This window comes from Mangrovihabitans endophyticus, from assembly GCF_014646155.1.
Lineage (GTDB): Bacteria > Actinomycetota > Actinomycetes > Mycobacteriales > Micromonosporaceae > Actinoplanes > Actinoplanes endophyticus.
Genome location: NZ_BMMX01000001.1, coordinates 350,609 through 465,951, shown reverse-complemented (window position 1 = coordinate 465,951; position 115,343 = coordinate 350,609). Strand labels below are relative to the sequence as shown.

At 69.3% G+C, this 115,343-nt stretch carries 71 protein-coding genes and 2 pseudogenes (2 of these 73 running past the window's edge); 30 read left to right on the top strand and 43 right to left on the bottom strand.

All coding sequences use genetic code 11. The features are described from left to right. Positions 1 to 14,023, bottom strand: the 5' portion of a protein-coding gene (locus tag IEY73_RS01840; RefSeq protein ID WP_189077242.1) for a non-ribosomal peptide synthetase. The gene continues 131 nt to the left of window position 1, outside the view; only the first 14,023 of its 14,154 coding nucleotides appear in the window; it begins with the start codon at positions 14,021 to 14,023; its stop codon lies beyond the left edge, outside the window. 553 nt (positions 14,024 to 14,576) lie between these two features. On the opposite strand from IEY73_RS01840, the gene IEY73_RS01835 reads away from it, so the two are divergent. The 5 genes from IEY73_RS01835 (at position 14,577) to IEY73_RS01815 (ending at position 23,015) form a co-directional block, all read left to right on the top strand. Next, on the top strand, positions 14,577 to 15,047 hold the full coding sequence (locus IEY73_RS01835; RefSeq protein WP_189077241.1) for a flavin reductase family protein: 471 nt from the start codon (positions 14,577 to 14,579) through the stop codon (positions 15,045 to 15,047). Further along, positions 15,044 to 16,342: an aminotransferase class V-fold PLP-dependent enzyme gene (locus IEY73_RS01830; protein WP_189077240.1), complete on the top strand. Its 1,299-nt coding sequence runs from the start codon at positions 15,044 to 15,046 to the stop codon at positions 16,340 to 16,342. Before IEY73_RS01835 ends, IEY73_RS01830 begins: the two co-directional genes overlap by 4 nt. A gap of 14 nt (positions 16,343 to 16,356) precedes the next feature. After that, entirely contained in the window at positions 16,357 to 17,970 is a 1,614-nt protein-coding gene (locus IEY73_RS01825) for a tryptophan halogenase family protein (RefSeq protein WP_189077239.1), read from the top strand. Positions 17,971 to 17,991: 21 nt separating this feature from the next. Then, the gene (locus IEY73_RS01820) at positions 17,992 to 20,718 is read left to right on the top strand and encodes a ferritin-like domain-containing protein (RefSeq protein WP_189077238.1); all 2,727 of its coding nucleotides are present in this window, start codon (positions 17,992 to 17,994) and stop codon (positions 20,716 to 20,718) included. Between the two features lie 86 nt (positions 20,719 to 20,804). Beyond that, positions 20,805 to 23,015, top strand: a complete 2,211-nt coding sequence (locus tag IEY73_RS01815; RefSeq protein WP_189077237.1) for a pyridoxal phosphate-dependent aminotransferase — start codon at positions 20,805 to 20,807, stop codon at positions 23,013 to 23,015. A 52-nt stretch (positions 23,016 to 23,067) separates the two neighbouring features. On the opposite strand, the gene IEY73_RS01810 is transcribed toward IEY73_RS01815, so the two are convergent. After that, positions 23,068 to 25,524, bottom strand: a complete 2,457-nt coding sequence (locus IEY73_RS01810) for an ABC transporter permease (RefSeq protein WP_189077236.1) — start codon at positions 25,522 to 25,524, stop codon at positions 23,068 to 23,070. A gap of 50 nt (positions 25,525 to 25,574) precedes the next feature. Next, positions 25,575 to 26,318, bottom strand: a complete 744-nt coding sequence (locus IEY73_RS01805; protein WP_189077235.1) for an ABC transporter ATP-binding protein — start codon at positions 26,316 to 26,318, stop codon at positions 25,575 to 25,577. Between the two features lie 191 nt (positions 26,319 to 26,509). Between IEY73_RS01805 and IEY73_RS01800 the strand changes: the two genes are divergently transcribed. After that, complete coding sequence (locus IEY73_RS01800) at positions 26,510 to 27,676, top strand: sensor histidine kinase (RefSeq protein ID WP_229715359.1); 1,167 nt, start codon at positions 26,510 to 26,512, stop codon at positions 27,674 to 27,676. Then, on the top strand, positions 27,673 to 28,326 hold the full coding sequence (locus tag IEY73_RS01795) for a response regulator (protein WP_189077234.1): 654 nt from the start codon (positions 27,673 to 27,675) through the stop codon (positions 28,324 to 28,326). The genes IEY73_RS01800 and IEY73_RS01795 overlap by 4 nt, the downstream gene beginning before the upstream one ends. A gap of 138 nt (positions 28,327 to 28,464) precedes the next feature. Here the strand turns inward: IEY73_RS01795 and IEY73_RS01790 are convergent, their stop codons facing one another. From IEY73_RS01790 to IEY73_RS01770, 5 genes are all read right to left on the bottom strand, one after another. After that, positions 28,465 to 29,376: an ArsR/SmtB family transcription factor gene (locus IEY73_RS01790; protein ID WP_189077233.1), complete on the bottom strand. Its 912-nt coding sequence runs from the start codon at positions 29,374 to 29,376 to the stop codon at positions 28,465 to 28,467. Positions 29,377 to 29,647: 271 nt separating this feature from the next. Continuing rightward, on the bottom strand, positions 29,648 to 31,414 hold the full coding sequence (locus IEY73_RS01785; protein ID WP_189077232.1) for a glycosyl hydrolase family 95 catalytic domain-containing protein: 1,767 nt from the start codon (positions 31,412 to 31,414) through the stop codon (positions 29,648 to 29,650). A 262-nt stretch (positions 31,415 to 31,676) separates the two neighbouring features. Continuing rightward, positions 31,677 to 32,471 carry an ABC transporter gene (locus IEY73_RS01780; protein ID WP_189077231.1) on the bottom strand — a complete coding sequence of 265 codons (795 nt, stop codon included), beginning with the start codon at positions 32,469 to 32,471 and terminating at the stop codon, positions 31,677 to 31,679. Then, positions 32,468 to 33,412: an ATP-binding cassette domain-containing protein gene (locus IEY73_RS01775; protein WP_189077230.1), complete on the bottom strand. Its 945-nt coding sequence runs from the start codon at positions 33,410 to 33,412 to the stop codon at positions 32,468 to 32,470. Before IEY73_RS01775 ends, IEY73_RS01780 begins: the two co-directional genes overlap by 4 nt. Before the next feature lie 87 nt (positions 33,413 to 33,499). Next, positions 33,500 to 33,931, bottom strand: coding sequence for a hypothetical protein (locus tag IEY73_RS01770; RefSeq protein WP_189077229.1), 432 nt, complete (start codon positions 33,929 to 33,931; stop codon positions 33,500 to 33,502). A gap of 93 nt (positions 33,932 to 34,024) precedes the next feature. Here IEY73_RS01770 and IEY73_RS01765 point away from each other — a divergent pair, with 93 nt between their 5' ends. The 4 genes from IEY73_RS01765 to IEY73_RS01750 are packed head-to-tail and all read left to right on the top strand — an operon-like array spanning position 34,025 to position 37,544. Beyond that, positions 34,025 to 35,038 carry a cytochrome P450 gene (locus IEY73_RS01765; RefSeq protein WP_189077228.1) on the top strand — a complete coding sequence of 338 codons (1,014 nt, stop codon included), beginning with the start codon at positions 34,025 to 34,027 and terminating at the stop codon, positions 35,036 to 35,038. Further along, positions 35,031 to 36,254 carry a cytochrome P450 gene (locus IEY73_RS01760; RefSeq protein ID WP_189077227.1) on the top strand — a complete coding sequence of 408 codons (1,224 nt, stop codon included), beginning with the start codon at positions 35,031 to 35,033 and terminating at the stop codon, positions 36,252 to 36,254. The genes IEY73_RS01765 and IEY73_RS01760 overlap by 8 nt, the downstream gene beginning before the upstream one ends. A gap of 38 nt (positions 36,255 to 36,292) precedes the next feature. After that, entirely contained in the window at positions 36,293 to 36,526 is a 234-nt protein-coding gene (locus tag IEY73_RS01755) for a ferredoxin (protein ID WP_189077226.1), read from the top strand. A gap of 31 nt (positions 36,527 to 36,557) precedes the next feature. Next, positions 36,558 to 37,544 carry a class I SAM-dependent methyltransferase gene (locus IEY73_RS01750; RefSeq protein WP_229715357.1) on the top strand — a complete coding sequence of 329 codons (987 nt, stop codon included), beginning with the start codon at positions 36,558 to 36,560 and terminating at the stop codon, positions 37,542 to 37,544. A gap of 70 nt (positions 37,545 to 37,614) precedes the next feature. Here IEY73_RS01750 and IEY73_RS01745 read toward each other — a convergent pair whose 3' ends face one another. The 13 genes and pseudogenes from IEY73_RS01745 to IEY73_RS01685 form a co-directional block, all read right to left on the bottom strand. Further along, entirely contained in the window at positions 37,615 to 38,766 is a 1,152-nt protein-coding gene (locus tag IEY73_RS01745) for a nucleotidyltransferase family protein (protein ID WP_189077225.1), read from the bottom strand. Positions 38,767 to 38,887: 121 nt separating this feature from the next. Then, positions 38,888 to 39,715 carry a phytanoyl-CoA dioxygenase family protein gene (locus IEY73_RS01740; RefSeq protein WP_189077224.1) on the bottom strand — a complete coding sequence of 276 codons (828 nt, stop codon included), beginning with the start codon at positions 39,713 to 39,715 and terminating at the stop codon, positions 38,888 to 38,890. A 13-nt stretch (positions 39,716 to 39,728) separates the two neighbouring features. Next, entirely contained in the window at positions 39,729 to 44,768 is a 5,040-nt protein-coding gene (locus IEY73_RS01735; protein ID WP_189077223.1) for a non-ribosomal peptide synthetase, read from the bottom strand. 29 nt (positions 44,769 to 44,797) lie between these two features. Next, positions 44,798 to 44,878, bottom strand: a pseudogene (locus IEY73_RS01730) (MbtH family NRPS accessory protein); the annotation flags it as partial. Beyond that, on the bottom strand, positions 44,875 to 48,864 hold the full coding sequence (locus IEY73_RS01725) for a non-ribosomal peptide synthetase (RefSeq protein ID WP_189077221.1): 3,990 nt from the start codon (positions 48,862 to 48,864) through the stop codon (positions 44,875 to 44,877). The pseudogene IEY73_RS01730 and the gene IEY73_RS01725, both read right to left, overlap by 4 nt. Beyond that, a complete protein-coding gene (locus IEY73_RS01720) occupies positions 48,861 to 50,642 on the bottom strand; it encodes an ATP-binding cassette domain-containing protein (protein WP_189077220.1) in 1,782 nt (593 codons plus the stop codon). The genes IEY73_RS01725 and IEY73_RS01720 overlap by 4 nt, the downstream gene beginning before the upstream one ends. Continuing rightward, positions 50,639 to 52,498 (bottom strand): ABC transporter ATP-binding protein, encoded by a 1,860-nt coding sequence (locus IEY73_RS01715; protein WP_189077219.1) that lies wholly within the window; start codon positions 52,496 to 52,498, stop codon positions 50,639 to 50,641. Before IEY73_RS01715 ends, IEY73_RS01720 begins: the two co-directional genes overlap by 4 nt. Positions 52,499 to 52,504: 6 nt before the next feature. Next, positions 52,505 to 53,836, bottom strand: coding sequence for a condensation domain-containing protein (locus IEY73_RS01710; protein WP_189077218.1), 1,332 nt, complete (start codon positions 53,834 to 53,836; stop codon positions 52,505 to 52,507). Beyond that, positions 53,833 to 54,096: a phosphopantetheine-binding protein gene (locus IEY73_RS01705; protein ID WP_189077217.1), complete on the bottom strand. Its 264-nt coding sequence runs from the start codon at positions 54,094 to 54,096 to the stop codon at positions 53,833 to 53,835. The genes IEY73_RS01710 and IEY73_RS01705 overlap by 4 nt, the downstream gene beginning before the upstream one ends. A 34-nt stretch (positions 54,097 to 54,130) precedes the next feature. After that, positions 54,131 to 55,309, bottom strand: coding sequence for an acyl-CoA dehydrogenase family protein (locus IEY73_RS01700; protein ID WP_189077216.1), 1,179 nt, complete (start codon positions 55,307 to 55,309; stop codon positions 54,131 to 54,133). Next, positions 55,309 to 56,655 (bottom strand): type III PLP-dependent enzyme domain-containing protein, encoded by a 1,347-nt coding sequence (locus IEY73_RS01695; RefSeq protein WP_229715354.1) that lies wholly within the window; start codon positions 56,653 to 56,655, stop codon positions 55,309 to 55,311. Before IEY73_RS01695 ends, IEY73_RS01700 begins: the two co-directional genes overlap by 1 nt. Beyond that, on the bottom strand, positions 56,652 to 58,175 hold the full coding sequence (locus IEY73_RS01690) for a class I adenylate-forming enzyme family protein (protein ID WP_229715353.1): 1,524 nt from the start codon (positions 58,173 to 58,175) through the stop codon (positions 56,652 to 56,654). The genes IEY73_RS01695 and IEY73_RS01690 overlap by 4 nt, the downstream gene beginning before the upstream one ends. Positions 58,176 to 58,497: 322 nt before the next feature. Continuing rightward, on the bottom strand, positions 58,498 to 58,635 hold the full coding sequence (locus tag IEY73_RS01685) for a hypothetical protein (RefSeq protein ID WP_189077215.1): 138 nt from the start codon (positions 58,633 to 58,635) through the stop codon (positions 58,498 to 58,500). A gap of 561 nt (positions 58,636 to 59,196) precedes the next feature. On the opposite strand from IEY73_RS01685, the gene IEY73_RS01680 reads away from it, so the two are divergent. From IEY73_RS01680 to IEY73_RS01665, 4 genes are all read left to right on the top strand, one after another. Continuing rightward, positions 59,197 to 60,066, top strand: coding sequence for a hypothetical protein (locus tag IEY73_RS01680; protein WP_189077214.1), 870 nt, complete (start codon positions 59,197 to 59,199; stop codon positions 60,064 to 60,066). Positions 60,067 to 60,399: 333 nt separating this feature from the next. Beyond that, positions 60,400 to 61,314, top strand: a complete 915-nt coding sequence (locus IEY73_RS01675; protein ID WP_306661460.1) for an isocitrate lyase/phosphoenolpyruvate mutase family protein — start codon at positions 60,400 to 60,402, stop codon at positions 61,312 to 61,314. Positions 61,315 to 61,397: 83 nt separating this feature from the next. Next, a complete protein-coding gene (locus tag IEY73_RS01670; RefSeq protein WP_189077213.1) occupies positions 61,398 to 62,246 on the top strand; it encodes a TauD/TfdA family dioxygenase in 849 nt (282 codons plus the stop codon). 17 nt (positions 62,247 to 62,263) lie between these two features. Beyond that, a complete protein-coding gene (locus tag IEY73_RS01665) occupies positions 62,264 to 63,205 on the top strand; it encodes an LLM class F420-dependent oxidoreductase (RefSeq protein ID WP_189077780.1) in 942 nt (313 codons plus the stop codon). Between the two features lie 9 nt (positions 63,206 to 63,214). On the opposite strand, the gene IEY73_RS01660 is transcribed toward IEY73_RS01665, so the two are convergent. The 6 genes from IEY73_RS01660 to aepY all read right to left on the bottom strand — a co-directional run bounded on the left by IEY73_RS01660 (position 63,215) and on the right by aepY (position 69,864). Further along, positions 63,215 to 64,054: a class I SAM-dependent methyltransferase gene (locus IEY73_RS01660; RefSeq protein WP_229715350.1), complete on the bottom strand. Its 840-nt coding sequence runs from the start codon at positions 64,052 to 64,054 to the stop codon at positions 63,215 to 63,217. Positions 64,055 to 64,099: 45 nt separating this feature from the next. After that, entirely contained in the window at positions 64,100 to 65,098 is a 999-nt protein-coding gene (locus tag IEY73_RS01655; protein WP_189077212.1) for an SIS domain-containing protein, read from the bottom strand. A gap of 95 nt (positions 65,099 to 65,193) precedes the next feature. Then, complete coding sequence (locus tag IEY73_RS01650) at positions 65,194 to 65,634, bottom strand: GNAT family N-acetyltransferase (protein WP_189077211.1); 441 nt, start codon at positions 65,632 to 65,634, stop codon at positions 65,194 to 65,196. Between the two features lie 10 nt (positions 65,635 to 65,644). Continuing rightward, a complete protein-coding gene (locus IEY73_RS01645) occupies positions 65,645 to 66,829 on the bottom strand; it encodes a glycosyltransferase (RefSeq protein ID WP_189077210.1) in 1,185 nt (394 codons plus the stop codon). Positions 66,830 to 66,871: 42 nt separating this feature from the next. After that, positions 66,872 to 68,734 carry an iron-containing alcohol dehydrogenase gene (locus tag IEY73_RS01640; protein ID WP_189077209.1) on the bottom strand — a complete coding sequence of 621 codons (1,863 nt, stop codon included), beginning with the start codon at positions 68,732 to 68,734 and terminating at the stop codon, positions 66,872 to 66,874. Then, positions 68,731 to 69,864, bottom strand: a complete 1,134-nt coding sequence (gene aepY / locus IEY73_RS01635; RefSeq protein WP_189077208.1) for a phosphonopyruvate decarboxylase — start codon at positions 69,862 to 69,864, stop codon at positions 68,731 to 68,733. Before aepY ends, IEY73_RS01640 begins: the two co-directional genes overlap by 4 nt. 514 nt (positions 69,865 to 70,378) lie before the next feature. Between aepY and IEY73_RS01630 the strand changes: the two genes are divergently transcribed. The 4 genes from IEY73_RS01630 to IEY73_RS01615 all read left to right on the top strand — a co-directional run bounded on the left by IEY73_RS01630 (position 70,379) and on the right by IEY73_RS01615 (position 79,129). Next, positions 70,379 to 71,377, top strand: a complete 999-nt coding sequence (locus IEY73_RS01630) for an SGNH/GDSL hydrolase family protein (protein WP_229715349.1) — start codon at positions 70,379 to 70,381, stop codon at positions 71,375 to 71,377. Positions 71,378 to 71,558: 181 nt separating this feature from the next. Continuing rightward, positions 71,559 to 73,745, top strand: coding sequence for an iron-containing redox enzyme family protein (locus IEY73_RS01625; RefSeq protein WP_189077206.1), 2,187 nt, complete (start codon positions 71,559 to 71,561; stop codon positions 73,743 to 73,745). Next, complete coding sequence (locus IEY73_RS01620; RefSeq protein ID WP_189077205.1) at positions 73,738 to 75,579, top strand: carbamoyltransferase family protein; 1,842 nt, start codon at positions 73,738 to 73,740, stop codon at positions 75,577 to 75,579. The genes IEY73_RS01625 and IEY73_RS01620 overlap by 8 nt, the downstream gene beginning before the upstream one ends. 472 nt (positions 75,580 to 76,051) lie before the next feature. Continuing rightward, positions 76,052 to 79,129: a glycoside hydrolase family 18 protein gene (locus tag IEY73_RS01615; protein ID WP_189077204.1), complete on the top strand. Its 3,078-nt coding sequence runs from the start codon at positions 76,052 to 76,054 to the stop codon at positions 79,127 to 79,129. A 150-nt stretch (positions 79,130 to 79,279) separates the two neighbouring features. Here IEY73_RS01615 and IEY73_RS01610 read toward each other — a convergent pair whose 3' ends face one another. Further along, positions 79,280 to 79,804, bottom strand: coding sequence for a pyridoxamine 5'-phosphate oxidase family protein (locus IEY73_RS01610; protein ID WP_189077203.1), 525 nt, complete (start codon positions 79,802 to 79,804; stop codon positions 79,280 to 79,282). 389 nt (positions 79,805 to 80,193) lie between these two features. Here IEY73_RS01610 and rfbB point away from each other — a divergent pair, with 389 nt between their 5' ends. Both rfbB and rfbD read left to right on the top strand, forming a co-directional pair. Then, the gene (gene rfbB / locus IEY73_RS01605; RefSeq protein ID WP_189077202.1) at positions 80,194 to 81,183 is read left to right on the top strand and encodes a dTDP-glucose 4,6-dehydratase; all 990 of its coding nucleotides are present in this window, start codon (positions 80,194 to 80,196) and stop codon (positions 81,181 to 81,183) included. Beyond that, positions 81,144 to 82,070 (top strand): dTDP-4-dehydrorhamnose reductase, encoded by a 927-nt coding sequence (rfbD, locus tag IEY73_RS01600; RefSeq protein ID WP_229715348.1) that lies wholly within the window; start codon positions 81,144 to 81,146, stop codon positions 82,068 to 82,070. Before rfbB ends, rfbD begins: the two co-directional genes overlap by 40 nt. Positions 82,071 to 82,162: 92 nt before the next feature. On the opposite strand, the gene IEY73_RS01595 is transcribed toward rfbD, so the two are convergent. The 3 genes from IEY73_RS01595 to rfbA form a co-directional block, all read right to left on the bottom strand. Then, positions 82,163 to 83,338, bottom strand: coding sequence for a nucleotide disphospho-sugar-binding domain-containing protein (locus IEY73_RS01595; protein WP_189077201.1), 1,176 nt, complete (start codon positions 83,336 to 83,338; stop codon positions 82,163 to 82,165). Between the two features lie 137 nt (positions 83,339 to 83,475). Then, the gene (locus tag IEY73_RS01590) at positions 83,476 to 84,054 is read right to left on the bottom strand and encodes a dTDP-4-dehydrorhamnose 3,5-epimerase family protein (RefSeq protein ID WP_189077200.1); all 579 of its coding nucleotides are present in this window, start codon (positions 84,052 to 84,054) and stop codon (positions 83,476 to 83,478) included. After that, positions 84,051 to 84,935: a glucose-1-phosphate thymidylyltransferase RfbA gene (gene rfbA / locus IEY73_RS01585; protein WP_189077199.1), complete on the bottom strand. Its 885-nt coding sequence runs from the start codon at positions 84,933 to 84,935 to the stop codon at positions 84,051 to 84,053. Before rfbA ends, IEY73_RS01590 begins: the two co-directional genes overlap by 4 nt. Positions 84,936 to 85,580: 645 nt before the next feature. Between rfbA and IEY73_RS01580 the strand changes: the two genes are divergently transcribed. From IEY73_RS01580 to IEY73_RS01570, 3 genes are all read left to right on the top strand, one after another. Then, positions 85,581 to 86,876: a TULIP family P47-like protein gene (locus IEY73_RS01580; RefSeq protein WP_229715514.1), complete on the top strand. Its 1,296-nt coding sequence runs from the start codon at positions 85,581 to 85,583 to the stop codon at positions 86,874 to 86,876. Positions 86,877 to 87,059: 183 nt separating this feature from the next. After that, the gene (locus tag IEY73_RS01575; RefSeq protein WP_189077197.1) at positions 87,060 to 88,721 is read left to right on the top strand and encodes a TULIP family P47-like protein; all 1,662 of its coding nucleotides are present in this window, start codon (positions 87,060 to 87,062) and stop codon (positions 88,719 to 88,721) included. Positions 88,722 to 88,908: 187 nt separating this feature from the next. After that, the gene (locus tag IEY73_RS01570) at positions 88,909 to 90,633 is read left to right on the top strand and encodes a TULIP family P47-like protein (protein WP_189077196.1); all 1,725 of its coding nucleotides are present in this window, start codon (positions 88,909 to 88,911) and stop codon (positions 90,631 to 90,633) included. Positions 90,634 to 90,860: 227 nt separating this feature from the next. Here IEY73_RS01570 and IEY73_RS01565 read toward each other — a convergent pair whose 3' ends face one another. The 5 genes and pseudogenes from IEY73_RS01565 to IEY73_RS34040 form a co-directional block, all read right to left on the bottom strand. Beyond that, the gene (locus IEY73_RS01565) at positions 90,861 to 92,447 is read right to left on the bottom strand and encodes an AMP-binding protein (RefSeq protein WP_229715346.1); all 1,587 of its coding nucleotides are present in this window, start codon (positions 92,445 to 92,447) and stop codon (positions 90,861 to 90,863) included. A gap of 179 nt (positions 92,448 to 92,626) precedes the next feature. After that, positions 92,627 to 93,931 (bottom strand): condensation domain-containing protein, encoded by a 1,305-nt coding sequence (locus tag IEY73_RS01560; protein ID WP_189077194.1) that lies wholly within the window; start codon positions 93,929 to 93,931, stop codon positions 92,627 to 92,629. Positions 93,932 to 94,298: 367 nt separating this feature from the next. Beyond that, positions 94,299 to 96,149, bottom strand: a complete 1,851-nt coding sequence (locus tag IEY73_RS01555; protein WP_189077193.1) for an AfsR/SARP family transcriptional regulator — start codon at positions 96,147 to 96,149, stop codon at positions 94,299 to 94,301. 153 nt (positions 96,150 to 96,302) lie between these two features. After that, positions 96,303 to 97,421 (bottom strand): SDR family NAD(P)-dependent oxidoreductase, encoded by a 1,119-nt coding sequence (locus IEY73_RS34045; protein ID WP_373292736.1) that lies wholly within the window; start codon positions 97,419 to 97,421, stop codon positions 96,303 to 96,305. Between the two features lie 144 nt (positions 97,422 to 97,565). Next, positions 97,566 to 97,799, bottom strand: a pseudogene (locus tag IEY73_RS34040) (MaoC family dehydratase); the annotation flags it as partial. A gap of 138 nt (positions 97,800 to 97,937) precedes the next feature. Here IEY73_RS34040 and IEY73_RS01545 point away from each other — a divergent pair. Beyond that, positions 97,938 to 101,255, top strand: coding sequence for a non-ribosomal peptide synthetase (locus IEY73_RS01545; RefSeq protein ID WP_189077191.1), 3,318 nt, complete (start codon positions 97,938 to 97,940; stop codon positions 101,253 to 101,255). After that, positions 101,252 to 102,880, top strand: a complete 1,629-nt coding sequence (locus IEY73_RS01540; RefSeq protein ID WP_189077190.1) for an HAD-IIIC family phosphatase — start codon at positions 101,252 to 101,254, stop codon at positions 102,878 to 102,880. The genes IEY73_RS01545 and IEY73_RS01540 overlap by 4 nt, the downstream gene beginning before the upstream one ends. Positions 102,881 to 103,116: 236 nt before the next feature. Here IEY73_RS01540 and IEY73_RS01535 read toward each other — a convergent pair whose 3' ends face one another. Genes IEY73_RS01535 through IEY73_RS01525 form a run of 3 tightly spaced genes read right to left on the bottom strand, consistent with a single transcriptional unit; the run spans position 103,117 to position 107,479 of the window. Continuing rightward, entirely contained in the window at positions 103,117 to 104,085 is a 969-nt protein-coding gene (locus tag IEY73_RS01535) for a class I SAM-dependent methyltransferase (RefSeq protein WP_189077189.1), read from the bottom strand. Then, positions 104,082 to 105,731, bottom strand: coding sequence for a carbamoyltransferase N-terminal domain-containing protein (locus tag IEY73_RS01530; protein ID WP_229715344.1), 1,650 nt, complete (start codon positions 105,729 to 105,731; stop codon positions 104,082 to 104,084). Before IEY73_RS01530 ends, IEY73_RS01535 begins: the two co-directional genes overlap by 4 nt. An 8-nt stretch (positions 105,732 to 105,739) precedes the next feature. Then, the gene (locus IEY73_RS01525; RefSeq protein WP_268240397.1) at positions 105,740 to 107,479 is read right to left on the bottom strand and encodes a condensation domain-containing protein; all 1,740 of its coding nucleotides are present in this window, start codon (positions 107,477 to 107,479) and stop codon (positions 105,740 to 105,742) included. Between the two features lie 161 nt (positions 107,480 to 107,640). Here IEY73_RS01525 and IEY73_RS01520 point away from each other — a divergent pair, with 161 nt between their 5' ends. After that, positions 107,641 to 108,912, top strand: a complete 1,272-nt coding sequence (locus IEY73_RS01520) for a cytochrome P450 (protein ID WP_189077186.1) — start codon at positions 107,641 to 107,643, stop codon at positions 108,910 to 108,912. On the opposite strand, the gene IEY73_RS01515 is transcribed toward IEY73_RS01520, so the two are convergent. After that, positions 108,872 to 109,090 (bottom strand): MbtH family protein, encoded by a 219-nt coding sequence (locus IEY73_RS01515; RefSeq protein ID WP_189077777.1) that lies wholly within the window; start codon positions 109,088 to 109,090, stop codon positions 108,872 to 108,874. The genes IEY73_RS01520 and IEY73_RS01515 overlap by 41 nt on opposite strands. A gap of 79 nt (positions 109,091 to 109,169) precedes the next feature. Beyond that, positions 109,170 to 109,949, bottom strand: a complete 780-nt coding sequence (locus IEY73_RS01510; protein ID WP_189077185.1) for a 2OG-Fe(II)-dependent halogenase WelO5 family protein — start codon at positions 109,947 to 109,949, stop codon at positions 109,170 to 109,172. Positions 109,950 to 110,368: 419 nt separating this feature from the next. Here IEY73_RS01510 and IEY73_RS01505 point away from each other — a divergent pair, with 419 nt between their 5' ends. The 3 genes from IEY73_RS01505 to IEY73_RS01495 are packed head-to-tail and all read left to right on the top strand — an operon-like array spanning position 110,369 to position 113,640. After that, on the top strand, positions 110,369 to 111,682 hold the full coding sequence (locus IEY73_RS01505) for a lysine N(6)-hydroxylase/L-ornithine N(5)-oxygenase family protein (protein WP_229715343.1): 1,314 nt from the start codon (positions 110,369 to 110,371) through the stop codon (positions 111,680 to 111,682). Further along, the gene (locus IEY73_RS01500) at positions 111,648 to 112,337 is read left to right on the top strand and encodes an FMN-binding negative transcriptional regulator (RefSeq protein ID WP_229715341.1); all 690 of its coding nucleotides are present in this window, start codon (positions 111,648 to 111,650) and stop codon (positions 112,335 to 112,337) included. The genes IEY73_RS01505 and IEY73_RS01500 overlap by 35 nt, the downstream gene beginning before the upstream one ends. A 34-nt stretch (positions 112,338 to 112,371) precedes the next feature. Further along, on the top strand, positions 112,372 to 113,640 hold the full coding sequence (locus IEY73_RS01495; protein ID WP_189077183.1) for an MFS transporter: 1,269 nt from the start codon (positions 112,372 to 112,374) through the stop codon (positions 113,638 to 113,640). Here IEY73_RS01495 and IEY73_RS01490 read toward each other — a convergent pair. Together IEY73_RS01490 and IEY73_RS01485 are read right to left on the bottom strand one after the other, a co-directional pair. Then, positions 113,624 to 114,823, bottom strand: coding sequence for a cytochrome P450 (locus tag IEY73_RS01490; RefSeq protein WP_189077182.1), 1,200 nt, complete (start codon positions 114,821 to 114,823; stop codon positions 113,624 to 113,626). The genes IEY73_RS01495 and IEY73_RS01490 overlap by 17 nt on opposite strands. A gap of 43 nt (positions 114,824 to 114,866) precedes the next feature. Then, on the bottom strand, positions 114,867 to 115,343 hold the 3' end of the coding sequence (locus tag IEY73_RS01485; RefSeq protein WP_189077181.1) for an FAD-dependent oxidoreductase. The gene runs 696 nt beyond the window's last position; the window shows 477 of its 1,173 coding nt (coding positions 697–1,173); the start codon falls outside the window, past its right edge; its stop codon occupies positions 114,867 to 114,869.

Sequence of the window (115,343 nt, the reverse complement as noted above, 5' to 3'; positions counted from 1 at the left end):
GGCCGTCCAGCGCCGCGAACCAGTCCTCGGCCAGCTCCCGGACGGACGCTTCGTCGAGCAGGTCGCCCGCCCAGGTCCAGCGAGCACGCAACAGTGGACCGTCCGGGGTGTCCGCCACCGCGGCGTCGACATCGACCACGTGCGCCAACGGCACCTCGGGCGCCTGGTCGGCACCGGTGTCGAGGCCCGCCATCAGCGTCCAGCCGGTGCCGTCGTCCACGGCGTAGCGGCCCAGGTAGTTGAAACCGATCTGCGGCGCGGGCAGGGCGCGCAGCTCATCGGCGGTCGCGAGATTCAGGTAACGCAGAAGGCCGAAGCCGATGCCGCCGTCGGGACACCGGCGTAGCTGCTCCTTCACTCGTTTCAGCACCCGCCCCGCGTCTGGCCCGCCCGCCCGGAGGCTGTCCGGGTCGTGCTTGCCGGGCGTCAGCCGCACCGGGTAGACGGCGGTGAACCAGCCCACCGTTCGGGACAGGTCGGCGCGGCCGACCGCGTCCTCGGCGCGGCCGTGGCCCTCCAGGTCCAGCAGGACGTCGTCGGCGCGCTGTCCCCGGCGGCGGCGCCAGTTCACGACCGCGGAGGCGAACGCGGCGAGCAGCACATCGTTGACACCGACCCGGTATCGCGCCGCGGAGGCGCCGAGCACGGCGGCGGTGGCGGCGGTCGGCAGGGTCAGCGTGACGCTGCCCGCGGTGGCGTTGGTGTCCCGGGCGGGGTCGAGGGGGCGCTCGCCCAGCGGCGTGTCCGGCGATGTGAGCACCTCCCGCCAGTGGGGCAGTTGCCTGACCCAGTCCGGTCGCTCGGTGACCGCCGCCAGCCGGGTGGCCCAGCCGCGGAACGATGTGCCGGTCGGCGCCGGCGCGGGCGCCCCACCGGCCGCCACGGCCGCCACCGCCTCGCTCAGGTCGGTCACCAGGATGCGCCAGGACACGCCGTCCACCACGAGGTGATGGGCGACCAGCAGCAGCAGGCCCGTCTCGCGTTCGCCTCGGTCCAGCCAGAGCGCGCGCAGCACCGCGCCAGCCGCCGGGTCCAGGTGGCACCGGATCGCCGCGCCCTCCCGTGCCAGCAGGGCGCGGCAGTCGTCCTCGCCGAGGCCGGCGGCGTCGACACGGTGCAGGCAGTCGCCAGCCGGCACCGATCCGGGCCGGGTGGTCCATAGCTGCCACCCGGCCGGTCCGACGCGCAGCCGGGCTCGCAGCATGTCGTGCCGGTCCAGCACCGCCTGCAGGGCCGTGGTGAGGTCCGCCTCGGACAGCCCGGCGGGCGCCCGCAGGAGCTGGGACTGCGCGAAGTGGCGTGCCGCGCCCGCCCGCTCGGCGAACCGGTGCATCACCGGGGTCAGCGGGACCGCCCCGACGCCGTCGTCCACCGGCTCTCCGGCATCGTCCGGCGGCCCGCCGGACGAACCCTCCAGCGCCGCCAGCCGGGCCACGGTCTTGTGCTCGTACACATCGCGGACGCTCACCCGCAGGCCCGCTCGGCGGGCGCGGCTGACCAACTGGATCGACATGATGCTGTCGCCGCCCAGCGCGAAGAACTCGTCGTCCACGCCGACCTCGGACAGGCCGAGCACCTCGCAGAACAGCCCGCACAGCAGTTCCTCACGGCCGTTGGCCGGACCGCGCCCTCCGGGCGTGCTGCCGTAGTCGGGCGTGGGCAGCGCGCGGTGGTCCAGCTTGCCGTTCGCGGTCAGCGGCAGCGCCGGCAGCACCACGAACGCCGTCGGCACCATGTAGCCGGGCAGCGACCGGGCGAGGTGCTCTCGCAGTTGCGCGGCGCCCGGTGCGACGCCGTCGGCCGGTACCGCGTACGCCACCAGTCTCCGGTCACCCGGACGGTCCTCGCGCACCCGGACGGCGGCGTGCGCGACGCCGGGGTGCCGCAGCAGCACCGCCTCGATCTCGCCCGGCTCGATGCGGAAGCCGCGGATCTTCGCCTGGTCGTCGGTGCGGCCCAGGAAGGTCAGCGTGCCGTCCGCCCGCCACCGGCCGAGGTCGCCGGTCCGGTACATGCGTTCGCCGTGCGCACCGTACGGGCAGGCCACGAATCTCCCGGCGGTCATCGCGGGATGGTTGAGGTATCCGCGGGACAGGCCGCTGCCGGCGACGTACAACTCACCCGCCATACCGACCGGGACCGGACGCAGCGCTGCGTCCAGGACATAGACCCGGACACCCGGCAGCGGGCGCCCGATCACCGGATGCGCACCGGTCACCGGTGCGATAAGCGTGTTCACGGTGCATTCGGTCGGTCCATAGTGGTTGTAGACCGCCACGCCGGGCAGCCGGGACCATCGTGCCCAGGACGCGGGCCCGATCTCCTCCCCGCCGACCAGCACCGCACCGGGCCGGTCGGCGCCGTCGTCGAAGAGACCGGCCTCCACCAACACGGCCAGGTGCGCCGGGGTGCAGTTGAACGAGTCGATCCGGTGATCTCGCAGGTAGCGGATCAGGCCCACCGCGTCGCGGTTGAGCCGGTCCGGCACCAGATGCAGGGCGGTGCCGTGGAACATCAGTGCCAGTTGCTTGACCACGGCGTCGAAGCTGAAGCCTGAGGTGAGCGCCGTCGTGTGCGGTGGTCCCCAGAGCAGCGGGTGGTCAAGCGCCGCGGGCAGTCCGGCGCAGAACGCGCGGACGGCCCGGTGCGGGACGACCACACTCTTCGGTTCACCGGTCGATCCGGAGGTGTAGATCAGGTACGCCGGGTGTTCGGGCCTCAGCGGGGTCAGGCGTTCCTGGTCGTGCAGGTCGGTGTCGCGCGTGGGGTGTGCGCCGGTGTCGTCCGTCCGCAGCCGCGGCACCCCGGAGTCGACGGCCGCTCCGGCATCGTCGGCCAGCACCACCGTGGGCCGCGCGTCGTGCACCATGAAGCGGATCCGCTCGGCGGGCAGGCGAGCATCGAGGAAGACATAGGCGCCACCGGCCTTCAGCACCGCCAGGACGGCGACCATCAGCTCGGCCGTGCGGGGCAGCGCGAGGGCAACCACCCGCTCCGGGCCGACACCGGCCGTGACCAGCCGCCGTGCCAGGCGATTGGCGCGCCGGTTCAGCTCGTCGAAGGTGAACCGGACCCCCTCGGCGACCACGGCGATGTCGTCGGGGGTGCGCCGCACCTGCGCCTCGAACAGCTCGGAGACCGGGCCGTCGGCGGCCGGACGGCCGGTGTCGTTCCACTCGTTGAGGATCCGGTGCCGTTCGTCCGGCGCGACGAGGTCGAGGTCGCCGACGCGGCGGCCCGGGTCGGCTGCCGCCTCGGCGAGCAGCCGTCGCGTGCACTGCGCGATCGACTCGGCCGTCTCGCGGCTGAACAGATCGGCGCGGTAGCTCAGCACGCCACGAAGCCCTCCCGCCGCGCCCCCGGGGCGGCGGCGCGCAACCAGGCCGAAGGAGAGGTCGAAACGGGCGGTGCCGGTGGGCACGCGCAGCGGACGCACGGTGAGGCCGGGCAGACGCCCGGCGGCGTCGAAGGCAGCGCTCCGCTCGCTGCTGTCCACGGTCAGCATGACCTGGAACAGCGGATGCCGGGCGAGCGATCGCTCCGGGTTGAGCGCGTCGACCAGGCGGTCGAACGGCACCTCCTGGTGCGCGTAGGCGGCGAGGTCCGTTTCGCGTACCCGGGTCAGCAGCGTCCGGAAGCTCGGGTTGCCTCCGAGGTCCGTGCGCAGCACGAGGGAGTTGACGAACAAACCGACAAGCGGTTCCAGCTCCTCGTCGAGGCGGCCCGCGACCGGCGTGCCGATCGGGATGTCCGTGCCCGCGCCGAGCCGGTGCAGGACCGCGGCCACCGCCGCGTGGACCACCATGAAGAGGCTGGTGCCGGTGTCGCCGGCCACCTTCGTCAGCATGGCGTGCACCTCGGCGGGCACGTCGAACTCGATCTCTGCGCCGTCCGGCGTGGAGTCCGCGGAACGCGGCCGGTCGAAGGGGAGCGCAAGTTCCTCCGGCAGCCCGGCGAGCGCGCCGATCCAGTAGCTCAGCCGACGGCCCTCGGGGCTGCCGGGATCGTCGGCGGCACGCAGCCGCCGCTGTTCCCACAGCGCGTAGTCGGCGTAGGTGACCGACAGCACCGGCCACTGCGGCGGACGCCCGGCGTGCCGGGCGGCGTAGGCGGTGACCAGGTCGCCGGTGAGCGGCGCCAGCGACATTCCGTCCGCGGCCACGTGGTGCACGACAAGCAGCAGCACGTGCTCTGGCGCGCCGGGCGGCGCGTCTGTCACGGTCAGCAGCGTCACCCGCAGTGGCGCGTCGGCCGCCATGTCGAAGGGCTGGCACGCGGCGTCCCGCAGCGCGGCGTCCAGGCCGGCAGCGGTGACCGGCAGCGTGCGCAGCGCGGGTGCCGCCGTACCGTCCAGCACCACCTGGTAGGGCCCCTGCTGGTCGCTGCGCAAGACGGTGCGCAGCGGCTCGTGCCGTCCGGCCACGTCGCGCACCGCATCGGCGAGTGCTGGCACGTCCACCGTTCCGGTCAGGTGCAACGCCCCGACGATGTGATAGGCGGCGCTCGGGCCTTGGAGGTGGTGCACGAACCAGAGCCGGCGCTGCGCGGACGACAGCGGGATCCGGCTGGGGCGCGGTTGCACCGGCGTCACCGGTGGGCGTGCCGCCTCGGTGCCGTGCATCAGCGCGCACAGCCGTGTCACCGTGGGCGCCTCGAAGACCTGGCGGATCGCCACCTCCACGCCGAGCACGCGGCGGATGCGGGCAACCAGGCGGGTGACGAGCAGCGAGTGCCCGCCGAGGGCGAAGAAGTCCGCGTCGGCGGCGACCCGGTCCACGCCGAGGACCTCGGCGAAGAGCGCGCAGAGCAGTTCCTCGTCGGCGGTGCGGGGCGGTCGGCCCGCGTCGGCGGCGCCCGGTTCGGGATCCGGTAGCCGACGGTGGTCCACCTTTCCGTTCGCGGTCACGGGGATCTCGTCGAGGACCACGAAAGCGGAGGGCACGAACTGCCCGGGCAGGTGCGCCAGCGCATGGGCGCGTACCGACTCCGAGGTGGGGGCAGCGCCCGGCGCAGGCACCAGGTAGCCGACGAGCCGGGTTTCGCCGCCGGGACCGGGCCGGGCGAGCACCACGGCACGCTCGACCTGGGGGTGGGTGACCAGGCGCGCCTCGACTTCGGCCGGCTCGATCCGGACGCCGCGGATCTTCACCTGGTCGTCGGCGCGGCCGAGATAGACCAGTTCGCCGTCGGCGCGGCGACGTACCACGTCGCCGGTGCGGTACATGCGTTCGCCGTGCGCGCCGAACGGGCAGGCCACGAAACGGTCCGCGGTCAGGGCCGGTGCGTTCAGATATCCGCGGGCGAGTTGAACGCCGGCCAGGTAGAGCTCTCCGGCCACGCCCACCGGCACCGGCAGCAGATCCTTGTCGAGCACGTACAGGCGGGTGTTCCAGACTGGCAGCCCGATGGGGACCGAGGCGCTCGCCGGTTCGCCGTCGCCGCAGGCGTGATGGCTGACGTCCACGGATGCCTCGGTGGGACCGTACAGATTGTGCAGCGTGGCGGGCAGCAATGCGCGGAAGCGGTCGCGCAGGTCGGTGGTCAGCGCCTCGCCGCTGGAGATCACCCGGCGCAGGCTGGTGCAGCCTGCCGCCGCGGGTTCGGCCAGGAAGGCCCGCAGCATCGACGGCACGAAGTGGGCGGTGGTGATCCCGGCAGCACGGATGGTCTCCGCGAGGTAGGCCGGGTCCCGGTGTCCCTCCGGGCGCGCGGTCACCAGCACGGCGCCGGTCACCAACGGCCAGAACAGCTCCCAGACCGAGACGTCGAAGGTCGCCGGCGTCTTGTGCAGGACACGGTCGGCCGTGGTCAGCCCGTACTCGGCCTGCATCCATCGCAGCCGGTTCACGATCCCCTCGTGAGTGACCACCACTCCCTTCGGGCGGCCGGTGGAGCCGGAGGTGTAGATGACGTAGGCGGGGTGCTCCGGCCGGGGACGCACTCGGGCGGACGATGGGGCTTCGCCGTCGCCCACCATGAGCCGCGGGGTGTGATGCTCGGGCAGCCGGCCCGCCGCCGCCGCGGTGGTCAGGAGCAGCGTCGGGGCGGCCGCGTCCAGCAGATCGCTCAGCCGGTCCACCGGGTCGTCCGGGTCGAGCGGCAGGTAGGCGCCGCCCGCCTTGAGCACCGCCACCAGCGCGACCACCAGTTCGGCGGATCGGTGCACCGCGACGGCGACCGTGCCCTCCGGGCGGACACCGCGCGCGGCGAGCCGGGCGGCCAGCCTTTCGGCTCGCTCGTCGAGCTCCGCGTAGGTCAGCGTCATACCCTCGGCGATCACGGCGGGCGCATGCGGGGTCGCTCGGACCTGCGTCTCGATGAGGTCGGTCAGGGTGGCGGTTGGCAACGGGCGGCCGGTGTCGTTCCATGCGTGCAACACGCGTTCCCGCTGGGCCGGGTCGAGCACCTGCACGGTGCGCAGCGGCGCGCCGGGCTCGGCGAGCGCGTCGCCGAGAACCCGCAGCAGCCCGGCGGCCAGGGCCTCAGCGGTGCCCCGATCGAACATGTCGGCGCTGAACTGCACCACTGCGCGCATGCCGGCCGGGGCGCCGTCCGTGGACCACTGTTCGTCGAAACCGAAGAGCAGGTCGAACTTCGCGATACCGAGGTCGGTGGCCTCGACCGTGACCGTGCCGTCCAGCAATCGTCCGGCGGCCTCCGCCGTGGCTGCCTGGTCGGTGTTGTCGGCGACCAGCATCACCTGGAACAGGGGGTGCCGGCCGAGTGCCCGCTCGGGGCTGAGGACCTCCACCAGCCGTTCGAACGGCAGGTCCGCGTTCGCGTACGCCGCGAGGTCGGTCTCTCGGGTACGGGCCAGCAACTCCGCGAAGGTGGGGTTGCCGGACAGGTCGGTGCGGAGCACAACGGTGTTGAGGAAGAGCCCAGCGACCTCCTCGACGGCGCGGTCGCTGCGTCCGGCCACCGGAGCGCCGATCGGCACATCGTTGCCGGCGCCGAAGCGGGCCAGCGTGATGGCGAGCGCCGCCTGCATCACCATGAAAACGCTCACCGCGTGGTCCCGGGTCACCTGGTGCAGCCGCCGGTGCAGTTCGGCGGGGACCTCGAACGAGACCCGTCCGCCGCGCTGCCCCCCTTGGGACGGGCGCGGACGGTCCCGCGGCAGGTCCAGCTCGACCGGCAGACCGGCCAGGGTGGTGCGCCAGTGATCTAGCTGCCGGGCGGCGAGCGAACTCTCGTCGTCCTCGTCGCCGAGCAGATCGCGCTGCCAGAGCGCGAAGTCCGCGTACTGCACCGCGGGCGGGTTCCAGCCGGGCGTGCGCCCGTCCCGGCGGGCGGCGTAGGCGGTGGCCAGGTCCCGGAGCAGGACGGGCACGGTGGCTCCGTCACCCGCGATGTGGTGCAGGACCAGCAGCAGCACGCATCGGTCGGGTCCGGGCACGAACAGGTGAGCGCGCAGCGGAATCCGCTCGCCGAGGTCGAAGCCGGACCGGGCCGCTTCGCGCAGCAGGTCGTGCAGGTCCTCATCGCCGACCTCGGTCACGGTCAGTTCCACCGGCGTACCGGTCGGCCGGATCACCTGGTACGGACCGTCCACGTCCTCCTGCACGACGGTGCGCAACGCTTCGTGCCGATCGATCGTGTCGCCGAGCGCGCTCCGCAGAGCGGGCACGTCCAGACGACCGCTGACCCGCAGCGTCAACGGGATGTTGTAGAGCGGACCGGGGCCTTCGAGCTGGTGCAGGAACCACAGCCGCCGCTGACCGTGCGACAGCGGCAGGCGCGCCGGCCGGGCGACAGCTCGCACCGGCGGCCGGGCGGTGTGTGCTCGCGCGGCGAGCACGTCGCAGAGCCCGGCCACGGTCGGTGTCTCGAAAAGCTGCCGCATGGTCAGTTCGACGCCGAACGCCGTGCGGATGCGCGCGATGAGCGCGGTGCCGAGCAGCGAGTGCCCGCCGAGGTCGAAGAAGTTGTCGTCGACCCCCACCGCCGGACGGCCCAAGACACCGCTGAAGAGTCCACAGAGGAGTTGCTCACGCGGGTCGCGCGGCGCCCGCCCGGCACCCACCGCGGAGGCCTCCGCTGCGGGCAGGCGGTGACGGTCGACCTTTCCGGCGAGATTCACCGGCAACGCTTCCAGGCGCACGAAGAGTGCGGGCACCATGTAGCCGGGCAGCCGGGCGCTCAGGTGCGCGCGCAGGGCCGTGTCGTCCGGGCCGCCCGCCACGTAGCCGACCAGGCGCTGGGTGTCGGGGGTGGGTCCGTCGAGCAGCACGGCGCACTGCCTGACGTCGGCGCAGGTCGCCAGCGCGGCCTCCACCTCGCCCAGCTCGATCCGGTAGCCGCGGAGTTTGACCTGGTCGTCGGTGCGGCCGAGAAACTCCAGATGACCGTCGCGGCGCCACCGGGCCAGGTCGCCGGTGCGGTACATGCGCGCGCCGGGCGGTCCGAACGGGCAGGCGGCGAAACGCTCGGCGGTCAGTCCGGGCCGGTCGAGGTAGCCGCGAGCCAGGCCCACACCGGCGACGTACAGTTCGCCGGGCACGCCGACGGGTACCGCGCGGAGCCGGTGGTCAAGCACGTACACCCGGGTGCCGACCGCCGGCGCGCCGATCGGGACACGTCCGGGCTCGTCCGGCGCGACCCGGGCAAGCGTGGCCTCCACGGTGGTCTCCGTGGGCCCGTATGCGTTGAAGAGCGGCATCCGAGCCGCCCAGCGGGCGGCGATCCCGGCGCCGCAGGCCTCGCCGGCCACGACGACGGTGAGGTCGGAGGGGACCTCGGACGGGGACATGACGGACAGTGCCGACGGGGGCAGCGTGACGTGGGTGATGCGCTTCTCGGCCAGGAGTTCCTGGAGCTCCGCCCCCGGCGTGCGCCGGTCTTCCGGCGGCAGCACCAGCGTGGCACCGGACAGCAGCGCCATGCTGAGTTCGGAGACGGCGGCGTCGAAACTCGGCGAGGCGAACTGCAGCACCCGGCTTCCCGGGGTTACTGCGAAGGCGTCCACCTGCGTCGCGACCAGCGCGGCGAGGCCCCTGTGGCTGACCACCACGCCTTTCGGCTCGCCGGTCGAGCCGGAGGTGAAGATGACGTACGCCGGATGGTCGACGCGCGGCGCGGGTGTGGCACTGGGGCCACCGTCAGGCCCAGCGTCCTCGGCGCCGCCGAGGGTCAGGTGCGGGACGCCGTCGCTCGGCCACGGCACATCACCAGACGCCACGACGACGGCCGGTGCGCAGCGGTCGATGATCGCGCGGATGCGGGCAGGTGGCTGACTCACGTCGACGGGGACGAACGCCGCACCCGCCCGCATGGTTGCGATGATCGCGACGACCAGGTCGATCGAGCGCGGCAGGGCCAGCACGACGCGGTCCTCCGGTCCGATGCGGCGGGCCGACAGCCGGGCCGCGAACCGCTCGGCTCGTTCGCTCAGTGCCCGGTACGACAGCTCCTCGTTGCCTTCCTCCACCGCGACGGCGGCCGGGGTGCGGGCCACCTGCTCGGCGAACATCTGCGGCCAGGTGCGCGGGGTGACCTGCCGGTCCGTGCGGTTGACTTCGGCGAGCAACTCTCGTTCGCGGTCCTCCATGAGGTCCACGTCCGTGAACCGGCGGTGCGGGTCGGCCGTCATCGCGGCCAGCATCCGGGTCAGCCGGACGCCTATCGACGCGGCGGTGTCCGGGTCGAGGATGTCCTCGCTGTACCGGATGCCGCCGGTCATCCCGGACGCGGAGCCGTCCGGGGCGAACGTCTCGCCGAGGTCGATGGAGAGATAGAACTCGGCGCCGCCGGTGTCGGTCTCGATCAGTTGCACATCGAGACCGGTCAGCCCGGCAGCCGCCGCCGCGATGCCGTCCTGCCGGAACGTGTTCTGGTAGCTGAGCATGACCTGGAACAACGGGTGACGCGCCAGCGAGCGGTCCGGGCGCAGCAGGTCCACCAGCCGTTCGAAGGGCACATCCTGGTGGGCGTAGGCGGCCAGGTCTGTCGTGCGTACCCGGTCGAGCAGCTCGGCGAAGGTGCACTCGCCGGAGGTGTCGGTGCGCAGCACGACGGTGTTCACGAACACGCCGACGATCTCTTCGACGGCGTCCGCCCCACGCCCGGCGACGGGGCTGCCGATCGGCACGTCGGTGCCGCATCCCAGCCGGGTCAGCAGTGCCGCGAACGCCGCCTGTACCACCATGAAGACCGTGGTGCGGGTGTCGGCCGCGAGCCGCGCCACCTCGGCGTGCAGGCTCGCGGGGATCGTGTACTCCAGCCGCCTGCCGCGCCGGGAGGCGACGGCGGGCAACGGGCGGTCGGTGGGGAGTCGCAGGTCGTCGGGCAGCCCGTTCAGTGCCGACCGCCAGTACGCCAGTTGCCGGGCCAGCTCGCTGTCCGGATCGTCCTCGCTGCCCAGTTGCGCCCGCTGCCAGCGGGCGAAATCCGCGTACCGCACGGGCAGCGGGGCCCAGGCCGGTTCGGCGTTCGCGCGGCGGGCCGCATAGGCGGTCGCGAGGTCACGCACCAGGCGATCCATGGACCAGCCGTCGCCGGCGACGTGGTGGACGACGATCACCAGTACGTGCACGTCGTCGTCCGTGGCGAACAGGCACGCCCGCAACGGTGGCTCCGCGCTGAGGTCGAAACGGTGCACGATCTCGGCCTGCAGCGCGGCGTCGAGCCCACCGGCGGGCACCTCGGCCAGGCGCAGCGCGGTGCCGTCCTGCCGGGGCGGTAGAACGACCTGAAAAAGGTCGCCGTCCTCGGAGGTGAAGACGGTCCGCAGGGTGTCGTGCCGGGTGACCACGTCGTCGAGCGCGGCGGCGAGCGCCTCGGGTTGCAACGGACCGGTGAGCCGCAACGCGACAGGGATGTTGTAGGTGGCGGTCGCGCCGTCGATCCGTTCCAGGAACCACCATCGGTGCTGGGCGAACGACGCGGGAACGCGGTCCGCCGGGGACGTCGCGATCAGCGGCGTCAGTTCGCGGCCCGACGCCGGCCCGGTGCACAGCACGGCGAGTTCCGCCACAGTGGGCGCCTCCAGCACCTGCCGGACCGAGACGGCAGCGCCCAGCGCGGCCCGCGCCCGCGCGGCGATGCGGGCCGCGAGCAGGGAGTGGCCGCCGAGGTCGAGGACGTTGTCGTCGATGCCGATCCGGGGCAGCCCGAGCACCTCGGCGACCAGCGCGCAGAGAATCTCCTCCACCGGGTTGCGGGGTGCGCGGCCGGCGGGCCGGGACGCGGCCTCCGGCGCCGGCAGGGCGCGGTGGTCCAGCTTGCCGTTGCCCGTCAGGGGCAGCGCGGCGAGCACGACGACGTGCTGCGGCACAAGGTATTCGGGTAGCCGTCGGGCGAGCTCGCGCCGCACCGAGGCCTCCTCGATCAGCGCGCCCGGCGCCGGCACCACGTAGGCCACGAGGCGGCGATCGCCGGGGTGATCCTCCCGCGCGACTGCCGCCGCTGCCGCCACGGCGGGCAGGGCTCGCGCGGCGCTTTCGACCTCACCGGGCTCGATCCGGTGACCACGGATCTTCACCTGGACATCGGCGCGCCCGGCGAACTCCAGCAGACCGTCCGCCGTCCATCGGGCAAGGTCGCCGGTGCGGTACATCCGCGACCCGGACGGACCGAACGGCTCGGCGACGAACCGCTCGGCGGTCAGGTGCGGGCGGCCGTGGTATCCGCGCGCCAGGCCGGAGCCGGCGATGTACAGCTCGCCGACGACACCGGCGGGCTGCGGGCGCAGGGCTCCGTCGAGCACGTAGGCGCGGGTGTTCCAGAAGGGACGGCCGATCGGCACCGGGCCGGGACCCACCGGGTCCGCGGGCTCCAGCCGGTGTTCCAGGCAGTTGACTGTCGCCTCGGTCGGTCCGTACGCGTTGACGACGGTGACACCGGGGTGCCGCCGGCGCCAGCGTGCCAGCGCGGAGCCGGACAACGCCTCACCGCCGAGGATCAGGCACTCGCTCGGTGACGCCTCGTCCGGCAGCGCCTCCAGCATGTCGAGATGGCTGGGGGTGGCCTTGAGCAGCGTGGGCCGGGCGATCTCGGTCAGCGCCTCGGCTGCCAGTTCTGCCAGTTGCACGCAGCCGCCGCTGACCAGCGGTGTGAACAGCGTGGTCACGGTGAGATCGAAGGAGATCGGCGAGTGGGAGAGCGTCACGCCGTCCGCGGGGTACGCCGTCCGGGCCCGTTGCAGATAGGCGCCGAGTGACGCGTGCGCCACGACGACACCCTTGGGACGGCCGGTGGAGCCGGACGTGAAGATCATGTAGGCGGCGTTGCCGGGCCGGATCCGGTCATCGCCGGGTGGGCCTTGCGGAAGGCGTTCCCGCCTGCGGAGCTCCTCCGGCGCGTCGAGCGGGAGCACCCGGTCGGCGCTCAGGCCGAGCCGGGACGCGCCAGCCTGGTCGGTCAGCACCAGCGCGGCCCCGGCGTCCGCGAGGCGGGCACGAGTCCACTCCACCGGGTGTGCCGGGTCGACCGGGACGTACGCTCCGCCGGCTTTGGACACGGCCAGCAGCGAGACGATCAGATCCTCGGTGCGCGGCAGGACGACGCCGACGAAGGTCTCCGGTCCGACGCCGCGTTCCACGAGGCGGTGGGCCAGCCGGTTCGCAGCGGCGTCGAGTCCGGCATAGGTCAGCGTGACGCCCCGGCAGCGCAGGGCGTCCCGGCCGGGGGTGCGGCGCGCCTGCGCACCGAAGAGGCCGGGCAGCGAGGCCGACGGCAGTTCGCGTGCGGTGTCGTTCCACGTGCGAAGCACGAGCTCACGTTCACCGGCGTCGAGGATCCCGGCGCGCCCGACCGGCGCGGCCGGGTCGGCCAGCAGCCGGGTCAGCAGGCCGATGATCCGGTCGCGGTGCGCGACCAGGTCCGCCGTCCGGTACAGCGCCGGGTTGCCGTCGACGTCGATGCGGACGCCACCGGTGCCGTTGGCCGTGGCGTAGGCGTGCACGGCCAGGTCGCGCACACGTCCGGTGGACAGTTGCCGGGCGACCACCCGCTGGCCGGCGAAGTGGACCTCCTGGTCGAAGGTGACCAGGTTGATCACCGGGCCGGTGGGGGCCGGCACTTCCCGGCGCAGGTCCGCACCGCGGTAGCGCTGGTGGCCGGCGGCGGCCAGCATGCGCGCCGCGACGTCCACCAGCAGGGCGGTGAAGCTCCCGCCCGGATCCACCGTGAGGGGCACCGGCAGTTCGTTGGCGAGCATCCCCGGCGTCGTCGTGGCCAGGCGGGTGGTGCGGGCTGCGAAGGGCACCGCGAAGACCAGCTCGCGACTGGAGGTGAGGGCGTTCGCGTAGACGGCCACCGCCGCGGTGAGGGCTGCCGGCCACCGGGTGCCGTGCCGCTCCGCCATCGTCCGGAGGCCGGCGCTCACGTCCTCGGGGAGCCACGTGGTGACCCGCAGGTCGGCGTGGCCGGGTTCGGCGTTCCGGTCGGTCAGTGCCGTGGCTTGCGGAGCGGCGGCCAACGCGGTGAGCCAGTGGTCGTGGTCGCGGTCACGGCGCGCCGAGGTCTGGTAGGCGTCGTCTTCGGCCAGCAGCCCGGCCAGTGTGCCGAAGCCCGCCGGAGCAGGCTCGCGCCCTTCGGAGAGGGCGGTGTAGTGCTCCCCGATCCGGCGGCAGTGCAGCGTCTGTCCCCAGCCGTCGAGGACGATGTGGTGGTACCGGAAAAGAAGAAGATGCTGGTCGGGCGCCACCGTCAGCAACGTGTGGGCGAAGCAGGGACCGCTGTCGAGCGGAAACGGTTCCTCGACGCGGGCACGCATCCAGGCGAGGGCGGCGGCCTGCGGGTCGGGCGCGCCGCGAAAGTCGGCCCGCTCCAGGGCGCCGCCGGCCGCGACCGGCCGCTGCCAGGGTTCGCCGTCGGTCTCGCCGAAGCGCATTCGCAGCGCCTCGGTCTCGCGCACCGCTGCGCCGACGGCCTGCTCCAGCCGGCCGACGTCGAGTGCTCCGGAGAGCACGAAGTAGACGGCGCAGTTGTACAGCGCGTCCCCGGGGCGAAGCTGCTGGGCGATCCAGACCTCCCGCTGCGCCGCGGAGAGGGTTTGCCGCGTGTTCCCACTGTCGCTCATTCGTCACCCGACTCCCTGTCGAGCCTTTTCGGCCCGCCGCGCACAATACCCAAAACATTTATACACGTAAATATAATTGGCGAGATCCTGGAACCGTGTGACACCCTCAAGATTCGTCATCGCAAAAATGCGGACCGCGGAGAAAATCCAACCCCGTCAATAATATGACACCGGTGTCAGTCAGCCGGCACGCCGACCGTAGCCGGGCCGCGGCATGAACGTCAAGCGATACTTCGGGCGGCAACTTCGCAGGTGAATGTGGTCCTCAAGCAAGGCAGCCGATCCGTGGACGACGCCTGAGAGCCTTTTACATCGGTGTTTAGCCGGTGACTTAACCACGGCCGTCCACGGCCAATCAGCGACTTTCCGACGCCACTTAACAACGGAGCCGTAAACGAAAGTCGATGGTACGGTTCCCCCCGTCAATGCACATCGTCCGCGCACGAATCGACGATCGGATCGGAGTCGCACCGTGACGAGTTCAACGGACGAGCCAGCGATACTGCCGAACGTCGGCGACGCCCCGGTGAGCGGCACGGATTTCAGTTCCCTGATGGCGACTTTTCCCACCGGCGTGGCCGTGGTCACCACCACCGACGCGGCCGGCGCTCCACGCGGGATGACCTGTTCCTCGGTGTGCAGTGTGTCGCTGTTTCCGCCGATGCTGTCCATCTGCCTACGACAGGGCAGCCCGACGCTCGCCTCGGTGCTCTGGCGGCGGACGTTCGCGGTGAACCTGCTGCGGCACACCGCCCGCGCGACGGCCGTGTTGTTCGCGTCGGCGGTTCCGGATCGATTCGACCGAGTCCGGTGGGAACACGAGCCGGGTGCCGCCGGGCCGCACCTGATCGACGACGCGCACGGCATAGCCGACTGCCGCACGGCCGAGGCTGTGCCCATCGCCGATCACATCGTCTTGTTCGGCGCCGTCACCGCCATCCGGCATACCTGCTCCACCATGATCCCGCTTCTGCGCGGGATGCATCGGTATTCGTCCTGGACCACCGCGGAGGAGGACACATGACGTCCGGAATCACACGCCGAACAGTCCTGGCAAGTGCCAGCGCGGCCGTAGCCGGCACGGTCGTCGGCGCCGCCGCGGCCGACGGGACGGCCTACGCCGCCGGCGGGGAGACCTACGCCGCCGGCGGGACGGACTGGACGGCAGTTCGTCGCCAGTTCCGGCTGGACCCGCGATGGATCAACCTGGCGGCCTTCTTCCTTTCGTCGCACCCGGAACCGGTACGTCACGCGATCGCGTACCTGAGCCGGCAGATCGACGCCGATCCCACCCGTGTCGACAGCCTCACCCTGCCGGACGGGCCGACCGGCTGGGACCGGGTACGCACGGAGCTGGCCGGCTATCTCGGCGGCGCCGCCGAGGAGTACGCACTCACCGGGAACACGACTGTCGGACTCGGCCACGTCTACAACGGAATCCCGCTGCGCCCCGGCCAGGAGTTCCTGCTCAGCGACCGGGAACACGTCGCGCATCTGGGGGCGGCCATCCTCGCCGCCGACAAGCATGACGGTACGGTGCGGACCGTACCGCTGTTCGCAGCCCCCGAGAACGCCACCGTCGACGAGATCGTCGGTCGCCTGCAACAGGAGATCCGTCCGGCGACCCGCGCGGTCGGCGTCACATGGGTGCAGTCCAGCACCGGTGTCCGGATGCCCGTGGCCGCCGTGGCGGACGTAGTGGCCGAGGCCAACCGGGGCCGGGCCGCCGAGGACCGGTGTCTGCTGATCGTGGACGGCGTGCACGGTCTCGCGGCGGTCGACACCGACCTGCCCGACCTGCGAGCCGACGTCGTGGCCGCGGGCACGCACAAATGGCTGTGCGGTCCTCGCGGCACCGGGCTGATCTGGGGGCGCCGCGACGCGTGGCCCTACCTACGGCCCGCGGTGACCCCGATCTTCCGCGAGGACAGCATCGCCAACATGACACCCGGCACGTTCCACGCGTTCGAGCACATGTTCGCCCTTCCCGCGGCGGTCGCGTTCCACCGCGGCATCGGCCGCTCGGCCGTCGCGGAGCGCGTCACGGAGCTGTCCGCCCATCTGCGCGAGGGACTCGCGGCCATGCCGCACGTGGCGCTGCGCACCCCCCTCGACCCGGCGCTCGGCGCGGGCATCACCTGCTTCGACGTCGACGGACTGACCGGCGCGCAGACGGCCGACCGCCTGGCGGAGCGACGGATCCGCATCAGCACCTCGCCGAACCCGCCGCCGTACGCCCGGATCGGCACGTCCATCGTCAACTTTCCCCGCGAGATCGCGGACACGCTGTCTGCCATTCACGACCTGAGAGCACCATGATAACGGGAGCACACATGACGGCAACCACACACGAGTTAGGGCACCGGCCGGTCCGGGACGTGGTCATCGTCGGCGGCGGCACCGCCGGATGGATGACCGCTTCCTACCTGCGCGCCGCGTTCGGCGACGCCCTCCGCGTCACACTGGTGGAGTCGAAGAACGTGCCGACGATCGGCGTCGGCGAGGCCACCTTCAGCACCGTACGGCACTTCTTCGAGTACCTGGGCCTCGACGAGACCGAATGGATGCCGGCCTGTAAGGCCACCTACAAGCTGGCCATCAGGTTCGAGGACTGGCGGCGACCGGGGCACCACTTCTATCACCCGTTCGAGCGGCTACGGGTCGTGGACGGCTTCCCGATCACCGACTGGTGGCTGCACCTGCGGCCGGGCGAGCGCTTCGACCGGGACTGTTTCCTCATCGCCTCGCTCTGCGACGCCATGCGTTCGCCGCGGTACCTCGACAACGGCATCTTCGAGCAGGACTTCCGGGAGGACGGCGACACGCCGCAGTATCGCACCACCCTCACCGAGCAGGACACACAGTTCCCGTACGCCTACCACTTCGACGCCGCGCTGCTCGCCCGCTACCTGACCGGCTACGCCGTCGACCGCGGCGTCCGGCAGGTGCTGGACGACGTCGTGGACGTGGTGCTCGACGAAGGCGGATGGATCGAACGGGTCACCACGGCCGAACACGGCGACCTGTCCGGCGATCTCTTCATCGACTGCACCGGCTTCCGTTCCCTGCTGATGAACCGGGTGGCCGAAGAGCCGTTTGTGTCCTATCAGGACACACTGCCCAACGACAGGGCGGTGGCGCTGCGAGTGCCGGTCGACATGGCCCGCCGCGGTATCCGGCCGTGTACCACGGCCACCGCGCAGGACGCGGGCTGGATCTGGACGATTCCGCTCCTCGGTCGCGTCGGCACCGGCTATGTGTACTCCAGCTCGTATTGCGACGCGGATACCGCGGAGCGGACACTGCGCGCGTTCGTCGGGCCGGACGGCGAGGAGGCGCAGGCCAACCACATCAAGATGCGCATCGGCCGCAGTGCCCGGTCCTGGGTGCGCAACTGCGTCGCCGTCGGGCTGTCCAGCGGGTTCGTGGAACCACTGGAATCGACCGGCATCTTCTTCATCCAGAACGGCATCGAGCAACTGGTCAAGCACTTCCCCGGCCGCGGCTTCAGCGACGCGGTGACCGCCTCGTACAACCGTCAGGTCGCCAACGTGATGGACGGCGTCCGCGAGTTCCTGACCCTGCACTATTACGCCGCCGCCCGTCAGGACAACGACTACTGGCGGGACACCAAGACGCGCCCGATGCCCGACTCGCTGGCGGCCCGGCTTGAGAGCTGGGGCACCCAGTTGCCGGACATCGAGAACGTTTTCCCGCACTATCACGGCTTCGAGTCCTATTCCTACGCCGCGATGCTCCTCGGACTCGGCGGTCTGCCGCTGCGTCCACCCGCCGCGCTCGAACTCTTCGACGACGCAGCGGCCCAGCGGGAGCTGCAAAGCATCCGGGACCGGACGAAGCAACTCGTCGACCAGTTGCCCAGCCACTACGCCTACTTTGCCCATCTGCACGGCCTCCCGCCCGAGGTCGCCGTTCCGGGGCGCTGATCCTGCCGGAGGACCCGTACCTTGTCATACCTCGGCCTTCCCCGGATCTGCTTCGCCGGGACCTTCCAGGCGGACGTGGCGACCATCAACAACGCCGTGCCGTACTACGACAATCAGCTCTTCGAACCGCGCTTCACCTGGCGGATGAACCTGCCGGACATCAACGGGTTGTGGAATCCACGGGGCACCGGTTCGATCCGGCTCTCCGACATCCGGATCACCGCCGCGCTTCTGCCCGGCGGCGCCGCGGCGGACGATCCGATTGTGGACGGCCGGGTGGCCGACGACGACCTGCGGGTGAACGCCAAGTTCGCAGACTTGGATCCGGAGAACCAGATGGTGCCGGAGATCTGGGGACTGCGTCTGCGGTTGCTGGACGTGACCGGCCGGGAGGCGCTGCGGGCGGACTTCCGGCCGGCTGCCATGGACGACATGTGGATCCGCGCCAAGCTGCCGTCCGGCAGGGGGGATCCCGCAGCGACATATCAGTCCGTCCTCACCGGCGTGCGATGGGCGCCGACGCTGAATTCGCCGGCGCTGCGGGCGCTGCGCGACGCCACCGCCGACGGCATGCTCTCCATCAAGTTCACCATGGGCGCGGTCGAGGACGGGATCGAGCAGTGGCCGGACACGCTGACCTTCGGCCGCCTGGTCGGTTGCATCGGCCCGTACGCGTCTGGTGAGCCCTACCACTTCGTGGCAGGACGGAGGCTGCTGGCCTGGCCCGGCAGCACGCTGCATCACGCGCCCTGCCGCATCGATGTCGCCGCCCGCACGGTGGTGCTCGACCTCGGCAACAGCGTTCCCGCCACCGGACGCGGCGGGCCTCCGGTGCAGACCGGCCCGTTGCGCCTGGCCGTCCTCGGGGCGGGAGACTCGCCGACCGTGCTCGCCCCGATCGACGTCGTGCCCGAGGACTACGAGCGAGTCGCCGGGATCGTGAGCGTGCCGTTGACACCCGCGCAGTTGGACGCCGCGGTCACCGGCCGGCTGGCGGTGGTGGGCGCCGGGACGCAGCCGCCCGTGCTGCTGGCCGAGAACGCCGATGCGACGATCCTGCGAGCCGACGGTTTCGTGTTCCGACTGTTCGCCGGCGCCGCCGAGGATTCCGCGACGGCCGTGCTCCACGCGCTGCGGCACGGCCGCCCGCTGCCCGGGGCGGAGATCTTCCTCAAACCCGGCGCCCATCCGGACGCCGTCACCCACCCGGACCGCTGCGTCACCGACGGGCGAGGTCGTGCGGAGGTCCCGCTCACCGGCGTCGACCCGGGTAGCCCCCGGGCGAATCTGGACGGGGTGGTCACCCAGCTTCAGTACGGCTTCGCCAACGCGCCGGACGTGCCGGAGGGCACCCTCAGCGTGCGGGTCTTCGCCGCCTTCGACCCGCCGGAACGGCCCACCTGGTTCCGCGACGTGCAGCCGATCCTCCAGCAGTACGCGAACCTCTTCCCGGCCATGCGGGCAGTCTGCGACCTGGGACGTTACGACGACGTGGTGAAACACGCCGTCTATATCAGGCGGACCTTGCTGGCGCCACGAGCTTCACCGAACCACATGCCCGTGACGCGCGACCTCTCCCCCGGAAAGCGAGACATGATCGTGAAATGGTTGGACACCGCTCCGAAGCCGCCGATCCTTGAGATCGACACGGTCGCCGATCTGCGTGCGGTCCTGCAGACCGCCGTCTATCTGGAGCAGGCCACCATTCCGCCGTACCTGACCGCCCTTCTCTCCCTCCGACCCGGTCAGAACACGGAGATCGCCGAGCTGATCCGGGGCGTGGTGCTGGAGGAGATGCAGCACATGGTCCAGGTCTGCAACCTCCTCAATGCGGTCGGCGGCCGTCCGGTGGTCGGCCGTCCGGGACTGGTGCCGACGTATCCCGGCAAGCTGCCCGGTCCGGTCCTGCCCGACCTGACCGTGCGGCTGCGGCGGATGAGCATCGACCACGTACGCGACACCTTCATGGCGATCGAGCAGCCGGAGTGCCCGACGGTCGACGGCAAGCGCTTCCGCGGACGCGTCTTCGACCGAGACAGCGTCACGGTGGAGCGCGACGGCCGCATTCGTGCGGCCGACGCCGCGGCGATGGCCGCGCTTGAGAAGTGGTTCGCGAAGGCGGAGTACCACCCGCAGACCATCGGATGGTTCTACAACCAGATCGCCAGAGCCGTCACCCGCCTGGACCGGGCCGGCAACCTGTTCACCGGGGACCAGGCCCGGCAGATCGCCTGGCCGGATGCGCCCGGGGTGCTGATCCGGGTGACCGATCGCACGTCGGCCCTGCTCGCCATCTTCGAGATCATCGAGCAGGGTGAGGGCAGCCCGCACGACCTCGACGACGACGGCCTCGCCGACCCCGACGAGCTGGGACACTACTACCGGTTCCAGGAGATCGTGGAGGGACGGCAACTGATCCGCGCCGCGGACGGCCGATGGGTCTTCGAAGGCCCGGCGATCCCGTTCGACCCGGCAGGCGTCTACCCGATGGTCGACGACCCCGACACCTATCGGCTCGCGGCCGGCTCGGTCGCCCGCCGCGAGTCCACCCTCTGCGACACCTTTTACACGAATCTGCTGACCGGGCTGCATCGGGTGGTCGACGGGCACCCCGAGGAGCTCGACGACGTCGTCGGCCTCATGTACCAGCTCCAGGTCCAGGCTCGAAAGTTGTTCGACGTGCCCGCCGGCGACGACCCGTCACCCGTCCTCGGCCCCGCGTTCCAATCACCCGGCGTGACGTTCTGACCGACCGGACGCACCGCTGCACACATTCGACAGCGGCCGAGCCGAAGCCGGCGCGACCGTGCCCCAAGCCGGAGGGAAGCCACCGCATGTCCCGCGTGCCCAACTTGATGTCCCACCACACTCTCCCGGACGACGACAGCGCCATCCGGCTGCACTGCAACGAGAACCCGTACGGCCCCCCGCCGGGTGTGATCGAGACGGCGATCAAGGAGCTGGAGACGCGGTGCGCGACGTACCCCGACAGCAGCCGGGCGGCGCTGCGACGCCGTCTTGCCGCAGGGCTCGGCATGCCGGAGGACTCGTTGGCGATCGGCAACGGCGCCGACGAACTCGTCCTGATCACCGCGCTGGCGTTGCTCTCGCCCGGCGACCGGGTGCTGGTCACCGAGGGCACGTTCCCCGGGTACGCCGCCTCCGCCGGTATCGCCCACGCCTCGGTCGACCGGTTGCCGATGGAAAACCACCGGGTGCCGGTCGACGCGCTCACCGACGCGCTCGGCCGTGGATACGCGGTGGCCTACATCTGCAACCCGCACAACCCGACCGGGACCGTCATGGAACCCGCCGACGTCGAGCGGCTGATCCGGGCCGCCGAGATGGCCGGCACCGTCGCGGTCTTCGACGAGGCGTACATGGAGTACGCCGGACCAGCCTACGAATACGCCCTCGGCGCGGTACGCGACGGCCGGCGGCTCCTGGTCCTGCGGACCTTCTCGAAGGCGTGGGGCCTGGCCTCGCTGCGGATCGGGTACGCGGCGGGCCCTGCTGATCTGATCGCCCGGATCCGCAACGTCGGCGAGTCGCTGCCGTTCAGCGTGAACCGTCCGGCCCAGGAGGCGGCCCTGGCCGCCCTGGGCGCGGACGACTATCTGGACGACATCCGCTGCCGCACCGCCGCCGCACGGGACCGGATGTGTCACGGCCTGGCCGCGCTCGGCCTGTCGTACGTACCCTCGGTGACCAACTTCGTGCTGGTTCGTACGCCCGGCGACAGCACCGCCCTCGCTCGGGTCCTCGCGGACCAGGAACGCGTCCTGGTACGGGACCTGACCAGTTTCGGGCTGCCCGGGCACCTCCGCATCACGGTGGGCACCCAGGATCAGGTGGACGCGGTCTGCCGCGCGCTGCGTGAGGTGCTTGTCACACCGGCGCCCCACGGCACGGAGCGGGCCGGTCTGGGCGCATCCGGCGCGGGGATCGCGCCACCGGCCCACGGGCTGGCGCCGTCGACGCTGTTCAACGGATACGTCGGCGCGAACGTGGTGTTCGCACTCAACCAGCTCGACGTCTGGCGGGCGTTGCAGGAGGGCGACCGCACGCTGACCGAGCTGGCCCAGCGGACTGGCAGCGATCCGGGGAAGCTGGCGCCCCTGCTGCGCACCGCCGTTCTCCTCGGCTATCTGCGACTCGACTCCCTGCCCAGCCCGGCGGACCCGGCCGACTTCGCGGTCGCGCTGACCGAGAACGGGACGGCGCTGCTGCCGTACCGGGGTTTCTTCACCTGGGGGGTCGGTGGCTACGGCGAGATGCTGAGCTCTCTGGCGGCGATGGCTACCGGCGAGGCCCGGTTCGGTGACGGCGTCGACCGGGATGGCGGCCATGTCGCCGTGGGTTCCGGCATGGTCGGCAAGTCCCTGATGCTCACCATCGAGGAGTCCGTCGTCGCCGACCTGCAATTCGACGCCGTCGCGGACCTCGGGTGCGGCGACGGCAGCCGGCTGGTGCGGCTCAGCCGGAGGTCGCGCACCGGCCGCGGCTGGGGCATCGAGGTGGATCGGAACGCGCTGCGGGCGGCGGCGGAGCGGATCGCGGCCGAGGAGCTGACCGAACAGGTCCGGGTCGTGCATGATGATCTCCTGGCCGAGGACGGGCGCACCTTTCCCGATGTGGATCTGGTCAGCAGCTTCCTGATGATGCACGACCTGTTCAACGCCACCGGGGACCCGGCCGGGGTGCTGCGGTCCTTGCGCCGCCGGTTCCCGGACGCGACCCGATTCCTCATCGCGGACACCGTCGGTCAGAACTGGGCTGCGCCGCAGGACACGCTGCCCATCTTCTCCGTCGGGTTCGAACTGCTGCACGCGTACATGGACGTACCGATCCTGAGCCTGCGGACCTATGAGGACGCCTTCACCGCGGCCGGGCTCACCGCGCTGCGGCGCGAGCCGTTCGGAGCGCCGTCGACCTGGCTGTGGTTGCTGAGCACCGGCGCCGCGACGCACGAGCGCGGGGCGTCGCACCGGTCCTCGGCGCACCCGCGATCGACGGTTGCGGCACCGACGGACGTGGCGAGCTGACAGGGCAGGGGAGGGCGGTGCCGGTGGCCACCGGCACCGCCCTCCCCTGGCTTCATTCCGCGATGGCGGACAGCGCCGCGGTGGACGCCGCGCGGCGCGCCGGCCACGCCGCGGCCAGCATCGCGGCCAGGACGATGGCGGCGAGGCCGGCTCCGATCAGGTCGAGCGGAATGGTGACGGCCGACAGTCGCTGCCCGAGCATCGCATGTTGCATGACGGTGCCGACGGCCACGCCGACCAGGACACCGAGCAGCGCGCCGAGCAGCGAGATCACCAGGCTCTCCACCCGGATCGAGCGGCGGATCAGGGACCGGCTCGCGCCGACCGCCCGGGCCATGCCGATCTCGCGGCCACGTTCGCTGACCGACAGCGCCAGCGTGTTCACCACACCGAAGAGTGCGATGATCAACGCCACCGCGAACATCGCGTACATCACGACGAACGCCAACCGCTGCGCCTCCACGCCCTGCGCGACGAGTCCCTGCTGGTCGGTGACCGTAACGTCCGGGCGGTCCCGGAAGGCCGCCTCGGCCCTGGCCCGGACGGCCGCCGGGTCCGGGCCGGTCAGATAGATCACTGAGACGCTCTCGCGCAGGGACGTCGGCGCCAGGGACACGTCGAAGTAGATGCTGGACTGCAACTCGGTCGCCTCGTAGACGCCGGCCACCCGGGAGCGCACCGAGGTCTGCGGTGTGATCTGCAAGGTGACCGGGTCACCGACGCCCAGGCCCAGCATGTCGGCCTGGTTCTGGGCGATGACGAATCCCTTGCGCAGGTCGCCCGAACCGCCCGTGATGTGCGGCGTGAGCAGGCCGTTCAGTGCCTCCGGCTCGATTGCGGATGCGCGGCGCTTCGTGGTGCCGCCCGGGTAGTCGACGTCGACCAGCATGTCCCGGCTGGCCGCCGCGGCACTGACGCCGGGCAGATGGCGGGCGGTCGTGAGGTCGGCCGGGTCGAGCGTGGCGGCGTTGCCCCCGCCGGGCTGGAGCACGGTGGTGGTGGTCGGCACGGTGGCGCGGGTGGTGGAGCCGATCAAGGTGGACAGACTGGCGCTGAGGCTCGCGAACGCGCAGATCAGTGCCAGCCCCACGGTGATCGCGGAAGCAGTGCTGGCGGTCCGGCGCGGGTCCCGGGCCGCATTGCGCACACCGAATCGCAGGGCCGGACGGCCGCCCTGGCGCATCAGCCGCATCACCGTGCCCAGGACCGCGCCGGCGATCGTCGGGGTCAGCAGCAGCACGCCCAAGCCGCCGAGGACCGCCCCGCCGATCGCTACGATCCGCGACGCCGTCCCGGCGTTCGGGTTGCGGGTGGCGAAGACCAGCGCCGCGGAGACCAGCAGCGCCCCGACACCCAGCAACACATTGCGGGTACGGATGTCGCGCGGCACGGTGGCGTCGGAGCGCAGCGCCGCCATCGGGGAGACCGCGGAGGCACGCCGAGCCGACCCGTAGGCCGCGACGACGGTGATCAGCACGCCCGCCAGATAGCCGAGCAGGACGGCGAGCGGGGGCACCGTGTAGTCGATGTCGTCCGCCGGTCGGGTGATCGCGATGACCCCCGGCCCGAGCGCCACTCCGAGCAGCACCCCGACGGTGCCACCGGCCAGGCCGAGCACCACCGCCTCGGCGAGCACCGTGCGGCGTACCTGCCGCCGGCTGGCGCCGACCGCCCGCAGCAGTGCGAACTGCCGGATGCGCTGGGTGACCAGGATGGTGAAAGTGTTGCTGATGACCGTCATGCCGACGAGCATCGCGAGGACCGCGAAGGGCAACAGGGTGAAACGCAGATCCCAGATGTCCGAGGTGGCGCGCTCGCGGGCGTCGCGCGCCAGCTCGGGCCCGGTCGATATCCGGTAGGACACGCCGCCGACCACACGCTCGGCCGCGTCACGCAGCCGCTTCAGATCCGTGCCCGGCGCCGTGGCGAGCTCGATCCGGCTGAAGCGGTCGCCGAGCAGGCCCGGCGCGGATTGCGCGTCGAAGGCCACCGTCGGCACGGTGTCCGACCCCCAGTCCGTGGTTGACGGCGAGCCGAGCGTGCGGTAATCGAAGGTGCCTACCACGGTCGCGGCCTCGGACCGGCCGTCTGCCACCAGCACCCGCACCGGCATGCCGACGGCGAGGTCGTTGCGCCGGGCGACATCCGCGTTGATGGCGACCTCGCCCGCAGCGCTCGGGGCGCGGCCCGCGACTGTCACCATCCGACCGGTGTCGTCGGCGTTGGTCCCGGCGAGATCCATGCTGGTGGCGGCCGACGCCAGCTTGCCGTCGGGCGACACCACACCGGCCCGGCCCAGGATCACTCCAGTGGCGCGTCTGACGCCCGGCAGAGCCGCCAGCCGGTCGCGGTCCGCTGGGGTGAGCGCGGCGTCTTGGTGCAGGCTCTGCACCGAGACGCCGACGTCGGTCCGGGTGTCCACACTGACCAGCGTGTGCGAAATCGACTCGCTCACCACCCAGCTCGCGACCAGGGCGGCCGCACCGAGCGCGATGGCGATGATGGTCATGGCCATCCGACCCTTGTGGGCCAACAGTTCTCGCAGAGCCGCGCGCAGCATCAGTGGGCCGCCCTCTCCATGGACTTCATCCAGTCCAGCACCGTGTCCGCGGTCGGCGCGGTGAGATCCCCGACCAATCGGCCGTCGGCGAGGAAGAGAACCCTGTCGGCGTACGCGGCGGCCGTGGGATCGTGAGTGACCATGACCACGGTCTGGCCGAAATCGTCGACGCTCTGACGCAGGAAGCCGAGCAGTTCCGCGGAGGTCTGCGAGTCGAGCGCGCCGGTCGGTTCGTCGGCGAACACCACCTCCGGCTCGGTGACCAGCGCACGTGCGCAGGCCACGCGCTGCTGCTGGCCGCCGGAGAGCTGGCTGGGACGGTGATCGAGGCGATCCCGCAGCAACAGCGTGTCGACCACTCGGTCCACCACGGACCGATCGGGGCGACGGCCGGCGAGGTCGAGCGGAAGTGTGATGTTCTCCAGCGCGGTCAGGGTGGGCAGCAGATTGAATGCCTGGAAGATGAAACCGACCTTTTCCCGGCGCAGTGCGGTCAATTGATCGTCATTGAGGACGGTCAGCTCCGTGCCCCCGATCCACACCTTCCCCGAGGTCACCTGATCGAGTCCGGCAATGCAATGCATGAGTGTCGACTTGCCTGAGCCGGACGGCCCCATGATGGCGGTGAACTGTCCCCGCTCAAACTCCACGGACACGTCCGACAGAGCGGTGACTTTCGCGTCCTCGCTGCCGTAAATCCTGGTCAGGCCGGTGGCACGGACGGCCGTAGTCGTCTGGTTCATGATGCCGATTATTTGGGCCGGCCCGGTATCGGGGCATCCGCCGACCTGCCATCCTGCGGCTAACTTAAGTTATAGAGCAATAGAGACGGACGAGCTACGTTCGGCATCGGCGACACGGATACTCTCGGCAGGTGCACAGAGACGAATCATCCGGCCGCGCGACGGCATCTCGCCACGGTGGCGCGAGTCTGGTGGGGCGAAGACCGATCGCTCTCGTGGTGGTCGTGGCGACGCTGCTCTTCGCGGGCATCGCGTTCGTGAGCGGCAATCCGCACTCCCTCCCGCTCTCGCCGGCCTGGTTCGCCGTGGCCGCGGTGCTCTTCGCCATGCTGACCGGGTGGGCGATCTGGGTCTCGGCGTCCCACCCCTGGCTCATGGTGGCCGCATCGTTTGCCGCCTTCGCCGCATTGTCGCTCTGGCCGGGCCTGGCGGCGACATCATTTCTGCTGGTCACTGCCGGGTCGCGGGGCAGCCGGCTGTGGCTCTACGGGGTGTCGGCCTGCGCGCTGGTGCTGCTCTGCAACCTCGTCACCGCCGACGGCCAGCCGGGCGGCTGGGGCCTGCCGACGGTTCAGGCCGCCCTCGGCGGGGCCACGCTCTTCGTCGTCCTGCCAATGGTGGCCTCGCTGTGGGTTGCCGCCCGGCGGAGGGTGGTTGCCGAGCTCCGGCAGCACGCCGACGAGCTGGAACGCGGTCAGGCCGCACGCACCCAGCAGGCCCAGATTCAGGAGCGGACCCGGATCGCGCGGGAGATGCACGACGTCGTTGCCCACCGGGTCTCGCTGATGGTTCTGCATGCCGGTGCGCTGGAGGTCAACATCGAGGACGAGGCGCTCGCCGCCGAGGCGGCGCTGATTCACGAAACCGGCCGGGAGGCGCTCGCACAGCTCCGGGACGTCCTGGGCATTCTGCGTTCGGGCGAGGACACCGAGGCGCACCCGGACTCTCGACCGCTGTTGGCGAATCTCGACAGGTTGCTGGACGATTCTCGGGCTGCCGGGCTGGCCGTACGATTCCAGGAGTCCGGCCCCCGGTACGCACTGCCGACCATGGTGGAGCACACCGCGTACCGCGTGATCCAGGAGGCCCTGACCAATGTGCACAAACATGCCGGCGCGGTGATCGCCGACGTCGAGTTGCGCTACCGGAAGTCGGCACTGGAGGTGGAGGTGCGCAATCCGGCTCCGTCGCGCGCGAACCTGGTGCTGTCCCCCCGGGGCGGCCTGGGACTGCTGGGTCTGCGCGAGCGCGTGGAGCTGGTCGGCGGAGATCTGGAGACCGGGCCGCAGGATTCGGGCGGCTTCCGGGTGCACGCCAAGCTTCCGGTGTCCGCCACACCGGCCGTGGAGGCGGCATGATTCGCGTGCTGATCGTCGATGACGAGGAACTCGTCCGTGCCGGGCTTCGCCTGATCCTCCAATCATCGGACGACATCCTGGTGGTCGCGGAGGCCACCGACGGGGGCGGCGCGATAGCAGCCGTCCGCCGACACCGGCCAGATGTGATCTTGATGGATGTGCGCATGCCCGGCTGCGACGGGATGACCGCCGCCGAGCAGATCCGCGACATCGACAGGACAGCCAAGATCATCATGTTGACCACTTTCGATCTTGACGAATACGTCCACCGGGCACTGCGTGCGGGCGCTGTCGGGTTTCTGCTCAAGGACATCCGCCCGCGGGACCTGATATCGGCGGTGAGCACTGTCGCGTCCGGGAGCGCGATACTCGCCCCGACCGTGACCAAGCGCCTGATCAGCACCTTCACGGAACGAGACGGCAACGCGATGAAAGCTGCCAGGGCGCAACTGTCCATCCTCACGGACCGCGAGATCGACGTCGTCGACGCGGTGGCACGCGGCCTGTCCAACGCCGAGATCGGCCGCGACCTGGCGATCAGCGAGGGGACGGTCAAGGCCCACATCAGCCGTTCCCTGGCCAAGCTCGGCCTGTCGAATCGGGTGCAGATCGCGATCCTCGCCTACGAGGCCCGACGTGAGCAGTCTTGAGCGTCGATCCGGTCGACTCCCCCGGCCCGACCCGATGAACCTTTTCAACCTGCCATCGAGCCCGTCGGTTGCGCGCCGTCGACCAGCGGCGGCATATGCCAGCCTCGCCACGGTGAAAAGGTTCCATCGCGAAGGGTCCTATGTCAGGCTTCCCTCGACGTTGGTGACGCATGTGGAACGGGGCCGGGCCAACCACTGCGGCGGGACGGTGAGATCGTCCAGCTCCCCCGTGTGCTGTTCGAGGGGGTCATTGGTTCTGATCAGCGCTGCGCCGAGGTAGGTGAGGGAGTGCCAGACCGTGTTCTTGTCCCGGCGGGTGATGATCAGGCCGGCCTCCCGGAGGATATAGGTGTGCTGGCTGACCGCGGCCGGGGAGACCCCGAGGCGCCGGCTCAGATCGGTCGTGGTGTGGCTCAGCCGCAGCGAGCGGAGCAAGGCGGCCCGGGTGCTGCCCATCAGCGCGCCGAGCGAGTTGTCCCCCGGGTAGCTGAGATTCCAGAGCACCTTCGCCGCCGCGATGTTGAACGGCGCGGGATAGACCAGGACGGGTGGATCGTCGCTGTCGTCCCGATCGGGAAAGAGCACCCGGGGCAGATCGAAGAGGAAGAGCGAGGGTGCGATGAGCAGACCGCGCCCGTCGAGACAGATCACCCGGTCCTCAAGGTGACGCAGTTCGAGGGCGGGAGAGGACCAGCGTATCAACGGGTGGAGACAGCCGAAGAGGTGTTCGACGCCGTCCGTGAGCAGCGCTTGGGCACGGGACAGACGCTCGCTGTCCACATAGGCGTGTATCCGCGGCCAGTACGGGGCGATGCCGACGCGGGAAAAGTACCGCAAGGCTGAGGCGACGTCGCCGCGTTGCTCGGGCGCGACGTCGGCGAGCAGGTGTTTCATCGGCTCGAAGCGGGCGTCCGGATCGTCGTAACAGGCCGCCGACGGGGTGAAGTCCTTGGCGAGCAGGCTCATCGCTTTGGGATGACTGCCGAGCTTGGCTCGCACCGCGCGGCGCCATCGTTCGAAGACGGCGCCCCCACCGCGGCCGACCAGCACCCGGGCAGCGAAGAATGTCTCCGCCGCAGGGCCGCATGTGGAGACGAACCTGGTCCTCGCAAGATCATTTATTCCGAATCTGATATGCACCTCGATGCCTCCCCCGTACAGATGAACAAAGTTTTCCAACCGAATGACCGTCAAGCCTCCGTTCGAAATGGTCGCGACGAGCGAGGCGGCCCGCGGGTGAACCGGACACACCACGCCATCGTGGACCAGGCGTGGCTCCGAGCAAGAACGAAGAAGCCCATTGTCACCAATCCCGCAGTCATCATGGAGTAGCGCATTCCCCAGCGGCGCTGAACTCCTCGGCCAACGACTCAGACGGCCGATTCCGCGCCGACGGCACGAAATTCGCCCCGCGGATCCGACGATCCGCGACGACCGCGACACCGCTCGCGGGCAACCGCAGAACCACAGTGCGTTCGTTCCGGGCCGCCACCGGCAGAGTCCGGCCGGCACCGTCGTGGACAAGCACCGTACCGGAGATGCCGTGCCGCAGAATCACCTCTCGACCCGGGGTGCCACGCACCCGGACCGCACCGGTACGTCCGTCCGCCCGGACGGCGTCGATCATGAGGCGTCCCGGCGCGCGCAATCCCGCAACCGTCAGGTCCGGCCAGCGCGCCGGAATCGCGGGAAAGACGTCCACGACGCCTCGGTCGCCCTGGACGAGCATGTCGAGCAGGGCCTGTCCGGCCGTGCACCAAGCATCCTGATCGACCACGCCCGCATCGTGGTCCGAGGCGCCGGCCGCGAGGGTGGAGTCCGCGGCGTCGAGCAGGTGCGCGAGGCAGTCCGCCGCCGCCTCCCCGTCCCGCGTCGTGGCGAACAGCGCGGCGGCTGCCGCGTGAGAGGCGGCCGTCCAGCCATCGCGCCGGGCGGCCCACCGGCCGACGTCGCGGCGCATGAGCTCCCGGTCGGCGGGCTCCAGCCAGTTGCTCTCCCGGTACGGGTAGATCGCCGCGAGGTGCGCGGGGTCGGCGACCGGCCGGGTGAGCGGCACGCCCGCGCCGACCATGACTCCGCCGCCATCGCGATGAAGCGGGACGAGCCGCTCCATCAGACTCCCCCAGCGGGATCGAGCCGCCGCGTCTCGTTCGGACGACGTCGGCAGCGAGAGCAGGGTTCGCAGCGACCACCGCAACGCCGCGAGATCGTGTGAGCAGTCCGCCACATCCCCCCACCCGGGCGAATGGGTCAGCGGCAGGTGCAGGTGCCCATCAGGTCCCGGCCTCAGGAAACCGGCATAGAGCTCAACCGCCCGCTTCAGACCCGGGTAGAGCAGGTTCTCGACGACCCCCGGGTCGCCGCCGTGCTGCCAGATCGACCACAGCCGGTGCAGACCCCACGCCGCGACCGGGTGCTCGGCCCGGCCCGCCTTCGACCCCACCCCCGGCATCCCGGCGGCCAGCGGGTTACCGGCCATGATTGACGTTCCCGGCTCCCCACGCGGGCCCAGGTCGAGGTGGCCGGTGCCGATGAGCAACTGCGGGAAACGCCCCGCCGGGAGGATCCCGGGTGGTGTCGTCGCGGCTGCGGCATACTGTTGGAGCCAATGGAATCGCTGCACAGCGCGGTCCGTCAGCCGGACGAAACTCTGCCGGTAGAAGCGATGCCACCACCCCCGATGGGCGTCGATGAGGGCCGTGGCGGATTCGGCCGCGGCGTCGGCCAACGCTTGCGGGTGGGTCGCCACGAGCAGCAGCGTTCGGCCGTCCGCCCGCATCTCACGGCAGTCCAGGGCCGTCTCGCCCGTGCCCGGCCGCTCCGCTGACCAGCCGGTGGGTCCCGCGTCGCCGGACCAGGAAATCATCAGCACGCCGAGTGACCGCTGGACGAGCGCAGTGAGCTCCGTCCGGCCCTCTGCGGTGGTCATCGCGAAAGTCGCCTCCGCGTCCCAGGGATCGAGGACCACCGTCAGGGCGCTCAGCGCCCCGGGCGGTCGCAGCCGCAGGACCGGCGCCCGCCCATGCCGCACCTGGTCCGCCGGTCCCAGCGCGAACGACAGCTCCGAACGGCCCGGTTCCGTGTACACCCGGGAAACGACAGACCCATTACCCAAACAGGGACTGCCGGGGCCCGATACGGGTGGCGCCGTCCAGGTCAGCCGGGCATCACGCACCGCGGACTCGTACGGATCGGGCGACGCACCGGGATCTGCCCGGGAAGTATCGCTCGTGGCAGCGGCGTACACCGCCGCCGCGCCCGTTCCCACCGCCGTGCGCAGCAGCCCACGCCTGCTGACAGGCATCATCTGTTCGCCCTTCGTCAGAAGAGAAATGCCGCAGAGCCGGATTTCACGCGTCCCGGCGGTTCAGCAGCGTCATGCCACCGAGCAGGCCGAGCAACGCCCAGCCCAAGAGCACCAGTAATCCGGTTGCGGCTGGATAGGGCTGGTCCTCTGCGATTCCCATCAGCGCCATTCCGGCACTGCCCGGGAAATAGGCGCCGACCGTCTGGAGCAGGTGGACGCTGGCCGACTGCAAGGCCATCGGCAGAATCAAAATGAGCACGAAACCAACCGTCAGTGTTCCGGCAACGCTGCGCACCATGGCGCCGATTCCGATGACCAGCACGGCGGTCAGCGCCAGGTAGGCGCCCATGGCCAGCGCGGCGGTCAGCCTCTCCGGCCCGCTCTGCGGCGCCGCCACCGTACCCAGCGCCGCGTCCGCCGCGAGACTGCCGGCCAGGCCCAGAAGAACGCCGGCGGAGAAGAGAATCGGCATGACCATCGCGCTCTTGGCCAGCAGCATCCGGCCGCGAACCGGCACGCACTGCAGCGTGTTGCGGATGCTGCCGGTGGAGTACTCACCGGCGATCGCCAGCGTCGCCAGCGTGATGAGGGCGAACTGGCCCATGATCATGAGTCCGCCCGCCGCTACCGTCGAGGGCACCACCTCGGCCGGGGCGTCCGCGCCCGGCGCCGGCGAGCGCAGGGAAACCCCGATGATCACGACGTACAGTCCGACGAGGACGACAGCGGAGGCCAGGCACGCCCAGGTGGAGCGCACGGTGATCGCCTTCGTCCACTCGCTCGCCACCGCACCGGCGAAACCACCGCCGCCCCGGCGGGGCGCATCGGACGCGCTCATCCCGCTTCCTCCGGTGCCGGGTGGCGTTGCGTGGGCACGCGGTACTCCACGCTGTCCCCGGTGAGCCTCATGTACGCCTCTTCGAGAGACGGGTCCGCGGACGCCAGTTCGTGGAGCCGCGCCCCGGCGGCGTGGGCCAGATCGCCGACCTGGCTCAGGGTCGCGCCGCGCACGAGTAACCCGTCCGGTGGGACCGGCTCCGCCGGGAACCCCGCCACACGCAACCGTCCGGCCAGGTCCGAGCGCTCGTCGGTGTCCGGTACGCGGATCCGCACCGTGGCCGGCGAGCTCCCGCTGAGAACCTCCACGATCGGCGCGTCGGTGATCAGCCGGCCACGCCCGATCACCACCAGGTGATCAGCAGTAAGCTGCATCTCGCTCATCAGATGACTGGAGACGAAGACCGTCCGGCCCTCACCGGCCAGCGAGCGGGCGAGCCCGCGCACCCAGCGCACGCCGTCCGGGTCGAGACCGTTCACCGGCTCGTCGAAGATCAATGTTCCGGGATCGCCGAGAAGCGCTCCGGCGATCCCGAGTCGCTGCCCCATCCCGAGGGAGTAGGCACCGGCTCGCTGGCGGGCCACCTCCGACAATCCGACGATCCCCAGCACTTCGTCCACCCGCCGGGCCGGGATGCCATTGCTGCGGGCCATCGCCAGCAGATGGTTGCGCGCGCTGCGGCCGGGGTGCAACGCCTTCGCGTCCAAGAGCGCCCCCACCTCCCGCAGGGGATGACGAAACCGGTGGTATTCCAGTCCGCCGATGGTCGCCGTCCCCGCGGTGGGATGGTCCAGCCCCATGATCATTCGCATGGTGGTGGACTTGCCTGCGCCGTTGGGACCCAGAAAGCCGGTCACCCGTCCCGGAGCGATATCCACGGTGAGGTCGTCGACGGCCAAACGATCGCCGTACCGCTTCGTGAGCTGCCTCAATGCGATCATCGATGCCCCCGTTTTTCGATCGAGCGCCGCATGCCATGCTAGAAGCGGCCTGATCCGGCGAGGACCGCCGAAGGTCGCAGACCGTCTCTAACTTTCGTCAGGGGTGCATGCCGCGCCAGTCCCACCGGGCGAGAGCCCCGCCTTCCGGATTTCGAACCTCCCGAAACCTAACACCGGCCCGTAATAGGCCTGCCGGTCATTAAGCCGAGGCTCAAACACCGGCACCAGTAACTCAATGTCGATGACCGGTGCCGCCGGAATCTGAGAACGCTCGTAGACATCACTCACGACGGTTGCTATACAACATCTCCAGAACCCTTCGAAATCGCCGAGGACGTTGCGCCGGCACAGCGAAGAGGACGGGAGACAGCCCGCATGACCCATCGTGATACGAACAGCCTGCTCGACATAATGCGCCGAGAATGGGCTGGCGATACGTATGGCGTTTATGCTCGGCTGCGCGCAGGAGGCCCTATTCACTGGGATCCGCTGCTGCGGAGCTGGATCGTTCTCGGCCATCGCGAAATCGTCGATTTGTCACGGGACAACCGACTCTCCGGCGCCCGGATCAGCGAATTCTACGAACAGCTCCCGGCGGCTTCCAAGTCGGACATGAAACCCTTGGCCGAAGCGCTGTCGGACATGATGCTGTTCAACGAGCCGCCACGCCACGAACGGCTGCGGGGCATGATGAAACCGGTGCTGACGCCCCGGTTCGTCCGGCAGATGCGGCCCGCGATCCAAGGCATCGCGACCGCCCTGCTGAACCGGCTCGCCGACGCCGGCGAGATGGACGTCATCGCCGACTACGCGCGGCCGCTGAGCCGCGACGTCATAGCCCTGCTCGCCGGTGTGCCTGCCGACGCACGCCATCTATTGGACGACTGGCGCGGGCTGTTGCACGAGTTCTTCACCCAGTCCACCGCGGAGCACGGCCGCATCGAGAGCCTGCGCGCCGTCTTCCAGCAGGGATTGGCGCAGCGCCGGGCCGGCGCCGACGGTGATCTGCTGGAGCAACTGATGGCCGCGCGGAAGGCCGGAGCCGCATTCACCGACGACGAGATCATCGCCAATCTCCTGCTCCTCATCGACGCGGGCCAGGCCACGACCACCCATCTGATCGGCAACGCGGTGTTGGCGCTCATGGCCCATCCCGACCAGGCCGATCTGCTGCGCGACCAGCCGGAACTCCTCCCCGGCGCGGTGCACGAGTTCCTGCGCTATGACAGCTCCGTCCAGTTCACCACGCGCATCGCCCTCGCCGACCTGGAGTACGGCGGCCATCGGATCCGGCGCGGCGACTCCGTCACGCTGGTGCTCGGCGCCGGAAACCGCGACCCCCGGCACTATTCCGACCCGGACAGCCTGCTGGTCACTCGCCGCGCGGGCGACCACCTCTCGTTCGGACACGGCATCCACTACTGCCTCGGCGCGGCGCTCTCCCTTGTGGAAATCGAGGCGGCCATAGGCACGCTGCTGGCTCGCACCCGGCAGTGGCGGTTGCTCGACGAGAACCCGCCGTGGCTGGACAGCATCAACTTCCGCTTCCTCACCGCATTGCCCATCAGCTTCTCGCCTGCCGCGGGACGCGCCACCGAACTCCAGGAAGTGACCCGCGATGGATGACACTCCCACCATCCCCGTCCGCGCCGTCTCCGCCGACCCGCCGGTCAACGAGTTGTACGCCTGGCTGGACGGCATGCGCGGCAGCCGCCCCGTCGACCATCTGCCGCAATATGACGCCTGGCAGGTGTTCCGCTACGCCGACGCCCAGCAGGTCCTGGTCGACGGGGAGTCCTTCTCCGGCGACCTGCGCGGCGCACGACGCGCGGCGGGCATCGACGTGGCGCCCAGTCCGGTGCTCGAACGGCTCACCCGAGCCAGCTTCTTCACCATGGACCGGCCCACCCATCGCCGGTACCGCGCGCTGGTGAACCAGGCCTTCACCGCCCGCCTCGTGACCCGCCTGGAGCCGCGGATCCGCCGCATCACCGCGGATCTGTTCGACCAGGTGGCCGGCGCGGAAAACTTCGATCTCCTGAAATCGCTGGCGCACCCGCTGCCCATGATCGTTCTCTGCGAGCTGCTCGGCGTACCACCGGACGACCGCCGGGCCTTCCAGGGCTGGGCCGAAGTGCTGCTGTCCCCGGATTCCGGGCAGGACCGCGGCGCCGACGATCCCCTCGCCGCCCAGTTGCAGGAAATGGAGACGTACCTGCACGAACGCATCGCACGCTGCCGCGCCGACCCCGGCGACGACCTGATCAGTCGCCTGGTGGACGCCGAGGTGGACGGCGAACGACTCACCGACGACGACATCACCAGTCTGGCGGCCGTCCTCCTGCTGGCCGGGCACGGCACCACGGCGATGCTACTCAGCAACGCGGTGCTCTGCCTGGACGAGCAGCCCGCTGTCGCCGCCGAACTGCGCGCCGATCCGTCCCTGCTGCCGGGTGCGATCGAGGAGGTGTTCCGCTACCGCGGGCCGCTGCCGCGCACACTGCGGCTGACCACTCGCGAGGTGACCATCGGCGGCCAGACCATCCCGGCGAACCGCGCAGTGATCGTCTGGACCGCATCCGCCAACATGGACGAGGCTCAATTCCCCGAGCCCTGGCGCTTCGACATTCGCCGCACACCGAACAGGCACCTCGGCTTCGGGCACGGCATGCACTTCTGTCTCGGCGCTCCGCTGGCCCGGATGGTCAGCCAGATCGCGCTGATGACGCTGTTCCAGCGATGCGCGGAGGTCTCGGTCGACCGTAGTGCCCCGCTGCAGTACCGGGCGCCGAGGGTCAACCTCGGCGTGCGCGCGCTGCCCGTTGACGTCCGATGGACATGACCGTGGATCCCCTCTCCGACCCGAAGGCACGGTGAGTCGTGAACGAGGCTGAATGGCGGCTGAGCGTCGACCGGGCTACCTGCATCGGCTCGGGCATGTGCACCAGCAGCGCTCCCGAATATTTCGCGCTCGACGACTCGGGGGTCTCACGTCCCCTGGCGGAGCGAGTCGCTCCCGACGACGCCCTCCTGGACGCGGCGAACTCGTGTCCGGTGGAGGCGATCCGCGTACAGCGCATCCCCGACGGTGCGGTCCTGGCACCGGCCCGCTGATCGACTCCGCAGAGCAGGGAGGAAGACCCTCGTGACAACCGGCATCGACCTCGACCCGTCCGGCGCCCTGGGGCGGCTCCGACGACATCACCCCGACCTCATCGCGCGGATCGACCCGGATCGCGCGCGCGCCTGGTACGCGTCGTTACGCGACACCGAGCGGCTCGCCGGGGACGACTTCGGCGAGATGCCGCAAGGCGGGCGCGGCGAGTCGTACCTGCGGGCGCAGGCCCAGATCCTCATGGCGCGGTCCACGGGCATCGCCACGCTGCTCGACCATCTCACCGCCGGAGCCGAGCCGGGGACCAAGGTGGTCCTCGACGTGCTCGGCGGCGACGGCCTGGTACGCCGGGTCGCCACGGCGCTCGGCCGGACCGACCTGAACATCCTCACCTGCGACGTGTCGCCGTACATGGTGCAGGCGGCGTGGGACGCGGGGATGCCCGCGCTGCTGCAGCGGGCGGACCGGTTGCTCGCCCGGGACGACTCGGTGGACGGCGTGTTGATCGCCTACGGGGCGCACCACATCGACCCGGAGGACCGGGTGAACGTCGTCCGCGATGCCTACCGGGTGCTGCGGCCGGGTGGCACGCTGGTGCTGCACGACTTCCTGGTCGGATCCGCCATGGACACCTGGTTCAGCGAGTTCGTCGACCCCAACTCGCTGACCGGGCACCGCTTCGCGCACTTCACCCGGGAGGAGATTCTCGGCTACCTGGCCAAGGCGGGCTTCGAATCGTACGAGGTCGCCGACATGCCGGATCCCTATGTCGCGGTCGCCGACACCGCCGACGCGGCGGAGCTGAGCCTCGGGCGCTACCTGCTCGACATGTATGGCCTGGTGAGCATCGCCCACGCCTTCGGCGATCAGGCCGACCGGGTAGTCATCGAGCGTGCCCGGCGCATCTTTCAGGAGCCCATGACACCCGGGCTGCGGGTGCAGCCACAGCCCGATGGACAGTGGCGATGCACGGTGCCCCGCACCGCGGTGATCGGTATCGGCCGCAAACTCCGCTGATCCGATCGCCGCCCCCGGCACGGCATGGTGACCGTCGGCCGCAGCGTTGCCGCCGCGGTCGGCCGACCGGTCACCCGACCCGGCCGCGTGCCCGTGCGCCGTGCGGCGGCTCGTCAGCGGGCGCCAGAGCGACCGGGTCCTTGCCGAACAGCCGGCTGCGCATGTCGCCGTCCCAGGCGAGATAGCCGCCGTTGCTGCCGCCCGCGCTGTGGAGCCATTCCGGCGCGCAGAAGGCGTCCAGATCGAGGTCGGCGGTCATAGTGCTGCCGTACAAGCCATCAACATGGTGGGTGACCCAGGCGACGGGCGGCATCAGCCCGTTGCGCCGGATGAGAGTGCGCAACTGTTCGGCATGCTCCCGGCCCCAATGCCGCCAGTACCGCCAGACATCGGCGAACTGGGAGATCCGCAGCCCACCCTCGACTATGGTGCGTTCGAACCAGCCCTCGCGGAAGAGGTGTAGCACGACGAAGAGGAACGCGTAATCGTCTCCCAGCGTGGGAAGCAGGTGCCGTGCCTCCGGCCCGACCGGGGTCTTCCGGACGCTTCCCATCACTTCATCCATCGGGAGTTGCCAGGCGCTGCCGTGCCAGGTGAGACTCATCGCCACATCGGCCACGAAGACGGGGATACCGGAGTCCGCATCGATGCGGAGCAAGTGCGGGAGATGATCCGGGTAGAGCCGGTACATGAGGACGGTTTGCCGAGGTAGCGGGGCAAGTCCCCCGCTATCAGGGTCATACTGGTGGTCCGCCATGTAGCCGAGGCTCTGCAGCGCCTCACGGACCGCGGCCGCGTCGTCGGGGTGCACCATGACATCGATGTCTGCGAAGCTGCGGACGCCTCGCCCGCCGTAGAGGGAGTGTTGCAGCGTTATTCCTTTGTTGAACGCTGCCCGGACGCCCCGCTCCGCGAACCGGCCGGCGATGTCGATGCTCTCGTCGCGCAGCTCTGCGACCTTGTACTGGTTCCAGGCGAGCGAGCCGGACAGCATATCGCGCAGACCTACCGGCAGGGTCGAGGTCAGCGCGGCGCTGCGGTAGAACTGCGCCAGTGCCGGCACCATCTTGTGCCTGGCCGCCAGCACGATCAGCAGATCCACGGCTTCCAGTCCTTTCACAAGATGGACTGCCTGCTCGAACCAGGAATCCGAATAGTCGGTGACCGCAATCGACTCGAGGACCCGCCAGACCCTCTGCTGTTCCTCGTACGCTTGCTGCATTTCTGAATCTCCTTGGTGATGGTGCCGTGGTCCGTGGCGGGTCGGATCAGAACCCCGAGGCGGATGACCGGCCGGGAAGGTACGCCATGGTCTCCTGGAATCGCGGCGCGGCTCCCCATTGTCATGACGGGCACAGTTCGAGACGGTGGTCTTCGTGCGCGACAATCGGCGCGGTATTGCGGTCCACCAGAAAATCGGGACGAGTCGGCGCCGGCGGGCTGTTGCGCACCGCGTTGTACGTGATGAGCAGCAGAGCTCGCCGGTCCGCGGACTCGTTGTTGGTCGAGGAATGGACGATGTTCGGGTGAAAGGCGTGAATCGAGCCGGCCGGACCGGTGATCAGTTGCGTGCCTAGTTCATCCGCCAGCTTTCCCGCGCGCTCCGCGGCGACCGTATAGGCGAGGTCTGCCGAGACATGCCGCTGCCAGTCGGAGCGCTGGGCAGCGTCGCCATCGGCGTACATGTCCTGCAGACCCAGGTGATGCGAGCCGGGAATGACGGTCAGCGGTCCGTTGCCTTCATGGACCGTGTCCAGCGAAAACGCGATGTTCACCGCATCCGGCTGCGGCATGCCGTCCTCCCGTTTCCAGAAGGCGAAGTCCTGATGCCAGGGCCAGGCAGCCCCCTCACGGGCCTGCTTGAGGTTGACCTTGAACTGGTAGACGTACACCGGTCCGCCGAGGAAGCTCTCCGCGAGGGCCACGAGCCGCGGATGGCGGGTCAGCGCCGCGCACACCTCGTCGAAGCGGTGACAGCCGTGGATGGCGCGGACAGCTTTGCCACCCTTCTCCCAGATCACCTCCGGCCTGGCCTGCCGGCAGATCGCTCCGACGCGATCACGCAGCAGCGCGACCGCGGACGTGCTCAAGCGGTACGGGAGTGGGCACCAACCATCGCGCTCATAGGCGCTGGCCAGCTCGCTCAGTGCGGTGCCGGGGGCAGAGCTCATTCGTGGTCCCTCCTCATTTGCTTTCCGGGGCGCGCATCCGACGCAAGGCGAGTCGCTCGGTGACGGTGGGGTTCAGGCGGGCCGCGATCCCACGCACCGTGGCGTCGTCGAAGAAATCGCGGATGTCCAGCTCGCAATGCAGCTCGGCGCGGATCCGGCTGATCAGGCGGGTAGCCAGCAGGGAATGGCCGCCGAGCCCGAAGAAGTCGTCGGCGAGGCCGACTCGTGGCACACCCAGGACGTCGGCGAACAACCGGCACAGGGCGACCTCCCGCGCGTTCGCCGGGGCGGGGCCGTCTGCCTCGGCCGCGTACACAGGCGCGGGCAGTGCCGGCCGGTCCACCTTGCCGTTCGGGGTGAGCGGTATCTCCGGCAGCACCACCACGGCCGCCGGCACCATGTAGTCGGGAAGCCGTCGGGCCGCGAACTGCCGCAAGGCGGCCGGGTGCGGTACGCCGCTCGTCCCACCAACCACGTAGGCCACCAGGCGCTTGTCCCCGGGGCGGTCCTCACGGATCAGTGCGATGGCCCGCATGACCTCCGGATGTTCCGCCAACACCGCTTCCACCTCCCCCGGCTCGACACGGAATCCGCGCAGTTTCACCTGAAAATCGGTGCGATCGAGGAAGTGCAGCGAGCCGTCGGGGCGCCTGCGCACCAGGTCGCCCGTCCGGTACATCCGATCACCGGGCGGCCCGAACGGGTTCGCGACGAATCGCTCCGCCGTAAGGTCGCGGCGGTTCAGATAGCCGCGGCCGAGCTGGTCGCCGGCCAGATACAGTTCGCCGGCGACACCGCGCGGCACGGGAGTCAGCGCCGGGTCCAGGACGTACGCTCTGGTGTTCCAGATCGGCGGCCCGATGGGCGCGCTGTCGCCGCTCGTCAGGCAGTCATCGGGCACGACGCAACCGGTGACGACATGTGTCTCGGTGGGGCCGTAGTAGTTGTACAGCCGCCGTCCCCTGCCCGGTGCGAAAAACCGGCGCAGCACGGGGCTGAGCCTGAGAGCCTCCCCTGCCTGGGCGACATCGGTCAGGTCCGGCAGTTCCAAGCCGAGCCGGTCGGCGGCTTCGGCCAGGGTCTCCACGACCGGTGTGGGAGCGAACAGTTCGTTCACCCGCATTCGGTGGAGCCACTGGACGAACTGTTCGGAGTCCTTCCGGCAATCGTCGAGGGGCACGGCGAGCGTCTTGCCCGTCGTCAGCGCCGACAGGATCTCCTGCGCGGCGGCGTCGAAGCTGAGGTTCGCGAACTGAGCTGTGGTTCGGCCCACCCCACCCGTCATGGTCTGGGCGTGCCATGCCAGCAGGTTGACCATCGCCCGCGAGGGCAGCAACACCCCCTTGGGCCGCCCGGTTGACCCGGACGTGTAGAGCACATAGACGGGGTGCTCGGGGCGCACCGGCTGCAGGCGCTCGTCGTCGGTGAGAACGGTATCCGGCAGAGAATCCAGCAGTTTGCTGGTCTCGGGACTGTCGATGACGAGCTGGGGACTGTCTCCGGGCGTTCCGGCCGCCATCGCCGTGGTGGTGAGCACGCAGACGGGCCGGCTGTCGCGGATCAGGTACGCGATCCGCTCCACCGGATAGCCGGGATCCAGCGGCAGATAGGCCGCCCCGGTCTTGATCACCGCAATCGTGGCCACGATCAGGTCGAGCGAGCGCGGCGCCCGGATCGCCACCACCGATTCAGGCCCCGCACCGCGCCTGATCAGTAGGCGCGCCATCCGGTTGGCGAGTGCACCGAGCTGCGCATAGGTCAGGGACTGGTCCTCGTGGCGCACGGCGACGACGTCCGGCGTGCGTCCGGCCTGCAAGTCCAGCAGGTCCGGCAGGCTCGTGGAACCCACGGCGGCCGCCGTGTCGTTGCAGCCCTCGAGCAAGTCGCGCAGTTCCTGCGCAGGGATCATGTCCAGTCGGCTGAGCCGTGTGTCGGGGTGCCTCAGGGCGGACCGCATGAGCTGCCGGAGATACCCGCCGATCCGCTCAACGGTGGGGCGGTCGAACAGCGCGGTCGCATACTCGATGGTGATGTCCAGACCCGCCGGCTTCCGGTCCGGCGTCCGGCGCTCCGTGTAGCTGAACGAGAGGTCGAACTTGGCGGTGCCGTTGGACTCCTCCGCTCGTTCCACACGCAGATCGCCAAGCTCGTACGCGGGCGCAGCGACACCCTGTGACACCAGCAGGACCTGGAACAACGGGTGCCGGGCCAGCGAACGGGCCGGTCCGATCGCCTCGACGACCAGTTCGAACGGCACGTCACGATGCGCGAGGGCCGCAAGGTCGAGGTCACGCACCCGCGCGAGCAGCGTGCGCAGGCTGGGATCGCCGGAGGTGTCGGTGCGCAACACCAGCGTGTTGACGAAGAAGCCCACCAGGTCGTCGAACGCCGGATCGTCGCGTCCGGCGACGGGGCATCCGATCGGCAGGTCGGTGCCCGCTCCCAGCCGGGTCAGCAGGGCGCCGAGCAGGGCCTGGAAGGCCATGTAAAGGCTCGCCCCGGTCTCTCCGGCGAGCTCGGCCAACTCGTGGTGCAGCCGGTTGTCCGCCTCGATGGTGACGGTCTCCCCGCGAAAGGAGGCTCGGGCCGGGCGTGGCCGGTCGAACGGCAGCTCGAGCTCCGCGGGTGCTCCCTCCAGCAGAGCACGCCAGTAGCGCAGGGAAGCCCCGGCCGGGCTGGCAGGTGCCTCCGGATGGTCCAGCAGCCGCTGCTGCCACAGGGCATAGTCCGCGTACTGGAGCGGCAGCTCACCGAACGGGGATGCCGCGCCCCTCCGACGGGCGTCATATGCGGCGAGGAGATCCCTGGTCAGCGGGACGGTGGACAGGCCGTCGAAGGAGATGTGGTGGACCACCAGCAGCAGCTCATGCTCCCTCGGGCCGATGCGGAGCAGCCGGGCGCGCAGCGGAAGGTCCGTGCCGAGCTCGAAGCCTTCCGCGAAGAACTGGCCGGCGATCTGCGCGGCTTCGGCGCTGCTCGCGCACGCGGTCACGAACAGCGCGGGCCGGGCGTCGGCGGGCGGCACGATCTCCTGCCACGGTTCACCGGAGGCTTCACGGTATCTGGTTCGCAGCGGCTCGTGCCGGGCGACGAGATCGGCCAGCGCCGCGTCCAGTGCCGGCCGGTCGAGAGCGCCGTGCAGCCGCAGGCGCATCGGAACGTTGTAGCTGGCGGCATGCCCTTCCAGCCGGTTGAGGAACCACAACCGGCGCTGTGCCGAGGACAGGGGGAGCCGCGCCGGACGCTCGATGCGTATCGGACCGGATCGGGAAGCCGTCGATTGACGCAGTCGGCCGGCCACCTCGCGGACGGTGGGCGCTTCGAAGAGCTCGCGCACGTCCAGTTCGTCACCGAACTCGTCGCGGATCCGGCCGATCAGGCGGATCGCCAGCAGGGAATCGCCGCCGAGCGCGAAAAAGTCGTCCGCGGCTCCGACCCTCGGCACGCCGAGCAGTTCAGCGAACAGGCCGCACAACCTCTCCTCCGCGGCGGACCCGGGCGCTACCGTGCCCGCTCGTACCGCCGTTTCGGGAGCGGGGAGGGCGGCGCGGTCCACCTTGCCGTTCGGGGTCTGTGGCAGGCTGTGGAGCAGCAGCACCGTGTGCGGAACCATGTGCTGTGGGAGCCGCTCGGCAAGCAGCCCGCGTAGGCGACGGGAATCCGGCTCGACGCCGGCGAGCGGCACCACGTAGGCGGTGAGCTGCTTGTGCCCCGACCGGTTTTCGCGCAGGACGACGACCGCGCGGGCGACGCCCGGCAACTCCTCGGCGGCCGCCTCGATCTCACCGAGCTCCACCCGATGGCCGCGGATCTTCACCTGGTGATCGACCCGGCCCACGAACTCCATGAAGCCGTCGGCCGCTCGGCGGACCCGATCGCCGGTGCGGTACATCCGATCACCCGGTGGCCCGAACGGGTTCGCCACGAACCGGGCAGCCGTCATCCCGGGGCGGTTGAGGTAGCCGCGGGCCACCCCGGATCCGGTGATGTAAAGCTCGCCCACGGCCCCGTCCGGACTCGGCCTCAGCCGGTCGTCCAGCACATGGACGGTGGTTTCGCGCAAAGGCGTCCCGATGGGGGGCGCGCCTTTGCGCTCCCTGCCGTCGAGGGTGTACGCCGTGGACCAGATGGTCGTTTCGGTAGGCCCGTACGCGTTGGTCACCACGGCCCCTGCCGCGCGCATCCGCTCGGCTAGCGAGGCCGACAGCGCCTCGCCGCCCACCACGGCGCGCACCCGCGAGAGATCTACCGCCGACGTGTCCAGCAGGAGCTCCCACAGGGATGGCGTGGCCTGCATGATCGTGATCCCGGCCCGCTGGATCAGGGCCGCGAGGCGCGCCGGGTCACGCTGCTGCGCCTCAGCGGCGAGCACGACGGTCGCGCCGCTCACCAAGGGAAGGAGGAATTCCAGCCCCGCGATGTCAAAGCCGAGGGTGGTGACGGCGAGCAGCCGGTCGGCCGGACGGACAGCGAGCCGCCGGTGGAAGTCGATCAGGAGATTGGCCAGGGCCGCGTAGGTGACCACGACGCCCTTCGGCTGCCCGGTGGACCCGGACGTGTGCAGCACATAGGCGGGATGCGCCGAGTGCCTGACGCCCGGCAGCTCACCCGCTTCGATGTCGGTGTCTGCCACTGTGCTCATGGCGGCGACGGTCTCCGGACTGCCGACCGACAGGTGCGGCACCGTGATCCAGTCGGGGACCGCCGCGCCCGCCGCTGTCAGCATCAGCACCGGCTTGGTGTCCTCGAGGATCAGGGCGCTTCGTCGTGCCGGATGAGTGGAATCGAAGGGGACGTAGGCCGCTCCGGTCTTGCCGACCGCCAGCACGGCGACCAACAGGTCGGGCGTGCGCGACAGCCGCAGTCCGATCAGGGCCTCGGGGCGCGCCCCGCGCCGGATCAGCAGCCTGGCCAGACGGTTGGCCCGGGAGTTGAGTTCGCCGTAGGTGAGGGCGCCCCCGTCGCAGACTACGGCGATGTCCTTCGGGGCCCGTGCCGTGTGTTCCTCGAACTGCACCAAGTGCGGTGGCGGCTCGATGCTCTGCTGCGTCACTCCGTGTCCTCCGGCCCCTCCATCGGCACGGCCGGCCACAGCGAATGCTGACCCTCGTCGTTCACCAGCACGTGGAACTGCGCGTCATCGTCGTCGAACGGGTTGCTCACGGCACCCTCCCTCCCCTCTCCTGACAACCGTGGCCGGCGGCGTGGACGCCCGGAATGATCTCGGCGAGCAACCGTCCGGTGTCGTCAGCGGCATTGCTGAAAAGGTCGTGATGCCCGGCGTCGACGTGCCGCACCGTCAGCCGGCCGGCCACCAACGGCCGCCAGGCCGACGGGTCGCTCGCCTGGGCGGTCACCAGGGTCATGTCGCTGCGCAGCAGTTCGGGTACGAACTCGTACTGCAGCCTGAGGTTGTTCATGCCGATCCGCAGGGCCGCGCGGATCACATGGTCGTCCGCGTCGGCGAGCGGCGGGAAACGGTGGCGTACCTCGTCCAGAACGGGGTCGGCGAGCCCGGCCGGATCCCCCGCGGCACAGGCCGCACCGGACGGCGCGACGCCGAGTAGGTTGTGCAGCGCCTCCCCGAGCAGTCGACCCGCGATCTGCTGTCCGGGCGGCTCCGGGTAGCCGTCGAGGACCACCAGCGAGGCCACCCGGTCCCCCTCGCGCTCCAGCGCCGTCGCCATGCGATGGGCGACGAGGCCGCCGAAGGACCAGCCGGCCAGGCGATACGGGCCTTCCGGCTGAATCTCGCGCACCTGGGCCAGGTAGTCCGCGGCCATCTCAAGGACAGTCCGGGGCGGCACCGGCAGCGCGTCACCCCTCACCGCCTCGGCGAAACCACGGGCCTGCAGCCCATAAATCGGCCGGCCCGGCGCCAGCTCATCCAGGATCCGGAAGTAGCACCAGCTCAGGCCGGTGCCGGGATGGACGAAGAACACGGGTTCGCCCGCCCCTTCGGCGCGCAGCTCCAGGACCGGGCGGAAGGCCTTCTCCGCCGTCTCGGCCCGCACCAGATGCCGCGCCAGCGCGGCCGGAGTCGGATGGCGGAAGATGCCTTGTACGGGCACGGTCACGGCAAGTTCGGTGCGGATGCGCTGGGTCAGCCGGACCGCAAGCATCGAGTGCCCGCCCAGCCGGAAGAAATCATCCTCAACCCCTACGCCGGGCGCGTCCAACAACTCCGCGTACAGCCGCACCAGGGCCCGTTCCATGCACGAGTGTGGTTCCCGGCCCTGCGCCACGTCGGCCGTCGGCGCGGGCAGCGCGCGACGGTCGAGCTTGCCGTTCGGGCTGAGCGGCAGGGTGTTCAAGACCACGACGGCGGCCGGGACCAGATGTGCGGGTAACACGTCGGCGAGGCCCGTGAGCAGTGTCCGGGGCTCGACGGGGGCCTGCGCGGCGGCCGGCGTGACGTAGGCGACCAGCCGCTGGTCTCCCGGGGTGTCCTCGCGCACGACGACACAGGCGCGGCCCACCGCCGGTCGGGCCATCAGAGCGGCCTCGACCTCGCCCGGTTCGATGCGCTGGCCACGCAGCTTGACCTGGTCGTCGGTCCTGCCGAGGTAGACCAGCTCACCGTCGGACGTCCAGCGGACACGGTCGCCGGTCCGGTACATCCGGCTACCGGGAGGACCGTAGGGGTCGGCCACGAAGCGCATCGAGGTCAGCGCCGCGGCGCCCAGGTAGCCGTCGGCGAGCTGCACACCGGCGAGGTACAGCTCCCCCACCGGTCCAGGGGGGCACGGGGCCAGCCGGTCGTCCAGTACCCGCACCTGCGTGTTCCAGACCGGGCGGCCGATCGGCACGGGACCCTGCTCGCCCGGTACGCAGTCGTGGAAGGTGACGTCGACGGCCGCTTCGGTCGGCCCGTACAGATTGGTCAGGGTGCCCCCGGGCAGAATCCGATGAAAGGCGCGGACCGTGTCGCGGGGCAGGGCTTCGCCGCTGCAGAAGACGCGGCGTAGGCCGCCGCAGCGGGCGGCGGTGGGCTCGCTGAGGAACAGGTTCAGCATCGACGGTACGAAGTGGATGGTCGTCACGCGCTGCGTCACGATGGTGCGGGCCAGCGTCGCCGGGTCCCGGTGCTCGTCCGGTTCGGCCACGACCAGCGCGGCTCCCACCTGCATCGGCCAGAAGAACTCCCACACGGACACGTCGAATCCGCTGGGGGTCTTCTGCAGGACGCGGTCGTCGGCGGCCAATGGGTAGGCCGCCTGCATCCAGCGGAGCCTGTTGTTGATCGCGGCGTGGGAGACGATTACGCCCTTGGGGCGCCCGGTGGAGCCGGAGGTGTAGATGACGTACGCGGGGTGCTCCGGCCGCGGAGCCGGAACCGTCCCGAGCGGATCGGCATCCCCCGTCATGGCATCGGTCGCCAGTTCGCCGGGCGTGACCACACGCGTCTCGCCGTCGTCCAGGCGCGCGCGCAGCTCCGGTTCGCCGAGCACACACACCGGCCGGACCTCCAGCAGCATCATCCGGATCCGCTCGTCCGGGTTGCCGGGATCGAGCGGCAGGTAGGCGCTGCCGGCCTTCACCGCTGCGAGCAGCGACAGAGCCAGATCGGCCGAGCGCGGCAGGGCGACGGCGACGATGCTCCCCGGGCCTGCCCCCAGCCCGCGTAATCCCCTGGCCAGGTTGTCGGTCTGCCGGTCCACCTCTGCGTACGTCAACGTGCCCCGGCCCGACACCAGGGCGGTGGCGTGCGGAGTACGGGCGGCCTGTGCGCGGAAGGCCGCCGGCAGGGTCGTGGCGGGCAGATGCCGACCCGTGTCGTTCCAGGTATGCAGAACCTGCTCGCGCTCCTCGACGGTGAGAAGCGGAAGCTCGCTGATCGGTCGGCCGGGCGTCGCGACGGCCGCGTCGAGAAAGCGGGACAGCCGGTCGGCCAGCATCCGGGCCGTTTCGGCATACAAGAGACCGGTGGCGTATTCGAGCATTCCCGAGATCCCCCGGGGAGCGCCGTCGGCACCGACGAACTCGACGAGCTGCAGGTTGACATCCGCCTTCGCCGCCGGAACGTCGACAACAGACTGTTCGACGATGACCGCACCGAAGTCCAGCCTCTGCTCGGCGCGCGTCTCGAAGGCGAGCATGATCTGGAAGAACGGGTTGCCGTCGGGAGAACGCGGCGGCTTGAGCTCTTCCACCAGCAGATCGAAGGGCAGGTCCTGGTGCGCGTACGCCTGCAGGTCCACGTCCCGGACACGCATGAGCAACTCGGTGAAGGTGGGATCGCCGGACAGGTCGGTGCGCAGCACGAGCGTGTTGACGAAGAAGCCCACGAGGTCGTCGAGTGCCGGGTCGGTGCGCCCGGCCGTGACCGAGCCCAGCGGGATGTCATCGCCCGCGCCCATCCTGGACAGCAGTCCGCACAGCGCCGCCTGTACCACCATGAACACCGTGCAGTTCTGCTGCCGGGCGAGGCCGAGCACCCGCCGGTGCCGGGCGGCGTTCCAGTCGATCGCAACGCCCGCTCCGCGGCGCCCCGCGGCGGTGGGCCCAGGGCGGGCGCCGGGAAGCGGCAGCGCGGTGGGGCCGCCGGCGAGGGCATCGCGCCAGTAGGAGAGCTGGCGACCGGACACGGTTCCCGGTTCAGCCGGGTCGCCGAGCAGCTCTCGCTGCCAGAGCGTGTAGTCGGCATACTGCACCGGCAGCTCCGGCCAGCCGGGCGCGCCGCGGCCGCTGCTGCGGCAGCGGTACGCCGTCGCCAGGTCGCGCAGCAGCACCTCGATCGACCAGCCGTCCGCGATGATGTGGTGCAGCGTCAGCAGCAGCACGGCCTCGTCCTGCGGGCACACGAAGAGGTCAGCCCGCAGGGGTGGCTCCTGCGCCAGCGAGAACGGTGCCGAAGCGGCGGCCTGGATGCGCGCATCAAGCTCCGCCGCCGCGCAGGCGGTCACCGTCAACCTCGGGACCTCCGCCGCGGCGGGCAGCACGTGCTGGTGCGGCACCCCCTCCGTGTCGGGGAAGGCGGTGCGCAGCGACTCGTGCCGGGCGACAACGTCACCGAGCGCGGCACGCAACGCGCCACGGTCCAGCGGACCCCGCAGCCGCAGGAGGACGGGCAGATGATAGGTCGGGTCGAATCCGTGCAGCCGATCGAGGAACCACAGTCGCTGCTGCGCGTGCGACAGGGGGATCACGGCGCGTACGCCATGCTCTGGGCGGCGTAGAGCTCGGCGTACCGGCCCTGCCCACGGCTGAGTTCGTCGTGTGTGCCCAGCTCCGCCACGCGGCCTCGGTCGAGCACGACGATGAGGTCCGCAGTACGGACCGTCGAGAATCGATGAGAGACCAGCAGGGTGATGCCGCCGACGCTGCTGTTCGCCGGTCGGCCGGGTCCGGTGAACTGCGCGTAAAGCTCGTGCTCGACCTGGGGGTCGAGGGCGGCGGTCGGCTCGTCCAGCACGGCCAGCAGTGGCCCGGTCCGCATCAGCGCGCGGCTCAGCGCCAGCTTCTGCCATTGGCCGTGGGACAGTTCGGGCCCGCCGAAGGTCCGGCCGAGCATCGCGTCGAGCCCGTGCGGCAGTCGCTCCACCACCTCCCCTGCCTGTGCCGCCTCCACCGCTGCCCCCACCGCGGCGGCGTCGTCGACGCGCGGCACGTCGCCGACGCCGACGGTGTGCAGGACTCTGCCCTCCAGCGTGAAGAAGTCCTGGAAGGCGGCGGTCGTTCGGGCACGCCAGTCCTCCAGACGCATCTCGCGCAGTGGTACGCCGTCGACCAGGACGTCGCCTTGCGCCGGTTCGTACATCCCGGTGAGCAGCTTCACCAGGGTCGTCTTGCCCGCGCCGTTGATGCCGACGACCGCCACCGTGGAGCCCGCCGGCAGGTGCAGATCCACGTTGCGCAACACGGGCTGGTCCGTACCGGGATAGGTGAAAGTCACCCCGCTCAGCCGGATGCCGTCGGTGAGCCGCTCCGGCGCCGGCGTGGTGCCGCGATGCGCCTGCTGCCGAGTGTGTGCCTGGAGCCAACGGAGATGGCGGATGGTGTGGCGCCCTTCAGCAAGCTGGGACAGGCCGGTGACCGTGGTGGAGAGCTGCGTGCGCAGGTATGCCGAAAGGCTGGCCACCATCAGCAGGTCACCAGGGGTGCCCCGGCCCTGGCTCACCTCGTCGGCAACGAAGGCCAAGGCGGCCAGATAGCCCACGGCGAAGCCGGCCCAGCCCGCGATCTGCCAGAGCGACGCGGCACGCATCGCCCGCACGAGCCGCACGGTGACGCCGTCCCAGTAGTCGGACGCGCGCCTGTCCACGTCCTGATCGCTGCCGCTGATCCGCAGTTCCTTGGCCGCCCCCGGCGAGGTGCAGAGTCGATGAAGGCGTCGTTCGCGGCGCTCGCCCTCGGCGCTCTCGTCCCGGGCACGGGCCAGCAGCGCCGACGCCCGGCGGGAGAAATACAACGGTGGGACAGCGAGCAGTACCAACGCGCACAGCACCGGGTGCACGCCGGCCAGCAGCCACGCGCTCAGCCCGAGGCTCAGCAGAGACGACGCACCGCTGATCGCTCCCCAGCAGGCGCCCGCGAGGGTCTCCGTGCTCGACCGGATCTGGCTCAACCGGTCCAGAAAATCGGTGCGTTCGAGATGCTCGAGGGTCGGGGCGCCGGCGGTCATCGCGTTCAGCCGCTGGCACAGAACGAGGTCGACCCGCTCGGTCAGGTCGACCTGCAGGTTGTGCTGCACGCGCTGGGCCGAGGCGATCAGGGCGTAGGCGAGGGCGCCGATCGCGGCCGCCAGCAGGATGCGCCGCTCAGCGCCGAGCCCTGCGGCGTTGGACAGGTTGCGCACGCTGAGGCCGGTGGCGGCCACGGCAACGGCGTTGATGAACGCCAATACCAGCACGGTGGTGGTGGCCTTGGCGTCGGCCCGATATGCGATGCGGAGCATGGCGAGCACCACGCTGGAATCGGTCCTCATGCCTCTGCTCCCTCGGTATGCGCCGTCGCCACGGTCGTCGCCGCGCCGGCCGTCAGGCCGCCGCCGAAGCGGTCGGCCTGGAGCCGGTACAGCCTCGCGTAGTCGCCGCCCAGGTTCATGAGCTCGACGTGGTTGCCCGCCTCGGTGACTCGCCCCCCGGTCAGCAGCAGGATCCGGTCGGCCCTGCGCACGGTGGACAGCCGGTGTGAGATCACCACGACGCTCACACCCGTGACGGTCGCGATCACCTGTTCGTAGAAGGCCATCTCGGCCTTGACATCGAGATGGGCGGTAGGTTCATCGAGGATGAGCAGTCTGCGGCCGTGGGCCACCGCGAACATCGCGCGGGCGATGGCGATCTTCTGCCACTGCCCGCCGGAGACATCGACACCGCCCCGGTGTTCGCGGGTGAGCAGCGTGTCCAGCCCCCGGGGAAGCCGGTCGATCAGATCACCGGCATCCGCAGCCTCGGCCGCGGCCATGACGGTCTCGTCGGTGGCCTCAGCCTCCGGCGCGCCGAGTGCGATGTTCTCTCGGACCGTGAGCGGATAGTGCACGAAGTCCTGGAAGACCGCGGAGATGCGGCTTCGCCACGACGTGATGTCGATCCGGTCCAGGTCGGTTCCGTCGATACTCACCCGCCCCTTCGTCGGCTGCTGCAATCCGGCGAGGACCTTCAGCAGGGTGGTCTTCCCCGCGCCGTTGCGCCCCACGACGGCCAGCACCTCGCCGGGGCGGATCTCCAGGTCCAGGCCGTCGAGCACCTTGCGCTCGGACCCCGGATAGGAAAACCCGATTCCCTGGAAGCTGACGTGCGGGGCCGTTTCGGGGGCCGACCGGTTCCCGGTGTCCTGCGCTGCGGTGGCGTGCCCGTGCCTGCGCATTCGCCCCAACGCCTGCAGGGCCCCCGTGGCGTATTCGATGTCGAACGCCTCATGGCCCATGACGCCCGCAGCGAAGACCCCCCACGCAGCGAGGATCATCGTCACCAGATTTCCCGACGTCAGGTCACCGTCCGCCATGGCCGTGCCGGGGGCGTACAGCGCCGCGAAGCCCGCCGCCCCGGCGAGGGCGAACGTGACCCACTGCCGGCGCAGGATGCCGCGCCGCTCCCGCCAGATCTCGCCCAGCCATTCCTCGGACTGCGCTCGATGCCGGGCGTTGAGCCAGCCGCCGAGGCCGAACAGGCGCACCTCCTTGGCCGCCGCCGACCCGGTGAGCGTGTCCGACCAGTACTCCATCCGGTTCCGGTCTCCGGCCCGGGCGTCCCAAATGGTGCCCAGGCGAACCCATTGCCGCCGGATGACGGACCGCATCAGCAGGGTGGCGGCCAGCAGCGCGATACCCAGCCAGGGCTCGAACCGGACCAGCACCGCGGCGCAGCCGATGGCTCCGGCCAGCCGCCCCAGGAGGATGAGCTGGCCGACGGCACCGGTGCCGGGGGTGCGGGTGCGCCAGCCACCGAGCTCTGACACCCGGGCCACGTCCATGGTGTAGCCGGCTTCGTCGAGGTGGGCGATGCCCGGTGGCTCGGCCACCCGACGGCGCACCTCGGAGCGCAGCCGGCCGTCGATTCTGCGGGCCGCGAGAATGTCGAGCGGCTCGCGGAGGAACTCCGTGCACTGGCCCACCAACACCACGACCGCCACGAAGACCAGGTGAGGCAGCATTTCGCCGGCCGACCTCGATTGGAGGGCCCGGGTGAGCAGCCAACCTGTAACCAGCGCGGTGGCCGCCGGCGCCAGGGCAGCCGCCAGGTGAGCCAGCAGCAGCCCACTCAGCGCCGGGCGCCCTGCCCAGCGGAGCAGCTTCAGCAGTTGGAGGCGTTGCCGTCCCACGATTCGCCATCGGGTCATCGAGTTTCACACTTCCAGGGCGAGTGCGCAGCGGTCGGCTACCTGACGCACGGTGGTGTCGGTTCCGTCGGCCAGCCGGTAAAGCTGCTCGTGAAACCATCCGGCAAGCGCCTGCAATCGCGGTGCCGGCAACAGCCGGGGGTCGGCACGAATGACGACCGGCATCTCGGCACCCGGGCGGATCTTGATGTCGAAGCGGGGTCCGATCTGCCGGTTCGGTCTGCTCTGCACGACACGAGGCGGCGGATACCCGTCCAACTGGCCGGCCGGCCGGGCGACGATGTCGGTCGGCATGAAGTTGAAGAAGTTGTCGAAGCCGAGCTCGACCTTTCTTTCCCGACGCACCAGGTCGGTGATCGCGTCGTAGTCGTAAGAGCCCCTCCGGTACGCCGTGAGAGACGATGTGCTCAGGCGGGACAGATAATCGCCGTACGGCGCCTGAGGCGGGCCCAGGTCGACCGGAATCGGTGCGTACTGGTTCATGGAACTGACGATGGACTTCCAGCGCGGGTCGAACCGATTGCCCGACTGCAGAGTCAGCACCGGCTGCTCGGCACCGGTGACGGTGGCGCACGCCACCGCGCTCAGCGACAGCAGCAACGTCTGTGGCGAGGCGTCGGTGCGCGCGGAGAGCAGTTCCAGCGCCACCCGTGCACCCGCCGAGTACAGGACGGCCTCGATCCTGCCGGGGATGTCCCCGGCGGATCGGGGGACCGGAAAGTGTTTGTCCGGCAGCGTACGCAGTAGGTGCTGCCAATGGCGCACGACCGTGGTCCGGCGCGAGTGATGTGCCTCCGATCGCTGCTCCACGGCGAGGTCGCGCGGGGCGGGCGGGGTCTCGGCCAGCCACCGCTCGCCTGCTGGACTGTCCGCTCCCATCAGTGTGGACAACTCCGATACCAGTCGGATCAGCCCGAAGCCGTCGGAAACGATGTGGTCGACGACGACCGCGACGTGGTGCGGCGCCCCTTCGCGGGTGACCACGGCGAACCGGCGGCCGAATTCGCTCTCCCTGACCATCCGCTCCTCGGCCAGCCGTGTGGCGACCGCGGTGGCGTCGTCGTGCTCGACGACCTCGACGGCCACCGCCTCCTGCGCGGGCCGGACGTGCTGGCGTGGGCCGGACTGGGAGTCGTCGAACAGGGTGCGCAGCGACTCGTGTCTGCGGGACAGCGTGCCGATCGCCTGGATGACCTGATCCGTGGTGGTGTCGGCGGGCACCGGGATGCAATCCCGCAGATAGGTCTCCGACCAGCGTTCCAGCGGATACGTCTCCATGACGCGCCACACCGACAGTTGGCCGAACGTCAGCGGGCTCGGCGTGTGGTCGCCGGTCACGTTGCGGCCCCGTCGCGCAGCCGTACCACGACCGCCCACAGCGTGGCGGGGGTGGCGAAGGTCTCGGCTCGGAGGTCCTCGTCGGGGAACTGAACGGCGAAGGTCTCCTCCACCTCCACCAGCAATCCCACCGTGGCCAGCGAGTCCAGGCCCAGGGCGAGCAGGGACGCTTCCGAGGTGAGCGCCGTCCCGTCTGCGAGCAGCGGGAGGTGCTGACGGACCGCCTTCTCGAAGTCATCCGGCCAGTCGGCACTCGTCATCCTTCATTCTCCTGTTCATGCCTAGACGGCGTGGTCACGCCAGGTTTACCGAGCGGTCCATCAGCGTCAGTGCTCCGGTGGCGGTCAGCAGGCGGTCGTTCGCATAGTTCAGTGCGGCCGAGCGCAGGTCGCGGAAGTGGCGTTCGAGGGGCAGGGCAGACCCGCGCCGATAACCGAGGGACAGGCCGGCGAGCTGCACCATCCGGTCGACGCTGCGGAAGGTCAGGTCCGCGGCGATGACCTTCAGGGTGTTCAGATGAATCTGCGTGGCCGTACCGGCCAGGCTCGCGCCCGCGGCTCGCAACTGGCTCACCTCGGCGGTCACCCTGCACAGGTAGGCGCCGACCAGCTCCAGGTCCATCCGGATCCGCGCCAGCCGCTCGGCCACCAGTTCGGAGCGGATGTCGATGCTGCCCGGCCGTTCGGCGGACCGGAGCAGGCCGACGAGCTCGCCCAGCGCGCTGCGGGCCGCGCCGAGCCAACAGGCGGCCCAGGCCAGATGCCCCACCGGGGCCATGCTTTCCAGGGCCACCGTGCGGAACGCGCCGTCCCCGCCCACCACCTGGGAGCGGGGCACCGCACCGCTCAGCTTGAGCCCGACGCTATGCGTGCCGCGCATGCCCAGCGTGTCCCAGTCCCCACGTTCGACGACGTCCATCTGATCACGGTCGGCGTAGACCAGCGACACCTCGTTCTCCGGGGCGTCCGGTGAACTGCGCATCGTGATCAGGAAGCCGTCGGCGACGAGCCCTCCGGTTACGATGGGCGCCTCGCGGTCGACCCACAGTCCCTGTTCCGTGTCCGTGAGCGGGGAGGCGCTGGACAGCAGATGACCGCCGGTGCTCGGACCGGTGGTGACCGACGCCAGATAGAGCTCTCCCCGTGCGATCCGGGGCAGCAGCCGGTCGCGGAGCGGCTGAGCGGCGAAGTGGATCAGCACGTCGGCCTGCTGGCAGTGCATGGCCCAGATCATCGCCGTGGAGGTGCAGCCGTCGGCGAGCACCTGCGCGATCTCGACCAGGTCCGAGAGATCACCGCCGAGGCCGCCGCGTTCCTGGGGAACCAGCAGCCCCATGAGGCCGCTGCGCCGCAGTTCGGCCATGCCCGGTTCGCAGACCCGAGCCTGCTCGTCGGCTGCGCCCGCGTGTTGACGCAGGATCGTACGTACCCGGGCCGCTGCCTCAAGCGCCGCACTTCGCTGGGACAACTCCATCACTCTCCCGGTTGGTCGGGGCTGTCTCGCGCGGACCGGCGGACGGGCACGCGGCGCAGCGTCAGACGGGATGCATCGCACGGCCTCCCGTCACGCAATACCACCTCGGCGGCCGCGGGCCGGCTGAGAAACCCGACGAGGCTCGCGCTCAGGCCGTACGCGCCGACGTTGGGTATCTCGATCAGATCCCCGGGGCGTACGCCCACCAGCGCCTGCCCGGCGGCGAGCCGGTCCGCGGGCGTGCACAGTGGTCCGACGACCGCGGCCGCGCCCTGGAACACCTGAGCGCCGGCGATTTCCGCATCCGGGCGGGCATCGCCGCCGCGCTCCGCGACCTGCTGGATCTCGGCCTTGAGCGGCAGCAGACGCCCCAGCCCGGACAGGCCGCCCAACTGGTTGATGCCACCGTCCAGCACCACGAAGGTGCCGTCTCCGCTGCGCTTCACGTCCTCGACCGTGCACAGCAGCCGGCCGCACCGGCCCACCAGGAACCGTCCGGATTCGAAGGCGATCTCGGGTCTTCCGGACCGCCAGCCGGGCACATGCGAGTCCAGCGCCGTCTCGAGAACCGGGCGCAGCGGGGAGTAGTCCGCGGGCGCACCGCCGACGGCATAGGGCGCGGCGAACCCGCCGCCCAGGTCCACCACCTGCAGCTCGACGCCGAGCTGCGCCTGCAGGTGGACGGCTTCGGCGATGCTCGCGACCATCTCGTCGGCAATCGTCTGCCATGCCTCCGCGTTGCTGAGCGGGAAGAAGTGCAAGCCGGTGATCCGGGCGCCCGGCAGCGGTGCGAAGGCACCCGGGACGCGCCGCACCTCGGCCACGTCCACGCCGAACTGCGTGGCGGCACCTGTCATCCGCAGCCCGCTGCCGCCGTGGCTGCGTTGCGAATTGACGCGCAGCAGACAGCGCGCCGTGACACCGAGCGCCGACGCCGCCCCGGCGACCTTGCGATAGTCGACCGCGGACTCGACAGAGAAGTTGCGTACGCCTGCGGTGAGGGCGACGGAGATCTCCGGCCGGCTCTTACCGGGGCCGGTGTACAGGCACCGGCGGCCGGGGAAACCCGCCTGCAGGGCCGCCTCAAGCTCCCCCGTCGAGCTGATCTCGGCCTGGCAGCCCGCGGCGTGAAGGGCACCCGCGAGCACCGGATGCGGGTTGGCCTTGAGCGAGTAGTAGAGCGTGCTGGGCCCGGGCAGACATCGCCGGAGTTCGGTGGCGGCTCGCTCGGCTTCCCGCAGCTCGTAGACGTAGAGAGGGCTGCCGTAGTCGGCGACGAGCGCCGCCGACGTCGACGAGGTGTCACTCGACGTGCGCGCACCACCGGGGGTCATGGTGCCGCTCATGTCTCGCTCCCCTGCACCATCCGGTCGAGCCTGATCCGGTCGACCTTGCCGTTGCGGGTCAAGGGAAGGGCCGGCAGCGCCCGGCACCGCGGCGGGGTTTTGGCCGGGCCGAGCAGTTCACGCAGCCGCCGCAGCACCTCCTCGGCCGTGACCTCGCCGGCCACGCACAGCGTCGCCTCCCGGTCCGCGACCGGCGGAAGCATCGCCACGGTGCGCACTCCGGGCAGCGCGGCGGCTGCGGCCTCGATCTCGGTCGTGGAGATCCGGACGCCGCGCAGCTTGAAGATCTGGTCACGACGGCCCTCGAAATACAGTTGCCCGTCCGCGTCCAGCCGGCCGAAATCGCCGGTGTGCAGGACGCGTTCTCCCGTGGTGGGATCAAGCCGATAGCGCTGGGCGGTGAGCTCGGGAGCGTTCCAGTAGCCCTCCATCAGATGGGGACCGGTGACGCAGATCTCCCCGGTCTCCCCCGGTGCCAGAAGCTCCCCCGCGGGGTCACGGATCCATACCTGCGTTCCAGGCAACGCCCGGCCCACGGATCCGGGCCGGGTCAGGTAGCCGTCGACCTCGGCAATGGTTATCCGTTTGCATTCCGAGATGCCGAACATCATCTGCACACCCGACCCGGGGAACCGGGCACGTAGCGCGTCTGCCGTGGCGGGCGGCAGATGTTCTCCCGTATTGGTGAACAGCCTGAGCCGCAGCTCCCCCGTGGCCGCGGGCAGTCGGGCGCTGAGGGCGAGCAGCATGGTGGCCAACGACGGCACGAGCGGCATCACGGTGGCGCCGTGCGAGGCTAGCTGCCGGATCAGGTCGGTGTGCTGCGCGGCATCGGCCAGGACCAGCGTGCAGCCTGCGATCGCCGAGAGGAAGACCTGGTAGAGGCCGTAGTCGAAGGAGAGCGGAAGGCGGCAGAACACCACGTCGTCCGGCCGGTAGACGACCCGCTGCGCGATCGCGCCGGCGGCGAAGCAAATCTGCGCATGGGTGCACGCCACGCCCTTGGGCTGGGCCGTGCTGCCGGAGGTGTAGAGCAGCAGCGCCAGGTCGTCGGGAGCCGGCCCGGGAGGTGCGGCAGGAGCCGCAGGACGCTCCAGCACCGCTGCCAGCCCCGCGGCGAAGTCCTCGGAAGTCGCGCGCGGAACCGCACACCGGACCAGCGGCCCCCGGTCATCGATCAGGAGGGTGGGATCGGTGTCCGCGAGCAGGTAGGCGAGTTGGTGCGACGTCATCTCGGGGCTGTACGGCACGGCGACGGCGCCGAGCCGCAGGCACCCGAACAACGCTGCGATCGTCAGCCGTCGCCCGGCGGCTTGGATGGCGATCCGGTCGCCGGGGGCGACGCCCTGTTCGGCGAACCAGGTGCAGGCGGCCCAGGACATCTGGACCAGCGCCGCATAGGTCAGCGCGCCGTCCGGGTCGCGCACAGCGGTCGCCTCGGGCCGCTCGCGAGCGGCGCGGTCGAGCAGCGTCGGGACCAAGCTGGCCTGTTCGGTTCGCTGCGCCACGACGGCGCTCACGCCACCGCCTCCGGCGCCTCGTGCGTCGGCGGCCGGGAACCGTAATCCTGGTCGCCCGCCACGGCATCATCCAGCGATTCGGGTGGCATGCCTCGGTGCTTCAGTTCCTCGAGGCAACCACGCAATACCGCCTCGTCAGATTTCAGGCGCACGGAAGAACTACCCACTTCAAGTGGCCCCCGTCATGAGACAACGAACTCACCCGGAAGGCGGTTCGGAATCAATCAACCCCTGTCAGTGCGCCGAATGTAACAGCCGCACTGCCCACATTGGAAGACCGCCATCAATGTCGATTCGTCGCCGCGGACGGCTTGCGCCCTGTTCAGACGCACCCTCCCCAACCGATCTGCAGGTGCACGATCCGGGTCTTGGGCGCCTCCGGTTCCCGACCGAGCTCGGCCAGCAGTTGCGTCAACCGCTGCAGCGCGGTCTCGGCCTGCTGCCGCGACGAGCACATCACGATCGCGCCATCGACATGGCGAACCACCGCCCCGTGCCGCGGCAACCAAGTGCGGTCCGCTCAGCTACACGGGATCGTCAGGGCCAGGGCCCGGATGTGGACGATGCGCGGTGGTTTGGTGCCGACGCCGACGGCCGGTCGGGGACATCGGCGCCGGGCCAACTCGATGAACCTTTTCAACCTGGCATCGAGCCCGTCGGTTACGCGCCGTCGACCACCGGCGGCATCTGCCTGCCTCGCCATGTTGAAAGGTTCAATACGGACGTCCGCGATCATCAACACCCACTCAGAACTGCCGGCCCGACGGCCGGGCTCCGTGGCGACAGTTGACTCATGCGCCTGACGGGAATTGGTGTGACGCCGAGACTTGCCGACGTGTTGTCCGTTATGGCAGAGTCCACCCATCGACATACGTTCAGATGCATCAGAGGTGCTCCTCCACTCATGAAGTGAGCGGCGTGCGGCGTTGTCGGGTGGAGACGGACTGGCGAGCGGGAAGCCTCAGTCACACTCGAACAATTCATCGGGGGCAACGACAGAATCACAGTGAGGACTCCTTTCATGACTACGACGGATGTGCCCGGGATAGGCCGGGGCGTGCACGTTGCTCTCTTAGGACTGGACGGGTCCGGTAAAACGACTGTCGCTCGTGGATTGGTCGATCGGCTGGCCGCACAGGGACACAAGCCCAAGTTCATGCGATGGCACGACATTCTCGACCAAGTCGATCGAGGCGACTTCCCGTACGTCACCGTCCGCCAGCTTCTGGTGGAAATATGGCGGACGCGCTACGGCGGCGCCACGGATGCACACTCGCTGCGAGTGCAGCACGGACCACCCTCCTACGAGGATTTCAAGCGCGCTCGACTAGATCCCGGCCCCGTCTACCCGGTCGATGCCCACCGTTCCGGCATGGTGGCGTCCGCGATGCTCGAATTCGTCACCGAAATGCTGATTCACACGGAGGTCGTGGAAAAGTACCTGTCCAGCGGCAGAATAGTCGTCAGAGACGGATTCGCTTACCGAAACGCGATGAAGGTGCTGCAGGTAGCTAACGAGATTCCACGTGACGACATCCCCGACGATTTCATCGCCAGAGCGATCGAATTTGTATCCGAGACGTGCTCCAGCCCCTTCTTGCAGCCCGATGTCGGCGTATTCATGAAAGTCGCACCTGAGGAGTGCTACAGGCGCATCGTCGCACGCGGCGGCGTCGGGCCGTTCGAAGACATGGGTTTCACGGGCAAGGCGGGCCCGTCGTCATTTATAGAACTACAAGGCGCCCTGCACGAAGAATATGAGCGAGCGGCCACCAAGTGGGGCTGGCACATTGTCGACATCAACGAGTGTTCTCCCGCAGAAGCCCTCGACGCTGTCGCCGAGATCGCCATCGCCCATGTCGGCTCCTTGCAGCGTACGACTGAACCGTAGCCATCATCGCCATGCGCACCGGTGCAGCCGGCTCGTCATGGACGTCAGCCGCCAGAACAGGTGCGCTCCGACAACACGTCGGCCGCACCGCTGAACGCCGCGCGGATCGATGACGTGCGGGCGGTCGGACACCTGGGCCACCCGCCCGCCGCCGACGGGTCGATCGCCTCCTCCTGACCATCACATGAGATGACGCCCGTCGCCGGGTGACGGCACGGATGGGTGTCCATGAGGCGCGGTCTTGTCACGACTCGAGCTTCCGGCGCCATGAAGAACATTGACTGAGACAGATCATCATCTCGTCCGAAGAGGGCATGGTCGCCGGTACGCGACATGCGCCGAGCAACGGGGGTTCCACACATGAACGGAACATTTCGCTCTGCCCTGAACCGCCCCGGGCACCTGCGGATCGTGGGTGCGCACAACGGACTCACGGCAGCGTTGGCCCAGAGGGCCGGCTTCGATGCCGTCTGGGCCGGTGGCCTCGGCATTTCCGCGTCGTACCAGGTCGCGGACGCCGGACTGCTCACCATGACGGAGTTCCTCGGCGCAGCAGTGTCCATGAAGGCGGCTTGCCGCCTGCCGATCATCGCCGATGTGGACGCCGGATTCGGCGACGTCAACGTTGTGCGCCGGATGGTCCAGATGTACGAGGCGGCGGGAATCGATGCGATCTGCATCGAGGACAAGCAGTACCCCAAGCGCAACAGCTTCCGCGACGGCCACGAGCTTGAGGACCCGCGCGTTTTCGCGCGGAAGATCGCCGTCGCGAAGGCTGCCCAGTCCGGCCCCGACTTCGTGGTCGTCGCCCGGCTGGAGTCGCTGATCGCTCGGCAGGGCATGAACGACGCGCTGGCTCGGGCCGAGCTGTACCACGAGGCCGGCGCCGACGCGCTGCTCATCCACAGCCGCGAATCGCACGCCGGCGAGATCCAGGAATTCTGTGCCCGATGGCAGGGTGCCGGATACGACGTGCCCGTGCTGTGCGTGCCGACGACCTACGCGAATGTCACCGCCCGAGAACTCGGTGCGATGGGGATCAGCGGTGTCATCTACGCCAACCATGTGGTCCGTGCCGCGACCAAAGCGGTCATCGATGTGTTGGCTTCGATCGTCAAGCACGATTCGACCGCCGAGGTCGAGTCGGAAATCACCACGTTGAGCGAGTTGTTCGAGGTCATCGGCATGAGCGATGTGCTCGGCGACATACCGTGGCAGGGCGTTTCGGAGCCGGCCGACCGGGGCTGAGGACGGCCCGCGCCGGCAGCGTGCCGGTGCAACTCACCGACCACCTGTCGTAGGTCTTCCGCACCGCATCACATCTAGGGGACATGTCATTGACCACGCACCGAGCCTTCGATCCCGTCCGTTTCGACATTCCGAGTGAGTTCGCCGGCGACGCTGCACCCGAGGACATGCGTGCCTGGCTGCGCGGCTTGGGCGACCAACACCTGGACGGCGGCCCCGGCTATTTCGTCCTGACCGGTCTGCAACATCTCGACGAGCAAGAAATGCGCGATTTCGCGCTCGCCGCGTCGGCAGCGCTCGGCGAGCTGCTGCCCCAGGACAGCAGTGGCACGCTGCTGAGAGAGGTCCGCTACCGCGGGGTAAAGCTTGGTGAGGGGGCCACCGGCCGGTACTCGGATTCCCGCGACGGCGGGAACCTCCACACTGATTCGCCGCACCGGCCCACCGCCGTACCCGACTATTTCGCGCTCGCGTGCGTCCACCAGGCTGCGGTCGGCGGTGATCTCGTCTTGGTGCGCCTGGCCGACGTCATTCATCGTCTCCGGGACATGCCCGACGTCCTCGAAACGCTGCGCCAGCCCGTGCACTTCGACACACGTGACGACACCGCTGGAGTCCCCAGAACCGTGGCGCGTCCGGTCCTGGAGAAGCGGAACGGTTCAGAACACATCCGCTACCTGCGGGAATACATCGAACTCGGACACCGGCAGCCCGGCGTCCCGGGTCTGACCGCGGCCCAAACTCTCGCGTTCGACGCTCTGGACGCGCTCATCGAATCGCCCGACCTGCAATTCGTGGACCGGTTGAGCGCGGGTGAGATGACTTTCATCGACAATCGTTGGACGCTGCACGGCAGAGTCGCCTTCGAAGACGAGGCCGGTGACAGCCAGCGGCTCATGTTGCGGACGTGGATCGCGAAAGCGGACTCCTGAAGGCGCGAAGGGTGAGCATGCGATTTCGTATCTTTACCGAACCGCACCGGGGCGCGGATTACTCGACTTTGCTGACCGTGGCCAAAGCGGCCGAAGAGCTGGGCTTCGACGCGTTCTTCCGTTCGGACCACTACATGAGCAGCGGCCCGGTCAGGGAGCTGCCCGGCCCGACCGACGCCTGGATCACGCTGGCCGGGCTGGCGCGCGAGACGGAGCACATCCGGCTCGGGACGCTGGTAAGCCCCGCTACGTTCCGCTTGCCGGGCCCGCTGGCCGTCTCGGTCGCGCAGGTCGACCAGATGAGCGGTGGCCGGATCGAGTTCGGCTTCGGCGCCGGCTGGATCGAGGTGGAGCATGCGGCTTATGGCATCCCGTTCCCCGGCATTGGCGAGCGCTTCGAGCGCTGTGCGGAGCAGTTGGAGATCATCACGGGTCTGTGGGAGACGCCCGAGGGCGGGCGGTACTCCTTCGCCGGCAAGCACTACTCGGTGACCGACTCCCCCGCACTGCCCAAGCCCGCGCAGCGGCCCCGGCCACCGATCGTGGTCGGCGGATTCGGTCCCCTGCGCACCCCCAGGCTGGCAGCTCGCTTCGCCGATGAGTTCAACGTGCCGTTCCGGAACGTACCGGAGACGGCGGCCGCGTTCGGCCGGGTGCGGCGGGCATGCATCGCCGCTGGTCGCGACCCGGCCTCGATGGTGTATTCGGCGGCGCAGGTCGTGTGCTGCGGCCGCGACGATGCCGAGCTGGCCAAGCGGGCTACGGCGATCGGGCGCGAGCCGAGCGAGCTGCGCCGCAACGGCCTAGGCGGTTCACCAGCAGAGATCGCCGAGCGTGTCGCCGAGTACGCCGGGGCCGGGGCCGGCACGATGTACCTGCAAGTGCTCGATCTCACCGATATCGATCACCTGGAGTTGCTGTCGCAATTGCTGCCGCTCACCGGCGCAGACGGGGAGTGACCGCGGTCGTCAATCCGTGTCTTTCCGCACCGCGATCACGGCGATGGTGGTGAACGGCAGGCTGAAGCTGCCGCCCATCTCGTCGATCGCGGCCCCGACCCTCTCCAACACCCGGGCCAGCTCGGCGGGCGGAAGCTTCGCGACCGCGCCATAGGTGGGAAGCAGATCCAGCCATTCGTCTCGTGTGTACGTCCGCTCCCAACCGAACTGCCACTGCTCAGGTTCGCTGAACCCGTCCGCCTGCCGGATCTGGTTGGCGAACTCGTCGAACAGCATCTGATAGAGCTCCATGGACGACCTCCGTCGGCCGCCGGGGTCGAATACGGAGTCGGGCGCCACCCGTCGGTAGGCCTCCGCGGAACGGGATGACCAGGCCGGCAACCCATCGCCGACGGCCTCCAGCCTGGGCGGCGTGTGCTGCGCGTGGTGAAACGGCGCCAGAAGCCCACCCGGTCTGAGAACCTGAGCGGCTTTGGCCACGCCGACGCCCGGATCTACCCAGTGCCAGGCCGTCCCGGCGACGACCGCGTCGAACGTCCGGCCGACCGACATCCAGGTCTCGAACCTCGAGGTTTCGACAGGCACGCCGGTCCCGCGGGCGAACTCCGCCATGCGCTCATCGGGATCGACGCCGAGCACGGCACACCCGGCTGCCTGAAACTGGCGGGCCTCGATGCCGGTGCCGCATCCAACATTCAAGATGTCGCGCCCCGGCATCGCAGTGACAATTCGCGTGACCAGGTCGTTCGGATATACCGGTTTGGAGGAATCGTAAAGTGCTACGTCTCCATCGAAGTGGCTGAAGCCCTCACCTTGCTTCCGCGTATCAGGACTCATGGCCGGATTCATGGCATTCGTAGTTATTCATGACAAGATGCGCCTATCTCGTGTTGGTCAGCCGACCAATCGATTCAGCCTGGAGATCAGTTCGATGTCCGACGGGTCGACCTTGGACAAGGCCGCGGTGTAGACGCTGACGAAGTCAGCCAGCAGCACGAGTGAGAGAATTCGCTGGGCCCGAGTTGCGCCGCGAGCGGAAACCCAGTGTGTCGGCGCGCCGGTGTCCGCGATGATCTCGGCGGTGAGTTCCATGCGGCGCACGGCCCGGGGGTGTTGGTCCGCGCGGTTCTCCAGGAAGATCCCCGCCCAGGATCCCGGATCGCGCAGATGTCCCCAGGTGCACAGTTCGTGATGGTCGGCTTCCAGCAGTTCGGATGAAAAGGCGACCTTCTTGCCGGTCTCATTGAGCTGCGTCTTCCACCGGTGCGCGACCGGGGTGGTGGGACCGCTACCGTAAATCATCACGGGCGTTTCGTGTAACGCACGCGCGAGGGATTTGGCCAGCGAGTCGGCGGGAGCCTCCGGACCCCACTCCCGCACCAGTTCGTCGAGAAAATCCGCAGCGTCGGCGACTTCATCCCGCAAATCCGGCCCGGCCTCGGCTGCCGTGGCGAGACAGAGCGCCGTCACTATCGAAAAGGAAGTCATGGTTCGTGGTTGGGAACCGGCCGGGACCCGCACGAGCGGCAGCCCCCGCCGGTCGGCGAGCTCGGCCAGACGACCTCCACTGGTCAGTCCGACCACGGTCGCCCCCGCCGCATGCGCGGCCGCGAAGTATTCCAGCGTCGTATCGGCGTTGCCCGAATAACTAGGGCAGAACACGAAGGTTCCCCGGCCGACCCACGGCTCCGGACGATAGCCGCGCACGGTCTGCAACGGACGGTGTGCCCGGGAACCGATGATCGCGGCGGCGATCTCCCCGGCGAGCGCAGACCCGCCGATGCCACAGACCACGAGCCCTCCGGGGAAATCACCGCCGGGTAGCTCCATGTCGCGGAGGAGGGCCAAGGCTTCCCGGAGATGGGCCGGCTGCGCGACGACGTCATCGATCATGCCGCTGGGGTCCGCACGCTCCACGGCCGGCCGGGCCAGCGGGTCGTCGCCGTGTCCCGCTCCGGGCCCCTTCTCATCTGATCTCGTGGGACTCGTCAACGCTCGCCACCATCCGGGTCGATATCGTGCGTGAAGCGGTGAGTCTGCACGTCATGGCGGAATCCCGCACGCTTCCACAGCAGTTGCGCGGCGGCGGTGTCACCGACGGGAGCGCTGACGGTCTCGACGCCGAACCTGCGCAGCCATGTCACAGCGGCTGTGATCAAGGTCAGGCCGATCTCCTCGTGCTCCCGCCATCGAGGATGTAACACCACGCGGTAAACAGTGGCGCGCCAGCCGTCCCAGGCCGGTAGCGCGGAACCCACCAGCGCATGACCGTCGAGGGCGACAAGGATTGTCGCGTTCGGATGGGCAAGGACCGCGGCAAGGCTCTCGACGTTGTCGGTGGCACTCTTCCGGTGTCCGGCCGCACGCCACAGCTCGAGTATGCCGCCGAGATGTGTGGGCTCCGCGGTGCGGACGACGATACCCTGCAAGACCATCCTCCTAGACCTGGACAGCCTGGCGGTAGACGTCGAGCAACTGGTCGACGATGCCCGGCCACGCCTTGGCAGCGACGCGAGCCGGCCCGTGCGGCCCGCGGGAGGCCTTCCAGTCGTCGCGCACCGCCTCCTGAACGCGCGCCGCGATGGCTCCCGTGTCACCGACGGGGTACACGGCGCCGGCCACGTCGGCGACGATGTCCGTCACACCGCAACGGTCGCTGGTCAGCACGGGCGTGCCACAGGCCAGGGCCTCGATCGCCGTCATCGGGTATGGGTCGTTCTCGCTGGGCAGCACCAGCAGGTCGATCGCGTTGAAGACCTCGGTCAGCCGGTACCGGTCGGCGATGTGGCCGGCGAAGACCACGTCATGCAGGCCGAGCCGCTTCGCGACCTCCATCGAGTGCGGCAGGCTCAGGCCGTCCCCTACCACCAGCACTTGCGGGCGCTGCGGAGCGGAGATCGTCGCGAGCGCCGTCAACATGTCGGGCACGCGCTTGTATTCGACGACCCGTCCGATGTACGCGACGCACGGGGCCACTGCCGACAGACCGAACGACTCCAAGATCGCCTTCCGGTCGACCGCCGACGGACGGAACACCTCTGGGTCGTAGCCGGGAGGCACGATGTGCACGCGTTCGCGGTCGATGCCGGACGCCTCGCACATCAGCGTTGCGATGTCGGGTGTGATGGCGACGACTCCGCGCGCCCCCCGCAGGCCCTGCCGCCGATACTCATCGAACGAGGCATTCGGGCGCGGTCGCAGGAATTCACTGCCGTGTGAGACCACAACATAGGGCAGAGGCATGCTCGACGCCGCGTACGCGATCAGGAATGCGTGGTTCACGTGCATCACATCTGGCTTGAACTCCCGGATGACGTCCGTCAGCGCGGACTCCCATACGTCAAGGTAGGTAGCGATGCCGGAGGCGTCGAGTTCGTCGTAGAGCAGGTGACTGTCGCGGTGGCCGCTGAAATTGGGGAATTCAAACGGGAGATTCCACCGCGACGGCCGTCCCGGAGTTCCGACAAGCTCGTGCGGGAACGGGAAGCTGTCGGTCGCGCTTCCGGCGGGGCACAAGGTCATTACTTCGTGCCCATGCGACTGGAGACGCTCCGCGACCTTCCGGATGTAGATCCCGCTCCCCGAGGCGTCGAGCGGGCAGTGGCTGGCAAAAAGGATGCGCATGGGCCCTCTTCAACTCTCAGTGGATCGGATCGGCGGGTCGGCTCAGGCAACCATGATTCGGGACACCTCGCGGTCGCCGGTGTACGAGGTCCGGCCGTGGAACCAGGTCAGGTTGTCGAGGATGTAGCCCTGGCCGGGCTGGAGAGCGAAACGCCTTGCCACGGATTCCAGCGCGACGAGGAATGCGGGCAGGTTCCGTGCGACCTCCCAGGAGAAATGGATGAGCCGATCGAACCGCAGCCGCACGCTCACGACTTCACCATCCTCGATGCGGATGATCGGACCGACATGCTCGTACTGCGCGGTCCGGAAGATCGCCGCCTGCGACGAGGTCACCGCCGTGAGGGTGTCCGGGTCATGTTCTTCCAGATAGCGCACGACATCGCGGCCACGATAGGCGACCGTCTCGCCGCCGTCGTCGGATCCCCGCTTGCACCACAGGAACAGATATCTGGGAGGGTTCTCGGTCGCCGGCCGGTCCGTGTGCGCCATGAGTTCGCCCGTGGTGAGCCCGACGTCCGTCCGGCCTTCGGTCAGCCGGATCGGTGTGACACCACGGGCGTCGCTGTCCGGGTGCAACATCACCTCGCCGACACTCCGCGCGGCCCGGAGCACAGCCTCTTCGTCGCCGCACTCGAACGTCAGCAGGCCGTCCGAAGCCTTGATCCGTTCTTCGAGGTCGGGAACAGGGAGCTCGCCGATGAAACAGGGCAACGAATCGGTAGACGCCTTCATGAGACCTCCTGTGTACGTCGGAGCCGGCCCGGGGGCGACGGCGCCGATTCCGCTTGAGCGTCGTGGCACGCAGGTGTTGCGCAGCACGTCCTCGTGGCTCACCTGACGTGGATTGTTCAGCGCCCGCCCGCCGGACAGATCTTCATGCCATTCGCGGCGCGGTATCTGGAACCCGTCCGCGCCGTGCATCGAGAGCAAACGGTCGATCATCGTCTCCAGCGGAACGCCGGCGCCCATGAGGCAGATCCGCTGCAGGTCGTCAATGAGGCGCCGCAAAGCGTCGGGGCCACCGGGATGGCGTGTATCGGTCGCGGTCACCGCGGAGTTATGACCGATCAGCCAGCGCAGATGGAGCCCCACCGCGGCGCCGTGGGTGATGCCGTACCTGGCGGTCAGTGCGTAGGACAGCGCGTGCGCAGCGGTGGTGCGCGACGTGTTGATCGCCGCACCGGCAAGGGCGGCTCCGCGGGCCAGTTCGGTGCGCAGTCCTGGCTCCGCAAACGTCCTCCCGCTCGTCGCCGCCGCGAGGACCGGTGTCAAGGTCTCGAGCGCCCGCATGGCGAGGTCGCGGGACTCGACGGTAGCCGCGACAGCCCAAGCCGACTCGACCGCCTGCGCCATCGCGTCCAGGGCGCTCGCCGCGGCCGCCGGCATCGGCACCGTCGCAGCCAGATCCGGGTCGATCAGGACATGGTCAGCCCGTGCGCTCGGATGGTCGAGCGAGAGCTTGCGGTGCCCGAAGTACACCGTGGCGAAGCAGGTGAGTTCGCTGCCCGAGCCGGCGATCGTCGGGATCTGGACCAGGCGGACGGATCGGCGGTCGGGTATCGGGCTTGATCCGAGCAGAAACGAGCGAGGGTCGGCGGCGCACCGGCCCAGGACGGCGACGCACTTCGCGACGTCCATCGCGCTGCCGCCACCGATCCCGACGATCGTGTCCGGCTTGAACTCATGGGCGAGCGCGACAGCCTCACGAACCTGCTGCAGGGCCGGATTCGGGCGTACGCCCGCGTAGTAACGCACGCCGGTGGCGAGGCCGTCCACCGCTGTCGCGGCCGGCCCGGCGCGGAACGAGCGCCGGCCGTGGACGATCAGCACCCGCCGAGCCTGACCGAGCACTTCGGGCAGCCGGCTCACCACCCCGCGGCCGATACGAACGTCGGGCGTCATGCCGGCACCCGACCGCCGGGCTGATGTGCGGCGACGGCCAGACTGTCGCGGAAACGGGCGCCGATCTCGGCGACGGGCAGGTTGTTCGAAGCCCGTTCACCGGCCGTTCCACCTGCGGCACCACGTACCACGATGGCGATGGGTCCGGAGGCGGCGAGCGCCGAGCGCAACGCTCCGCGCAGGGCGTCGATCGTCTCGACCGTCCGGGCGTCGCGGTAGCCGCAGGCGATGGCGGCCGACGCGAAGTCGGTGTGCGAGCAGCCGGTGCGCTGGCCGCCGGTGGAGTCGTACACGCCGTTGTCGAAGACGACATGCGTCAGGTTGGACGGTGCGTTGGCGCCGACCGTCGCCATGACACCCATGTGCATCAGGACGGCACCGTCGCCGTCGAGCACCACGAATCGGCTCTCCGGGCGAGCCAGTGCGGCACCGAGCGCGATGCCCGAGACGTGCCCCATCGAGCCTTGCATGTAGAAGTTGCGAGCACGGTCGCCGTGGTTGAACAAGCTGCGCGACAGGTATCCCGTCGTGCTCAGCACGTGGGCGTCGCCCACCTCTGCCAGCAACGCCGTGACCACCTCGTCGCGGGTCGGGCGCGCGTCGCTCGGCGCCTCCGGGGCCGGCGCGTCATCGGCGATGGCGCCCTTCGCGACCAGAATGAACGCCGGTTGGCCGTCGTCGAGGACCGGGCGGGCGCGCCCTAGCAGGTCGGACAGGGACGGGCCGTCGGCGGTCAGCATCCAGTGCGAGACGTCGAGGGAGTCGAGCCAGCCCGGCACTGTACGTCCCATCCAGTGATGCTGAGGCTCGCCCGCGCTCGCGGTGGGCCAACCCCGCATGCTGACCATCACCGTCATCGGGACCCGGTAAGGAAGCACCAGCGAGGTGAGCGGATTGATCATGTTGCCGAAGCCGGAGTTCTGCGCCAGCACGACCGGCAGCTCCGCACCGAGCTGCGCGCCCGCAGCGATCGCGATCGCGCTGCCCTCGTTCACCGCGGGTATGTACCGGGGTCCGACCCCGCGATCCAGCAGCCGAAGCGGGCCCGCGAAGTAGGAGCACGGGACGCCGGTGACCAGCGCATGACCATGATCGGTCAGCGTGTCCAGCATGCCCTGCGCGGTGATCATCGTGGCAGGTCCTTCGTCAGTCGGTGGCGAACGGGAGCATGGTCGGCGACAAGGACGCGCACATTCGCAGTCGTCACGGCTCAACGTCGCACGGAATGCCGATCAACGAAAAAGAGGCAAAGGCCATGACGTCGGTCGATGCCACTACCGGTTTCTACCATCGGCGTCTGTTGATCTCTACGCCTCACCTTAGGCGATGCTCACGGCTCACGCCACCCCTTGTCCACAAGCGACGCGAAGCCGCGCGGCGACGCACCACAGTGGGCGAAAGATGTCGGCAAAAGACGCTGGTAGCGCGCACGTTCACAGCCCGGCACCCCACGAAATCTCTGCGGATACGGGTTGCCCATGCGTTTACTGGTATGGCACAGTGACCTCTCATAAGGCTCATGAGCTTCACGGGGGAAGGCCTACATTGTCGACACCCATCTTCACTGCGGCGTCGCCGCGCGAGCTTGAGTAGCGGACGGCCTGAATGCCCGCCCAGTCGAAACGCTACGAGTTGACTCCACAAATGCGCGACTACGATGCGCTGAAGGACCCGGCTCATCGCAATTACGTGCCGTACCTGATGTATTTTCATCGGACCAACTTCGTGTCGCCGTCGGTGAACACCGACCGTTCCGGTTTCCGGGTGAGCGTCGGGAGCGGGGGCGTGACCGCCTCCGCGGCGGGGAACGTCCCGCCCGGACCGGTCCGGATCCTGGCCGGCGGCTCGTCGGCGCTGGGCGTGGGCGCCACGGATGACTCGCACACGCTGGCGTCACTGCTGTGGAGCCGGTATGCCCCGTCGGCGCCCTGGCTCAACTTCGGCAGCTACTGCTTCAACCCGACGCAGGAGGTGCTCCTCCTTGCGCTCTACCGGCACCTGCTCGGCGACATCGACGAGATCGTGATCTTCTCTGGAGTGAACGCCGTCATCATGGCGCGACTGCCCGAGTGGCAGCAGGGTGACCACGGCGCCTTCTTCTTCTGTGGCGAATACTTCGAGAAGATGGCGGAACTGCGCCGGGCCGCCGGCCCGGGTGCCAGGCTTTTCGGGCGCCGGGGCAAGCAGGCCCCGACCGTGTCTACCATGGACGACCTGCGCCGAGACACGCAAATGGTGATCACCTCCGCCACCGAGACGACACATCGCCAACTCGACATCTGGCGTCGCATCGCCGGATCGGACACGCGCATCTCGTACGTTCTCCAGCCGATGACGCGGTGGATGCGATACGCCTACGCGCCACAAGAGCAGGCACTCTTCGATGAGTACGATCAGATGTCCGAATTGGGGCCGTGGGATGAGGCATACGCCGACATCGCCTCGACGGCCTTTGCCGGATCCTTCGCGACCGCGCTGAGTGCCGCCTGCGCGAGCCAGGGCGTCAATTTCGTCGACCTCAATCCGGTCGTCGCCGAACTGGCCGGCGAAGCGGACTGGATGTTCGTCGACCGTGTTCACTACAACGACACGGGACATGACATCGTCGCCAGGGCGACGGCCGAGGCGCTGAAACTCTCCTAGCGCGCGTCGTCGACATCACGAGACGAGGTGTTCACCGTGTCGTTCCTGCGAAGGATCATCAACCGGCTCTTCCGACGCAAGCGCCCGCCGGGCCGGGGTAAGGACGCATCGATCTACCCGATGTTCTAGAAGGCTCCACCGCTGGACCGGACGTGTCGGGTTGGTTGTTGAGGGAGCGAGTATGCACGACGATGCGAGCGTCGAGGGCGCCGACTCGGTGTTCCGCCGGGTCTACGCGCGGTCGGCCGACCCCGAGGCGTCGATTCCCGGTGGCGATCTGGTGGAACTCGTGCGATCGGAGCTGCGGCGGGTCGCCGCCGACCCGGCTCGCTCACTCGACGAGCTCACGCGGGAGGCAGCCGACTGGTCAGCGGCCACCGCCGAGCGGTTCGAAGCGATCGACGAGGCCGCCTGCCGTGACAACCGTCGCCTGGCAGTTCGCCGGGCAGCCCTCGGGTGGGCGCCGCTCGGTGTCGCGTCCGGCGCATGGCTGCAGTGGATGACCAGCCCGGGGAACGCGGACGCGATGCTGCCGCTGCGCGCCCTTGCGCTGTACGCATCCGACATCGGCGTGGGCCGCCCGGGAGCGGCGCGGGGTGGCGTGTACCTGGATCTGCTGCGCCACATCCACGCATCCGAATACGCGGTTCCCCTGGCCCGATTGGCCGGTGACACGCGAATCGCCGATTCGGCGTTCCGCCTGCCCGCGGTGCTCTTGCTGATGAGCCGGCGGCCGGACGACTTCCGCCCGGAGATCGTCGGGGCGGACCTCTGTCTGCGCGCGGTGGGCTTCCCACCCCCGCTCGCCATCGCACGGGCGGAGATCCGGGCCGACTGGTCGGCCATCGACTACTCGTGCGCCGGGAATGGTGGTGCGCCGGCCACACAACAGTGCCGGGTCATCGCCGACGCCCTGATCCAGGACGGACCGGAATCGAAGGGCAGCGTGTACGCGGGCTTCGGCTGGGCGCTGGCCACGCTTCGCGAAACGGTCGAGTCGCTGCACGCCGACGTCACCGCATCGCTCGATCCCGGATACGCCATGGCCGAGCTGATGGGGCTCCGCGCCCGGGAGGCCTCGGTGTATCACGGCCAGGTGATGCTCGAGGATCGGCCGCTGTCGGCATGGCTGCGCGACTGTCGTGGCGACCCGCGACCGTTCCTCGCCGTCCTGGCCCGGAGCCGGTTGATCAAACCCGGCAATTCGGCGACCAGCCCGCTGGTCACCGGGATGATCGGCGAGCGCGGCCCGATGTTCCGGATCTTCTCCCCCGACGATCTCGCCGTCATCCGGCGGTGGATCGACGCGCTCCCCTCGTCCTCCCCGGTGGCGGCCGGTGCCGTTACCGTCCCGGCGGCTGCCACGCACGCGGTCGGCCAGCACCGCCTGGCCCCGCTGTCCGGCCTGCTGGCGGCCGAGCCACCGCCCGGGCCCTGCCCCACCGACACACGCGGCGCCTACCACCTGCTGATGTCCCGCGCCGGCGGTCCGGCGCTGGACAACTGGTCCCTGCGGTACGTCCGGGGCTGGCTGGCCCGGTCACGGTACGGCGTGGACCGGCGGACCGGGCCGCTGCCGCCACATTGGACGACCGAAGGTCTCCGGCCGTGGCTGCAGGCGCAGCACGACAGGCACAGCAACGAGTTCGAAGCAAGCGCGGACGCTCCGCCGCCGTCCCGTGAGGCCGTGATCGACGACGCCATCCAGACCGCGCCACTGACCCTGATCGACGGAAGCTGGCTGCAGGGCTTCACCGACTACGAGCTGGCGCCCTCGGAGATCGGCTTCTCGCTCTTCGCGACCTACTGGGACGAGCTCGGCAACGGCGAGCCCAGGCTCAACCATCCGCTCATCTACCGTGAAGTGCTCCACGAGATGGGCGTCGACCTCCCGCCGACCTCGTCGCTGGAGTTCGCCCGCTGGCCGGGGTTCCGCAACGAGTCTTTCGAGCTGCCGGTGTACTGGCTGTGCATCGGACGTTATCCGCGTACGTTCCTGCCCGAACTGCTCGGACTCAATCTGGCCATGGAGCTGTCCGGGGTGGGCGGCGCCTACCGCCGGGCCCGCGTCGCTCTGCGCGAGTATGGCTTCAGCACCCGGTTCGTGGACATCCACAACACCATCGACAACGTGGCAACCGGACACTCCGCCTGGGCGGCGGACGCTGTGGACACCTTCATGTCCGCACTTCCGGACTCCTCGGGGCCGAGTAGTCGACCGGAGGTATGGGAGCGCGTCCGAACCGGATATCGCTCGCTCAGCCCACCCGCCGGGCCGCTGGCTCGATGGGCAGGCCGACGTGCCTCGCGTACACGGCAGCGTTCCGGCACCACCCGGGTGACGGTAGCGGAGCGCGGCGATGCCTGAACTCATCCTCGGCATTTCAGCCTTTTACCACGACAGCGCCGCGGCGCTCGTCCGCGACGGCGTACCGGTCGCGGCGGCTCAAGAGGAGCGTTTCAGCCGACGCCGGCACGACGCCGCGTTTCCCTCCCACGCCATCCGATCCTGTCTCGACGAGTGCGGTGCCAGCGTCGCGGACCTGTCTGCGGTCGCCTACTACGAGGATCCCCGGCTGAAGTTCCGCCGGGTGCTGGCGACGATGATCGGCGCCGCGCCGAGCAGCTTCTCGTCGTTCCGCGAGACGCTGCCGACCTGGCTGCGGGCCGACGGCAAGCGCCGCGCCGACGAGATCGTCCGGCGTGAGCTCACGTCACTCGGCCTTGGAGCCGTACCGGAGGTGGTGGTGCGCCGTCACCACGAGTCCCACGCGGCATCGGCCTTCTTTCCCAGCCCGTACGATTCGGCGGCGGTTCTCTGCGTGGACGGTGTCGGCGAATGGGCCACCACGACCCTGTGGCACGGTCACGGCACGGCCCTTGAGCCATTGGCCGAGATCCGGTTCCCGCACTCCCTCGGACTGCTGTACTCCGCCGTGACCTACTTCTGCGGATTCAAAGTCGATTCCGGAGAGTACAAGCTCATGGGTCTCGCTCCGTACGGCCGGCCTCGATATGCCGGTCTGATGAGAGAGCGCCTGATCGACATCAAGCCAGACGGGTCGTTCCGGCTCGACATGCGGTACTTCGAATACCTGCGTGGGCACGTGATGACCGGCCGGGCGTTCGAGAAGCTGTTCGACGGGCACCGCCGAACCCCCGAAGGGCCGCTCACACAACGGGAGTTCGATCTCGCCGCATCGGTGCAGAGCCTCACCGAGGACGTCCTGCTCCGGCTTGCGCGTACCGCCCGGGAGCGTACCGGGGAGTCGAAGCTGTGCCTGGCGGGTGGCGTCGCGCTGAACTGTGTCGCCAACGGGAAGATTGCCGACAGCGGGATCTTCGACGAGGTGTGGGTCCAGCCGGCCGCAGGCGACGCCGGTGGCGCGCTGGGGGCCGCGATGGCTGTGTCGATAGATCGGGGCGCCGCGCGTGACCACGTCCGCCGCGCACGCGATGCGATGTCCGGTGCGCTGCTAGGCCCGGCATACAGCGACGAGCAGATCGACCGGTTCCTCGACAGCCACCACATTCCGCACCGCCGTCTGGATGCCGGGGAGTTGATCGCCGAGGTGGCGGCGGCCCTGGCCGACGGCAAGGTCGTCGGGTGGTTCCAGGACCGGATGGAGTTCGGTCCCCGAGCATTGGGAGCTCGATCCATCCTGGGCGACGCGCGCGACCCCGGGATGCAGTCCGCCATGAACATGAAGATCAAGTTCCGGGAGTCGTTTCGGCCGTTCGCGCCGGCCGTGCTGGCCTCTGACGCCAAGGACTACTTCGACCTCCGCCAGGAGAGCCCGTACATGCTGGTGGTGGCGCAAGTGGCGGCGGCGCGGCAGTTGTCGACCCCGGCCGACAACGGGGCGACCGGCCTCGACCTGCTGAGGGTGCCGCGCTCCACCATTCCGGCCGTCACCCATGTCGACGGATCCGCACGCGTGCAGACGGTCACGGCGCACAGCAGCCCGGCCCTTCACGAGCTTCTGACCGCGTTCAAGGCGCGTACCGGCTGTTCGGTTCTCGTCAACACCTCGTTCAACGTCCGCGGCGAGCCCATCGTGAACACGCCCGCGGACGCTTACACCTGCTTCATGCGCACCAACATCGACATGCTCGCCATAGGCAGCTTCCTGCTGCACAAGTCCGACCAGCCCGCCTGGTCGGAGGACCGTGACTGGCGAACAGAGATCCCCCTGGATTAGCATCCCATGATTGCCGCGGAGGCTTGCGCCACAATGACCGACCTCTTACTCGTCATGGCCTATTTCCTGGTTGTCACGCCCATCGGCTGGGCGAGCCGGCTCGTTCGTGACCCGTTGTCGCGACGACGCGACCGGCGCGCGGCGACCTACTGGATCGCATCGCCGAAACCACGTCGGGTGGAGTCGGCCAGACGGCCACGCCGCGCGTAGCCGGGTCCGTTGAACCATTTTCAACCTGGCATCGAGCCCGTCGGTTGTGCGCCGTCGACCCGCGGTGGCATCTGCCGACCTCGCCACGTTGACAGGTTCATTCATCGCAGGCTGCGGTGGGGGATTTCTCCGGGCACTCGCGTACGGCCTGCCGTACGCCGTCTTCGCGACTAAATACCTTTAGTCTCAAATCCGTCAATGCGCGAATCCATGTTGCACGCCTCTGCAAAGGTGGGGAAAACGTCGAGCGTGGGGAAGATCGATGGGCCTCTCAAGCGATTATCCACAAGTTCCGGACTGGACGGAGAAACCCGAGGGCTACCAGACCGGTTCGGTGGTGAAACACAAGGGAAACATTTTCCGTGCCGCGTTCTGGGCCTCGGAGCCCGGGGTGGGTGACGCCAACTCCAACGGCTGGCGGTTCTTCGACGAGTTGTACGACCGGACCCCGCACCAGCGCACCGAGCAGGCGAAGATCATCGCCTACATCCCGACCTGGCGTAAGCAGGAAGGCTTCAATTATGCGAAAGGGGAGATGTTTCAGTACATCACCCACGGGCTGATCTCTTTCCTGACCTTCAGCGAAACCCGGCTCGGCGAGTTCGACGGCGCGTCGGTCGATGAGGTGCTCTCGGTGCTGCCCGATGTGGTCCGCACGGGCCGGGCGCACGGCACGAAGATCATGATCGCGATCGGCGGCGCGAACGACTACGGGTTCCTCAACCTGATGACGGCGGCCGGGAACAACCCGGGCCTGCCCCAGCTCGATCAGGCGGTGGCCGCGATCGCTGCCTTCGTCGACGTGCACCGGCTGGACGGCGTCGACCTCGACTTGGAGTGCTGGTGGGGCAAGCCCGGCGACGCCGACCAGGGCGGCCGGGCCAAGGCAGACGGCCCGCACCCCGCCGGGCGCGCGCTGGTGCAGTTCGCGAAGAAGCTGAAGGAGGCCATGCCGGGCAAGCTCGTCTCGGCGGCGACGTTCGGCACCTCCTGGTACGGCAACAACTACGACGCGGCGCTCGCCGACCACGTCGACTGGTTGTCGATCATGACTTATGACCTCACCGGCTCCTGGGACAAGTCGCCGGTCGGGCCGCACACGGCCCTGCACTCGATCCGGCCCGAGTCGACGTCCTCGATCCGCAAGTCCGACGTCTACCTGGAGTCCTACGCCGACGAACAGCAGGGGCCGTGGCCCGGCGGCGGCCCGGAGAACAACCCGATCCTCTCGGTCGAGGACACCCTCTGGTACTGGACGAATCCGATGTTCGTCAACTGGCAGGGCGAGGGGCAGAACTTCCCCCGGCACAAGGTCGCGGCGGGCGTGCCGATCTACGGTTACGACTTCGCACACGGCAAGGAGCCGGACGACGTCACCGGGCTGGTGCCCAGCGGCTACAAGGCGGTCCGTTACAAGGACATCCTCGCCGATTTCCCGGACGCGAACACCGCCCGGGACGCGCACATCGCGGTGCCGGGCAGCACGCCCCGTCCGGCTCTCGCCGAACCGCTGCCGCCGGGCAATTATCCCTACGCCAACAACATCTATTTCGAAACCCCCGACACCGCGGTCGCGAAGCTGAACTTCCTCAAGGACGTCGGCGCGCAGGGCGTCATCATCTGGGAACTCTCCAACGACGTCTGGGACGACAACAAGAGCATCATCAAGGCCCTCTACCGTGCCTCCGGAAACCCGATCATCCCGCCGGCGTTGCCCTCGGAGGACCCGCTGGAGGAGCGGCCGGGCCAGTACCTGTGGGACTCGACCGGATTCCTCGGCGGCTCCGACTCGGACTACCAGTTCAAGGACGACGGGTTCGTCCTCGACGGCGTGCGCCAATATTCGGCCCGGCTGTGGAACGTGCCGGACGGGGAAGACTGGGTGAGCGCTGCCAAGCGTGCCCCCGCCGTGATCAAGCGGCAGTACTTCAACCGGCCGACCCGCATCGTCGACAAGGGCGCCATGGGCCTGTGGGGCGAGTTCGACGTCTTCGAGGACCCGGACGTCCCGGACTGGAACTGGGGCCACATGACGACCGCGGACGTGACGCCGGTGGGCTACACCCGGTACTCGGCGCGGCTGTGGGGCCTGCCCACCTTCGGCGGCGACTGGGTCGGCTCCTCGGAGAAGACGCCCGCCCTGGTCGCCGGTCAGTACTTCGACAAACCCTCAGCCCACGACGACCAGGGCATCGGCGGTTTCTGGGGCTTCTTCGACGTCAAGAACGGCGGCGACGACGTTCCGGTCCGGGTCGGTCACGCCATCGGCGACAACGGCTGTTTCTACTGCACGATGAGCACCGTGTCGCCGCCCGGCGGCAACGTGACCTGGCAGCACCTCATGAGCACGATGACCGTCGAGCCGGGCACCCCGTACCTTTACGCGGCGCTCACCCGCGACAGCGACTCCACCGACTTCCCCGACGGCGTGGTCATGACGATCAGGGACCCGAAAGGGAACTACTACGACCGCGACGTGCGAGAGGACAACCTGACCGTCGTCATGCACGGCTCCTCCGTGCGCTGCCTGGTCGTCAAGGACCCGCAGCCGGGGGAATACACCATGCTGATGAGCGCCCCCAGCGGCGCCCGGTACCACTGCGAGTGCAACGCCGTTCCCAGCGCCGACTACTACGACACGATGGTCAAGACGCGGGAGAAGCTGGCCCGCACGGGCCTGGAACCTCGCGGCCTGCTGGAGGCTACGGCGTTCCTGGGCCTCGCCACCGTCGCCACCGTGATGGGGGTGGTGACCCTGACCCTGCCCGTGGCGGGGCTGATCGGGTTGGTGGCCGGCGGAGTCGCGCTGGTCGACTTCTCCGGCACGCCGCACAGCAACGCGCAGAGCATGGCGGACATCTCGCGGATCTTGAACAAGGTCACCGGCGACGTGAAAGCGGCCAAGGACCCGTCGGCCGCCCTCGCGGTGATCGGGCACTACATCTGGCTCCTCGGCAAGAACATCTCCCTGAAGGAGGTCATTGTCATCCTCAAGCAGCCGCAGAACCTCTTTCGCTGGCTCGGCGTCCACGCCATGGTCTACAAGGAAGTCGAGCACATGACCGATCCCGAGGAGCAGAACGCGGTGCGGCATGTGTACTGGCAGTGCGTGCTGAAGAAGCGGCTCGGTGAAAAGTTCGCCAAGGATATGGGCACTGCTCACGAGGAGGCGCTTCCCGGCACGGACGCCGACAACCGGGCCGACGAGAAAAACAACCGGATCGGTCTGGAGCTCGCCGACCGGGTGGACTCCGAGGCGGACTGTCTGACGGAGACCAAGCGGATGTGGGCGGCCGGCGAACTGGCGATCCGTCCGGACTACGAGAGCGACCCGACCTGACTCCCCCGACCTGACTCCCCCGGCCTCCCGGCTTTCCGGCCGGGAGGCCGTTCGAAACGGTGTGGAACCCCGGTACGTGGACTCTTGACCTTCGCGCGGTGAGGACGATCCGCTGCCTGGACCACCGGGGCTCCGTCCGTCCAGGCACGATCAGGAGGGTGCTGCCGTGGCAGGGGGGAAGGTGAACCGGGTGGCGTCGCTCGGGAAGCTGAACCAGGCGAGGGCCCGCCGCGGGGTGAGCACCCGCAGGCCACCACCGTCGGCCCCGTCCCAGGCGTCAGCGGCCGGCTGGTAACCGAGGTCGTGGTACTTCGCGAACGCCTCAGCCAGTCGGGTGCCGAGCGTCGCGGCTGGTGCCCGGGTCGCCGCGGACGTCCCGTCGACGATCACGGCCTCGGTGCCGCTCTCCAGGTGCAGCGCACACGACGGGTTGCTCGCCAGGTTCCTCGCGTGCCGGGTAGTGGGGGCGCCGTCGTACCAGAAGCGATGGTCGAGCCACACGCCCCAGCGGGGCACCACATGCGGGGTCCCGTCGGGCCGCACGGTGGCCAGCCAGTAGGCGGTGGCGGTCACCAGTCTGGCCTCCACATCCGCCCAGGCGAGCATGCCGTCGTCGGTGGTCGGCAGACCGTAGCCGTCCGGCATGGCCGGACGGCCACGGTGCGGAGCACTCATGGGTTGCGTCACCCCGGCACCATACGTCCCCCGCGTCCGTGAGCTCCGGCACGCCCGCACGCAGATCGCCGGAGAGGTGATGACTGTTGGTTCACGGGAAATCCGTGCGCGTCGACGACGCCACGTACTCGGGCTGGCGACTCTATCGCCCGCTACGGCGTCTACCACGCACATCGGCTGGCCACGCGAGCTGGTACGAGCTCATCGGCGATTTCATCGGCACCCCCGATTCGATGCGGATTCGTTCCACGACAGGAACGCTTCGCCGCTCGGATCGGGCTGTTCAACGGTCGCTTGACAATGGGTTCAAAAGAGACCTCTGACCACCGTCATGAAATGCACGGCGAATGTTCAGGACGGTTTCCGTGCGGCGCGACTATCTTGTCGGCATGCGACTGTTGGTGACCGGCGGGGCGGGATTCATCGGGTGCCGTTTCGTGCGCGCCGCGCTCAGTGGTGAGTTACCCGGCCCGAACTGCGACGGCCTTACCGTTCTGGACAAGCTGACCTATGCCGGTAACCGCCGCAACCTCGACCCGGTGGCCGCCAATCCGCGGCTGCGGTTCGTGCGGGGCGACATCGCGGATCCGCGGATCGTCGCCGAGGTGCTGCCCGGGCATGACGCGGTCGTCCACTTCGCGGCCGAGACCCATGTGGACCGGTCGATCCGGGCCGACGCGGATTTCCTCACCACGAACGTGCTCGGCACCCGAGTGCTGCTGGAGACGGCGCTGCGCCACGGCGTCGAGAAGTTCCTGCATGTGTCGACCGACGAGGTGTACGGGTCGATCCCGGCCGGGTCGTGGGACGAGTCGGCCCGGCTCGACCCGAACTCGCCGTACTCGGCCGCGAAGGCCGGGTCGGACATGCTCGCGCTCGCCTACCACCGTACGCACGGACTGCCGGTGGTGGTGAGCCGCTGCTCGAACAACTACGGCCCTAACCAGCATCCCGAGAAGGTGATCCCGCACTTCGTCACCCGGCTGCTCGACGGGCGTACGGTCCCGCTGTACGGCGACGGCGGCAACGTGCGGGACTGGCTGCACGTCGACGACCACTGCCGGGCGCTCGCGCTGCTGCTGGCCGGCGGTCGCCCCGGCGAGACCTACCACATCGGCGGCGGCACCGAGATCACCAACCGCGAGCTGACCGGCCGACTGCTCGCTCTGACCGGCCGGGACTGGTCGAGCGTCGTGCCGGTGGAGGATCGCAAGGGGCACGACCGCCGTTACTCGCTGGACATCACCAAGATCAGCCGCGAGCTGGGCTACGCGCCGCGCATCACGTTCGCCGACGGGCTGGCCGCCACCGTGAGCTGGTACGCCGAGCATCGCGGCTGGTGGGAGCCCCTGTCGACGACTCCGGCGCTGGCATCATGAGCGCCGGGGAACGCTGGCTGGTCACCGGCGCGAACGGGCGGCTGGGACGGGAGTTGGTGCGCTTGCTGACCGCCCGCGACGACGTCGAGACGACCGCCGCCGACCGCCGGACGCTCGACCTGACCGATCCGGCTACCTCGTTCGACCTGCTGGACGCCCACGACATCGTGGTCAATGCCGCGGCTTGGACCGACGTCGACGGCGCGGAGAAGGACGAGCCGTCCGCGACCGAGATCAACAGCCACGCCGTGCGGCGGCTGGCCCGCGCCTGCGCCCGCCGGTCGGTCCGGCTGATCCACGTCTCCACCGGCTACGTGTTCTCCGGACGCGCGCGCATCCCCTACCGCGAGGACGCCCCGGCCGAGCCGATCAACGCGTACGGGCGGAGCAAGCTCGCCGGTGAGCAGGCACTCCTGACCGAGTTGCCCGAGCTGGGCCACGTCGTACGGACCAGTTGGCTGTACGGCGACGACGGCCCGGACTTTCTCGTGTCGGTGCTGGGCCGGGGCCGCCGCGGCGAGCCGGTCAACGTGGTGACAGACCAGCGCGGCCAGCCGACTTCGATACCCGCGCTGGCCCGGCAGATCATCGCGCTCGGCCGCGCTGGCCGGCGTGGCACCGCAGCCCCCGGCATCTACCACGGCACGTCGGCCGGCCACGCGAGCTGGTACGAGCTGGCCCGGGCGGCGTTCGCGCTGGCCGGGGCCGATCCTGACCTGGTCTTGCCGGTCACCACCGCCGAGTACGACCCGTCCGCGCCACGGCCCGAGTACACCGTGCTCGCGCACACGCGCTGGGCCGCGGCCGGCCTGCCCGACCAGCCGCACTGGCACGACCAGCTCGTCGGCTTCCTGACCCGCCGCGCGACAGCGCCGCCCGCCGTTTGACAGCGGAGCGGACGCTGTGCCAGCGCGCCCAGCGAGGTGCGCACGGCCACCGGACCGACCGAAACGGTTTGCCTGATCCGTCGGCGGTAGCGCTAGGGCTGCACCTGAGCGACCGCGACTTTCTCCAGGAGATCCGCCGCCGCCGACGGCCCGTTCACCCGGCCCATCCGCCCCGAGATCTCGCCGAGCCGGGCCCGGATACTCGCGTCGGCCAGCACCCGGTCGGCCGCCGCCACGAACGCCGCACCCTCACTGGCGGCTGGAACCAGCTCCCCCACCCCGATCTCGACCAGCCGCCGGGCGCTCTCCTGCTGATCGGACGCCCGCGGCACCAGCACCATGGGTTTCCCCAGCACCAGGCCCTCCAGCGCGGAGTTCATCCCGGCGTGTGTGAGGAACACGTCAACCCGCTCCAGCACGGCCGACTGCGGCAGGTGGCGTCGGGCGATCACGTTCTCCGGCAGCGGTCCCAGGGAGGCCGGGTCGGTATGCGAGGTGGCCAGCACAACGAGCCACGGCGTGCCCGCGAAGGCGTTTGCGATCTTGCGGAAGAACTCCGGCCCGCGGGTGAACACCGTGCCGGTCGACACGTAGATCGACCGCTCCGCCGCGATCCGGTCCCAGGGCAGGTCGGTGTCGCCGATCTCGCTCGGCGAGCGGCGCAACGGCCCTACGAAGTGGTAGCGGGAGTCGAACGAATCGCGCCCCGGCTGCAGCTCGGGCACGGTGTTGACCAGCGCGATCGTGGCCCCTGCGGCGACCTTGCGGCCCAGCCCCGGCTGGATCTTGGCAAGCCCGAGCCCGCGGACCACCCGGGCCGCCCGCGGACCCATGTTCCGGTCGACCTCGTCGAGCAGCACGGCCTCGTTCACCGCATAAGCCGCATGGAACGATGCGTACGGCGTACCCGTCGTGACGGCGGCACGGACAGCCCAGATTGCCATGATGTCCGCGACAACCACGTCCGGATCCGACGACCACCAACCCTCGATCAGAGTACGGCCGAGCCGCCGTCGCTCTCGGAACACCTCCCACATGCGACGGACCCGCCGTACCCGATGCCCGAGCGTGCGCTGTTCGGGAACCCCTCCCCGGGCGCGGATCGGTATCACCGTGACCCGGCCGCCGACCTCGCGGAACACCTCGGCAAACGGCTCGCTGATCAACACCTCGACGTGGTGGTTGCGGGCGATCAGCTCGGCCGCCAGCGCGACCATCGGCACGACGTGACCGTGCAGCGGAAACGGCGCGAGCAGATATCTGGCCACAGGGGTTCTCCCTTTCTGGGAATTGGCCCGGACCGGCCGATGCGACATTAGGGGGAGCGACCGGGAATGCGCATCTTCCTTAAGCTCGGGCCGAATGTCGTGGACCGCCGGCGAGGACAGCAAAGTGACAGGAGTGGTCACCGATGCGGAACCACGTGCATGCCGGGCAGCAGGTCACGGGCCTGCAATTCGGCCAGCGTGGGGGCGGCACGGTCGCGGTCGGAGAGCACCGGGTCGCCGGTGGGCCATCGGATACCGACGGCCGGGTCAAGGGGGTCGAGGGCCCGCTCGACCCCCGGGTCGTATCGGGACGAGGTCATGTAGAGCACGGTGGCCGCCGGGGTGAGCGCGCAGAAGCCGTGCCCGAGCCCGTCGGCCAGGTAGACCGCGCGCCGCTCACGGTCGTCGAGCCGGATGCCCTCCCAGTGCCCGAAGGTCGGCGACCCCACCCGGATGTCGACCACCACATCCATGATGGCCCCGCTCACGCAGGTCACGTACTTGGCCTGGCCAGGCGGCGAGTCGGCGAAGTGGATGCCGCGGATCGCCCCCCGCGCCGACACCGAGATGTTGGCCTGGGCCAGCGGCAGCTCCCGCCCGGCGGTCTCGGCCAGCAGGTCGGCCCGGTACCACTCAAGGAACACCCCGCGGTGATCCTCGTGCCGGCGCGGAGTCACCACCCAGACGCCGTCGATCGAGGCGGCATCGAATCTCATGCGATCCTCCCGGTGCCGGTCCGCCATTCGAGCAGGCCGTGCAGGTACTCGCCGTATCCGCTGCGGGTCAGTGGATCGGCCAGCGAGCGCAGTTGGTCGTCGGTGATCAGCCCGGCCCGCCAGGCGGATTCGTCGACGCAGCCCACCTTGAGGCCCTGACGCTGTTCGATCACCCGGACGTATTCGGCGGCGTGGACCAGGTCGGAAAAGGTGCCGGTGTCCAGCCACACCGCGCCCCGGCCGAGCACGCTGACGGTCAGCGTGCCCCGTCGGCGGTACTCCTCGTTGACCGCGGTGATCTCGAGTTCGCCGCGGGCGCTGGGCGTCAGCGACTGGGCGATCTTCACCACGTCGGCGTCGTAGAGGTACAGCCCGGGAACGGCGTACCGGGAAAGCGGATTTCGGGGTTTCTCCACGATGGACAGAACGTGGCCGGACTCGTCGAACTCGACGACGCCGTAGGCCGAGGGGTCGACAACCGGATAGGCGAAGATGTGCCCGCCGGTCATCTCCGGGCCGCCGGTGCGATCGCGGAAGTCGATGCCGTGGAACAGGTTGTCCCCGAGGATCAGCACGACCGGACGGCCGTCCAGGAACCTCTCGGCGATCAGGAACGCCTGGGCGATCCCCTCCGGCCTCTCCTGGAGCCCATACTCGATCCGGATGCCCCACTGGCTGCCGTCGCCGAGCAGGCCACGGAACTGGTCGTGTTCCCGGGGCGTCGTGATGATCATTATCTCGCGGATGCCGTTGTCGATCAGAACGGACAGCGGGTAATAGATCATCGGCTTGTCGAAAACCGGCATGAGCTGTTTGGACACGGAACGGGTCACCGGCCACAATCGCGTCCCGGTGCCGCCCGCGAGAATGATTCCGCGCACACCCTGACCATACCGACGTCCGCCTATTCCGGGCACGTACGGGAAAGGTGTTTAATCTACGGCCGAAACAGGCGGGCGACATTAACCACCAGGACCAGCGAAGTGGACGGGGGCGTCCGTTACGTTCGCTGCCACATGGCAGCGATCAGCCGTCATCCGGCGCGGCACCCTGGGCAGCTCCGGCTTCCGGGGAGGGCTACCTCCCCGGAAGTGAGGTGGCCGGCGGGGTGAGCGCCGTCGGCGAGTGCGTCGATCCGGCCCGGATCGGCCGACCCGACTTGATCGGCGCAAGCGGCCGAGCCGACGATCCCGCTCATGCGAACCAATTCGCGGGTCGTTAACTAGCACCTTTCACAGCGACCCACTGTCGCCTTTTTGACAAACGATTGGTCAGCTATGGGACGCTTGGAAGCTCGCTCATTTTCCTCATATATCCCTCAGGTATACGTCATGACTCCGCGAGCATTACTCCCCACAGTGGAATGCGCAGTCGAAGGACGCTGTGCGCTAACCGGCGGATACGTGCGAAGAATGAACCTCTTCAACGTGGCGAGGCCGGCAGATGCCGCCGCTGGTCGACGGCGCGCAACCGACGGGCTCGATGCCGGGTTGAAAAGCTTCAATGAGGAGGGGAATTTGGACACCATGGGCTGGGACACGGTCTTCGTCTGCGCGATGGACCAGGTCAACGTCGGATTGCGGAACAATACAGGTGACCTGGTCACGGAATTCGTTTACAGCGACGGCGACGTGCGGGTCGAGGGGGTGTTCGGCCCTTGGCAACTGGTGCCGGGCGGGTCGAACAAGCGGTTGCGATTCCAGACCCCCATCGTGAGCGGCAAGCTGACCCTGGCGGGCAGATCGTACGACCTGGCCGGCGTTGTCCCGCAGATGGAACTGCAACTCGCTTTCATCGACAGCGTATCGACCTCGACCGTTCAGGACCTGGTCTTCGATCTGCAAGTCCCGGGTGCCGGACCGGGCGACGCCACCCCGGGCGCGGTCACCACCATCACCGCGGACGCCACCGGTAAGGTGCCGCCCGGCAGCCCGGCCTGGGGTGTGCTGCACGACGTGCTACCCGCTTGCCTCATCGCCCACCGAGAAGAACTGGCGTACATCTTCGCCAGCGTCAACCTGGTGCCGCCCGGTTCGGCAAGCTGGCTGGCCCCGCACGCGTACGACTACGTGTACGTGCAGCCGGCTGCCGGCGACACCGGCTACCTCGGGGTCCTATCGGTCGTGACGCCCCGGGACACCTCGAAGCTGCCGCGCGCCATCGACACCTCGCTGCTGACCGGCGAGCACCCGCTGTGCTTCATGATCTCGCCGGATCTTTTCCTATCACACGTCGTGATGCCGGCGCTGCCGTCTGCCTACGGGCATGGCGCCAAGCCGGGCAACTTCGTGGCGCGCGACGGCGAGGTGCACAACAATGGGCGGCTCAGTTGCGGAACGTTCCGCCGAGGGCTGATCGACTACCACCCCTACCTGACCTCCCTCACCATCCGGGTGGACGGCAACCGGGTCGTCTCGGCCGCTTCCGGCAGGTTCGACATCACCGGACTGCGCAAGGCGTACGTCAACTTCAGCCTTGGCGCGTCCAACATCTGCCGGTACGACACGGCCAAGGGGAAGATCAGTTTCGCGACCGACCCGAAGCCCAGCCATCACTATGACATCCACATCCCGAAGTGGGAAAAGTGGATTGGCGGGATCGGTGGCCCGGTGGTGCTGGGCATCGTCTACGGCGTGACCACCGGTGTCACCACCGGCGTGGCCAACTCCGTCAGCTCGTCGCTGGGCACCGACGGCAAGCTGTCCATCGCCGCCGTCGCGCCCATCGCCGTGCACTGGCAAGGACTGTCCACATTCGACGTCCAGGAAGCCGGTCTGTCGAACGCGTTCTACCTGCGCGGCGCCTTCGCCGCGGCGGACTGACAGGTCGCCTCCGGGGTCCACCACGCCGGAGCACACACCGGCCGGGCTGCCTGCCCGGCAACGCGGCACGTCCACACCGACACCGGCGGCGCCCGGCGCCCGCTGGATCAGCACCACACACCCGACCGGCAACAACGCACCACCAGATACCGAGCACGCACCACCATCGTGATGGGAGAACGAATGGCACCCCCGATGCTCACCCTCTTCGGCTGGGACACCGTGTTCGCGGTGAACTACACGAAGCTCAACGAAGCCATCGTCAAGTCGAAGACCACGCCACCGGACTTCGCCCAGACCGAGACCGGCCTGGAACTGTCCGGCGACTGGTCGGACTGGCAACTGTCCACCGGCGGCGACGGCCACAACGTTCAGATGCGCTGCCCCATTTTGACCGGCACCGCCACCGACGGGACCGAGAACATCGACCTCTCCGGTGGCTGGGTGGAGATCCTGGTCCAGCTCGACCTGATTCCCGACCCGTCATACGTCTACGAGGACCCGACCGGGACCGGTGGCACGCCGGTGAAGATGCCGGTGCGCACCGCGGGCACACCGGCCCGTCCGGCGGTGTCGCTCATCTCGACCTCGTTCGACACCCTTACCGGGCTGTGGAAATACGTGGTTCCCGGGCTGTTCCTCGATTGGTTCAACGCCCACATCGAGGAGTTCAACCACGTGTTCGCGGTGACGGTGATCAATACGCTTGCCGACGTCGGGGACTACCAGTGGCTCAAACCGACCGACGTCAGCTACGCCTGTGCGGACGCCATCGACGACTCCCCGGACCACAGCGTGTTCGGTTCGCTGTGCCTGACCGAGGGGCGCACCACGTCGGACAACCCGAACCTGTCGCAGAGCATCGACTCGCGCCTGCTGGCCGACATGCCGGCGACCGCCAACTCCGCATTCGCGATCGCTCCGGAGCGGGTGACGTCCAAGCTGCTGCTGCCCGGCGCGATTCACTGCATCCAGGGCTCGGACGCGAGCGACTTCGAGATCATCAACGACAACCTGTGGGTCGCCAACAAGAACGACGTCATCTGGGGCAACTTCGAACTGGACAACGGTGACCGGGTCCAGCCGAGAATCGCGAAGAACAAATTCCAGATCGGCTTGAAGGGCGAGTTCGTCCGGGTGGAGGTTACCGACGCCACCTTCGACTGGCCGGGCTGGCACGGACCGGGCCACATCACCGTCCACATGAACTACGTCCAGGAGTTCGCCTTCGAGTTGCAGGAAGCCCCGCAGGGGTACATCTTCGTGCCGAAGGAGGGGGTGGGCACCAAGACCGTCACCGCCTCGGTCATCTCCGACAAGGATGTGCTGATCTTCGAGATCGTCCTTGGCGTGGCCGTCGGCATCGCGCTCGCCTGCATCGGCAGTGCCCTCGGTGCCCGGCTGGGTAGCGCGGCCCAGAAGGGTGTCACGTCGGCCACCGAGGGTGCGGTGCAGGTCAGCGAGGCCGCCATCGAGGAGGTCGTCGGGGAGGCCGGAAGTCAGGCAGTGCGGGCAGCCGAGCGGGAGGCCGCCTCTGCGGCGGCCGAGTCGATAGCCCACGCAGCCAACCCCAGCTACTACCAGAAGTTCACCACCGCGTTGCTCGCCAACAAGTGGAAGATCTTCGGCGGCATGATCGGCAGCATTCTCGCCACCCCGGTCGGTCTTATCGGCGAGATCACCAAGGCGGTGGCCGACGGCGACGTGGAGAAGATCCCCGCGTTCGACAAGTTCGCCGCCCAATGCATCGGCTCCACGACGTTCCCGAACGTCGGCGACACGTGGAAGCCGTCGACCGCCGGCCTCCAGGGTCCGCTGGTGATCCGGGGCGAACTCAGCACCTGACCGGGTTCCATGGTGGCCCGCCGAGCGGGCGGGCCACCACGCCCGTGCCAGTCCAGGACCATGACAACGCGAGGAGATACACCATCGTGAACGCCATCGACCCCTCCGGCCGACCGCCCATGAGCGTGGCGTCCCGCTCGATCGGGCGGGACGCCGCGGGCTCCCGCAGACCCGCCGGGAGCCGGTTGTGAGCGGCTCCGCCACCGACGTGCCCGATGATGTGCGCGCGGCCCTGCCGGGCAAGCTGCTCGACATTCCCAGGGTGGGCGGTCCCCGCACCGCCCATGCGATGACCCGGTCCCGTTCGGCGGCCGCGCCTCACACGACGACCCAGTCCCACACGACGACCCAGTCCCACACGACGACCCGGTCCCACACGACGGCCCGGTCCAGCACGCCGGTCGGGGCCCGTCGGATCGCGCCCCGTGGCGCCCCGGCAACCCTTGACACCTCTGCGGCCAGCGATGTTTCGACGGCCAAGGCCGCCACAGACGGCGGCACCCAGACCGTCGACACGTTCGGCTGGGACACCGTCTTCGCCATCTCGCTGACCGACGCCAACCGGGCGATCGTGGACCACCGCTCCTCCCCGGCCGGCTTCGAGTTCCGGGACGAGTCCTGGGGCATCAGTTGCCGCGGAGAGTTCGGGGACTGGCAGATCACCCTGGGCGGGGACGGTGCGAACATCTGGCTCAGCCTTCCGATCAGCGACGTACGCGGCTCCTACCCTGGCCCGGACGCAGCCGTGACGTTCAGTCATCCCGCGATGACAGCGACCGTCCAGATCCGGCTGCACTATCTGCCACAGCCCGCTCCGGTGCCGGTGGACCCGGCACGACCCGGGCCGGTGCCCCACGATCTGGTGCCGCGGTCGGCCACCGAAGACCCGGCGGACCCGGTCGCGGCGCTGGTGGCCGTCGACTGGGCCGGGGCCGAGCCGTCCCAGGCGGTGGCGAAGTACCTCATCGAAGGCGCACTCGTCGGCTGGTGCAATGATCATCTCGACCAATTCGCGCACGTCTTCGCGACAGTCGAACTGAACCGGTACATCGACAGCGGCGACTTCGCGTTCTGCAAGCCGACATACCTCAGCTACGCGTACGTGGAAACCGACAGCGGGCGCGACGGCATCCTCGGCGTGCTGTGCATGACCGGCGGCCGGCCACCGGGGAACAACGCGCAGCAACTGACCCCGCTGGCCATTCCGGCCGGGACCCGGGCCGGGTTCAACATCGGCGAAGGCCGGCTGCTGCAGGACATGATCCTGCCGACCATCCCCCTGGCGTGGAGTCACGCCCGGACCTCGGACTTCGTTCCCGGCAGCGACGGCCACAGCATCACGCTCGCCGATGGCGCGTCGGTGCGCCTGCCCGACGTGCATCACAACGGTCGCAGCTACACCCCGCACCTGACCCGTTTCACCCTCACCATCGTCAACTCCGTGATCCAGGTCGACGCGTACACCAAGGTCGACCTGGGGTTGGGGGTCACCGGGTGGTGCCAGTCCGTCCACCGCTACACCATCGGCCTGGGCACCAACGCCCATGGCCAGCAGACGCTGGTGTACCGGCCGGTGGGGACCCCGGTGGAGCAGCACGGCACGACCATCGAGTCGATGGTGACCACGATCGTGCTGATCGTGCTGGGTGTGCTGGTGGCGGTGATCCTGGCGATCCTCACCGAAGGGATCGCGCTGCTGGTCGCGGGCCTCGTGGCGGGCCTGCTGTTCGGTGTGGCCGGGATGACACCGCAGATGATCGCCGCGGTCAACACCGACCGGGCACCGAACATCGATCTGCTCGCGTTCAACGCCACGCACCCGATCACCTGGCCGAACAGCGCGGCCTTCACGCTGCGCACGGTGGGACTGCACTCCGCGCTCCAACTGGGCGGCGACCCCGGATTCATCTAAGCCCGTTCTTCACCTCGCCGTCATCGACGCCGTTCTTCTCAGGTACGCCGCGGGAGTCCACGTCCTGAATGAACCGTTCAACCTGCTGCAAGGTCAGGCCGGCCGCGAGGCGGGCGAACCAAAGGATCGTGGCGCAGTCGCGGGCATGAACTGCCTGTGTTGAACGGAGGGGTTGGCCGGTCCGCGGCGGTGGTGAAGGAGACCCTTGAGCGCGGCCAGACCCTGTCCTACAGCGACGGACCGATCGACAGGGCGTCCTCGATCACCTGGGCGACGGCATCGCGGTCCACCTTGCCACTCGGCGTCCGGGGCATCCGCTCCAACGCGACAATCGACAGGGGAACGGAGACCGCAGGCAACACGAGATCCAATGCCTCCCGGACCCGATCCTCGTCGAACGGATATCCCGGATCCCTGAGCACCACCGCCGCGCGCAGCGCACGCGGGCGTCCGGGAACGGCGGAGAGCACGACCGTCGCCGAGGCGACTTCCGGGAGCATGAGCAACTGCGCCTCCACCTCCGTGAGGTTGATACGGATACCACGCAGTTTCACATCTTCGTCCATACGGGTGAGGTAGCGCGCGTGTCCCTCCTCGAATCGCACGAGGTCGCCGGTGCGAAAGAGCTGACGGTGTCCATGACGGGTCGCCGGCACGTGGATGAATCGGCGCCGGTTCAGCTCTGGCTGGTTGATGTATCCGAGAGAAACCGGCATTCCCGCGACAAGCAACTCACCAGTGCCGTCACCGGAGGCATCCGTGTCGATCAACAACTCGCAGCCGGGCAACGGCGACCCGATCGGGGCCATCGTCGGCCAGTCGTTCGGGTCCGGGCCGAGGATGTGATAGCTGACCATGGCGCTCTCACTCTGACCATAGTGGTTCACCAGGCGACAGGTCGGCAGCCGGCGAAAGAACTCTCGGATGTCTTCCGTACAGACCAATTGCTCACCGGCCACATTGATCTCTACCAGCGTCAGGTCCGCGACGGACTCACGGTTGCCCGCCGCGACCGCCACCATCTGGAGAGCGACGTACGGCAGGAAAAGCCGCTGGACCCGTTGCTCGGCGAGCCAATCCAGCATCTCCCCCGGATCCCGGCGGAGTCGCTCCGGGATTACCACGACCGTGCCGCCGCCGCCGAGCGTTCCGAAAATCTCCTGGAACGACACGTCGAAGTTGAGCGGAGCGAACTGGGCTGTGCGCAGGTCGGGCGCCGGCGAACACTCCGCCTGCCATTGCACCACATTGTCCAGGCACCTGTGCTGGAGCAGCACACCCTTGGGCCAACCGGTCGAGCCTGAGGTATAGATGACATATCCGGGGAGGTCGGGCTCGTGCTTGGCGACCCAGTCCCACAGACGGGGCGAACGGCTATCGACCTGCTCGCCGACCTCTGGCCGGCGCACCGGCACGGTCACCGCCGACACTGCCAGGTCGAGCTCCGGGCCCGCGTGCAAGACCACGCCGACCCCACTGTCCCGCAGCATGTGCTCCAGCCTCAACCGCGGGTAGTCGAGGTCGAGCGGCACATATGCCCGGCCGCTGAGCAACACCGCGACCATGGCTGCCACCGCTTCGGCGCCGCGCGGGCACGCGACACCTATCAGCTCACCGGCTCGGCTGCCGGCTCGTTCCAGGTCATCGGCGATGCTGGCGGCCCACGACATCAACTGAGCGTAGGTGAAGGCTGATTCGCCGGTCACCAACGCCGGACGGTCCGGGTGGCGCCGGGCCGCGGCCACAACCGCATCGATCAGACACGGCGGATTGGCCTCGCCACCCCACAGGGCAGTCGTGTATTCGATGGTCACCGTCGCATACATCCTTCCGGGCGATACCGGCCACCATTGAACCTTTTCAACGTGGCGAGGCCGGCAGGTGCCGCCACTGGCCGACGGCGCGCAACCGACGGGCTCGATGCCAGGTTGAAAAAGGTTCATTCGTCCGCGGCCGGCCGGCATTCCGCGATACGACCCCGCGGGGGAGATGTTTACGTCTGCCGGAGTTCGGCGCGCGGCTCGACGCGCACGGCGGCCAGGTCAGCCGGCGGTCCGGCGGCGATCTCGATCAGTGTCGACTCCACACCGCCGAGGATCCCTGGAACGTCGCCGTCGCCCAGGTAGCGGCGGCTCGCACGAAGCACGACCAGCAGCGCGGGACCGGTTGAGACGAGCAGGCTCAGGGAGGGGCCGGTCCGTCGTGCCGGGGTCTGCCACTCGATGCTCGTGATCTCGTGCCCATCGCTGTCAGGCGCGCGCCCGGAGTCGCCCAGGAAGTTGAAATAGCAGTCGAATTTCATGGGATCTGGATCCGGCACACCGTGCCGGGCCAGGTGATCGTGCAACTCATCGACGCTGTAGCAGCCATGCGCATAGGCCACCATGCTGCTCTCGAACACCCGGGTGAGGAAGTCGTGCGGGTGGGCGGCGAGGTCGACCGCGATCGTCAGGGGTGCGAGCTGGTTCATGCTACTCACGACGGATGCCGACCGTTCGTCGTACCGGTTGGACGACGTCAGCCCCAGGGTGGCCCGGTCACGTCCCGTGAACCGGCACAGGACCAGGTAGACGGCGCCCAATACCACCGACTGGAGCGAAATCCCGAGCCGTTCCGCGATCGTGCGCGCGGCTCGCAGTCCGTCGACCGAACGCATCGCCGCTTGGACCCGTTCGGTGGGGTCCGCGCCCCGCCTGTCCTCGGGTGCCAACCGCGTCCATTCCTGCGCCCAGTAGGCGAGCACCTCACGTCGCCAGGCGTGCGACTCCATCTGCACTCGCGCCAGCTCCCGAGGCTGGCAGCCGGTTTCGAGATTCCGGCCGCTGATCAGTGCCTCGTACTGCGCGCGCAGGGTGGACATTCCGATCATGTCCACCGCGACGTGGTGAACGGTCAGGCCCAGAAAGCGGGGTCGGCCCGATTCGGTCAGGATCACTGCCCGCCACGGGAGGTCGGTGTCGACGGCCATCGGTTGGGCGGCCATACCGACCACGTGGGCCGTCGCCGCTTCCACACCGCCGCCGGGCAGCTCGATCCGCTGCAGTGGTTGAGGGCTCACCGAGTGCACGATCTGGACCGGTTCCGCGGTGTCGTACTCGTAGGTGGTCCGCAGCGACTCGTTGTGGGTGACGAGGTCGTACCAGATTCGCTCGGCCGTCTCGAAGCCGGCGTCCGGCGGCAACCGCCAGGCCTGGGCCAGGTTGACCTCCGTCGCACCGGCCGGACCGAGCTGCTGGAGCGACCGCAGCAGTGACAACTGCCCGAAGGTCAACGGTGCGGTGATCGGATGGTTCGGCAATTCTCCTCCGAGGACGGCGACATGACCTGCGCCGGCAGGCGTGGTGCGGTGCGCCTGCGCACCACACCACGCCCGGTACCGATCAGCAGACGTTACGAAGAGTGGGCTTGCGCGTCATGGCAATCATCTCCCTTCCCGTCGTCGGAACAGTGGACTCAGCCTGTCAGCCCCGCTCCTCGGTTCTGCTGTGCTTTTCCTGCGGACCGGGGTCGGCGTTTCGCGCATCAGTTGGGGAGCCGCGGGGTGTTGCGGTCTCCATAGTGGACCGGAGACGATGAATGGTTCTGTCCCGCCGCGGGCCCGCCTCGTACGGGCCGTTGACCTGCGTCGGGTGCTGCCGCTCTGGGCGAGGCGAACGATTCGACGGTCACGTGGCCGGCACGCACTTGCTAGGCGCGTCGCGCAGCGCGGCGGGCGGATCACCGGCGTGTGCACGACGAGCCGCGAATGCCCGAACGAGTTCATGCATCTCGTAACGGCCGACCCGGCGCTGTCGGAGGAGGTTCTGGTCGAGCAGGGCTTCCAGACTGCGGTCGATCCAGGTCGGCGGGTCGCCGGTCACGGCGGCGATCGGACCGGCGCTGACCTCGGTGCCGGGCTGACGGGCGCATTGCCGCAGCACGCGCTGCTGATGCGCAGTGAGCATGTCGTACGCCGTGGCGATCACCCGTTCGACCGATGACTGACCGATCGTCAGCTCGTCGAGCACGTGAGACGGGTCGCGAAGCCGATCGGCGAGGTGGGCCAGTGGCCACGCGGGACGTGCCTGGAGCCGGTGCGCGGCGAGAGCGACGGCCAGCGGCAGGTAACCGCATCTGGCCACCACCGCCGCGGCCGCCTCCGGCTCGGCCATCAGCCGCGTGCCGCCGGCGACCGTGCCGAGCAGCGCAAGCCCCTCCTCCATGGTGAAACCGTCCAAGTGGAGCGTGCGCAGGCCCGGGAGGGCGAGAGCGCGCCGGCTCGTGACGACCACCATGCACGTCGAGCTGCCGGGCAACAGCGGCTCCAACTGTTTCTCGTCCGCCGCGTCGTCGTAGACAAGCAACACCCGTCGCCCCGCCAGCCGGTCCCGGAGCAGGCTCGACCGTTGGGCGAGCTCGCCGGGAAGGGCCGAACCGTCCACCCCGAGCAGGCGGAGCAGTGACTCCAGGGCGGTCTCGGGCGCCACTCGCCCGCCGAGATCGAGGTATAGCTGACCGTCGGCGAAGTCCCCGCCGGCCACAAGGCGGTGCGCGGCGTGCAGCGCGAGCCGGGTCTTGCCGACGCCGGCCATGCCCTCGATCAGCACCGCGGTCATGGCGGTGTCCCGGTCGCGGCGCCCGGCCGCGCTGCCGGCGGAGACGAGCGCCGCGATTTCCTGGGCGCGCCCGACGAACTCGCCGATATCCGGCCGTAGCTGGCGGTGCGCCGTGACCCGGGCGGACGGGCTGCGGAGTTCCGCGCCGGATGAGTCGGACTCCTCGCCCCGGAGGATGGCGGCGTGCACGGCCTGCAACGCACTGCCGGGGTCGGCGCCCAACTGCTCGGCCAGGCCGGACCGGGTTCGCGCGTAGCACGCGAGCGCCTGCCCCCGGCGGCCCATCGCATGCAGCGCCCGCATCAGCGGTTCGGCCAATGACTCCAGCAGCGGATGCTCGGCCGCCAACGGGCCTACCAGCTCGATCACCGGCTGGTGCCGTCCCAGTTCGATGTGCAGGTCGGCCCATTCGGCCACCAGGTCCAGCCGGTTCTGTACGAGGCTCTCCCGCATCCTGGCGAACCAGTCACCGGCCACGCCGGTCAGCGGCTCACCCTGCCATCGGCCTAACGCCTCCGTCAGTAGTGCCGCACGCTCCGGCGAGCAGTCCGGCATCGACTTGGCCTGACGTACCAGACCGCGTACGCGGTGCAGGTCGACGCGGTCACGGTCGATGTGCAGGCGGTAGGCGCTGGAGCGCCGGGACAAGGCCACCGGCTCGCCGGTCACCTGCGCCGCACTGGCCAGCACGGCCCGGATCCGGCTCAGGTGCGCCTGCACCACCCTGCGGACCTGGGGCGGCGGCGCATCCCCCCAGACCCGGTCGACAAGGCATTCCAAGCTGACGGGGGCGTCGGCGTCGATGAGTAGGACGGCGAGGATGGCCCGCTGCTTCGCCGTGCCCAGGTCGAGTGCCGCCCCACCTGCCTGAGCTTCGACCGGGCCCAGAATTCTGAACTCCATTGCCTCCGCAGACCGCATCCGGGCCATGCTATGGCCAGTGTCGGCGGTACGACCCCTGTCCCGTCGGCGGGACGCGAGTCAGTGAACCATTTTCAACCTGGCATCGAGCCCGTCGGTTGCGCGCCGTCGACCAGTGGCGGCACCTGCCGGCCTCGCCACGTTGAAAAAGGTTCAGTCTCGATCCAACCGAACGGCCCGGCCGGGACTGCCCACGGTCGTGAGGAAACGCTCGATGATCGGTCCCGCGACCCGCTCGACGGGTGTGGCCTGCTCGCGGGCCGCCGGCGTGTTCGTCTGGTCCGTCAGCACCAGGCCGGGCCGTGCGGTGAAGAAGCGCGCCTCGGGCTGCTGGGCCGCCGTCCACGCGACAAGCCCTTCGACGGCTGACTTCGCGGTGACATAGTGCGGCCACGGAGCGGGCCGGGTTGCGAGTGCGGCCGAGGAGACGAGCAGGCACCGCCCTGCCGCAGCGACCAACGGCGCGAGCAGCCCGGCCAGCGGTGTGGCGACAAGGGCCACCGAGTCCGCGACATAGCGAGTCAGCCGGTCGACCGCAGCCGGTTCGAACATCAGAGCGCCGATCGTGGGGGCAGCATTGAGAATCAGGAAGTCCAGCCCGCTGCCGTCCCGGCTCAGATGATCGAGCACGGCCTGCGCCCACGCCGGCTCCGTCGCGTCTCCGCGCACCGCAGTGACGGCTCCCCGCGCGCCGAGCTGTGCGTTCAGTTCCTCGATCTCGGTACCGGCGTGGCGGTGTCCGACAAGCACGCGGCAGCCCTGGCCTGCCAGCCCCATCGCCAGGGCTGCGCCCAGCCCACGCGAGGCGCCGACGACGACGGCGGTCCGGCCGCTCAGCCTCCGCGACGGCGCCAGCACCTGGTCCAGCGCGGCGAGTGCCGGCGGAGCCACGTGATGCAACACCATCGCCTCGATTTCGGCCACGACGTACGGCGCCCCGTCCGCACACAGGTCGCCGCTGACGGTGATCAAGTGGAATCGGCGGTCCACGTCGGCGACGCGCGCGCCGTACACCCGTCGCCCCGAACCAGCCGCTCCCGTCAGCGAGAGCGAAAGGCGGCAGAGGAGCGCGCCCCGGCCGGGCAATTCCATGCCGGCCAGGAAGCCGCTCCAGGCCAGAGCCTCGAAAGCGGTCTTTCCTAGGACCTCGTACGCCCGCGGCCACCGTCGTGCCAGCGCCGCGAAGCGATCGTCGGGCGGCGAGTAGACCCCTGCGACGGTCGTACCGACGGCTGGTCCTTCGGCCGGATACACCGCGGGTTCGGCAGGCATCGACAGCTTCACGGACGGCATCGGGGCCGTCGGCCGGCCGACGGGCCGATCGGCCCCGGTGAGCCGGACGTCGATGCACAGCGTGCTTCCGTCGAGTACCTGCAGAGCGGTCCAGGACGGTCGCGCGGATATTTCGGTCCGATATGGAATGCCGGTCACCACGGGCCGACGAAACTCGATGTCCATTCCGTTCACCCGGCCGAGTCGCGGGCTGGATTCGTCAAGCGCAGCGAGGCAGGCGAGCACGCCGTGCGCGATGGGCCGACCGTACGGCAGGCGGCGGGCGAACTCCTCGCAGGAGTGCAGCGGGTTGAGGTCACCTGTGGCCGCAGCGAACTGCGCGACGTCTCCCCCGGTCAACTGCACGGTGGCACTCCATTCTCTCGGCGTTGCAACGGTTCACGGGTCTGGGGAGTGCGTACCGCATCTGTTGCAGCCCCGGAAGGCGCCGCTGTACGTTCGCTCCGCGGTGGCCACCCGCGAACGACTTTCTCGGGTCAAGCGAGGGGCGGCATCATGGCGGGCAATTTGCGCCGGGCTCAAGACATTCTGCGAGAGGTACGGGTTCGCAAGAAAGAACCATCATCAGCGGCCGACGCACCGCACACCATCCGAGCCGGCACAGATCCGAGGGCGCCTCGGCTTGTCGAGATCGTCGCGACGATTCTCGGCACCGACGCGGGGTCCGTGGACCTGAGCGTCCCGTTTGGACAGTTGGGCGGTGACTCCCTCATGGCGGTGCGGATTCTGTCGCAGTGCCGACGTGTGTTCGGAGTGGAGTTGCCGCTGCGCGCGCTGGGTCCGGGTGTGCCGCTGAGCGGTCTGCTGGATTCGATGCGGGAGCATGGAGGCGACCCGGCCGAGCCGGCGAGCACCGCCGCGGCCGGACCCCAGACCGACGCGACGGGCGGCGACGTCGTTCTGACACCCGGCATGCAGGCACTCGCCAGCCTGCGGGCCATCGCCGCGGACGAGGCGACCTACCACGTCGTCGTGGAGCTGACCATCGCCGGTGTGCTCGACCGGGAGCGGCTGCGCCGGGCGTTGCGTCTGCTGGCCGAGCGGCATGAGGCCTTGCGGTGCACCTTCCATGTGCGCGACGGCGAGACCGTCGGCCGGGTAGCACCGGTCGCTGCGCTGGACTACGCAGAATGCGCGACGCAGAGCGAAGCCGAGACGGAACAGGAAGTGCACCTGGCCGCGCGCGCACCGCTGGACCTGCAGGACCGTCCGGTGCGGGTCCGTCTGATCCGGGCCGCCGCCGACCGGCACCTGCTGGTCCTGACCTTGCACCACATGGTCTGTGACGGCCTGTCGGTACGCATTCTCCTGCGCGACCTGACCCGGCTGTACCGCGACGACAGTCCGGGTACTCTGCCGGCCCTGCGGCACCGGCTCAGCGATCTGGCCTCGGCGAGCGAGGCACGCCTGGACGGAGGACGGCGGGAACGGCTGGCTGCCCATTGGCGCACCGCCATGGCGGGCGCGCCCGAAGAGACTCGCCTGCCGGGCGATCTGCCGGAGTCGAACCGGCCGCAGACGCGCGGAGCGCGGGTACCTGTCGTTCTGGAACGCGACCAGCATCTGCGCGTTCTGGCCGCGGATTGCGAAGCAACGCTGTTCAGCGTGCTGGCGGCCGGGCTGGCCCTTCTTGCTCGGACATACACCGAGCAGGACGATCTGGTCATTGGATTTCCGGTTGCCGGCCGGGCGGATCCGGATATCCAGGATGTCGTGGCCTACCTGTCCCAGATGATGCCGCTGCGTATGAGGCCGGTCGACACCATGACGGTGGGCGAGTTGGTAGCACAGGCCCACGATGGCGTCGTCGCGGCCGTTGACCACGCGGATCTGCCGTTCGACGAGATCGTCACCGCCGTGGCGCCGCACCGCACGCCAGGGCGCCACCCGCTGTTCCAGGTCGCGCTGGTACTGCTGGCCGGTCTTGACGACTATGCCGCGGTGCCGGGCCTCACCTTCCGACGGCGAGACGTGCCGACCGGCACCACCAAGTTCGACCTGAGCTGGTACGTGGAGGAGACGACGCACGGGCTCCGCGGCTATGTCGAGTTCGACGCCGATCGCTACTCCACAGCGCTGGTCGAACGAATGGTCACCCAGCTTGGCACGGTACTGGACGGCATGGCAGCCGGCCGGGACCTGCCTGTGCACCGGATCCCGCTGCACACCGGCCCGGATCGCGATCGGATCATCGCGGAGTACGCGCCGCCCGCCGACCGGGCGCCCGAGGACGGGGTCGCTGATGATGTCGTCGCCATGGTCGAACGGTTCGCCGCTGAGCAGCCTGACCGGCCGGCGCTGTGGCACACCGGAGACCATGTCTCCTACCTGTCGCTCAACGGCCAGGCGAATCGGCTCGCCCGAGTGCTGCGACGGCAGGGCGTCGGGGCCGAGGATCTGGTGGGGATCCATCTTCCCCGGTCACCGGACCAGATCGCCGCGCTGCTCGCGGTGTTCAAGGCCGGCGCCGCCTACCTACCGCTCGACCCTGCCTACCCTCCTGATCGTCTCCGCTACATGGCCGAGGATGCCGGGGTGCGGCACATCGTCGCGGCAGGAGACGTCCCGTGGTTATCCGGTCTGCGGAACCCGCCGACGATCATCGACGTGTCGAGTGCCGGTGGGGAACCGGATTCGACGGATCTGCGGATCCGGCCGGATCCGGCCGGTCTGGCCTACGTGATCTACACCTCCGGTTCAACCGGCCGACCCAAGGGTGTCCAGCTCACCCATCGTGCGCTGGCCAACGTGATCGTATGCTCCGGTCCCGACTTCGGTATCGATCGGCACACCCGAGTGCTGCAGTTCGTCTCCTTCAGCTTCGACGCGTCGGTGTGGGAGATCTTCATGGCTCTGGGTTGGGGTGCCACGCTGTGTCTCGGCCCGGCCGATCACGCGGACTCGACACAGACCGTGTCCGAGACGATCCGCCGATGCGGCGCCACGCTGATATTCCTGACTCCCGCCCTGTTGGCGACGGTGGAGCCCGACGAGGTGCCCAGCGTCCGTCTCGTCATCACCGGCGGCGACCGGGTCTCGGCGAACCTTCGCGACCGCTGGCTGCCCCACAGCCGCTTCTTCGCCGCCTACGGTCCCACCGAGGCGACGATCGTGCAGACGTGGCAGGAATGCCGGCAGGATTCCCGCGCCGACGGACCGCCGCCGATCGGACGCCCGTTCGCCAACGTCCGTCTCTATGTGCTGAACCGCTGGGGCGATCCGGTTCCCCCCGGCGCTGTCGGTGAGGTGTGCATCGGAGGGCTCGCGGTCGGTCGCGGATACCGTGGCCGACCCGGGCAGACGGCGGATCGGTTCACTCCCGATCCGTATTCGCCGGTACCCGGCGCGCGTCTGTACCACACCGGTGATCTCGTACGCCGCGGAGAGTCGGGTGACCTGTGGTTCGTCGGTCGCCTCGACCATCAGGTGAAGATCCGCGGCTATCGGATCGAGCCGAGCGAGGTCGAAACCGTCCTGCGCCGGTCGCCGGAGGTCGCCGACGCCATCGTCCGCGCCGAGGCCGGGCCATCGGGCCAGGCCCGTCTGGTGGCGTATGTCCAGCCGGCCGCAAACGCCGGCGACGGTCTGGGCGAACGGCTGCGCCATTGGCTGAATCAATCGGTGCCGCAGCACACGGTCCCCGATCTCGTTCATCTGATCCCGGTCTTCCCGCTCACCGCCAACGGGAAAGTCGACATCGATCTGGTCCGGGCGCTCGCCGATGTGAGCCCGGCACGGCTCGCGGACCTGCTCTCCCAGGTGGAGATGCCGGAGCCCGCCGGGATGCGGCTCACCGAGGGCCCGCCCGCATGACGGCGACCCCGACCGTGGCGCTCGCCTGTACCTTCACGCAGGATCTCATCGCCGAGACCACGGCCTGGTGGCTGGCTCGGGTGCGCCCGGAGGCCCGGGTGACCACCGCGCCGTACGGCCAGTTGCTGGAGGCGCTGCACGACCCGGCCGGTGCGCTGCGCCCCGACGCCGGCCTGAACGTCATCGTGCTGCGCCCGGAGGATCTGCTTCGCCAGGGCGACGACGCGAGCCTTGTCTGTTCCCGCCGCGCGGACGCCCTGGTCACCGAGATCACCGCCGCCCTGACTCGGGCCGCGGCCACCGGCACGGCCCGGTGGCTGCTCGGTATCCCTCCCCCGTCACCCAGGCTGGCCCGGCACTCCGAGGCGCTGGCGTGGGTGGAGCGCGTGACGGGGAGAATCGTCGCCGCCGCTCGGGACGCGAGCATCCGGTCGCTTGACCTGACCGAGATGGTGGACTGCTATCACGTCGACGCCATCCACGACGAATATGGCGACGTACACGCGCACCTGCCCTACACCGACGATTACCTGGCAGCGCTGGGGACCTGGATAGCCCGCAGCGCGGAGGCTGCCTGGGCCCGGCCGCGCAAGCTCATCGTGCTCGACTGTGACAACACGCTGTGGTCGGGCGTCTGCGGTGAGGACGGCCCGGACGGCGTCGTCGTCACCGACGACCACCGGTACCTGCAGCGCTTCATGCGTCGGCAGCGGACTGCCGGGCGGTTGCTGGCGCTGTGCAGCCGCAACGAGGTGGCCGACGTCCGCGCGGTGTTCGCCCGCGACGACATGGAGTTGCCGCTCACCGAGATCACGAGCCATCGCATCGGTTGGCTCGGCAAGCCGGCGGCCATCCGGGAACTCGCCGACGAACTCGGATTCGCCCTTGATGCCGTGATCTTCGTCGATGACGATCCCATCGAGTGCGGGGCTGTCGAGCAGACGCTGCCCGACGTGGCGGTCGTCCAGGTTCCGACCGACGCCGGGGCCATCCCCGACCAGCTCCGGCACACCTGGGTTTTCGATCAGTTCACGGTGACCGACGACGACCGTCTCCGCCCCGCCCGCTACGCCGAGGAGCAGCACCGCCGGGACGCCCGGGAGGCGAGTACGGACTACGCCGACTTTCTCCGCCGATGCGCCACTGTGGTCGAGTTTCTGCCGCTGACCGCGTCGTCCGACGTCGCCGTGCTCGACCGGGCCGCCCAGCTCACCAGTCGCACCACCCAGTTCACGCTCACCGGGGAGGTGTTCAGCGTTCCCGACCTTCGCGCGTTCCTGCGCACCGGCGCGGGCTGGACGGTCGTCGTCCGCGATCGCTTCGGCGACTACGGCACGGTGGGCCTGCTCCTGGCGGAGCGGGAGGACCGCCCGGTGGTTGCGGTCCGCCTGCTGCTGATGAGCTGCCGGGTACTGAACCGCGGCGTCGAGAGGCAATTCGTACGGCATCTGCTGCATCACGCCACCGAGACCGGCGCGCGTGCGATCGAATTGCCTTACCGGTACACCACCCGCAATACGCCGGCTCGGTTGTTCCTCGCCGGATTGGCCGCGGAGCCGCTGGAGCCTCCGGATGGCCGCGTGTCGATGGCGATCGGCGCGTCCGCCCTCATCGAGCAGGCGTGAGGCCGGGCCTTCGATGACCGACCGGGTGGTGAGTAGGTCGGGGCGTTGGGTGGCCGGTACGGCGGCCCCTCCGCCGACGGATGGGGCGGATCTCGAAATGTGGATGTGCGAGGTTCTCCGCCGGTCGCATCCCCTCCGGCGCGCTGCGGCGATACGGCGCGCCGAGCGCGCGGCGCTGGAGCTGTTCCCGCCCGCGATTGTCGCTTCCGCGGTCGACCGTGCCGTGGTGTCCGCGATCAGCGGCGCGGGCGGGGAAGATCCGGATCTCTCCCGCCACGACAGATCGCCACGCACGACATCGTGACCTGAGCGGCCCGTGCGGCCGACTCGGTGTAGCCGGTCATCGGCAGGACATGCCGCTCCACGATTTCCAGGCCCTGATCGGCGATGAACGAGAACAGTGACTCCGGCGTCCGCCACAGCGTGATGTGGTCAGGCGCCGGGCTGTTCACGGGGATGTTCAGGTAGAGCCAGCCCTCCGCGCCGGTCAGCGCGGCAAGCCGGCGCAGCGCGTCGGCGGGCCGGTCGACGTGCTCGACCAGTTCGCTGGCGACGACCAGGTCAAAGGAACGCCCGGCGGGGGCGTGCAGCACGTCATGCCGGGCCAGGGTGACATCGGTGAGGCCGAGCAGGTTGAGGGTTCGCCGCGTCGACCGCAGGCTCCCGTCGCTGACATCCCAGCCGGTCAACCGGCCGGCCGGCCGGCGCGCGGCACTCGCCAGCAGCAGGCCGTGCCCCGGGCCCACTTCCAGCAGGCTGCCGCCCACGGGCAGCCGGCTCAGGAACCTCGACTCGTACAGTTGCATCGCGTTCGCGTGATTCGCCCACATCAACTGCGACAGCAACAGCCCGTCGGTATAGCGGCGCATGAAATCCGCGTCGGCGTAAACGGCCTTCGCCACCTCAGCGAATGATCGATACCGGTACGCGCCGGTGATCGAGAAGCGATACTCCTCAGCCAACAGGAGTTCGCAGGTCCAGCGGTAGTTGTCGACTGCCACGTCCGGGTCGTCGGCCACGATCGTGGCGATCGCGGCCGCGAGCCGTTCGCAGAGACGCAGGTGAGCCCTGTCGGCCGCATCGAACCGTCGCTGCACGAAGCCTGCGTGTTCAGGCCAGCGGTGCAGGATCCGTGCGATCACGTCGGCAAGCGCCGGTGACTCGGCGTCGGGCTGCCATCGCCGGGACGGCCGAGGAACGCTCAACTCGCGGCCTGCTCGCGGGTCCACAGCACACCGTCGTTCCAGATATAGCGCACCTGTCCCCATCGGGCGGCCGAGTCGAGGTCCGGGAAGAACCCGGATCCGTTGAAGTTGGCGCTCGTGTTGCACAGGACGGGCACTCCGCTGAGCTGTTCGTACCGGGCCAGCAGCTCGGCGATGACCGGCGCCTGGCGGGGGTTGACCGTCTGCAACCGTGCCGATCCGTCCAGGTGCATCACCGCCGGAATGCGGGCGCGCCAGTCGGGACGAATCTGGTGTTCGAACAGCATGTAGGGATCGGGTGTGCCCGGATCGAAGATGGCCTGTGCCCGGTCTTCCAGGCAGATCGGCGAGACCGGCCGGTACGCTTCACGCTTTTTGATCGAATTGAGCCGGTGCTTCATCTCCGAAGCCGTCGGCGCGGCCAGGATGCTGCGGTGGCCGAGCGCCCGCGGGCCGAGCTCCGCGCGGTCGTGCAGCACGAGCACCGGCTCGCCCGTGCGGTGCAGCACTTCGGCGAGATCCGTGACGGTGCAGCGGTCGCTCCGGTATCCCTCGACGCTCGTCGGTTTCGGCATGGCCGGTCCCCGGTATACCGACCAGTCCAAGGCGACCGTGCCGGTACGGCGGACCATCTCCGCGCATGCCACACCGAGGGCCGAGCCGGAATCGTTGGGGAACGGCGGAACCCAGACCGCGTCGAACAGTTCGCTGCGGCGCACGGCCGAGTTCCATTTGATGTTCAACGCGCAGCCACCGGACAGGCAGAGGTTGGGTACTCGGTCCCCGGCCCGTTCCCGCACCCGGCGCAGCGCACCGACCAGCCGCTCCCCTACCCAGTGCTGAAAGCTCGCCATCGCGTCGGACGGTTCGTAGGCCCAGGTCCGGGTGCGTTCGAGAAACCGGTCGGCGAAGGTCGCTGCGAACGCCATGGAGACTGTCAGTTCGGTGTCGTAGATCCGGTCGAACTCCTCGCACAGCTCCGGCCGTACCTGCCCGAGGGCGGTGTAGGCCATGACCTTGCCGGGAACCGTGAGCTGGTGGAACGCCTGTCTCTCCGGAGGCCCACCGAGGTCTTGCGGGCGGAACGGCGGGAAGCGCATGGCGAATGTCGGATAGATGTTGCCGATCAGGCCGAGCACCGGTCCGAGGTTCTCCACCCGCGGTCCGTCCGGTCGGACGTAGTAGCACCGAGGCAGAATCCCGCCGTCCCAGACGAGGACGAACGACGGCTCACCCGCGGCGGCGAAAGGGCTGGCGCAGTAGGCGGCGTAGATGTGGCCGGTGACGTGGTGGTAGCTGGTGTACTTCAGCTCGGAGCCGGCCAGTGGAAGCCCGTCGAATTCCCAGACCTTCGCGGTGTCATCGGTGAGCGCGGCTTCCCGGTACGGTGCCACCGGCAGGTGCACGGGTCCGTCCGGTCCGCCGGTGCGCACGGTGGGTCGGCGCTCGCCGTAGCCCCAGCCGTCCACCACGAAGGCTTCCACGTCGCGGACGTCGTAGCCCAGTTCGCGGACGATTCGTTCGATGGTCGCCAGGTCGGTGAGTTCGGCGTACCGCAGGCCGTTGTCGAGCTTCTCCATCTCGACGCTCCCGATCAGCCGGTTGTCGTCGAGGAGCGCGACCGTGCCGTCGTGGGTCACTTTCACGCCGCAGATCAGCACGAGCCCTCCCGGTCGTTCGCGGTCGTCGCGCGGGTGGCGGTCACGACCCCGCCGGCTGCCTCGGCACCGGCCAGCCGGTGCACGCGCTGGAGCAGCGCTCGCAGAGTCCGCTCCTCGAACAGGGCGCTCACCCCCACCTGACTTTGCAGAACGGTCCGTAGCCGGCCGACGAGGCGGACGGCGGCCAGGGAGTCGCCACCCAGGCGGAAGAAGTCGCTGTCGGGATCGGTGACCTCACGCCCGAGGACCTCGCTCCACAGCAGGCGCATCGCCTCGGCGTCGGGTGCGTCGGTGAAGAACCCGGCCGCCCCGGTGGCGGGGGCCGGCGCCGACGTCGGGGGCTGCGCGACGCGGACCGGAGCCGCCGGGGTGGACAGGGTGGGGACCAGGTCCGCCACATTCGTGTCGAGACCACCGGCAATCGCCTGCAGGGCGGCAGCGTAGGCGGCGAGCAGTCGCCCTGCGGCGCCATCGGAGTACCGGCCCTGGTCGTAGAGCAACTGGAGCCGGGTGCCTCCGGCGCGGGGCAGTACCGTCAATGTCAACGGATACCCGGCGTCCTCGATGACCTCCCGGATCCGCAGGGTCGCTCCCTCGCCGAGATCGAAGTGCGGATTCTCACTGGGATAGTTCTCGAAGACGACGATGCTGTCGAACATCGCCTCGCCCGGCGGTACGTCCGTCCAGCTCTGCAGGAGCGGTAACGCCACGTGTTGATGGGCGAGGGTGTCCAGGTGTCGTTGCGCAAGCTCGGCCAGCCACTGCCTCGCCGATTGCCCGCCGGGCAGGCGGACCCGATGCGCGATGGTGTTGATGAACAACCCGACCATCTGTTCCACCCCCTCAAGGGCCGCCGGTCGCCCGGACACCGTGGTTCCGAAGACCACGTCGGTGGTGCCCGCGAGTCTCGCCAGCATCAGCGCCCACCCGGCCTGGTAGACCGTGTTGACGGTTACCTTGGCCGTCTGCGCTGCGGCGAGGATCGAGCGGCTGAGGTCCGGTCCGAGGTCGAGGTAGGCCCGGCCCCCAGCCGCCGTGCCTGCCTCGACGTGTCCTGGACGTGGTGCCGGTATCGGCGTGCGGACCATTCCGGCGAGCCGATCACGCCAGAACCGCTCCGCGCCGACGGTGGTTGCCCCTTGCAACCAGGCCACGAAGTCTCGGAAGGGCTTTGCTGCGGGCAGTAGCTCCGCCCCGGTGCCGCCGTCGCCGAGCGCCCGGTACACCGTCGCCACCTCCTGGACGGTGATCGGCATCGACCAGCCGTCCATGACGAGGTGGTGCAGGGTCCAGACCAGCACTCCGCCGCCGGCCGGGCGGGGCAGCAGGGTCAGTCGCATCAGCGGCGCCTCGGAGAGCGGAATGCCGCGGGCCCGATCCGCATCGAGCCATGTGCGTACCTCTTCGTCGAACCGCTCGGATGCCCAGCCGGTGGTATCCACTTCGGACATTGAAACGGCAGCATCGCGCATGACGATTTGAAGGGGTTCGTCGACGCCTTCCCAGACGACGGCGGACCGCAATGCGGTATGCCGGTCCAACACGATGCGCCAGGATCGGATGAACCGGTCACGGTCCAACGCCACCGATACGTCGAACAGGAACTGCTCGATATACGGACCAGAATGGTCAGTCTTCAGAGTGTGGAACAGAATTCCGTTCTGCATCGGGGTCAGCGGGTAAACGTCTTCGATGTCCTGTGAGCCCGTTTCCGTTTCGCCGTTCGCCGTCACGTTGCCATGCTCCTCGAAATCGCGGCTTCCGCTAGCAGCGCGGACAACGTAACAACGGGGGCAACGTCGAACAACGGATCCGCCGGACGCACTGTCCCGTCGCCGGGACAGTGGTGTCGCGCACGCACCGCTCCCGCCACTTTCCGTGGTATCTCTCTGCAATGGCCATAGATTTTGGTTATCTCGCGGCGCTTGCCCGTTCCGACAGGGACCACACTGGCGGTGATCCCGATCCGTATCCGAATCTGGCGTGGCTGCGGCGGGAATCGCCGGTAACGCGGGTACCGGGCCCCGGCGGCGTCGGTACCGCATGGTTCGTCACGTCCTACGCGCTCGCCCGCGACTGCCTGGCCGATCCCCGGCTGGAGATGTCGGCTGCGCCGGGCGAACCCGGGGTGCCGGCCTCACGGTTGCGGGCCGACGCGGTGCCCGTTCCGCATTTCCTGGCCACCAACCCTCCCGTGCACGACGCGCAGCGGCAGGCCGTCGCCGCGTCGTTCAGCCCGCGGGCCGTGGAGAAGCTTCGGGAACCCGCCGCCCGTTACTGCCACGAGCTCATCGATCGTTTCGCTGGACGCGGCGAGGCGGATCTGCTCACCGAGTACGCCTTGCTGATCCCCGAACATCTGACCTACGAACTGTTCGGCGTGCCGCGGGCGCAACGGCTGCCGGAGGGGCGCGCGACCACGCTGTCGGTGGCGGGTGCGCTGAGCGAGCAACCCGACGGCGGCCCGCTCACCGGGGAGCTGCTCGATCACCTGCGACAGGTCCTGGAGTACAAGCGGAGGCAGCCGGGCGACGACCTGGTCACCCGGCTGCTGGCCGCCATGGACGAGAACGCCGCGCTGCACGCCGCTTACCTGCTGTTCGCCACCGGGCAGCTCAGTACCGGGCCGGCCATCGGCGCGACCATCGTGCGGCTGCTCGAACGGCCCGGACTTTATGCGGCCGTGAGCCGAGATCCGGCCGGATGTCGTAGGGCGGTGGACGAGGCGCTGCGGTTCGACTCGGCCGTCCAGTCGGCGTTACCGCGCCGCGCGCGCGAAGACCTGGAGATCGGTGGCACGCGGGTGACCGCCGGTGACATCGTGCTCGTGTCGTTGGCCGCCGCCAACCGCGACCCCGGCCGATTCGCGGATCCGGACCGCTTCGACCCGGGCCGGGCCGGGGGGTCCCATCTCGCCTTCGGGCACGGGATTCACTACTGCCTCGGTGGCCCGCTGGCCCGGATGGAGGGCGAGGTCGCCCTGTCGGTCCTGGTCGATCGGCTGCCCGGACTGCGGCCAGGTGGGTCTGCCGGGCGGGGCGAGTGGGCCCTCGGACCGCTGCTGCGCGGCCCCGCGACGGTGCTGGTCAGGTTCGACGTGGGGACTGCCGGCCCCGCGCACGAGGTCAGGCCTGACGGGGGCCGGCCATCCGTTCACGGAGACTGAGCGGCCGCATGTCGGTCCACACCTGGTCGATGTGGGCCAGGCATGCGCTACGCGTGCCGCACATTCCTGTCTCGACCCATCCGGCCGGGAGATCACGCTCAACCCACCAGATCGAATACTGCTCCTCGGCGTTGCGCACGACGGTGTAGATGCGCTCGTCGGTCTGCTCTTCACTCATGTCGTCCTCCGTCTGCTCGCCACTGCTGGTCACCGGTCACCATGGGATGGCCCGCGTTCGCCGCGTTCCCCCGCTGCGATCACGACCACAGCGTGAGCGTCGAGTCCGGGAAGCGACCGATGAAGGAGCTGACGCTGATGCGGTCGTCGCCGGCCCCGGATTCGATCCGGTGAAAGTTTCGGCTGTTGAAGAGCACCAGATCACCCACCGAGGGCTCGATCCGGACCTGATCACAGCCCTCGACCAGGGCGTCCGAATATCCATAGCTGTCCGGAATGTGGAAGGACTCGGCCGCGGCGGTCCACGGCCGGTTGTAGACCACTGTGACACCACCATCGCGCGGCATCTGGCAGAACACGTTCCAGGTGATCTGGGCGTTGACGGCGCCGATCGACCACAGCGTGGACGGTGCGTCGTGCGGTGCCCAGTCACAATGCAGGAGTCCCTCCCCGATGACCCGGACAAGGCCGGCGAAGTACTGCTCGCCGCCCGGCTCGCGGGCCACGGCGACCTCGGCCGGCCACGCCCCGGCGAGCGCGTCCATCACCTGGCCGACCAGGTCTCCGCTACCCGCGAACATCTCCTGGCGGGTCTGGTTCGCGGCCGGGGCAGCGGCGAAGTACCGCGCCCGGCTCGCCGCATCCTGACGGTGCTCGAACTGAGTGATGCCCGCCCTGCCGATCGGCGGAAATACGTTCTCGTAGTAATGCAGTCCATGCCGCTTGATACCGCCGACCGCCGCACGGGACGCGGCCTCATCCAGAAAGCCCGGAACCCGGATCGCTGCGATCCGGTTTTCGAACAACGACTCGAGCACTGTTGCGTTCAGCTTCTCCACTACAGTCGTGGTCCACTCCACGGAAGCCTCCCAGAATTCGAAGCAGCAAGCGGCGATGCCAAGTTCGCTGAACCCTTTCCCTCCGGGTTCGGGCCGCCGGGTCCGGGCCGTCGACCTGGCCATGTCGAAAGGGTTCACTGTTCTGCCGGAGCGGCCGTGACGGCGCGTGCCCGGACCGCAGGGCGCACCGGCGGCCGGGCGATCCGATCGACCTTTTTCGCGGGCCGCCCGAGCTCCACCCGGACCGAGCGAGTATCCGGGCGAACGCTAGCAATGGCACCGGGCCGCAACAAGCGCTGCGGCCGGCACGCCGTTCGAACCTGTCCCGCCGCCGGGACACGAGATTCCCCGCTGACCGTATTGTCTCCACCGCCCCGACCGGCTTTGCTGAAGATTCGTCGCGTGCACGCGAGCCGAATCAACTGGCGTGAGGGGTTACAGTGGGCCAGATTTCACACGGCACGGAAACCACATTCGATGTCATCGGAATTGGTTTCGGGCCGGCGAACCTCGCCCTTGCCGTCGCCCTTGACGAATACAACCGTTCCGTCGCTCCCGATCAGCGGCTCAGCTACCGGTTCCTGGAAAGGCAAGCGACGTTCGGGTGGCACCGCGGAATGCTGATCGAGGGAACGACCATGCAGATCTCGTTTCTCAAGGATCTGTCGACCATGCGCAATCCGACCAGCGACTTCGGATTCGTGTCGTACCTGCACGCTCAGGGCAGGCTGGCCGCCTTCATCAACCACCAGTGCTTCTTCCCGTCCCGGGTAGAGTTTCATGACTATCTGGATTGGGCGGCGGCACGCCTGCGACACGCCGTCGACTACGGCCGCGAGGTGGTCGACGTGCGGCCGGTGGCGCAGGAGGGCGACATCACGGAACTCGACGTGGTGGTGGCCGGCTCGGCCGACCACTGGCGCGCGCGCAACCTGGTGCTGGGCACCGGGCTGCGGCCCGCCGCGCCTGCCTGGGTGACCACCGGCGACCGGGTTTGGCACAGCGAGAACCTGCTCGACCGGCTGCGGCAGACGACGCTGCCGGCGGCTCCGGCATTCGTCGTCATGGGCGCCGGCCAGAGCGCCGCCGAGACGGTGCAATGCTTGCACGACCGGTTTCCAGCCGGCCGGATCCACTGGGTCTTCGCCCGGTACGGGTTGAGTCCGGCGGACGACAGCCCGTTCGTCAACGCGATCTTCGACCCGGACGCGGTCGGCACCTTCTTCGACGCCTCGGCAGAGGTCAAGGAGGCGCTGCTGGCGTACCACCGCAACACCAACTACTCGGTGGTGGACGGCGACCTGATCGGGGAGCTGTACCGGCGCCATTATCAGGAACTGGTGTCCGGCCGACCACGCCTGCATTTACGCCGCATGTCGCGAGTGGTGGCGGCGCACCCGGACCGTGACCGGGTCCGGCTGGACATCGAATACCTGCCGTCGAGTACCGTCGAGCGGGTCGACGCCGACGTTCTGATCTGCGCGACGGGCTATCTGCCCGTCGATCCGGCTGAGACGCTCGCCACGACGGCCGCACTGTGCAAGCGGGACACCGAGGGCCGCCTGCGGGTCGGCCTCGACTACCGGGTGGAAACCACGGGAACGATGAGGTGCGGCATCTATCTGCAGGGCGCGACCGAGCATCTGCACGGGCTGTCGTCCTCGCTGTTGTCCAATGCGGCCGTCCGGGCGGGCCAGATCGTCTCCTCCCTGACCGGCCGTGACGAGCGCCGGCGGCACGAACGGGCCGGATGACATGTACACGCCTCCGGAGTACGTCGCGCCGGATCCGTCATGGATCCGGGACCTGGTCCACCAGAACCCGCTCGCGCTGCTGTCGACGAACGGCGAACGCACGCCGCACGCCACCCATGTGCCGATCATCGCGGACCCTCTCGGTCACACCGAGGACCCGGCGGCGGATCTGACCGGCACGGTCCTACTCGGACACCTCAACCGGGCCAACCCGCACTGGTCGGCCCTGACCGACGGCCAGGAGGCGCTGGTTGTCTTCACCGGCCCCCACGGCTACGTCTCACCCCACCTGTACGGCGTCACACCCGCCGCGCCGACCTGGAACTTCACCTCCGTGCACCTGCGGGGGCGACTGCGCCGGCTGGAGCAGCCCGCCGAGACCATGCGGGTGGTGACCGCCACCGTCAGGGCGTTTGAGTCCCGGTTCGGATTCGGCTGGCGGATGGGGACGTCGGCCGAGTACTTCCGCCGGATCCTGCCGGGTGTGGGGGCGTTCCGGATCGATGTCGACGATGTCGCGGCGATGTTCAAGCTGAGCCAGGAGCAGACGCCGGCCATCCGGCAGGTGGTCGCCGACTTCTTCGCTCGCAGCGACGTCGGGACGCACAGAAGTCTCGGCACGCTCATGGCGCTGTCCAGCGAATCAGATCGGTGATCATCCACTTCTGGCGCGTGGAAACGGAGAATTGATGCTAGCGGTGCTCCGCATCCGCGACTTCCGTCTGCTCTGGTCGAGTCGGCTGGTCAGTCAACTCGGCACCTGGCTGCTCACGATCGCCGTCCCGGCGTACGTTCTCGAGCTGACCGGCTCTGTCATGGCCACCGGCCTGACGCTGGCCGCGGAATACCTGCCGCTTCTGCTGCTCGGGCCGTTCGCGGGTGTGCTCGCCGACCGGTGGGACCGGCGCCGGCTCATGTACTCGACGGATCTGTTCCGCGCCGTTGCCGTGTCCTTGCTGCTGGTCGTGGACTCCCCTGGCATGGTGTGGTTGATCTACGTCGCGCTCTTCACCGAAAGTGCTGGCTCTGTGCTGTTCCGGCCCGCCGCGCAGGCCCACGTACCGGCTCTCATCGGCACCGGAAGTGCGCTGAGCAGCGCCAACGCGCTCAATTCGATAACCGATGGCACGGTGCGCTTGGTCGGCCCGCCGTTGGGAGCTGCGCTAGCCGCGTTCGTGGGCATCGACTTCGTGATCGGAGCCGACATCGCCAGCTATCTGATATCCGCTCTGGCGATCGCACTCAGCACGCGCCGGCCCCTCGGCCGCGACCGCACAGACGCGGCGATCTCCCGGTACCGCACCGAATTGCACGAGGGTTTGACCGCTCTGCGCGAGAGCCGGATCGCACGGGGTCTGCTGCTGATCAGCACGCTGTTCCTGACGGCCAACGCCTCTCTGAGCGCCTTGCTGGTGCCCTTCGGCGTGACGCGGCTCGGCGGATCGGAGCAGACCGGTTTCGTGGTATCCGCGCTCGGGGTCGGGTTCCTGCTGGGCGGCCCTCTCATCCGGGCGTTGCTGGACCGCACCCAGCCCCGCCGGCTGCTGGCAGCCGGCCTCGCCGGGGTCGCCGCCGGCTTCATCACGCTCTTCTCCGCGTCATCGCTCACCGCGGCCGCACCGGCGGCCGTCGCCATCGGCGTCTTCGGCTCCATGGCGCTGGTCGTTCCGCAGACCGCCCTTCAGCGTGCGCTGCCCAACGCGGTGCTGGGCCGGGTCAGCTCGGTGTTCTTCGCGGCGGAGGCGCTGGCCACCCTGATCGGTGCGGTCGTCGGGCCGAGCACCGCCCAGGCCTTCGGCATCAGGACGGTGGCCGCGGCGGCATGTGTGGTGACGCTCGCGGCCGCCGCGCTGTGTGCGACATTGCCGCGAGTCGCGGTGCCGGCAACTGCGGCCGGCACCGGGCCCGGGCCGCGGAACACCGAGGAGGAGGACGATCCGCTCAATCCGCGGCCGTAGCCGTGGCGGGTACCGCCGTGGCGCACCGCAGCAACGGACCCCAGCCGAAGACCAGATCATCGGGTGGAACCGCCAGCCGTACGGCCGGTAGCCGGCGGAAGAGAGTATCCACGGCGATCTCCGCCTCCATCCGGGCCAGCGGGGCGCCCACACAGAAGTGCACACCGAAACCGAAGGCCAGGTGGCTCTGATTCCGCCGGTCCGGGCGGAGCTCGTCCGGGCCGGGAAACGTTTCCGGGTCCCGGTTCGCGGCGGCGACCGAGATGAACACCGCCTCCCCCTTGGCGACGCGTTCGCCGCCCAGGATCAGATCTTGCAAGGCGAACCGGGGCATCGACGTCTGAACCGGTGAGTCGAGGCGCAATACCTCGTTGATCAGCGGCCGCCAATCCTGCGCACCGGTCGGCCGTGACGGTATCGGGCGGTGTTGCAGGGCTCGGGTCAACGTCGCCGCGATGAACGGCGCGGTGCTGAGCTGACCGGTCGCGAACAACAGATACAGCAGGCCAAGCACCGTTTCCTGGGTTGCCTCGCCGCGACCGGCCGCGCGCAGCGCCGCGCCGACCAGGCCGTCCGCCTCGGGACTGGTCCGGTCGGCCACGCGCGCCACGTACGCGTGCATCTCATCGGTCGCCGGGCCGCCGGCGTATTGCTCCCGAAGGGCGATCACCAGGGAAAGCTCGGTGGCCCGTCCCAGCGGCAACCGGTCCTCCGGCGCGATGCCGAAGAACTCGTAGGCCACCAGTTCGGGAATCGGCAGCGCGTAGTCGGCGAACAGGTCGAAGCGTTCCCGGTCGGCGAAGGTGTCGACGGTGCGCGCGCAGACCTCGGCCACCCGCTCGCGTAGCCGTGCCACGGAACCCGGGCTGAACGCGGCTTTGACCATGCCGCGCAGCACGGTGTGCTCCGGCGGGTCCTTGGCCAGGACGTAGGGCGTGTGCCCGGGCGCGTTCTGGGGAACCGCCGCATTGCGGGGATCGAAACTCAGCCGCGGGTCGTTGAGGCATTGCCGTGCCAGATCGTAGGAGGTGATGAGCCAGTGGCCGCCGCTGTCCGCGCCGCCCGGCCCGGGCAGGCGGAAGATCGGCGACGTGGCACGCAGCCAGGCCAGGGTGGGATGCGGGTCGGGATCCCCCGCGCCGTCGTCGCGCCCCAGCCGTCGCGCGAGCTCAACCCATTTCATCAGCGGCTCCTCACTTCATCCGCTCAGGCTCAGCCGGGCCGGCTCACAGCCGCTCGAGCAGTTCCGGCACCAACAGGTCATCCATGGTCCGTAGACCGGCTGTCACCGCGAAGTAGAGCTCGGTGAGCTCCGTCGACTCGCTGATCGCGCGGAGCATGCTCAGCCGGCTCTCGGTCACTCGCAGCTCGGCGAGGGCCAACGCCCCGCGGTAGGACTCCGCCAGGGCACGGTTGCGGCTGTCGGCGTAGCCGGTCAGGCCGAGCCGCAGCGCGGCCGGGTCGCCCGGGTCGACGTCGAGGGCCTGATTCAGTAGGTCCGCCTGGACGAAGGCGTCGGTGATCCCGCGGGCGGTGATGCTGTCCTTGTGCACACCGGCGTCTCCGGCCAGCGCCCAGCCCGATCCCGCCGCCTGCCGGAAGAAGTTGAACTGGTCGCCACGGCCGCGTAACCGCTCCACCTGTGTGGCCGTGCGCATTCGCTCGTACAACTGCGGGGCCGTTCGGCTGATCGCCGTGTGATG

What these genes read in the sequence shown, in the direction of transcription:
- IEY73_RS01835 (WP_189077241.1), top strand. Translation starts at nt 14,577, where the DNA reads ATGGCGACTTTTCCCACCGGCGTGGCCGTGGTCACCACCACCGACGCG.
- IEY73_RS01830 (WP_189077240.1), top strand. Translation starts at nt 15,044, where the DNA reads ATGACGTCCGGAATCACACGCCGAACAGTCCTGGCAAGTGCCAGCGCG.
- IEY73_RS01825 (WP_189077239.1), top strand. Translation starts at nt 16,357, where the DNA reads ATGACGGCAACCACACACGAGTTAGGGCACCGGCCGGTCCGGGACGTG.
- IEY73_RS01815 (WP_189077237.1), top strand. Translation starts at nt 20,805, where the DNA reads ATGTCCCGCGTGCCCAACTTGATGTCCCACCACACTCTCCCGGACGAC.
- IEY73_RS01810 (WP_189077236.1), bottom strand. Translation starts at nt 25,524, where the DNA reads ATGACCATCATCGCCATCGCGCTCGGTGCGGCCGCCCTGGTCGCGAGC.
- IEY73_RS01805 (WP_189077235.1), bottom strand. Translation starts at nt 26,318, where the DNA reads ATGAACCAGACGACTACGGCCGTCCGTGCCACCGGCCTGACCAGGATT.
- IEY73_RS01795 (WP_189077234.1), top strand. Translation starts at nt 27,673, where the DNA reads ATGATTCGCGTGCTGATCGTCGATGACGAGGAACTCGTCCGTGCCGGG.
- IEY73_RS01780 (WP_189077231.1), bottom strand. Translation starts at nt 32,471, where the DNA reads ATGAGCGCGTCCGATGCGCCCCGCCGGGGCGGCGGTGGTTTCGCCGGT.
- IEY73_RS01775 (WP_189077230.1), bottom strand. Translation starts at nt 33,412, where the DNA reads ATGATCGCATTGAGGCAGCTCACGAAGCGGTACGGCGATCGTTTGGCC.
- IEY73_RS01770 (WP_189077229.1), bottom strand. Translation starts at nt 33,931, where the DNA reads ATGGCCGAGAACGATCCAGCTCCGCAGCAGCGGATCCCAGTGAATAGG.
- IEY73_RS01765 (WP_189077228.1), top strand. Translation starts at nt 34,025, where the DNA reads ATGAAACCCTTGGCCGAAGCGCTGTCGGACATGATGCTGTTCAACGAG.
- IEY73_RS01760 (WP_189077227.1), top strand. Translation starts at nt 35,031, where the DNA reads ATGGATGACACTCCCACCATCCCCGTCCGCGCCGTCTCCGCCGACCCG.
- IEY73_RS01745 (WP_189077225.1), bottom strand. Translation starts at nt 38,766, where the DNA reads ATGCAGCAAGCGTACGAGGAACAGCAGAGGGTCTGGCGGGTCCTCGAG.
- IEY73_RS01740 (WP_189077224.1), bottom strand. Translation starts at nt 39,715, where the DNA reads ATGAGCTCTGCCCCCGGCACCGCACTGAGCGAGCTGGCCAGCGCCTAT.
- IEY73_RS01720 (WP_189077220.1), bottom strand. Translation starts at nt 50,642, where the DNA reads ATGAGGACCGATTCCAGCGTGGTGCTCGCCATGCTCCGCATCGCATAT.
- IEY73_RS01715 (WP_189077219.1), bottom strand. Translation starts at nt 52,498, where the DNA reads ATGACCCGATGGCGAATCGTGGGACGGCAACGCCTCCAACTGCTGAAG.
- IEY73_RS01705 (WP_189077217.1), bottom strand. Translation starts at nt 54,096, where the DNA reads ATGACGAGTGCCGACTGGCCGGATGACTTCGAGAAGGCGGTCCGTCAG.
- IEY73_RS01700 (WP_189077216.1), bottom strand. Translation starts at nt 55,309, where the DNA reads ATGGAGTTGTCCCAGCGAAGTGCGGCGCTTGAGGCAGCGGCCCGGGTA.
- IEY73_RS01695 (WP_229715354.1), bottom strand. Translation starts at nt 56,655, where the DNA reads ATGAGCGGCACCATGACCCCCGGTGGTGCGCGCACGTCGAGTGACACC.
- IEY73_RS01680 (WP_189077214.1), top strand. Translation starts at nt 59,197, where the DNA reads ATGACTACGACGGATGTGCCCGGGATAGGCCGGGGCGTGCACGTTGCT.
- IEY73_RS01675 (WP_306661460.1), top strand. Translation starts at nt 60,400, where the DNA reads ATGCGCCGAGCAACGGGGGTTCCACACATGAACGGAACATTTCGCTCT.
- IEY73_RS01670 (WP_189077213.1), top strand. Translation starts at nt 61,398, where the DNA reads ATGTCATTGACCACGCACCGAGCCTTCGATCCCGTCCGTTTCGACATT.
- IEY73_RS01665 (WP_189077780.1), top strand. Translation starts at nt 62,264, where the DNA reads ATGCGATTTCGTATCTTTACCGAACCGCACCGGGGCGCGGATTACTCG.
- IEY73_RS01660 (WP_229715350.1), bottom strand. Translation starts at nt 64,054, where the DNA reads ATGAATCCGGCCATGAGTCCTGATACGCGGAAGCAAGGTGAGGGCTTC.
- IEY73_RS01655 (WP_189077212.1), bottom strand. Translation starts at nt 65,098, where the DNA reads ATGATCGATGACGTCGTCGCGCAGCCGGCCCATCTCCGGGAAGCCTTG.
- IEY73_RS01645 (WP_189077210.1), bottom strand. Translation starts at nt 66,829, where the DNA reads ATGCGCATCCTTTTTGCCAGCCACTGCCCGCTCGACGCCTCGGGGAGC.
- IEY73_RS01640 (WP_189077209.1), bottom strand. Translation starts at nt 68,734, where the DNA reads ATGACGCCCGACGTTCGTATCGGCCGCGGGGTGGTGAGCCGGCTGCCC.
- aepY (WP_189077208.1), bottom strand. Translation starts at nt 69,864, where the DNA reads ATGATCACCGCGCAGGGCATGCTGGACACGCTGACCGATCATGGTCAT.
- IEY73_RS01630 (WP_229715349.1), top strand. Translation starts at nt 70,379, where the DNA reads ATGCGCGACTACGATGCGCTGAAGGACCCGGCTCATCGCAATTACGTG.
- IEY73_RS01625 (WP_189077206.1), top strand. Translation starts at nt 71,559, where the DNA reads ATGCACGACGATGCGAGCGTCGAGGGCGCCGACTCGGTGTTCCGCCGG.
- IEY73_RS01620 (WP_189077205.1), top strand. Translation starts at nt 73,738, where the DNA reads ATGCCTGAACTCATCCTCGGCATTTCAGCCTTTTACCACGACAGCGCC.
- IEY73_RS01615 (WP_189077204.1), top strand. Translation starts at nt 76,052, where the DNA reads ATGGGCCTCTCAAGCGATTATCCACAAGTTCCGGACTGGACGGAGAAA.
- IEY73_RS01610 (WP_189077203.1), bottom strand. Translation starts at nt 79,804, where the DNA reads ATGAGTGCTCCGCACCGTGGCCGTCCGGCCATGCCGGACGGCTACGGT.
- rfbB (WP_189077202.1), top strand. Translation starts at nt 80,194, where the DNA reads ATGCGACTGTTGGTGACCGGCGGGGCGGGATTCATCGGGTGCCGTTTC.
- IEY73_RS01590 (WP_189077200.1), bottom strand. Translation starts at nt 84,054, where the DNA reads ATGAGATTCGATGCCGCCTCGATCGACGGCGTCTGGGTGGTGACTCCG.
- IEY73_RS01580 (WP_229715514.1), top strand. Translation starts at nt 85,581, where the DNA reads ATGGGCTGGGACACGGTCTTCGTCTGCGCGATGGACCAGGTCAACGTC.
- IEY73_RS01575 (WP_189077197.1), top strand. Translation starts at nt 87,060, where the DNA reads ATGGCACCCCCGATGCTCACCCTCTTCGGCTGGGACACCGTGTTCGCG.
- IEY73_RS01555 (WP_189077193.1), bottom strand. Translation starts at nt 96,149, where the DNA reads ATGCGGTCTGCGGAGGCAATGGAGTTCAGAATTCTGGGCCCGGTCGAA.
- IEY73_RS34045 (WP_373292736.1), bottom strand. Translation starts at nt 97,421, where the DNA reads ATGCCTGCCGAACCCGCGGTGTATCCGGCCGAAGGACCAGCCGTCGGT.
- IEY73_RS01545 (WP_189077191.1), top strand. Translation starts at nt 97,938, where the DNA reads ATGGCGGGCAATTTGCGCCGGGCTCAAGACATTCTGCGAGAGGTACGG.
- IEY73_RS01540 (WP_189077190.1), top strand. Translation starts at nt 101,252, where the DNA reads ATGACGGCGACCCCGACCGTGGCGCTCGCCTGTACCTTCACGCAGGAT.
- IEY73_RS01520 (WP_189077186.1), top strand. Translation starts at nt 107,641, where the DNA reads ATGGCCATAGATTTTGGTTATCTCGCGGCGCTTGCCCGTTCCGACAGG.
- IEY73_RS01515 (WP_189077777.1), bottom strand. Translation starts at nt 109,090, where the DNA reads ATGAGTGAAGAGCAGACCGACGAGCGCATCTACACCGTCGTGCGCAAC.
- IEY73_RS01495 (WP_189077183.1), top strand. Translation starts at nt 112,372, where the DNA reads ATGCTAGCGGTGCTCCGCATCCGCGACTTCCGTCTGCTCTGGTCGAGT.
- IEY73_RS01490 (WP_189077182.1), bottom strand. Translation starts at nt 114,823, where the DNA reads ATGAAATGGGTTGAGCTCGCGCGACGGCTGGGGCGCGACGACGGCGCG.